Source organism: Spirillospora sp. NPDC048823 (genome assembly GCF_043198445.1).
Classification (GTDB): Bacteria; Actinomycetota; Actinomycetes; order Streptosporangiales; family Streptosporangiaceae; genus Spirillospora.
Map to the genome: position 1 here is coordinate 225,125 of NZ_JBICUT010000006.1, position 90,778 is coordinate 315,902.

A 90,778-nucleotide genomic window follows, 5' to 3' on the forward strand; every position below is an offset into this window, starting at 1 on the left:
AGCGCGTTGGAGAACGCGTCCTGCACGATGCCCTTGACCGGCTCGGGGAGCCGCTGGATCTCGTCCGGCGACCCGAGTTCACCGCCGCCGGGCGTCCCGCGGACGCCCGCCGCGCGGAGGCCGGAGGCGATCTCGCTCGCCACCCGGTTGGTGAGGATCGCGCCGAACGCGGCCACGCCCATGGCGCCGCCGAGGTTGCGGAAGAACGAGACACCCGACGTCGTCGAGGCCAGGTCGGCGGACGCGGCGGCGTTCTGCGCGGCCAGGATCAGGATCTGCAGCGTCAGGCCCATCCCGATGCCGAGGACGGCGAGGTCCACGCCGATGAGCACCGTCGGGGAGTCGGTGTGCAGCCGCGACAGCAGGAACATCCCGATGGCGACGCAGGCCAGCCCGAGCACCGGGAAGATCTTGTAGCGGCCCGTCCGGGTGACGACCTGCCCGGATCCGGTCGAGGTGACGAGCATGCCGATGACCAGCGGCAGCGTCATCAGGCCGGACGCCGTGGGGCTCATCCCCTTGACGATCTGCAGATACTGCGGCATGTAGATCATCACGCCGAACATCGCCATGCCGATGCAGACGGAGACGAACGACGTCAGCACGAACATGCGGTTGCGGAACAGCCGGGGCGGCAGGATCGGGTCGCGGGCGCCGCGCTCGGCGACGATCGCCAGCACGACCAGCACGACGGTGGCCCCGGCCAGGATGTAGGTCCATGCGGAGTTCCACGCGAACTCCGTCCCGCCCAGGGACAGCAGCAGCATCAGTGTGGCGGCGCTGCCGGTGATGGTGAACGCGCCGAACACGTCGACGCGGGTGTCGCGGCGCACCCTCGGCATTTTCAGGACCCGCTGGATGACCAGGAAGGCGACGACCGCGAGCGGGACGCACACGTAGAAGCACCAGCGCCAGCCGAGGGCGTCCGCGTCCACGATGAACCCGCCGAGCAGCGGCCCGGCCACGGTGGAGACGCCGAAGACGGCGCCCATGTAGCCGGCGTAGCGTCCGCGCTGCCGCGGCTCGACGACGTCCCCGAGGATGACCTGGGCGAGCGAGGACAGCCCTCCGACGCCGAGGCCCTGGACGGCGCGGGCGGCGATGAGCTGGCCGACGTTCTGCGACAGCCCGGCGCACACCGAGGCGATGACGAAGATCAGCAGGGCGGTCTGGAACATCAGCTTGCGCCCGGCGATGTCCGACAGCTTGCCCCACAGCGGGGTCGAAGCCGTCATGGTCAGCAGCGCGGCACTGGCCACCCAGGACAGCTGGTCCTGGCCGCCGAGGTCGCCGACGATCGTCGGCAGCGCGGTGGCGATGACCGAGGTGGAGAGCATCGAGGTCAGCATCGCCATCATCAGACCGGAGAGGATCTTCAAGATCTGACGGTGCGTGTAGTGCGGTCTCGCCGGTTCCGCCGCCGCACCGTGCGACGCCACGCTCGCCTGAGCCACCCTGCCCCCATGCCGGCGGCCCGACGGACCACCGAGTTGATTACCTGTGCTGTGCATGTATGTTATGTAGACGCTTGTTTACATGCAACCTCGGTAGATTCTGGCACTGACGGCGGCCGGCGGATGAGGCGGCCGGCGAGTGAGGCGGCCGGCGAGTGAGGCGGCCGGCGAGTGAGGCGGCCGAAGCGCGAAGGGGGCGGGAGTGATGACGCAGGTCGAGCAGGAGACCGGACGCACCACGCCGTCCGCCGGCAGCGGCGGGGGCGAGGGCGCCGCGCGGCGGCCGAAGCGCGACCGTGAGGCGACCCGGCGCCGCATCCTGAACGCCGCCCGCGACCTGTTCGGCGAGCACGGCTACGACGGCGTCACCGTCCGCATGATCGCGGCGCGGGCCGAGGCGAACACGGCCCTGGTCAACCGGTACTTCGGCTCCAAGGCGGCGCTGTTCGCGGAGGTCCTGACCGGCGAGTCGGTGATCCGCGGAGTCATCGCGGGCGATCCCGCCGGCCTGCCCCGCCGGCTCGCCGAGCACTTCGTCCGGCTGCTCGACCAGGGCCCCGTCACCGCGATGTCGCGGATGCTGGACCGCTCGGCCGGCCAGCCCGAGGTCAAGGAGATCCTCCTCCACTACCTGGAGGACGTGATCGTCGAGCCGATCGTCGCCCAGCTCGACGGGCCCGACGCCCGCGCCCGCGCGCTGCTCGCGTCCACGATCATCATGGGCGGCGGGCCCGTCCGGCGCCTGCTCGGCCTCAACGACCTGCGCGCCGCCGACCCGGCCGAACTCACCGACCGGCTGACGGCCATGTTCACCGCCGCCCTCGCCCCGCTCCCCGCCTCCTGACCCGCCCGGCCGGACGTCCGGCCCGGGGACGCCGCGCACATAGGGTTCTGACCATGAGGCTGGGGGCGCTCCGGGCGCGGTGGGGCAGGACGGGACGGGTCACGCGCTGGACCGCGGCCGGAGCGGCGATCGTGCTCGCCGGCGGAGGCGCCGGCTGGGGCTTCACGGCGGGCGGCGAGGCCCCCGTCCACACCGTCGACCAGCGCATCGCCGTGGTCGACGGCCCCGGCGACGACCAGCGCGTCACCATCGACGCCACGTTCTACAAGCCGGTCGGCCGCGCCCAGGCCCCCGCGGTCATGCTGGGGCACGGCTTCGGCGGCAGCAAGCGGGACGTGGCGGACGAGGCCCGCGGCCTCGCCCGCGCCGGATACGCGGTGCTGGCGTGGTCGGCACGCGGATTCGGCGGCTCCACCGGGGAGATCGCGCTCAACTCCCCCGACTATGAGGTCAAGGACACCCGGCAGCTCATCGACTGGCTGGCGCGGCGCCCGGAGGTCCGGCTCGACGGGCCCGGCGACCCGCGCGTCGGCATGGCGGGCCAGTCGTACGGCGGCGCGATCGCGCTGCTGACCGCCGCCCACGACGCGCGGGTCGACGCCATCGCGCCGATGATCACGTGGCACAGCCTTCCGGACGCGCTGTTCCCGGACGCGACCGGAGCCGGGCCCTCGGACGGCGTCTTCAAGAAGCTGTGGGCGGGCCTGTTCTTCACCGGCAGCGCGGGCCGTACGGCATGCGGCCGTTTCCTGCCGTCCCTGTGCGAGATGTACCAGGAGGTCGCGGAGAAGGGCCGTCCCACCGACTCGGCGATCGAAACGCTGCGGCGGTCGAGCCCGGCCTCGGTCGCCGACCGGATCAAGGTGCCGGCACTGCTCGTCCAGGGGCAGTCCGACTCGCTGTTCCCGCTCGGCCACGCCGACGCCAACGCCCGCGCGATCGCCGCGAACGGCGCGCCGGTGTCGGTGGTCTGGTTCCAGGGCGGCCATGACGGCGGCGCCCCCGAGACCGAGCGGATCGAGGACCTGGTCCTCGGCTTCTTCGACGCGCGGCTCGAACGCTCCGCCGCGCCGTCGCCGGACGGTTTCACGGTGACGCGGGCGGGCGGGCTCGACTCGTCCACCCAGGAGGTCGTCATCGAGGAGGCGACGACCCGTACATATCCGGGTCTCTCCGGCAGCCCCGTGGATCTGCCGCTGAGCGGCGAGCAGCAGACGATCCACCATCCGGCCGGCGGGTCCCCCGCGTCGATCTCCGCGCTGCCCGGGCTCGGCTCACTCGATTCGCTGGGTTCGGCGGGTTCTCTCAGCGCTCTCGGGGGCGGGCTGCCGGCCGAAATGCCCGGTCAGTCCGCGACGTTCGACACGCGTCCGCTGGAGCGTCCCGTCCAGCTGACGGGCGCGGCCACCGTCCGGCTCAAGGTGGACGGGGACGGGCCGCTGTTCGCGAAGCTCTACGACGTCGCGCCCGGCGGGACGGCGACGCTCGCGCGGCGGCTGGCCGCACCTTTCCGGGTGTCCGGCGGCGACGGCGAGGTCACTGTCACGCTCCCCGCGATGGACCACCGCTTCGACCGCGGCCACCGGATCCGCCTCGTCATCGCGACCACCGACATGGGCTTCGCCACCCCGGCCGCGCCGGCGTCGTACAAGGTGCGGGCGGTGTCGCCGCTGACCGTCCCGGCCGTCCCCTCGCTGACGACCGCGCCGACGCCCGTACCGGCGTGGGTCTGGGCGCTGCCGGCGGCGGCCCTCGTTCTCGCCCTGCTCATCGCCGTGCCCGGACGCCGCCGGCACGACCCCGACAAGGACGGCGACGTCCCGCTGGAGATAACGGGCCTTACGAAGGCGTACAAGAACGGCCACCTGGCCGTCGCCGACCTGTCGTTCCGGGTGGAGAAGGGCCAGGTGCTGGGGCTGCTCGGCCCGAACGGTGCTGGGAAGACAACGACGCTGCGCATGCTCATGGGGTTGATCCATCCCGATGCAGGCGAGATCCGCATCTTCGGTCATCACGTCCATCCCGGTGCGGCCGTCCTGGCCCGGCTCGGCTCCTTCGTCGAAGGGCCCGGTTTCCTGCCCCACCTCTCCGGCCGCGACAACCTGGACCTCTACTGGCGCGCCACAGGCCGCCCCCTGGACGAAGCCCACCTGGACGAGGCGCTGCAAATAGCCGACTTGGGGTCCGCCCTCGACCGTGCCGTCCGCACGTATTCGCAGGGGATGCGGCAGCGCCTCGCAATCGCCCAGGCCATGCTCGGGCTGCCCGACCTCCTCGTCCTGGACGAACCGACCAACGGCCTCGACCCGCCGCAGATCCGCGAGATGCGGGAGGTGCTCGTCCGGTACGCCGCCGCCGGGCGGACGGTCATCGTCTCCAGCCACCTGCTCGCCGAGGTCGAGCAGACCTGCACGCACGCGGTCGTCATGGCCGGTGGCCGCCGCGTCGCCGCCGGTCCCGTCGCCGACATCGTCGGGTCCTCCGGCCGTCGCCTGGAGGACGCCTTCCTGGAGATCATCGGGGAGCGTTCATGACCGCCTACAACGTCCGCCGGACCCTTCCGCTGCGGGTGGAGGCCGTCCGCCAGTTCCGGCGGCGCCGCACCCTGGTCGCGTTCGGGATCCTGCTCGTCCTCCCGTGGGTGCTGGTGGCCGCGTTCAAGCTCGGCGGCGACCCGGAACCGGACGGCGCGCCCAGCCTGGTCGACGTCGCCACGTCCAGCGCCCTCAACTTCGCCCTCTTCACCCTGTTCGTCTCGACGGGTTTCCTGCTGGTCGTCGCCGTGGCGCTGTTCTGCGGCGACACCGTCGCGAGCGAGGCGGGCTGGTCGTCGCTGCGCTACCTGCTGGCCGCGCCGGTACCGCGCGCCCGTCTCCTGCGGCAGAAGCTCGTCGTCGCGCTCTCCTACGCGGTCCTCGCCGTCGTCAGCCTGCCGCTGATGTCGCTGATCGCGGGGACGGCCGGGTTCGGCTGGGGCGGCGTCGAACTCCCGACCGGCGGAACCGTCCCGGCCGGCACCGCGCTCAGCCGGATGGCGATCATCGTCGGGTACGCCCTCGTCTCCCAGCTCGTCGTCGCGTCCCTGGCCTTCCTGCTGTCCGTCACCACCGACTCGCCGCTCGGTGCGGTCGGCGGCGCCGTCGGCCTCGTCATCGTGAGCAACATCCTGGACGCCGTCACCGCGCTCGGCACCTGGCGCGAGTTCCTCCCGACGCACTGGATGTACTCCTGGATGGACGCCCTCCAACCCGAGATCCAATGGACGGGCATGGCCAAGGGCGCGGCCCTCTCCATCTCCTACGCCGTCGTCTTGTTCGCCATCGCATTCCGCCGCTTCCGCACCCGCGACATCGTCTCCTAGGTACTCCCGGCCCCCGGGCCCGCAACTTGCGACCACTCTCGGTCATTGCAGAAAGTATCCATTCGGACACATATCGCGACAGTCGCTTTCTTGAAATCGGTCGAACCGGCAGTGTCCGTCGCATAAGCTCATCGAACCTCGCACGCTACGGGTACGTCGTAGGAGGTACAACGCGACATCGGCTCGATCGACGGGTTAAGCCCCGCCCGATGGGGGGAGATGATCACCATGGCACGGCAGCAGCTCATCAAGCGTCCCAAACCCCCACGTCAACCGAGCCCGCCCGACCTGCGGACGCCGTCCGGCCGCCTCCTGCCGTACTGACGGCGTTTCACCGGCCCAGCCGCGCGAGAAACCTCTCCCGGTCCACGACGACCCGCTCGACGCGGCCGTCACCCACCACCGTGCCCCGCTCGTCGGCGGCGCTGAACGCGAACACGAGCCGCGCGCCGTCGACATCCGTGAGCTCGGCCTCGACCGTCACGCGCACGCCGACGGGACTGGCCGCCCGATGCTCCAGCTCGACCCGCGTCCCGACCGAGGTCATGGCCTCGTCCAGGCAGGCCTCGACCGCCTTGGCCGTCGCGGCCTCCGCCAGCGCCAGCAGCCGCGGCGTACCCAGCACCGGAACGTCACCGCTCCCGAGCCGGACGGCCGTGTCCGCCTCCTCGACCACCACGGACGTCTTGGCCCGCAACCCCTTCTTCAGTTCCATACGCCCATCCTCCTCAGCCCGTCGTTGCGAGCATCGCGGGGCGCGGCGACCGGGGTCGGGACCATTTCGGCGTACACGTCAGCGTTCGTGCTGATCGGCGTCGGCCACGTCGAGCGGCCGTTCGGAGAGGCGGTCTCCCGAGGGCGCCGTGGCCCGCGCCGCGGCCCCGGATGTCAGGGAGTCGGCGCAGTGATCGAAGAACAGCCGGGCGACCAGGTCGCCGCGTGAACCGGTGCCCGACTTCGCGAAGATCGACTTCAGGTGGTCCTGCACCGTGTACGACGACACGTGCAGCCGGGCCGCGATCTGCCTGGTGGAAAGGCCCTGTGCCACCAGCTCCGTCACTCGCCGCTCTCGGTCGGTGAATCCGTAGGCGTCGACCATCAGAGGCGCCATTTCGGCAGGGCGGGCCGCTTCGAGCATGACCGCGACCGGCGCCTCCGGCCCGTCCCCCAGCATCGAGCCCCGCACGATCAGCCAGTGACCGACCCGGGTCCGCACTCTGGCCCTGGCCGGTCGGACACCGGCCGACACTGGACCGGGCGCCGAACCGGCAAGGGCGCGGGTCTGGCGGGCGATGGCGGGCACGACCAGCGGCAGCCGGGCGCCGGCCCTGTCACCGCTGCCCAGCTCGTCCAGCCGGCGGTCCGCCGCCCGGTTGGACATGCTGACGCCGTCGTCGGCGTCGAGGACGAGCAGGCCGACGTCACCGTCCCCGTCCCGTGCGCCGTCGAGCAGGAGGCCCCGCCGCACCCCGTCGGCGATCAGTCCGGCCAGCGACGCGACGAACCCGACCTCGGCCGGCGAGAAGTACGGGCGCTTCGCCTCCCGGAACACGGTCAGCAGCCCCCATGTCGACCTGCCGTCCCCGAGCACCGCGCGCAACTCGTCGGAGAAGCCGCCGGGGCGGCGGATCTCCCGCTGGCGCAGGCTGAGGTCGAGATCACCCGCGGTGACGTCGCTCAGGCTCGCCGCCGGACGGTCGGCCCAGGCGAGCCGGACCCCCGGCGCCGGGACACGCGCGCTACGTCACCGGCGGCATCGAATCCTGCGTCGCGCAGGCCAAGGAGGCCGCCGACGGCCGCGACATCCTGCTGCACGGCGCCGCGACCGCCCAGGAGTGCCTCCGCGCGGGCCTGCTGGACGAGATGGAACTGCAGCTGATGCCCGTCCTGCTCGGCCAGGGCCGCCGCCTGTTCGACAACATGCCGCCCGACCACATCGAACTGGAACTGCTCCGTGCCATGGACGCTCCAGGAGTACAGCACCTGCGCTACCGAATCCACAAACCGGCAACCGCTACCTAGGCGGCGGCACGGCCCGGCGCTCCACCGCGGGCGTTCCCCCAAGCTCGTCCAGGAGCCGGACCAGCAGATCCCGATGCTCGGCCAGACGCTTCTCGCCGAAACGCTCGGCGAGCCGCCGATCCAGAGCTGTGCGCGCACCCCGCGCCGCGTCCACCGCGTCCCGGCCCCGAACGGTCAGCCGAACCCGCCGTATCCGGGCATCGCTCGCATCGGGCGTGCGCTCGCAGTAACCGAGCCTTTCGAGCTCCGCCACGACCTTCGAGGCACCTTGCTGGGTCATCGCGAGTCGCGCGGCCAGTTCACCGACCGTGGGCTCACCGTCGATCAGGTGCTGGAAGACGTAACCGTGCGAGAACCGCAGATCACCGAAGCCCTGGTCGGCCAGCTGATCCTGCACCAGTGCCGCGGCGGCCTGGCCGGCGAAGAGGGCGAGCGTTCCGGTGTCCAGCGACCGCGGGTCGAGTGAGGATGCCACGAGACCATTCGACCATTGACAACCAAGGTTGTACAACTACGGTTGTAGACATGCATCGCAACATCGACACCGCGATCCACTACCACCGCGCCGTCTCCGGCTTTGCCACCGGCGAGGAACTCGCAGCGTTCTTCCACCCCGACGCCACCCACCACGAACTGCCCAACGCACTCTTTCCCGACGGCAACGTCCGCGACCTGGCGGGCCTGCGCGCCGCGGCCGAAGCGGGCCGCAAGGGCCTGAGCGCGCAGAACTTCGAGGTGCTCAACGCCCTGGCCATGGGCGACCAGGTCGCCCTGGAAGTGCTCTGGACCGGCACGACCGCGGTCCAGCTGGGCGACGTCCCCGCAGGCCACACCCTGCGGGCCCACATCGCGACCTTCCTCGAATTCCGCGACGGAAAGATTTTCACCCAACGCAACTACGACTGCTACGACCCCCTGAACCCCACCTGACCCCAGGCCCGAACTCCACGACGACGACACAGAGTGCCTTCACCCCATCCAACTATCCTACTCTTGGTAGTACTGTCAGATCATGGCCGATACTCGTGACGGCGCGATCACCCCCCAGGGCAAGCCGCGCAAGCGGAGACGTCGTCCGCCTGCTTCCTCGGGGACGGAGCAGCGGGTGTTGGGGGCGGGTGCAGGCGAAAGCCATGGCAAGACCGTGAAGAAGTCGGTCACGCTGCGCGAGTCCGTCGTAGAAGAGATCGAGGCCCGCACGGGAGCACGCGGTTTCTCCGAGTTCTTGAATGCCGCAGCCGAGCGCCACTTGGCCCTCCTCCAGGCTCAGGAGATCGTGGACGATCACGTCACCCGCCACGGAGAGTTCACACAGGAGGAACTGGCGGAGGCAGAGGCCGCATGGCGGGGCGAGTGACCAGGCCGGCTGCCCTGATCGGTCCGGCATTCGTGTTGGACGCGCAGGGCCTGTCGCTCCTCGCCGACGATGACCGCCGCATGACGGCACGCCTGGAGCTGGCGGTGCGGGAGGAATTCGTGCCCGTCATCAGTGCCGTCACCATCGCCGAGCAGCGTCGCGACGGACAGGCAGGAAGACGGCTCGCATGGTTGCGTTCCAGGCTCACCATCGTTCCTGTCACCGAGGAACTCGCGGACGCGGCTGCCGCCCTGCTGAACTCCACCGGCCTCTCCGGCCACGACTGCGTCGTGGACGCCTTGGTGGTGGCCACCGCTGCCAGCGCCACCGGTCCCTCGAAGGTCGTTTCCAGTGACGGCTCCCACATTCCCGCACTCTGCAAGGACGCCAGCGCGAACCGCCCCTCACCGGTGGACTGGCTCCGAGTCTGAACACTGCTTCATCTACTCGGTCGTGGCGACACCGACCGGATCGATGCGGAGCCTGGACAGGTACCAGCGAAGCCTGTCCGGCTTGGTCCGGACGTCCTGGGCTTCGATCGGTGTGAGTGCACTGATCACCACACGGAAGTCGTTGTCCTGGGCCGCGCGGACCAGAGCCGTGACGCGCCCCGCGCAAGGTCACTCAGCGGGCGCAACGCCGACCGGGCAGGACACGCCCGTTCCGCCGATGCCGCAATATCCTCCGGGGTTTTTATTGTCCGAGAGGTACTGCTGGTGGTAGTGCTCGGCGTAGTAGAAGTCGGTGGCCTTGCTTATCTCAGTGGTTATGGGGCCGTGGCCGGCCTTGGTGAGGACCTGCTGGTAGGCGTCGCGGGAGGCTTCGGCGGCCTTCTGCTGGAGGTCGGTCCTGTGGAAGATGGCCGAGCGGTACTGGGTGCCGATGTCGTTGCCCTGGCGCATGCCCTGGGTGGGGTCGTGGGACTCCCAGAAGGTGCGGAGGAGGTCTTCATAGGAGACCTTGGTCGGGTCGTAGACGACTCGGACGGTTTCGGTGTGGCCGGTCTGGCCGCTGCAGACTTCTTCGTAGGTGGGGTTCGGGGTGTAGCCGCCCTCGTAGCCGGAGGCGGTGGAGATGACGCCGGGGGCCTGCCAGAACATGCGCTCGGCGCCCCAGAAGCACCCGAGGGCGAATTCGGCGATCTCGGCGCCGTCCGGGTAGGGCGGGGCCAAGGGCGCGTCGAGAACCTCGTGGCGCGGCGGCACCGGGATGGGTTCGTCCCTGCCGGGGAGTGCCTTCTCCGGAGAGACCATCTGGGTCTTCGCAAAGCCGAACATGTCCTCAGGTTAGCTCGCGGCGGCCACCGGTCGGCTGGATCTTGTGCCCGGGACCGCCTGGACGGGCTACAGTGCCGGTCGTTGTTCGCCGGAGTCGAGGAGCCTCGTTGCGTCTGGTCAGCGTCACCATGTCGGGTACGGCACTCATCGCGGTGGGGTTGGTGGCCCCGGGGGCCGGGAACGGGCCGGGGCACGATCAGGTGACGGTCGTGCCGGGAATGGCGCGGCCCGGGGAGACGGTGGAGGTTTCCGTTCCCGGGTGTGCCGCGCCGGGACCGGCGACGTCCGAGGCGTTCACCGGGCGGGCCGTGGGCGGCGCCGCCACCGTGCGGCGCGATGCCGTGCCGGACACGTACCCGGTCGTGGCGCGGTGCGGGTCACGGACAGTGATCGGTGAGATGCGCGTGGCGGGGCGGCTCGTCTGGCCGGACCTCCTGCCGACCCAACGGCGCGACAGATGATGCGTCCGGGCACGACCGGCCGCTCGACGAGCCTCTAACCGGTACGCGAGACGACGTAGTCGCAGAGGCCGGTGAAGGCGTCCCGGGCGGGGATGGCGGGGAGGGTGAGGAGTTCGGTGCGGGCGTCGTCGGCCCAGCGGCGCAGGTCGGCGCGGGCGCGGTCCATGGCGGGGTGGGCGCGCAGGAGGGTGAGGGCCTCGGCGTGGAGGGCGTCGTCGGAGAGGTCCTGGACGAGGAGTTCGCGGAGGCGGGCGTCGTCCGGGCCGGAGCCGATGCCGGCGAGGACGTGGTGCATCGGGAGGGTGCGGATGCCTTCGCGGAGGTCGGTGCCGGGGGTCTTGCCGGACTCCTCCGTCTCGGACGCGATGTCGAGGATGTCGTCGGACAGCTGGAACGCGATACCGATCTTCTCGCAGGCCGACGTGACGGTGTGGACGGCGTGCGAGGGGGCCCCGGACAGCAGGGCGCCGAAATGGCCGGAGACGGCGATGAGGGACGCGGTCTTGTCGGCGGCGACCTGGAGGTAGTGCTTGAGGGGGTCGGCGTCGGGGCCGGGGCCGACGGTCTCCTGGATCTGGCCGCGGACGAGCCGGGCGAACGCGCGGGCCTGAACGCGGACGGATTCGGGTCCGAGGTCGGCGAGCAGGTCGGACGCGCGGGCGAACAGGTAGTCGCCGGTGAGGATGGCGACGGTGTTCGTCCAGCGGGAGTTGGCGGACTCCTGGCCGCGGCGGACGGTCGCCTCGTCCATGACGTCGTCGTGGTACAGGGTGCCGAGGTGGGTGAGTTCGACGACGACGGCGGCGGGCACGACGCCGGGCGCGGCGGGGTCGCCGAAGTGGGAGGCGAGCAGCACCAGCATCGGCCGGAACCGCTTGCCGCCCGCTTCGACGAGGTGCTGTGAGGCCTCGGTGAGCAGCGCGTCCTCGCCGCGGACGCAGTCCATGAGCATTTCCTCGACGGTGGCCAGGCGGCCCCTGGCGTCGGCCGCGAGGGCGGCGTCGACGGGAAGCCCGAACGGGCCGGTCTCCTCTACGGCCGGCCCGCCGGACTTCTCAGCGAATGGGTGGCTCACCCAGGACTCCCTACCGGACGAACATGTCGGTCGTGGCTTGTCCCGCAAGGTCCAGAATGGGTTGTGGGAGCACGCCGAGTACAACAGTAGCCGTCACGCCTACCGCGACAGCGACCGCGGTCGCCGGCCCGGCCACCACGACCGGCCCGTCGGGGTCGGGGTCGCTGAAGAACATGACGACGATCACGCGGATGTAGAAGAACGCGGCGATGGCGGAGGCGATGACGGCGACGACGACCAGCGGTGTCGCGCCCTCCTCGACGGCCGCCTTGAACACCGCGAACTTCCCGGTGAAGCCGCTGGTGAGGGGGATGCCGGCGAACGCCAGCAGGAAGAAGGCGAACACACCGGCGACGACCGGGGAGCGTTTGCCGAGCCCCGCCCACCGCGACAGGTGGCCCGCCTCGCCGCCCGCGTCCCGCACCATCGTGACGACGGCGAACGCGCCGACGGAGGCGAAGCCGTAGGCGAGCAGGTAGAACAGGGTGCTCGACAGTCCGTTCGGGGACGCGGCGATCACGCCGAGGAGCAGGAAGCCCGCGTGCGCGACCGACGAGTAGGCCAGCATCCGCTTGATGTCGGTCTGCGTGATCGCGATGATCGACCCGGCGACCATCGTGAGAATGGCCACACCCCACATGAAGGGCTGCCAGTCCCATTCGAGGGTCTCGAACGCGACGTAGTAGACGCGGACGATCGCGCCGAACGCGGCGACGACCGTGCAGGACGCCATCAGCGCCGTGATCGGGGTGGGGGCGCCCTGGTAGACGTCGGGCTTCCACATGTGGAACGGGACGCCGCCGAGCTTGAACAGCAGCCCGACCGACAGCAGCGCGACGCCCGCGAGGAGCAGGGTCTCGTTGCCGGCGTCCTTGCCGATCTGTGCGGAGATGTCCGACAGCCGCACCGACCCGGCGTACCCGTACAGCAGCGCCACCCCGTACAGGAAGAACGCCGAGGAGAACGCGCCGAGCAGGAAGTACTTGACCGCGGCCTCCTGGGACAGGAGGCGCCGCCGGCGGGCGAGCCCGCACAGCAGGTACAGCGGCAGCGACAGCACCTCCAGCGCCACGAACATCGTGAGCAGGTCGTTCGCGGCCGGGAACATGACCATGCCGCCGACGGCGAACATCATCAGCGGGAACACCTCGGACTGGACGGCGCCCGCCTCGGTGGTGCGCTGCTCGGCCTCGCTGCCCGGCAGGGCGGACGCCTGCGCGGCGAAGTGCCCCTCGACGCCGCCCGCCCGGGCGCCGCCGCGCTCGGCGATCAGCAGGAGGCTGACCAGCGCCAGCACCAGGATGGTGCCCTGCAGGAACAGGGTGGGGCCGTCCACGCCGATCGCGCCTTCGGCGGCGACGTGGTGCGGGTTCTCGCGCCACCCCAGCACGATCGTCCAGGCGAAGGCGGCGGCGAGGCCGAGGAACGCGATCGGCACCTGCGTGGTCCAGCGCCGGCGCCGGCCGACGAACGCCTCGACGAGCACGCCGATGATCGCGGCGCCGAAGACCAGCAGCATCGGGGCGATCTGCCCGTATTCGATGTGCGGCGCGGGGATGTCACCCCCCTGCGCGAGGACCGCGCTCACCTGACTGCTGGTGCTCATGGACGGGCTCCGTTCTCGGCGACGTTACCGGTGATGTCCGGCGCGGGGTCCTGCTTGTCGACCCGGGCCATGGTCTCCTTCACCGACGGGTTGATCACGTCCAGCACCGGCTGCGGGAAGAAGCCCATCGCCACGATGATCGCGAGGATGGGGGCGATGACCCACTTCTCCCGGGCGGACAGGTCCTTCAGGCCCGCGACGGCGGGCACGGCGGGGCCGCCCATGGTCCGCTGGTACATCCACAGGATGTAGATGGCGGCGAGCACGATCGCGATGACGGAGGCGATCGCGGCCCACTGGTAGCGGCTGAACGTGCCGACGATGACGAGGAACTCCGACACGAACGGCGACAGGCCGGGCAGCGACAGGCTCGACAGTCCGGCGACGAGGAACGTCCCGGCGAGGACGGGCGCCACCTTCTGCATGCCGCCGTAGTCGGAGATCCGCGCCGACCGCCGCCGGACGATCATGAACCCGACGACGAGGAACAGCGCGCCGGTGGAGAACCCGTGGTTCACCATGTACAGCGCCGCGCCCGACTGGGCCTGGGACGTCATCGCGAAGATGCCGAGCACGATGAACCCGAAGTGGGAGATCGACGTGTAGGCGATCAGCCGCTTCATGTCGACCTGCCCGATCGCGAGGATCGCGCCGTAGATGATGCTGACGACCGCGAACACGATCACGACGGGAGTCGCCCACCTGGCCGCGCCGGGGAACAGCTCCAGGCAGAACCGGAGCATCCCGTACGTGCCGACCTTGTCCAGGACGCCGACGAGCAGGACCAGCGCGGGCGCCGGGGACTGCTGCGCCGCGTCCGGCAGCCAGGTGTGCACCGGCGCCATCGGCGCCTTGATCGCGAACGCGATGAAGAAGCCGAGGAACAGCCACTTCGCCGTCGTCGGGTCGATGTTCAGCTTCGACAGCTCGTCGAACATGAACGTGCCGTGCCCGACGCCGCCCTCGGCGACGGGCCTGGCCGACAGCGGGTACAGCCAGATGACCGCGACGAGCATCAGCAGCCCGCCGAGCAGCGAGTACAGCAGGAACTTCACCGCGGCGTAGGAGCGCTGCGCGCCGCCGTAGTACCCGATGATGAAGTACATCGGGATGAGCAGCGCCTCGAAGAAGACGTAGAAGACGAACACGTCGGTCGCCGCGAAGACACCGATCATCGTCGCTTCGAGGGACAGCAGCAGCGCGAAGTAGGCCTTCACCGACCGCTGTGGTCCCTCCGCGTGGCCGGGCCCCGCCTCGCCCCGGACCGGGACGTCCACGCCACCGGACCGGTCGGCCTCGCCCCACGAGCCCAGGATGACCAGCGGGACGAGGATGACCGACAGCAGGATCAGCGTCAGCGCGATCCCGTCGACGCCGAGCGCCCAGTGGATCCCGAACTCCCTGATCCACCAGTACTTCTCTTCGAACTGGAAGCGCGGCCCGCCCGCGTCGAAGCCCGCGGCCATGATCCCGGTGAGGACCGCGACGACGAGGGAGACGCCGAGCGCGAACTGCTTGACCAGCGTCTCCCGCTCACGCGGGATGACGGTGAGCAGCACCGCGCCCGCCAGTGGCAGCGCGATGAGGACGCTCAGCCAGGGAAAGTCGCTCATGAAACGTTCACCACCAGGAGCGCGGCCACCACGAGCGCAGCGCCGAAGGTCATTGAGAGTGCGTAGGAACGGGCGAAGCCGGTCTGGACGCGCCGGAGCCGGCCGGAGGTGCCGCCGATGCCGGCGGCCGTGCCGTTCACGGCGCCGTCGACGCCGCGTCCGTCGAACCAGACCGCGAGCCGGGTCAGCCACTGGCCGGGACGCATCAGCAGCGACTCGTTGAGCGCGTCGCCGTAGAGGTCCTTGCGTGCCGCGACGGTGACGAACGAGCCCTTGGGCGCCTCACGCGGCACCTTCCGGCTGCCGTACTGCCGCCAGGCGATCGCCGCACCGATGACCATCAGCACGACGGTCGCGATGCCGGGTGCGGTGATCCAGGCGAACTCGTGCTCGTGCTCGGGCGCCCCGACGACCGGCTCCAGGAAGTGGCCGAACCCGCCGAGAATGAGGAACCCGCCCGCGGCGACCGAGCCGCCCGCCAGCAGGATCAGCGGCACCGTCATGACCTTGGGCGACTCGTGCGGGTGGGCGTCGTCCGCCCAGCGCTTCTCGCCGAAGAACGTCATGAACATCACGCGCGACATGTAGTACGCGGTGATGCCGGCGCCGAGCAGCGCGCACGCGCCGAGGATGTTCCCGTGCGTGCCGCCCTCGTTGAACGCCGCCTCGATGATGCCGTCCTTGGTGAACCAGCCGGACAGCCCGGGGAACCCGATGATCGCGAGGTAGCCGAGCCCGAACGTGGCGTAGGTGACGACCATCATGGAACGGAGCGCGCCGTAGTGGCGCATGTTCACGTCGTTCTTCATGCCGTGCATGACGGACCCGGCGCCGAGGAACAGGCCGGCCTTGAAGAAGCCGTGCGCGATGAGGTGCGCGATGGCGAAGACGTAGCCGGCCTTGCCGAGCCCCGCCGCGAGCGTCATGTAGCCGATCTGCGACATCGTCGACCCGGCGAGCGCCTTCTTGATGTCGTCCTTGGCGCACCCGATGATCGCACCGAAGAGCAGCGTGGCCGCACCGACGATCGTCACCACCAGCTGCGCGGTGTCGGACATCTCGAAGATCGGCCCCGCCCGGACGATCAGGTACACGCCGGCGGTCACCATCGTCGCCGCGTGGATGAGCGCCGACACGGGGGTCGGGCCCTCCATCGCGTCCAGCAGCCAGGACTGCAGCGGCAGCTGCGCCGACTTGCCGCACGCGCCGACGAGGAGCAGCAGCCCGATCGCGGTGGCGGTCCCGGTGCTCAGCTGGGACGCCATGCCGACATGCTCGGCGCCCGTGCCGAGGATCGGCTGGTAGTCGATGGTGCCGAAGGTGGCGAAGATCAGCGCGATCGCGATGATCAGCCCCATGTCGCCGACGCGGTTGACGACGAACGCCTTCTTCGCCGCGGTCGCGGCGGTCGGCTTGTGCTGCCAGAACCCGATCAGGAGGTAGGAGGCGAGGCCCACGCCCTCCCAGCCGAGGAACATGATCAGGAAGTTGTCACCGAGCACCAGCAGCAGCATCGCCGCGACGAACAGGTTCAGGTAGGCGAAGAACTTGCGCCGCTCGGGGTCGTCGGCCATGTAGCCAACGGAGTAGATGTGGATGAGCGAGCCCACCCCGGTGATCAGCAGCACGAAGCTGATGGACAACGGGTCCACCAGCAGGTCCATGCCGACCTTGAACGCGCCGACGTCGATGAAGTCCCACAGGTGCCGGCTGCGGCGCCGCTCCTCGGCGCCGTATCCGAGCATCTGGACGAACATCGCGACGCCGAGCGCGAACGACGCGACCGACATCGCGACGCCGAGCAGGTGCCCCCACTTGTCGGTGCGCCTCCCCCCGATCAGGAGGATCGCGGCGCCCGCGAGCGGGAGCGCGATGAGGAGCCAGGACGCGGCCTGGATGCCTTCCGCTTTCATCCCAGCCTCTCAGTACTTCAGCAGGTTCACGTCGTCCACCGACGAGGACCTGCGGGTCCGGAAGACGGTCATGATGATCGCCAGGCCCACCACGACCTCCGCGGCGGCCACCACCATCACGAAGAAGGCGATGATCTGACCGTCCAGGTTGCCGTGCATGCGGGAGAACGAGACGAACGCCAGGTTCGTCGCGTTCAGCATCAGCTCGATGCACATGAACACCACGATCGCGTTGCGGCGCACGAGCACGCCGAGAGCGCCGATGGTGAACAGGATCGCCGAGAGCGCCAGGTAGTGCCCCGGACTCATTGACCAGCCTCGCCTTCACGTTCGTTGCCGCCCGCCCGGCCGCCGGCACTGCCGCCGGCGGCCCGCGTCCCGGACTTGACGACGCGCGACTCGGCGTCCGCGTCCTCGGCTTCATCGGTGACGGCCTTGACGTCCCGGACGTTCCGCTCGACCGCCTCTTCCGGGGACGCGCCGTGCAGATCGGCGTGCCGCTCCGACGAGTCGACGCGGGCGGCGATGACCGGATTGACCGACAGCTCCGACGGTGTCCCGTCGGGCAGCAGCGCCGGCATGTCGACGGCGTTGTGCCGGGCGTAGGTGCCGGGGCCCGGCAGCGGGCCCGGATGGTCGCCGGACAGGAACCGTCCCTTGGACAGGTCCTTCTGCGTCGGCTTCGGCTCGGTGCGTTCCCGGTGCGCCAGCACCATCGCGCCCAGCGCCGCGGTGATCAGCAGGGCGCTGGTCGCCTCGAACGCGAACACGTACTTGGAGAACAGCAGCCGGGCCAGGCCGACGACGTTGCCTTCGGCGTTGGCCTGGTTCAGGCCCGCCGAGCCGCCGAGCGCCGCGTTCGCGAGACCTGCGCCCACCAGGGCGATGAACCCGACCGCGGCGACCACCGCCCAGAAACGCTGGCCCCGGATCGTCTCGACCAGTGAGTCCGTGGAGCTCACCCCGACGAGCATCATCACGAACAGGAACAGCATCAGCACCGCGCCGGTGTAGACGATCACCTGGACGAACGCCAGGAACGGGGCGTTCTGGATCGCGTACAGCGCGGCGAGGGACAGCATCACGGTGGCCAGCAGCAGCGCCGAGTGCACCGCCTTCCGCATGAAGATCATGCCGATTGCGGCGCCGACGGACACGACGGCAAGCAGCCAGAAGAAGAACGGCTCACCGGACTGCTTGTCGGCGACCTCCGCCGCGAGGACGTGCGCACCCGAGAACGAGGCGTTCACTTGCCCTCACCCCGCTTACGGGCCTTCTCGCGCTTGCCCGCCTTCTCGTCCTTGACGGCCTTCTCGTCCTTGCCCGCCTTCTCGTCCTTGACGGCCCGCTCCTTCTCGACCGCCTGGTCGACGCTCGCCCGGCCGCCGCCCTCGGACGGGACGGTCGGCGCCGGCTCCTCGGGCTGGAGGCCGAGGCGGTAGTAGTCCTCCTCGGTGTCGCCGAGCCGCATCTCGTGCGGCGGCGTCTCCATGCCCTCGCGCAGCGGCGCCAGCAGCATCTCCTTGGTGTAGATCAGGCTCTCGCGGCTGTCGTCGGCGAGTTCGTACTCGTTGGTCATCGTGAGCGCCCGGGTCGGGCACGCCTCGATGCACAGCCCGCACAGGATGCAGCGCAGATAGTTGATCTGGTAGGTGCGGCCGTACCGCTCACCGGGCGAATAACGCTCGTCGGCGGTGTTGTCGGCGCCCTCGACGAAGATCGCGTCGGCGGGACAGGCCCAGGCGCACAGCTCGCAGCCGATGCACTTCTCCAGACCGTCCGGCCACCGGTTGAGCTGGTGCCGGCCGTGGAAGCGCGGAGCCGTCGGCTTCTTCACCTCGGGGTACTGAACGGTCTCGCTCTTCATGAAAATCTGGTGGAACGAGACCCCGAACCCCTTCACCGGGTTCAGGAAATCAGTGAGTCCCACTGGTGACCTCCTCAGGAGGGGTTTTCAACGTGGAAGCCCCGGCCGGGCCGCCGCGGTAGTGGGGCGCGTCCATCGGCGGCACCGGGAACCCGCCGGCGGCCGGGTCGGGCCCGCCGTCCTTGCCCGCGCCCGCGCCCGGCACGATCTCCTTCTCGTCCTCGCCGCCCCGGACCATCTCCCAGAGCACCGTGGCCACCAGCACCACCGCGGCCGCGACCGCGGCGACGATCACGATCTGCCGCATGTCGTAGCCGTCGTTGCGCAGCGCGCGGATGGTGCCGACCAGCAGGATCCAGCCGAGCGAGAAGGGCGTCAGCACCTTCCAGCCGAGCTTCATCAGCTGGTCGTAGCGGACGCGGGGCAGCGTGCCGCGCAGCCAGATGAAGAAGCAGATGAACATGAGCACCTTGGCCAGGAACCACAGCACCGGCCACCAGCCGGAGTTGGCGCCCGCCCACACCGTGGAGATCGGCGCGGGAGCGCGCCAGCCGCCGAGGAACAGCGTGGTGGCCAGCGCCGACAGCGTCGCCAGGTTGATGTACTCCGCGAGGAAGAACATCGCGAACTTCAGCGACGAGTACTCGGTGTGGAAGCCGCCGACCAGCTCGCCCTCACCCTCCGGCAGGTCGAACGGGATGCGGTTCGACTCCCCCATCATCGTGATCACGTACACGATGAAGGACGGCGCCAGCAGGATCGCGAACCACTTGTCCTGCTGCGCGGCGACGATCTCCGAGGTGGACATCGAGCCGGCGAACATGAACACCGCCACGAACGACAGCGCCATCGCGATCTCGTAGGAGATCACCTGCGCGGACGAGCGGAGCCCGCCGAGCAGCGAGTACGGCGACATCGACGACCAGCCGGCCAGCACGATCCCGTACACGCCCATCGACGCCATCGCCAGCACCAGCAGCACCGCGACCGGGAGGTCGGTGCCCTGCAGCGGCGTCTGGTGCCCGAAGACCGACACCGTCGGCCCGAACGGGATGATGGCGAACGAGATGAACGCCGGCACCGCCGCCATGACCGGAGCGAGGACGAACACGACCTTGTCGACCTGGCGGGGGACGATGTCCTCCTTCAGCGCCAGCTTGATGCCGTCGGCGAGGCCCTGCAGCAGGCCGAACGGGCCCGCGCGGTTCGGGCCGACGCGCAGCTGCATCCGGCCGATGAGGCGCCGCTCGAACCACATCGTCATCAGCACGGTCACGACCAGGAACGCGAAGATGGCGACGACCTTGCCGCCGATCAGCCACCACGGATCCGAGCCGAAGTCCTTCAGCGTCGGATCCGCGGCCGGCGCCGCCGCGAGCGGGCTCATTTGCTGCCTCCAGCGTTCTCGTCAGGAGCCTGCGCCGCCGTCGCGCCCGCGAGCACCCCGCTCGCGATCTTGACGATGCCGCCGGCCGCCGCGCCCAGGTCCCGGTACAGCGCGCAGCCGGCCGAGTTGGTCGGCAGCCACACCACCCGGTCGGGCAGGTCGGCGGTCACCTCCAGCGGGAGCGTGACCTCGCCGCGCGCCGCCGACACCGTCACCGCGCCGGTCGCACCGATCTCCGCGGCCGTCGCGGGCGACAGCCGGGCGACCGCGGCCTTCGCGGTGCCCGCGAGGAACGGCTCGCCGTCCTGCAGCCGGCCGCGGTCCAGCAGCAGCCGCCACGTCGCCACCAGCGCCTCACCCTGCCCCGGGTGCGGCGGCAGCTCCTGCGCCACGTCCGGTGCGTCCGGACGCTGACCCCGGTAGGCGCCGAGTTCGGTCAGCTCGCGGCGCGCCGCCTCCGGGCCGGGCAGCCCGAGATGGACGTCCATCTCGTCGGCGATGGCGTCCAGCACCCGCAGGTCCGACATCCGCCCCGACGACCTGAGCACGACGTCGAACTGGCGGCCGCGGCCCTCCCAGTCGACGAACGTGCCGGACTTCTCCGCGACGGCCGCGACCGGGAAGACGACGTCGGCGCGGTCGGTGACGGCGCTCGGCCGCTGCTCCAGGCTCACCACGAAGTCGGCGGCGTCCAGGGCCCGCAGCATCGCGTCCGGGTCGGGCAGGTCGTAGGGGTCGACGCCGCCGACGAGCAGCGCCCCGCGCCGCCCCCCGGCCGCCGCCGCGATGATCCCGGCGGCGTCCTCGCCCGCCCCGGAGGGCAGTTCGGCGACGCCCCAGACGCGGGCGACCTCCGCCCGCGCCGCCGGGTCGGTCACCGGACGTCCGATCGGCAGCAGCCCGGGCAGCGCCCCGGCCTCGACCGCGCCGCGCTCCCCGGCCCGGCGCGGCACCCACGCCAGCCGGGCGCCGGTGAACTGCGCCAGCCGGGCCGCCGCGGTCAGCGCGCCGGGGCTGCCCGCGAGCCGCTCACCGACCAGGATCACGGCGCCGGGCGTCTCCATCAGCGTCCGGATGTCGGACCGGTCGTCGTCACCGATCAGCGAGCCGAGCGTCTCCGCCTCCGCACCGGGCGCCGTCGGCAGCAGCGTCCCGCCGACCTTGTCCAGCCCGCGGGTCGCGAAGGGGGCGACGGCGTACACCTTCAGCCGGTTCTTGCGGAACGCCTTGCGGAGCCGCAGGAACACGATCGGCGACTCCTCCTCCGGCTCGAAGCCGGCCAGGAGCACTGCCCCCGCCTTCTCCAGGTCGGCGTAGGACACCTCGATGGAGCGTCCCGCGACCGACGAGGCGAGGAACCGCGACTCCTCGTCCGACAGCGGCCGGGCCCGGAAGTCGACGTCGTTGGTGCCGAGCGCGATCCGGGCGAACTTGGCGTAGGCGTAGGCGTCCTCAAGGGTGACGCGCCCGCCGGTCAGGACGCCGGCGCGGCCGTGCGCCGCCGCGAGGCCCTCCGCCGCGATGGTGAGCGCCTCCGGCCACGACGCCGTCTCCAGTTCGCCGTCCTCGTTGCGGACGAGCGGATGCGTGAGCCGTTCCGGCCGCGTCCCGTACGTGAACGCCCAGCGGCCCTTGTCGCAGTTCCACTCCTCGTTGACGTGCGGGTCGTCGCCGGCCAGCCGCCGCGTCACCTTGCCGCGCCGGTGGTCGGTCCGGATCGCGCAGCCGGACGCGCAGTGCTCGCAGACGCTCGGCGTCGACACCAGGTCGAACGGCCGGGACCGGAACCGGTACGCGGTGCCGGTGAGCGCTCCCACGGGGCAGATCTGCACGGTGTTGCCGGAGAAGTAGGACTGGAACGGCCGGTCCTCGGCGATCCCGACCTCTTCCTTGGCGCCGCGCTCGAACAGGTCGATGAACGCGTCGCCGGCGATCTGCTCGGAGAACCGGGTGCAGCGCGTGCACTGGATGCAGCGCTCCCGGTCGAGCAGCACCTGGCTGGACAGCGGGAGCGGCTTCGGCCACGTCCGCTTGGTCTCCAGGAACCGCGTCTCGCCGCGCCCGTGGGACATCGCCTGGTTCTGCAGGGGGCACTCGCCGCCCTTGTCGCAGACGGGGCAGTCCAGCGGGTGGTTGATGAGCAGGAACTCCATGATGCCGTGCTGGGCCTTGTCGGCCACCGGCGAGGTGAGCTGGGTCTGGACGACCATGCCCGGCATCACGGGGGTGGTGCAGGACGCCTGCGGCTTCGGCATCCCGCGGCCGTTGCCGGCGTCGGGAATCTCCACCAGGCACTGCCGGCACGCCCCGATCGGGTCGAGCAGCGGATGCTCGCAGAACCGCGGGATCTGGATGCCGAGCAGCTCGGCGGCCCGGATGATCAGCGTGCCCTTCGGCACCTCGATCTCGAAGCCGTCGATGGTGCAGGACACCATCTCCACCTTCTCCACCTCCGACTTGTCGTCGGTGACGGTCACTTGGCACCTCCCCAGAGGGTGGACTTGGCCGGGTCGAACGGGCAGCCGCCCTGCTCGAAGTGCTGGAGGTACTCGTCCCGGAACAGCTTGATCGACGACACGACGGGGCTGGTGGCGCCGTCGCCGAGGGCGCAGAACGCCCGGCCGAGGATGTTGTCGGAGATGTCGAGCAGGGTCTCCAGGTCCTCTTCGGTGCCCTGCCCGGCCTCCAGCCGCTTGATCATCAGCTTGTACCAGTAGGTGCCCTCACGGCACGGCGTGCACTTGCCGCACGACTCGTGCGCGTAGAACTCCGACCAGCGCAGCACCGCCCGGACGACACACGTCGTCTCGTCGAAGATCTGCAGCGCCCGGGTGCCGAGCATCGACCCGGCGGCGCCGACGGACTCGAAGTCCAGCGGCACGTCCAGGTGCTCGTCGGTGAAGATCGGCGTGGACGACCCGCCGGGCGTCCAGAACTTCAGCCGGTGCCCCTCGCGGACGCCGCCCGCCATGTCGAGCAGCTCCCGCAGCGTGATCCCGAGCGGCGCCTCGTACTGGCCGGGACGCGTGACATGCCCGGACAGCGAGAAGATCCCGAAACCCTGGGACTTCTCGGTGCCCATCGCGGCGAACCACTCCGGGCCGTTGCCGATGATCGAGGGAACCGACGCGATCGACTCGACGTTGTTGATGACGGTGGGCCCGCCGTACAGGCCCGCGACCGCCGGGAAGGGGGGCTTCAGCCTGGGCTGGCCGCGGAACCCCTCAAGGGAGTCCAGCAGCGCCGTCTCCTCGCCGCAGATGTAGGCCCCGGCGCCGCTGTGCACGACGACGTCGAGGTCGTAACCGGACCCGAGGATGTCCTTGCCGAGGTAACCGGCCTCGTACGCCTCCGCGACCGCCTGGTGCAGCCGGCGGATCACGTGCAGGACCTCGCCGCGCACGTAGATGAACGCGAGGTTCGACTTGATCGCGAACGAGCTGATGACGACACCCTCGATGAGCACGTGCGGGTTGGCCATCATCAGCGGGATGTCCTTGCACGTGCCCGGCTCGGACTCGTCGGCGTTGACCACCAGGTAGCGGGGGTTCGGGCTGCTCGGCGGCAGGAACCCCCATTTCATTCCGGTGGGGAAGCCGGCGCCTCCGCGGCCGCGGAGGCCGGAGTCCTTGACCGCCTGGACGATGTCGTCCGGCTCCATCCCGAACGCCTTGCGCAGCGCCTTGTAGCCGCCCTCACGCTCGTAGCCCTCGCGGGTGAACGAGTCGGCCTGGTCCCAGTTCCTGGTGAGGATCGGGGTCAGCGTGGTCACGTGTTCCGCCCCTCCTGGCTGCCGGGCTTCGCCTCACCCGGGATCGGCTCGCCGGGCTCGTGCGGCGGTTCGGCGATCTGCTCCGGCTTCACCGGCTCGTCCGGCCGCTCACGGTCGGCGTCCGCGTCATTCGTGGGGGACGACCCCCCGGCAACTGCACTCGGGGGGGCGGCCCACCCGCGCTCCCGCGCGAGCTTGAGGCCGCGCAGCGACTCCGGCCCCGCCTGGACGCCCTCGCCGGCGCGTCCGTCGGGGAACCCCGCCAGCACCCGGGACGCCTCCCGCCACGTGGCCAGGTGCTCCGCGCCGCGCGAGGGCAGGACCCGCTCGCCCGACCGCAGGTCGTCGACGAGCTTCTTGGCCTTCTCGGGAGTCATGTTGTCGAAGAACTCCCAGTTGACCATCATCACCGGCGCGAAGTCGCAGGCCGCGTTGCACTCGATCCGCTCAAGGCTGACCTTGCCGTCCGGGGTGGACTCGTCGTGCCCGACCCCGGCGTGCTCGCTCAGCTCGTCCCAGATCTGGTCGCCGCCCATGATCGCGCACAGCGTGTTGGTGCACACGCCGACGTGGTACTCCCCGACCGGCGCCTGCTTGTACTGCGTGTAGAACGTCACGACGCCCGTCACCTGCGCCGGCGTGATCCCGAGCTGCTCCGCGCAGAACTCGATGCCGTCCTGTGTGACGTGCCCCTCCACCGACTGCACCAGGTGCAGCATCGGCAGCAGCGCCGACCGCGGCCGCGGATAACGGCCGATGATCAGCTTGGCGTCCTTTTCCAGCCGTTCACGAACCTCCGGCTCGTATGTCATCGGTCCACACCTCCCATGACCGGGTCGAGACTGGCCACCGCGGCGATGATGTCGGCGATCATGCCGCCCTCCGCCATCGCCGGTACGGCCTGCAGGTTGACGAAGGACGGGTCGCGGAAGTGGGCGCGGAACGGGCGGGTGCCGCCGTCGCTCACCACATGCGCGGCCAGCTCGCCGCGCGGCGACTCGATCGGCACGTACGCCTGCCCGGCCGGTACCCGGAAGCCCTCGGTCACCAGCTTGAAGTGGTGGATCAGCGCCTCCATCGAGGTGCCCATGATGTGCGCGATGTGCCGGGGCGAGTTGCCCAGGCCGTCGGCGCCCATCGCCAGCTGCGCCGGCCAGCCGATCTTCTTGTCCTCGATCATCACGGGGCCCTTGGCGGCCTGCAGCCGGTCCAGGCACTGCCCGACGATCTTCAGCGACTGCTCCATCTCGTCCATCCGGACGAGGTAGCGCCCGTACACGTCGGACGTGTCCTGCGTCGCGACCTCGAAATCGTAGTTCTCGTAGCCGCAGTACGGCTGCGACTTGCGCAGGTCCCACGGCAGCCCGGTCGCGCGCAGCACCGGGCCGGTGACGCCGAGGGCCATGCAGCCGGTCAGGTCCAGGTACGCGACGTCCTTCGTCCGCGCCAGGAACACCGGGTTCGCGTCCAGGAGCTTGCGCAGCGCCTCGATCCGCTTCGGCATCCGGTCGAGATAGTCGCGGATCTTGCTGGTCGCACCGCTCGGCAGATCCTGCGCCACCCCGCCGGGGCGGATGTAGGCGTGGTTCATGCGCAGCCCGGTGATCTCCTCGAACAGGTCGAGGGTGTACTCGCGCTCGATGAACCCGTTGAGCATCACCGTGGTCGCGCCGAGTTCGAGGCCGAACGTCGCGATCGCCACCAGATGCGAGGAGATCCGGTTCAGCTCCATCATCATCACGCGGATGATCTGCGCCCGCTCCGGCACCTGGTCGGTGATGCCGAGGAGCCTCTCCACACTCAGGCAGTACGCCGCCTCGTTGAACAGCGGCGCGAGGTAGTCCATCCGGGTGCAGAACGTGGTGCCCTGCGTCCAGGTACGGAACTCCATGTTCTTCTCAATGCCGGTGTGCAGGTACCCGATGTTCACCCGGGCCTCGGTCACCGTCTCACCGTCGAGCGTGAGGATCAGCCGGAGCACGCCGTGCGTCGACGGGTGCTGCGGGCCCATGTTGACGACGAGCCGCTCGTCACCGGCCTCCTCGGCGCCGGCGACGACCTGGTCCCAGTCCTGCCCGCCGACGTCGAACACGCGGCCTTCGGCCGCCTCCTCGGCGGCGTAGGCGTCGTACTCGGTGTACTTGGTCGAGCTCATACGTACGACCGCCTTTCGTCCGGCGGGGGGATCTCCGCACCTCGGTACTCGACGGGGATGCCGCCGAGAGGGTAGTCCTTGCGCTGCGGGTGGCCGACCCAGTCGTCGGGCATCTCGATGCGCGTGAGCGCGGGGTGGCCGTCGTAGACGATCCCGAAGAAGTCGTAGGTCTCGCGCTCGTGCCAGTCGCTCGTCGGGTAGACCGGTGCCAGGGACGGGATGTGCGGGTCGGCGTCCGGGCAGGTCGCCTCCAGCCGGACGCGCCGGTTGTGCGTGATCGACAGCAGGTGCACGACGGAGTGCAGCTCCGCGCCCTCGTCCTTCGGGTAGTGGACGCCCGACACGCCCGAGCACAGCTCGAAGCGCAGCGACGGGTCGTCCCGCATGGTGCGCGCCACCTCACGCAGGTGCTCGCGCCTGACGAAGAACGTCAGCTCACCGCGGTCGACGACGACCCGCTCGATCGCGTCACCGAAATCGGGCCCCGCCTTCTCCGGGGACGACCCCGGACCCCGCAGTGCGCGCTCCAGCTCGTCGGCGATCACGTCGAACTCGCCGGGCTCGGCGGCGCCGCCCGGCCCGCCGTACGGGCGGGTCGCGGACACCTTCGGGCTCTGCCGGATGACCAGCCCGCCGTACCCGGACGTGTCGCCGGTCGTCTTCGCGCCGAACATGCCCTTGCGGACGATCGGCTGCTCCCGGCGCTCCTCCTCGGTGTGCGCGGGCAGCTGGTCGGCGCTCTGCTCGGCCTTCTGCTCGGGATGTTCGGAACTCATCAGGCCCCCTGTCCGAGCAGCGGCAGCCGGCGGCGCTTGGCCTCTTCCAGCTCGGCGATCTGCTTCTGGCGCTGCGGGCCGAGCTTGGTGTTCTGGATCTGGTCGTGCAGCTTGACGATCGCGTCCAGCAGCATCTCCGGGCGCGGCGGGCAGCCGGGCAGGTAGATGTCCACCGGGACGATGTGGTCGACGCCCTGCACGATCGCGTAGTTGTTGAACATGCCGCCGGACGAGGCGCACACGCCCATCGCGATGACCCACTTCGGCTCGGTCATCTGGTCGTAGATCTGCCGCAGCACCGGGGCCATCTTCTGGCTCACCCGGCCCGCGACGATCATCAGGTCGGCCTGCCGCGGCGTCGCCGAGGCGCGTTCCATTCCCCACCGGGAAAAGTCGTGCCTGGGGTCGCCGGCCGCCATCATCTCGATCGCGCAGCAGGCAAGGCCGAACGTCGCCGGCCACACCGAGCTCTTGCGCGCCCACCCCGCGACCTGCTCGACCGTGGTCAGCAGGAAGCCGCTGGGAAGCTTCTCCTCAACACCCATATCAGTCCCACTCCAGACCGCCGCGCCGCCAGATGTAGGCGTACGCCACGAGAACGGCGACGATGAAAAGGACCATCTCGACAAGGGCGAAGAGCCCCATCCGGTCGAACGCGACCGCCCAGGGGTAAAGGAAGATGATCTCAATGTCGAAGACGATGAACAGCATCGCCGTCAGGTAGTACTTGATCGGAAAACGTCCGCCGCCCACCGGCTGCGGGGTCGGTTCGATACCGCACTCGTAGGCGTCGAGCCGCGCGCGGTTCCACCGCTTCGGCCCCGTGAACGAGGCCATCACCACCGAGAAGGCGGCGAAGCCGAAGCCGAGCACCCCCAGGACGATGAGCGGAATATAGAGATCCATGCCCCTACGGCCTCTCCTCGGAACGTACAACGCTGTACCGGACGGCTCCGCCGCGGGCCGCCACCCTAGCCAAGGTGATCAATATCGCTCCCCTCAGGGGGTCGGGTCATGCACTTTAGTCCGCTCACCTGCGGAAGCTTGAATCGCATGCGCTCGCTCACGGCGCCGCTCACACGATCGGTCACGCCATCGCTCATGCCGCCGGCGCCACCTTCTGCATCGCGTTGATGACGCGGTCCATCGCGTCCCCGCCCTTGGGGTCGGTCAGGTTCGCGAGCAGCTTGAGCGTGAACCGCATCAGCGTGGGGTGGGGCAACCCGTGCGCGGTGAGGAACTTCATGATGCGCGGATCGCCGATGGCCTGGACGAACACCCGGGCCAGAGTGAAGTAGCCGCCGTGGTCCTCCTTCAGGATGCGCGGGTACTCGTACAGCGTCCGCTCCCGCTGGGCGGGGGTGCGGCGGGCGAGTGCCTGCACCATGATGTCGGCGGCCAGCCGGCCGGACTCGAGCGCGTAGTCGATGCCCTCCCCGTTGAACGGGTTGATCATGCCGCCGGCGTCGCCGACGAGCAGCATCCCTCGGGTGTAGTGCGGCTGCCGGTTGAAGCCCATCGGCAGCGCCGCGCCGCGGATCTTCGAGGTCGCGTGGTCCTCGTCGAACTGCCAGTCCTCCGGCATCTGCGCGCACCAGCGCTTCAGCATGCCGCGGTAGTCGACGCTCTGGAACGCCTTGCTGGTGTTGAGGAGCCCGAGCCCGACGTTGGACGTGCCGTCCCCGACGCCGAAGACCCAGCCGTAGCCGGGCAGGAGGCGCTCGCCGTCCCACAGCTCCAGCCACGCCTCCATGTAGTCGTCGTCGTGGCGGGGCGTCTGGAAGTAGCGGCGGACCGCGACGCCCATCGGGCGGTCCTCGCGCCGCCGCAGGCCCATGGCGAGCGACAGCCTGGTCGAGTTGCCGTCGGCCGCGACGACCAGCGGCGCGTGGAACTCGACCTCCTCGCCCTCGTAGTCGGCGGTGACGCCGGTGATGCGGTCGGTGCGCTCGTCCAGGATCGGGCCGGTCACGGTGCAGCCCTGCAGCAGCCGGGCGCCGGCCTTCGCGGCGTGCTCGGCGAGGAGCTGGTCGAAGTCGGTGCGCTTGCGGACGAGCCCGAAGTCGGGGAAGCTCGCGAGCTCCGGCCACGGCAGCTCCACCTTGACGCCGCCGCCGTAGATGCGCAGCCCCTTGTTGCGTCCCCAGCCCGGGTCGCTGACGTCGACGCCCATCCCGATGAGGGCGCGGACGGCGCGCGGCGTGAGGCCGTCGCCGCAGATCTTGTCGCGCGGGAACCTGGTCTTCTCCAGCAGGAACACCTCAAGGCCGGCCTGCGCCAGCCAGTACGCGGTCGACGATCCGGCGGGGCCTGCCCCGACGACGATGACATCTGCGTGTCGGGCGGAGTCGGTCACTGCGGTCCTCTTTAGCTCGTTCGCTTGTGAAGCACTTCACAAGGATCCGATGGGGAGTCTATTCCTTTATCACGACTGGTGCGTACTTCTGGGCCGGTCCAGGTTTGGATCGGTCCGGACCGGCGGCCGCCCGCGGGTCATCCCGGGTTGACCGCGCGGTGCAGCGCGGCCACCCCGAACGTGAGATCGCGCCAGTGCACCCCGTCCCAGCCCGCGTCCTGGACCAGCCGCGCCAGCGCCGCCTGGTCCGGCCAGGCGAGCGTCGACTCGGCCAGGTACCTGTAGGAGTCGGGGTTGGAGCTGACCCGCGCCAGCAGCGGCAGCCCGTACCGGAGATGCGCCTTGTGGCCGAACGCCAGCAGCCCGTTCGGAGGGTGGCTCACCTCGCAGATCAGCAGCCGCCCGCCGGGCTTCGCGACACGCCGCAGCTCGCGCAGCGCCAGCCCCGTGTCGGCCACGTTGCGGAGCCCGAACGAGATCGTGACGGCGTCGAACGACCCGTCCGCGAACGGCAGCCGCAGCGCGTCCCCCGCGACGAAACCCAGCCGCCGCGCGCGCGTCGTCCGGCCCCGGCCGTGCCGCCGCACGCCGACCCGCAGCATGCCGAGCGAGAAGTCGCACGCCACCGTTTCGGCGCCCGCCTCGGCGAACGGCACCGCGGACGTCCCGGTACCCGCCGCGAGGTCGAGGACCCGCTCACCGGGCTTCGCGTCCACCGCCCGCACCACCTCCCGGCGCCACCGCCGGTCCTGCCCGCCGGTCATCAGCGTGTTCAGCAGGTCGTACCGCTCGGCGGTGCCGTCGAACATCGCCGCGACGTCGGCGGGCTTCTTGTCAAGAGAGGCGCGGCTCATGCCCCCCACCCTAGAAGCAGTGGCACGGCGCACACGCATCGCGGGTCGGTCCCCGCGGGGCCTCCCGCCGGCGTCTTCCTTCTAGCCGTCTTCCTTGGTTACGGACTTCTGGAACTTCGCCCGCTGGGAGCGGGCACCGGAGACGACCGCGGCGGACATCCGGTCACGCTGACCGGACAGCAGCACGTAGCTGACGACGCCGCTGATCACCAGCGCCAGGAGCAGGAGCAGGGCACCGCGGGCGCCGATCAGCGCCAGCACGCCCGCGGTCGCCAGAAAGATCACGACCCGTGCGGCGGTGTAGAAGATGATGGAACGCATGACCCTTCGAGGCTACCTCCACACCCCGTGACCTCTGCGCCGGGTCACCTCAGGACGTCCAAGAGCAGTGACGGGTCCGCGTTGCCGCCGGAGAGGATCGAGACGTAGGTGCGTCCGGCCGGGAGTTCGGCGCGGCGGTAGAGGTAGGCGGCGGTGGCGACGGCGCCGGCGGGTTCGGCGAGGAGGCGGGCCTCGCGGGCGAGGCGGCGCATCGACGCCCTGATCTCGTCCTCGGTGACGGTGACGATGCCGTCCACGTGGGCGCGCATATGCGCGAAGGGGAGGTCGCCGACCCGCTGTACGCGCAGGGCGTCGGCGATGGTGCGGCCGGTCTCCTCGGCGTCCCAGGCGACGGGACGTCCCGCGGCCATCGAGTCGCGGGCGTCGGCGGCGAGTTCCGGTTCGACGCCGATGACCCTGGCCTCGGGCCGCAGCGCCTTGACGGCGGCGGACACTCCGGCGATCAGGCCGCCGCCGCTGACGGGGACGAGCACGACGTCCACGTCCGGGCGGTCCTGGACGATCTCCATCCCGACGGTGCCCTGACCGGCGATGACCCGGGCGTCGTCGTAGGGCGGGATCATCGCGAAGCCGTGCGCGCCGGCGAGCTTGCCGGCGGTCTCGGCGCGGGCCTGCGACGTCGGCTCGACATAGACGATCTCGGCGCCGAGCGCGATGCACGCGTCGACCTTGACGCCCGGGGTGTTGTGCGGCATGACCAGGACGGCCTTGACGCCGAAGGTGCGCGCCGCGTAGGCGACGGCCTGCGCGTGGTTGCCGCTGGAGTGCGTCACCACACCGCGCCGGCGTTCGTCCGGGGTCAGGGACGAGATGGCGGCGTACGCGCCGCGCACCTTGAACGCTCCGATCGGCTGCAGCGACTCGGCCTTCACGAGCAACGACGGCTCCCCGGCGGCCGCCGGGGCGGGGTCGTGGGGGAACCGGACGAGCGGTGTCCGGAGGGCGACGCCCGCGATGCGCTCGGCGGCCGCCTCCATCTCCGGTAGCGATACAAGGTCGGACATGTTCTGGGAGACTACTTCGCGCGGTGGGCAGGGGCTGCCCGCGGCCCGTTTCGGACGTGACATGGCAGGTCAAACGGGGTCAATGTGATCTGCGTCACTCACGGTGCGGGCACCGACGGTGATCGCTCCTGTTCGGCGAACTACGGACCGTGATCTTTTCCGAAAACAAGGGAGAAATCGGTCTTGACCCGCCACACTGTTAAACAGTCCACCCGCGCCGAGAGCGGGACAAAGGGGGAGAGAAAACGTGGAGAGCACGAGCGAGCGCCTGCTGACACCAGGAGAGGTCGCCGCCCTCTTCCGGGTCGACCCGAAGACGGTCACCCGGTGGGCCGCCGCGGGCCGGATCAGCAGCATCCGCACTCCCGGAGGCCACCGCCGCTTCCGCGAGTCCGAGGTGCACGCGCTGCTGCGCGGCGAGGAGCCCGTCGCCGAGCATTCGGCCCGCTGACCTGGCCTCAGCCGCCCGGACCGCCGCGCCGTGGTAGTCCCCTCGCAGGAATCCCTCGCCCGGGCGGCCGGGGCCTTCTCACTCCCCGCCGGCACATCTCCCCGCCCGTACTCGGGCGCCGACTCCGGGGCTCGGTTCACTCTCCCACGCCTTGCCTCCGGTTCTACGCCTGGTCTCCGGCGTCGCCCGCCTTCCACTCCTCGAACCGGCGGAGCAGGTCAGCGTCCTCGTCCCGCCAGCGGCGCCGCCGCTCCTCCAGTTCCTCCTCCGTGAGCGACTCGCGGAGAAGCCGGTCGTAGTCGGGGTCGTCCGGCCCGATCTCGACATAGGCGTCGGCGATGATCCGTCCTTCGCCCGCCTCGGCGGGTTCGGCGAGAACGCTGTGCGGGACCCGGAGCGTGCCATCGGGGAGCCGGATCACGTACATCCTCGATCACCCTCCCCTAGATCCCGTACCTGCGGTTGAAGAAGAGCATGACCTCCAGGGCGGTCCGGATGTTGCCGGCGAGCATATCGACGAGGGCCGGGCGCTGCCGGGAGGAGATCGCGGCGAACGCGTCCGCGAAGAACTCGCGGCGGCCGAGCGCGTCGGGCTGGCGGTGGAAGTCGCTCGCGAGATGCGGCCTGCACTCCTCGTACAGCTTGCGGAAGGCGGGGCTGTCGGACGTCCACTCGCCGTCGTCGCCGTCGATGTCGTCGAGCGCGTGCCCGACCTCGTGCAGCATCACGTCCGGCGTCGGGGACGGCCGGTCCCCCACGACGATCTTGCGGTCGCCGTACGCGCCGGCGCAGATGTCCCAGGTGGCGCGGCCGGACGGGAGCGGCCGGTCGCGCAGATGGCCCATGTCGTCGAGCTGCGGGACGCCTCCGGGCCCCACGTAGATGCCGTCGAGCCCGCCCGCGAGCTTCTCCTTCAGCGGCTCGGGCAGCGATGCCAGGCTGTCCACGGCCCCGATCACCTCTGGTGTCGGCGGCCCTCCCCGGACGTCCCACTGCCGGTAGAGGATGCCTTCCAGGGCACCGCAGTTGCGGCGGCCGTCGGCGGCGTGCGGCATGCCCGGCGGGTGCGGCTCCACGCGGAGCCGGTCGTCCTCCAGCTCGAAGTCGCTCCACGAGTAGTCGCCGGACCGGGGCCGCCCGTGCCTGCGCCGCCCGAACCTGCCGGTGAGCCCGGCCACCGCGTCGCCGCCGTCCACTCCGCCGTTCGCGCCGGGACGGTCCGCGCCGGGCCCGAGCGCGTAGTCGTCGTCACGGCCGGCCTTGCGGAACCGCCCGAACCGGTCGCGCGGCTGGTTGCTGCGCGGCCGCACCTGCCCCGAGTCGGGCGGCGACGGGGAGTACGCGGCATCGTTCCTGCGGCTCTGCCCACCACGGAGCGACTCCCGGCTCCGCAGCTCCCGGGGCTTGCGATGGACGCCTTTGAAGCGCATCAGGCTCCTCTGTCGACGGGCCCATGGGGGTTCACAAGCAACGCTCATCGGGTCCGGTGACGGACAGGGCCCCGCAGAAAGGGTAAGCCGGAACCCGACTTGGCGTCATCCCCACGAGTCACGGATACCCTTTAGCCGTGACAAACGTGCTGGTTACGCTGGTTTTGCTCGGGATCTGGCTCTACTGCCTCCTGGACGTCCTCCGGACCGACGCATCCGAGTTGCGGCACCTGTCCAGGCGGGGCTGGTTCGCGATCGCCTTCTTCGGCTTCCTCATCGGCTCGATGCTGTGGCTGCTGGACGGCCGGCCCCGCCACGGCGCGGCGGCCTTCGGCTCCCGGATGGCCGCCGCCGGGCCGATCGGCCCGGACGACGACCCGGCGTTCCTGCGTGATCTGGAACGCCGGCTCCGCGACGAGGGAGCCTGACGGACGCTCGCGCGAGCGTCCGTCCTACACGCGGTCTCCTTACGCGTAGGAGTGCAGGCCGGAGAACAGGTAGTTCACGCCGAAGAAGTTGAACATCAGCGCGGCGAACGCGAGCAGCGCGAGGATCGCGGCCTTGCGGCCCTTCCAGCCGGCCGTCGCGCGAGCGTGCAGGTAGGCGGCGTAGATGATCCAGGTGACGAAGGACCAGACCTCCTTCGGGTCCCAGCCCCAGTACCGGCCCCACGCCTGGTCGGCCCAGATGGCGCCCATGATGATGGCGGCCGTCCAGATCGGGAACGCGAACATCGTGACCCGCATCGCGAGGCGGTCCAGGCTCTCGGCCGACGGCATGCGGGACAGGACGCCGCCGTCCGCGACTCCACGGCGCGCCTCCACGCGGTCCTTCACCAGGTACAGGACCGTTGCGGCGCCCGCGACGGTGAACGCGCCCGTCGCGATGATCGCCGCGGTCACGTGGATGGCGATCCAGTACGAGTTCAGCGCCGGGGTGACCGGGCCGACCGAGTCGTACAGCCAGATGTTCGCCACGCCCAGCGCGACGACCGCGGCGGCCATGACGAACGCACCGAGGAAACGCGCCTTGTAGCGGTACATCACGACCATGAACGCGGTGACGGCGGCGAACGCGATGGCGGTGAGGAACTCGTACATGTTCCCCCACGGCCACCGGCCCGCGGACAGCCCGCGGGTGACCATGACGCCGAGGTGCGCGCCCCAGCCCAGCACGTTGAGCAGGACCGCGAGGCGGACCCAGTCGAGCTGGGGACGCTCGCCTCCGTCCTCGGTGTCCGCGGCGGCGGACGCGTCCGCGGCCGGGCCGGCGTCCTCGGCGTGGGCGCCGGCGCCCACCAGGACCTTCGCCTCCGCCTTCTCTGAAACCGTCTCCGGTGCGGCGCGGCGGCCGAAGCCGAGGTCGATGGCGTAGGCGGCCAGCGCGATGACGTACATCACCACGGTGGTCAGCATGAGCTTGTCGCTCAGGTTCGCGAGGTCGGCGTCGCTCACCGCGTCACTCCTTCGATTCGGTCGCCGACCCGGATTCCGGGTCGGCGGCGGGCTCGCTTTCAGGCCCCTCGGCCTCGGACTCCGTGTCCTCGGGCTCCTCGGCCTCGGGCTCCTTACCCTCGGAAGCCTCGACGTCGGGCCTGTCCTCCGGACCGCGCAACGCGGTCACGATCTCGTCGAACTCCGCGGTCGGGCTCCCCAGCGTGAGACCACCGACCTCGACAACCGTACGCCCGCCCTCCGCGGCGCTCGCACGGACCCACACCCTGCGCCGCCGGACCATGAACGACGCCGCCACGCCCAGCACCGCGAGGATGGCGGCGATCAGCGCGGGGACGCGTCCCGGGTCGTGGTTGACCGACAGGGTGACGTACTCCTCCAGCCCGTCGAACGTGACCGACCCTGCGCCGCCGGGCAGTTCGAACGTCTCCCCCGGCTCCAGCAGCTTCTGGCCGTCCTTGACGGGGTGGAGCGTCTCGCCGACGCCTTCCAGCTTGTAGACCGACTGGGGTGTCCCGGAGTCCAGGCCGATGTCGCCCTTGAACGCGGTGATCGTGACGACCGGGCGGAGCGGAGCCGGGAACCCCGAGACGATCTGCTTGCCGTCCTCGCTGGCCATCGCCGTGGGCCACAGGATCGCGTAGAAGGCGAGCTGGTCGGGCTGGGCGTCGGGGACCTTGATGACGCCCTCGGACGTCAGGTTCGCCTGCTGCATCTCCAGGAACGGCACCGAGTCCTTGAACGCGACGTCACCGTTGGCGTCCCGGACGGTGAAGACCGGCGCGTAGCCGTGGCCGAGCAGGTACACCTTCGCTCCGCCGACGCTGAGCGGATGGTTCATCCTCAGGTCGTACGGCTTCTCCGCGGCGTCCGGGGCGGACCGGTAGCGGATGTCGGCGTTGAAGTCGGTGGCCTGGCCGCGTTTGTCGCCTTCGGTCTGGTACTCGGCTTTGAAGTCGTCCAGGGTGACGGTGAACGGGGCGAGGTCCCCGTCGCCGAACATGCGCCCCGGCGAGAACTTGTCGTACCGGCTCAGCGAGTTGGCGAACGTGTTGCCCTCGGCCAGCAGCACGTTCCCCTGGTAGCCGAACAGGTTCCCGAGGCCGAGCGCGAACAGCAGCGCCAGCAGCGCCAGGTGAAAGAGCAGGTTCCCGGTCTCGCCGAGATAGCCCTTCTCGGCGGACGCGGCGCCGCCGGCGACGTCCACGCGGAACCGGCGCCCGCGCAGTACCTCGCGCGCCTCGGCGAGGACGTCCTCCGGGGACGTGTCCGTCTCGTACTTCGCGGACTGCGGGAGCCGCGCCAGGTTCCGGGGCGCCGCCGGCGGCCGCGCCCGCATCGACCGGTAGTGCTTGACCGCGCGGGGGATGACGCAGCCGGCCAGCGAGACGAACAGCAGGATGTAGATCGCCGCGAACCAGGGCGCGGCGAACACGTCGAACATCGACGCCCTGTCCAGCCACGGCCCGAGCGTCGTGTGCTCCTCAAGGTAGGCCGCGACCTTCTCCGGCGCCTGCCCGCGCTGCGGCAGGATCGACCCGGGCACCGCGCCGAGCGCGACCAGGAACAGCAGGATCAGCGCGGTGCGCATCGTGGTGAGCTGGCGCCAGCCCCACCGCAGCCAGCCGATCGGGCCGAGACCGGCCGGGCCGGGGGCCTCCCCCGGCGCCTGCCGCGCGGCGGGCGCCAGGGTCCCCGACTCCGCGGCCTCCGCGGCCTGCGCGTCGTCCTGCACGTCGTCCTGGATGTCAGTCATCTCAAATCACCGGTTGGAAGCCGCTGATCCACGACTTGAGCTGGATGTTCAGGTCACCCCACAGGCCGCTGACCAGCAGCACCCCGATGAGGACGAGCATCCCCCCGCCGATCCGCATGACCAGGGGGTAGTGGCGCTTCACGGCGTCGAACGCGCCGAGCGCCCGGCGGTAGGCGATCGCCGCGGCCACGAACGGCAGCCCGAGGCCCAGGCAGTACGCCAGCGACAGTAGCGCGCCGCGCCCGGCGCTCGCCTCCGTGACGGCGAGGCTCTGCACGGCGCCGAGCGTCGGGCCGATGCACGGCGTCCAGCCGAGCCCGAACAGGACGCCGAGGAGCGGCGCGCCCGCGAGACCGGCCGCCGGCAGCCGTCCCGACTTCAAGGTGCGCTGCAGGCCGGGGATGAACCCCATGAACGCGAGGCCGAACAGGATCGTGATGACGCCGAGGACGCGGGTGATCGGGTCCTGGTACTCCAGCAGCCACCGTCCCAGCCCCCCGAACACGACGCCGTAGCTCACGAACACGACGCTGAAGCCCGCGACGAACAGCAGGACGCCGGCGAGCAGCCGTCCCCGCCGCTGCTCGGCCATGTCGGCGCCGGACATGCCCGTCACGTACGACAGGTAGCCCGGTACCAGCGGCAGGACGCACGGCGAGGCGAACGAGACGAGCCCGGCGAGCGCCGCCAGCGGCGCCGCCGCCACCAGCGACCCGCTGACGACCGTCTCGTTGAGTGAGCTCACTTTTCTGAGGAGATCTCGGCGACCAGGGGGTTGAGCTTGGAGTAGGTCGTCGCGCCGATGATGCGGGCGGCGACGCGGCCCTGCCGGTCGAGGACGAGCGTGCTCGGGATCGCGCTGGGCGGCACCTCGCGGAAGGCCAGCGTGACCTGGCCGTCGGCGTCGGACAGGCTCGGGTAGGTGATCTTGAACTTGCGCTCGAACGCCTCGGCGTTGGCCTTGGAGTCCTTGAAGTTGACGCCGAGGAACTCGACGCCCTTGTCCTTGTTCTCGGTGTAGACGTGCTGCAGCGACGGGGCCTCGCCGCGGCAGGGCGCACACCAGGACGCCCAGAAGTTCACGACCACGACCTTGCCCTTGAGGTCGGCGAGCTTGAACGGCTTGCCGTCCAGGAGCCGGCCGGTGACGCCCTGGACGCTCGGGCGCTCGGCGGACTTGTACTCGGTGACATTGCCGTCTCCCGAGATGAACCGGTTGGCGTCGCCGCCCTGCCCGTTCTCCGAGGCGCTGGTTCCGGCGCAGCCGGCCAGCAGCCCGCAGAGCGCGACGGCAGCGGCGGCGGCGCGCAGAGGGGAGATTCGGGGGCTCAACGGACCCTCCTACTACAAGACGTAGTACACAACGTACCGGTGCGGTCAGGCACCCGCGACACTGGGCCCCTTCGCCATCCCGGCCGCGGGCTCGTTGTAGACGACGTCCACCAGCCGGCTGCCGTCGAAGGTCAGGCTCGTCACGCTGGCCAGGGTGCACTCGCGCTGGTGCGGCAGATGCCAGAGGCGGCGCCGCTCGGCGTGCAGCCGCAGGATCCAGACGGGCAGCTGGTGGCTGACGCACACGGCCTCGTGGCCCCGCGCCGCCTCCCGCGCCCTGATGACGGCGGCGCGCATCCGGGCGGCGAGCGCCCGGTACGGCTCCCCCCAGGACGGCCGGAACGGGTTGCGCAGGTGGTACCAGTGCTCCGGGCGGCGCAGCGAACCGGCGCCCGCCCCGAACGTCAGCCCCTCGAAGTGGTTGTCGGCCTCGATCAGACGATCGTCCACCGTGACGGGCAGGTCGAACGCGTCGGCGAGCGGTGCGGCCGTCTCCAGCGCCCGCTGCATCGGCGAGGAGAAGAGCGCGGTGACGTCCCGGTCGGCGAACCATTTGGCGGCGGCCTTCGCCATGAGGACACCGTCCTCGCTGAGGCGGTACCCGGGCAGCCGGCCGTACAGGATGCCGTCGGGGTTGTGCACCTCACCGTGCCGCAACAGGTGAACGATCGTCTTTTCAGTCATTGCGAGGTCAGATTACCTTCGTCCCCCCGCGCCCCCGCCCACCGGCCGCCCCCTGGGGCGCGGCTCAGCGGCGGGCGGAGGCGACGGAGGGGACGGCCGCGGCGGCGCTCAGGCCGGGGCCGGGGTGAGCACGCGGGCGTCGGCGGGGACGGCGGTGCGCAGCGCGGTGACGGCGGCGCGGATCGCGGGACGGCGGGCGGCCTCCTCGCGCCATACCGCGTAGACGCGGCGCGACAGCGGGGCGTCCAGCGGGACGACCGCCACACCGGGCGGCACGTCGCAGCGGCCGAGGCGCGGCAGGATCGTGTTGCCGAGCCCGGCGGCGACGAGGGACAGCTGCGTGGCGAACTCGTAGGCCATGTGGGCGATCTCGGGTTCGCTGTCGATGGCGCGGAGCGTGCGCAGGAGCCAGCCGCAGCAGATGCTGTCCGGCGACGAGCTGATCCACGGGTCGCCCGCCAGCTCCTTGAGGTCGATCGTGTCGCGGCCCGCGAGGGCGTGGCTCTCCGGCAGCGCCACGTCGGCGACGTCGTCGCAGATGACGCCCTTGCACAGGCCCTCGGGCAGGGGAAGCGGCTCGTTGTTCCAGTCCTGGACGACGGCCATGTCGAGGTCGCCGCGCGACAGGAGCGGCATGCTGCGCATCGGGTCCTCCTCGCTGAGCTGGACGCGCAGGTCGGGGTGGTCCGCGCGGAGCGCGCGCAGGGCGGCCGGCATGAGCCCGCGGATCGCGGTGGGGAACGCGGCGACGGAGAGCTGCCCGACGACGGAGCCGCGGTGCGCCTCCAGGTCGGCCTGCGCCTGCTCAACGAGGGACAGGATCCGCTCGGCGTGGGCGACGAGGAGTACGGCGGCGTCGGTGAGCCGGACGCCGCGGCCGTTGCGTTCGAGGAGCTTCTGGCCGGTCTCCCGCTCCAGCTTGGCCAGCTGCTGGGAGACGGCCGAGGTCGTCACATGCAGGACGTCCGCGGCGGCGCTGACCGAGCCGTAGGTCGCGACCGAGTGCAGCGCCCGCAGCCGTTCGAGATCAAGCATGAAGCAATACTAAAACGAAGTTTCAAGAAGTTCTCGCTTGTCCTAAAACAAGTGGGTGACGACGATCGGGGAATGAGATCACGCCACGTCGCGCTGGCCACCTTGATCGCCGCGCTGTGGGGGTTCAACTTCGTCCCGATCCGGGTGGCGCTGGACGACTTCCCGCCGCTGCTGATGGCCTCGCTGCGGTTCGCGGCCGCGGCGCTCCCGGCCGTGTTCTTCGTCCGCCGGCCGCCGGTGCCGGCGCGCTGGCTCGTGCTGGTCGGCGTCCCGCTCGGCGTGGGGCAGTTCGGCCTGCTGTTCCTCGGCATGCACATGGGGATGCCCGCCGGCCTGGCGTCGGTCGTCCTGCAGGTGCAGGCGATCTTCACGGCGCTGTTCGCGGGCCTGCTGCTGCGCGAGCGCCTCACCGTCCGGCAGATCGCGGGCATGGTCGTCGCGTTCACCGGTGTCACGCTCATCGGCGTGGCCCAGGCCGAAGGCGGGAGCCCGGTCGGGGCGTTCCTGATCTGCCTGCTCGCCGCGGCGAGCTGGGGGCTGGCGAACGTGGCGATGCGGCGGATGAACCAGGCCGCCCGCGGGCCGGTCGACGCGTTCGGGTTCATGGTGTGGGTGTCCCTGGTGCCGCCGCTCCCGCTGCTCGCCCTCTCGCTGATCTTCGAGGGGCCGGGGGCCGTCCCGGAAGCGGCGCGCAACCTGTCGTTCGCCGGGGTCGCGTCGATGGCGTTCATCGCCTACGTCTCGACCCTGTGCTGCTTCGGCGCGTGGGGGTGGCTGATGCGCCGGTACGAGGCCAGCACCGTCGCCATGTACTCGCTGCTCGTCCCGCCGTTCGGACTCGCCTCGGCCGGCCTCCTGCTGGGCGAGCACGTGGACGCGACCCGCCTCACCGGCGCCGCGCTGGTCATCGCGGGCGTCGCCGCCGGCAGCGTCCGCCTGCGGTCGCGCATCGGCCTCACTCCGCCCGCCCGCACCGACATCCGCCCCGCGGACATCCGCCCCACGGACATCCGCCCCGCCGACAACCACTCCGCCGAAATCCGCCCTGCCGAAATCCGGCCCGCCGAAACCAGGTGAGACCATGCACGGAATCCACGCCTCTCTCGTGACGCCGTTCACCCGCTCCGGGGACGTGGACGCCAAGTCGCTCGAACGGCTCGCGGTCCACTGCCTGGACAACGGCGCGGACGGGCTCGTCGCGCTGGGCACGACCGGCGAGGCCGCCCTGCTGAGCCCTGGCGAGCAGCGGACGGTGCTGGAGGTGTGCCGTGCCGTCTCCGACGACCGCCGGACACCGCTGACCGTCGGCGCCGGGACGATGGGCACCGCGGACTCCATCCGGCAGGCCCGCGAACGCGCCCCGCTCGCCGACGCGCTGCTCGTCGTCGTCCCGTACTACCTGCGCCCGTCGGACGACGCCGTCATCGACCACTTCGCCGCGATCGGCGCCGCCGTGGACGTCCCGCTCCTCCCGTACAACATCCCGTACCGGACGGGGAAGCACCTGTCCGCCGGCACCCTCGTGCGGCTGCTCTCCCTCGATTGCGTCGCCGGCATGAAGCACTGCGCGGGCGCCATCGACCACGACACCCTCGGCATGCTGGCGGCGGGCACCGGAAAAGCGGTCCTGAGCGGGGACGACGCGTACATCTACCCGATGCTCCAGCTCGGCGCGTCCGGAGGCGTCGCCGCGTGTGCGTGCCTCGCGCCCGCCGCCTACGCCGCGATGGCGGGCGCGGCACGCGACGGCGACGCGGCACGCGGGCTGAAGCTCCACAACGCGCTGTTCCCGATGACGGAGGCGCTGTTCAGCGAACCGGCACCCGCCGTCCTCAAGGCGTGCCTCGCGGAGGAGGGACTGATCGACGAGCCCGCGGTGCGCGCTCCGCTGCAAGCACCGCGTCCCGAGTCGGTCGCCGCGGCCCTCGCCGCCTATCGCGCCCTGCCCGCGTAAGCCGCCCGGCCCGTCCGGGCCTGCCCGTCCAAGCCTGTAGAACGACGCCAGAGCGCTTCTTGGGCTACGCCTGGGCCGCGGCTCGGGCGGCATGCGGAAGGGCGTCCAGAATGCGTCCCAGAGCCTCCTCGTCATGCGCGGACGACAGGAACCACACCTCGTACGCCGACGGAGGCAGATACACGCCTCGTTCCAGGGCGGCGTGGAAGAACGCGGCGTACGCCTTGGCGTCCTGGCGCTGCGCGGTGGCGAAGTCACCCACCCGCCCCTCACTGAAGAACACCGAGAACAGGTTGCCGGCGTTCTGCACCGAGTGGGGGACGCCCTCGCGCTCCAGGGCCTCGGACGCGGCCCTCGACACGATCTCCGCCGAGCGGTCGATCGTCGCGTACACCTCGGCGGTGGCGTTCCGCAGCGTGGCGATGCCGGCGGCGGTGGCGAGCGGGTTCCCCGACAGCGTGCCCGCCTGGTAGACGGGACCGGCCGGGGCGAGATGGTCCATGACGTCGGCGCGTCCCCCGAACGCGGCGGCGGGCAGCCCCCCGCCCATCACCTTCCCGAACGTCATCAGGTCGCCCGCCACACCCTCGATCCCGAACCAGCCGGACGCGGACGCCCGGAACCCGGTGAGGACCTCGTCGATGACCAGCAGCGCACCGTACCGCTCGCACAGCCGCTTCAGCAGCGCGTTGAAGCCGGACAGCGGCGGCACCACGCCCATGTTGCACGGCACCGCCTCGGTGATGACGCACGCTATGTCGGTGCCGTGCTCGTCGAACGCCGTCTCCAGCGCCGTGACGTCGTTGTACGGCAGGATCAGCGTGTCGGCGGTGGTCGCGCCGGTCACGCCCGGGGTGTCGGGCAGGCCGAACGTGGCGACGCCCGACCCCGCCGCGGCGAGCAGCGAGTCGACGTGCCCGTGGTAGCAGCCCGCGAACTTCACGATCTTGGGACGTCCGGTGAAGCCGCGCGCCAGCCGGATCGCCGACATCGTCGCCTCGGTCCCCGAGTTGACGAGCCGGACCTTCTCCGCCGGCGTCCGGGACACGAGTTCCCCGGCGAGTTCCACCTCTCCCGGCGTCGGCGCCCCGTAGGACGTGCCGCGGCCCGCCGCGTCCCGCACCGCCTCGACGACGGCCGGATGCGCGTGCCCGAGGATCATCGGCCCCCACGAGCACACCAGGTCGACGTACTCGTTGCCGTCGGCGTCCGTCAGGTACGGCCCGCGCCCCGACACCATGAAACGGGGCGTCCCGCCGACGGCCCCGAACGCCCGGACCGGCGAGTTCACGCCCCCGGGGACGATCGCGGCGGCACGGTCGAACAACTGCTGGGAGTGATCGATACCAGTCACGGAAGCAGTCTCTCAGTTGCAGTTCGGCGACTTACCTTGACCTCGCACGGTACGGGCCGATATTCCACCAAGTACGACATCGGAAGTACGACATCGGCACCCTGGCACTCACAGGTTCTCGCACGTGGTCCAGCGGCGCCTCACTGACTCACCGGCTGTACTCACCGGCCGAACTCATTGACAGGCCGTATCGGAGGGATGGCTTTCAACGTGGTTGACGGCTGGACGGTCCCGGGCTTCACCCACGACCGGGAACTGGGCGGCGGCGCCTCGGGCCGGGTGATGCTGGCGACCGACGACATGACCAGCACCAAGGTCGCGATCAAGTACCTCGCCGGGGCGCTCGGCGCCGACGAGGCCTTTCTGGCGCGGTTCCGCGCCACCGCGCGGCGCCTGTCGCAGCTCGAGGATCCCAACGTGGTCGACCTGTACGACTTCGTGGAGACCCCGGAGGGCGCCGCGATCGTCATGCAGTACGCCGAGGGCGTCAGCCTGCGGCGGGTGCTGGCCGCGCAGGGCCCCACCGGCCCGCTGGCGGCGCTGTCGATGCTCGGCGGGACGCTCCTCGGCCTCGCGGCGGCGCACGAGCACGGCATCGTTCACGGCGCGATGCGCCCGGCGAACATCCTGGTGGACGGGGACGGCAACGCGCGGCTCACCGACTTCGCGACGTCCTCCACGGGGACCGAGGCGCAGTCCGGCCCGCCGTACGCGGCGCCCGAACTGTGGGACGGTGTGCCCGCCACCGTCGCCACCGACCTGTACGCCGCCACCGCGATCTTCTACGAGTGCCTCACCGGGCGGCCCCCGTACGCGGGACGGAACATGGCGCGGCTGCACCGCGAGGCGCCGATCCCCGCCGACGAGGTGCCGGGGCCGCTGCGCAATCTGATCCACCAGGGCCTCGCGAAGGACCCGGCCCAGCGGCCGCAGTCCGTCGTCGACTACCTCGCCGCCCTGGAGGACGCGGCCGTCTCCGCGTACGGCCCGTCCTGGGAGGCGCAGGGCCGCGGGCGGCTCACCGAACTCGCCGCGCAGGCCGCGCGGTATCCCGAGCCGCCGAAGCCGAAGGCGTCCCGCAGCAGCGGCCTTAACCCGATCGTCGCCGGCAAGCAGGCCGGGGGCCGCGGCGGGCGGACCCGCTGGGTCCTCGCCGCCGTCGCCGTCCTCGTGGTCGCCGGCGCCGGCGCGAGCGCCATGACGCTGCTGAAGGGGGACGAGACGCCGCCGCCCGACCCGGCGCCGGCGCAGAGCAGCACCCCGCAGCCCACGCTGCCCGCCGGTGGCGTCGACCCGAGGCCGCTCGTCGCGCAGATCGACCAGGCCATCGCCAAGGCGCCCGGCGCCGTGTTCAGCTACCGGCAGTCGGGCTGCTGCGGCTTCCCCGCGAGCGCCAAGGGGACGTTCGGCCTGGTGCAGGGCGGGCAGCCGTCCTACTCGCTGACGCTGGCGGGAACGGGCTCGACCCGTAAACCGGTGCGTGCCGTCATCGTCCAGGACCGGTTCTACATGCGCGTCGGCAAGCGGTGGAAGGCGTCGGCGCTCGGCGGAAGCGGCTACCCGGCGGCGGCCGGCCAGGTGCGCCAGGGCAGTTCCGTCACGAACCTGACGGCGCTGCTGCAGTCGGCGACGAAGCTGACCAAGTCGCCGCCGACCGAGTCGGGAACGATCTACGAGGGCGAGGCCCCGGCCGCGAAGCTGGCGCAGGTGCCCGGCATCGGCCCCATGTACGCGCAGATGTCCCAGGCGACCGGCGTGCAGCAGATCACCTTCGCCATCAAACTCGACGCCGGCCACCGGCCCACGAAGTTCTGGGTCCGCGCCGGCACGGAGGACGGCCGCAACCAGAAGATCAGCGGCTCGTACACCAAGTGGGGACCCAAGGCCGCCATCAAAGCCCCGCGGACGGCTTGACTAGGCGTCCTCGCAGCTGTCGGCGAGGACTTCCAGGAGGCGCAGGGGGTCGGGCAGGGGGCCGCCGGCGGGCGGCCTCAGCCAGCTGACCTCGCCGCCGTCGTACGGGAGGACGGACGGCGGCGCGACGACGTAGCTGTCGCGGCAGTGCCACCGCATGCCGGGCGTCTCGGCGACGTCCTCCGGCAGGGTGTCAAGGTGGCAGGACCACCATTCGTCCTCGTCGACGGGCGCGCCGCGGGTCGCGACGAAGAACAGGTGCCGGTCGCCGCCGACGGACGCGACCGGCCCGACGGGCAGGTCGCCGGAGGCGATCCGGTCGAGCGCGACGGTGCCCGCGGCGGCCGGGACGTCGAACACGTCGAACACCCGGCCGGTCGGCAGGATGATGTTGGCCAGGGGACGTTCGGACCACCAGCGTCCGATGGTGTCGGCGTCCACGCTGGCCTGGTGCGCCCAGGCCGCCGATACCGGATGCGCGCCCGGGTCGGGGCACCCGATGCGGTCGCACGAACAGGCCCGGTCACCGCCGCCGGGCGGATGCGCGCCGGGAAAGCACGGCCAGCCGAGGCCGGCGTATTGCCGCGCCGCCGAGGCCATCCTGTCGCGTGCCGCCTTCTGCCGCTTGCTCCCCGACACCACCAGCATCTCCGCCCCCAATTACCCAAGGTCGAACGTGGGTTCTTGACTAACGATGATGCCCGGCACGCAAACACCCGGACACGGCTACCCCCAGAAACAACCCCAATTGACTACCCCCTCCGTGGAGGGAGGGAGATTCCGGGATTTCTCCCGTTATGAGAGGTGCCCGAGCAGGGCGGACGACGCCCGGGTGGCGGACCGGCCGGTGATGATGATGTCCGGCCGGTGATGTCCGGCCGGTGATGTCCTAGGACAGGCGGCGGGCGACCTCGGTGGCCCAGTACGTCAGCGCGATGTCGGCGCCGGCGCGGCGGATGGACAGCAGCGACTCCATGATCGTCCGCTCGCGGTCGATCCAGCCCTTCTCCGCGGCGGCCTCGATCATCGCGTACTCGCCGCTCACCTGGTAGGCGACGACGGGGACGTCGACGGCGTCGCGGACGCGGCGGACGACGTCGAGGTAGGCGCCCGCGGGCTTCACCATGACCATGTCGGCGCCCTCGTCGAGGTCGAGGAACACCTCGCGCAGCGACTCGTCGGAGTTCGCCGGGTCCTGCTGGTGGGTGGAGCGGTCGCCGAACCGCGGGGCGCACTCGGCGGCTTCGCGGAACGGGCCGTAGTACGCCGAGGCGTACTTCGCCGAATACGCCATGATCGCGATGTCCGGGTGGCCGGCGCCGTCGAGGGCCGCGCGGATCGCGGCGACCTGGCCGTCCATCATGCCGCTCGGGCCGACGACCGCCGAGCCCGCCTCGGCCTGCGCGACCGCGATCGAGGCGTACCGCTCCAGCGTCGCGTCGTTGTCCATCTCCCCGCCGGACTCGCCGGAGCCGGTGAGGACGCCGCAGTGCCCGTGGTCGGTGTACTCGTCGAGGCAGAGGTCCGTCATGATCACGGTCGAGTCGCCCAGGTCGGCGTTCAGGTCGCGCAGCGCGAGCTGGACGATGCCGTCCGGGTCGTCGGCGCCGGAGCCGACGCCGTCCTTGACCGCGGGGACGCCGAACAGGATGATGCCGCCGACCCCGGCCTCGACCGCCTCGTGCGCGGCCTTGCGGAGGCTGTCGCGGGTGTGCTGGAACACGCCCGGCATGGACGAGACGGGCTGCGGCTCGGCGATGCCCTCCTTCACGAACATCGGCAGGACCAGTTCGGCCGGGCTGAGCCGTGTCTCGGCCACCATCCGGCGCAGGGCGGGCGTGCGGCGCAGCCGCCGCGGCCGGGCAACGGGGAACTGTGCGGACATGATCCTTCTTTCCGGGTCGGTCTACGCCACGCGAACACGGCCCCCGGTGAGCCGTGCCGGCGGCGGCTTCACCTGCGGCGCCGGGCCCCCCGGCGCATCTGGCTGGGCTTGCGGAGCGGGTCTCCCGCCTCGATCTGGGCCGCCCTCCGCTTGGCGCCGTACTCCGCGAGCGCCTCCGCGAGGGCCGATGCCGAGGGCTTGTCCGCCATGACGTCGACGCGCAGCCCGTACTCCTGCGCCGTCTTCGCCGTCTGCGGGCCGATCACGGCGATCACCGTCACATTGTGCGGCTTGCCGGCGATCCCGATCAGGTTCTTCACCGTGGACGACGAGGTGAACAGCACGGCGTCGAACCCGCCGCCCTTGATCGCCTCACGGATCGGCGCGGGCGGCGGCGCGGCCCGGACCGTCCGGTAGGCGGTGACGTCCTCGCACTCCCAGCCCAGCTCGGTCAGCCTGGCGATGAGCACGTCGGTGGCGATGTCGGCGCGCGGCAGCAGCACCCGGTTGATCGGGTCGAGGTCCTCGTCGTAGGGCGGCCACTCGCGCGCCAGGCCCTCCCCGGACTGCTCGCCGGACGGCGTCAGGTCGGGCTGGATGCCGAACTCGACCAGCGCGGCGGCGGTCTGCTCGCCGACGGCGGCGACCTTCAGCCCGGCGAACGCGCGGGCGTCGAGGCCGTAGTCGACGAACTTCTCCCGGACGGCCTTGACGGCGTTGGTGGAGGTGAACACCACCCACTCGTACCGTCCGGTGACCAGGCCCTTGACGGCACGGTCCATCTGCTGCGGGGTGCGCGGCGGCTCCACGGAGATCGTCGGGACCTCGTCGGGGACGGCGCCGTACCCGCGCAGCTGTTCCGACAGCGACGCGGCCTGCTCCTTCGTGCGCGGCACGAGGACCCGCCACCCGAACAGCGCCTTCGTCTCGAACCAGGACAGCCTGTCGCGCCAGCCGACCACGTCCCCGACGATGATCAGGGCGGGCGCCTCCATGCCCTTGGTCGCGGACGCCAGTTTCTGCAGTGTCGACACGACGGTCTCCTGCTCGGTGGTCGTGCCGAGGCTCGTCATCGCGGCGGGGGTGGAGTCGGGACGTCCCGCGGCGACCAGGCCCTTGCAGACCTCCGCCACGGCGCCCTCCGCGCCGATGATCACCAGGGTGGTGTCCGGGGCGGCGAACCGCTCCCAGTCGACGCCGGCCTGCGAGGCGTCCACGACCCGGACCTCGCGGTGCTCGGCGTCGGTCAGCGGGATGCCCGCGTACCCGGGCACGCCCGTCACCGCGGACACGCCCGGCACGACCTCGAACGGCACACCGGCCTTGGCGAGGGCGCCGCCCTCGGCGGCCAGCCCGCACATCACGCCGGGGTCGCCGCTCAGCAGCCGGACGACCCGCCGGCCCGCCTGCGCGGCGCGGGCGGCGAGCCGGACGGGGTCACCCTCCGCCGAGTCGATGATCTCCACATCGGGCCGGCAGTGGGACAGGATCTCCTCCGGGCAGTGGGCCCGGCTCACGATCACCGTGTCGGCGCGTTCCAGTTCGGCGGCGGCGCGCAGGGTCAGCAGGCCCGGATCGCCCGGCCCCATCCCGACGATCGAGACGGTGCCGACGCCGGTGCCTCCGGCCGCGGTCCCCTCACTCCCCTTGGCCGTGCTCCCCCTGGCCGCCTGCTCGGCCTCTGGAGGCCGGGCGGGCGTGCTCTTCGTATTCTCGGCGGCGCTGCTCTTCGCGGCGGGGCTCAATCGCGCTCCCCCATCAACTGGTCGGCCCCCTGCGCGAGCAGCCGGTCCGCGAGGTCGCGTCCGATCTGCTCGGCGGCATCCGGGTGGCCGCTTGCGGACAGCCTGATCTGGCGGCTCCCGTCGATCGCCGCGACGGTCGCCGTCAGATGCAGCTTTTCATCTACTTCGGCAGCGTATGTTCCCACGGGCGCGGAACAACCCGCCTCCAGGACGGCCAGCACGGTCCGCTCGGCGGTGACGGACCTCCTGGTCGCGGCGTCGTCGACCATTCCAAGAAGTTCGCGGAGGTCGGCCCTGTCGGCGCGGCATTCCAGCGCGAGCGCCCCCTGCCCGGGGGCCGGCAGCATCTGGTCGGGGTCGAAGACCTCGCCGACCGCCGCCAGCCGGTCGATCCGCTTCAGGCCCGCGTGGGCGAGCACGACGGCGTCGAGTTCACCGTCGGTGACCTTGCGGAGCCGGGTGTCGGCGTTGCCGCGGATCGGGACGATCTCCAGGTCGGGCCGCAGCGCGCGCAGCTGTGCGACCCGGCGTGGGGAGCCGGTGCCGATGCGCGCCCCGCGCGGCAGGTCGGCGAGCTTCGCCGGGCCGCACAGGGCGTCGCGGGGGTCATCGCGCAGGGGTGTCGCGGCGAGGGCGATCCCCGGCGTCTCGGACGTCGGCAGGTCCTTCAGCGAGTGCACGGCGAAATCCACCTCGCCGGACAGGATCTTGTCGCGAAGCGCATTGACGAAGACCCCCGTCCCGCCGATCTGGGCGAGCAGGGCCTTGGAAACATCACCCTGCGTGGTTACCCCGACCAGCTCGACGGCATGCCCCGTCAGCTGCGTCAACGCGTCCGCGACGCGCTGCGACTGGGTCGTCGCCATCAGGCTCTTGCGGGTACCGAGCCGCAGCGGCCCCCCGCCTGGAGTGCTCAATCCCCTGCTCAATCCCCTGCTCCGCTCGACTTCCGGCGGACGGCCGGCGGGCCGCCCGCGCTCACGTCACGTCTCCTTCGCGCGCCGCCACGGCATCGCGGGCGCTGACCGCCCGGACGCTCGCGGCCTGCGCGTTCACCGTCTCCGCGGGCACGCCCAGCACATCCGTGCTCTGTGTCTCGTGCGCCTTGACGTCCTGCAAACTGACCTCGTGCAGGCCGGCCGTGTTCACGCCGGCCTCGTTCACGCCGGCCTCGTTCAGTTCGATGCCCCGTGCGCCCTCGGCGGGCGACGGGATACTCACGCAGTCGGCCTCGGCGCAGTCCGGGTCAACCGCGGGGGTCGAACCGTTCCACACGGCCGAGGCGCCCGGCTCGTCCTCGCGCATGTCGGCGCGGGCCACCGCCTCGGGGGCCTTCGGGTCCAGGTCGAACAGCTCGCGCAGCGCGTCGGCGTAGGAGTCGCCGCCCGGCGCCGCCGCCAGCTCCTTCACCCGGACGGTCGGCGCGTGGAGCAGCTTGTCCACCACGCGCCGGACGGTCTGGTCGATCTCCTTGCGGGCCCGGTCGTCCATCTCGGGCAGCCGCCCGGCGAGCCGGTTCAGCTCCGCCTCGACGACCTCCGCCGCCTTGCTGCGCAGCGCGACGACCGTCGGGGCGACGGCGGCGGCGCGGACCGCGGACAGGAACGCCTCGACCTCCTCGCACACGATCCGCCGGACGGCGTCGACGGCCTCAGGGCCGATGGCCTTCGCCGCCTCCTGCGCGGTCCGCAGATCGTCCAGCCCGGCCAGTTCGACGCCCGGCAGGTCGCCCGCGTCGCGGTCGATGTCGTGCGGCAGCGCCAGGTCGAGGAAGAACCGCCTGCGTCCGTCGGAGCCGACGCCCCGCGCGGCGAGCCGCGCCGCCGTCATGACCAGCCCGGCCGCGCCGGTGCACGACACCACCAGGTCGGCCTCGGTGATCGCGGCGTCCAGCACCGAAAGCTCGATGGCCCGGGACGGCACCTCCAGCGACTCCGCCAGCCGCACCGCCCGGTCGTGGGTGCGGTTCGCGACGACGACCTCGCGGACTCCGGACCGGCTCAGCGTCGCCGCCGCCAGCGAGCTCATCGAGCCGGCGCCGACGACCAGCGCCCGTACCTCGTCCAGCGGCCCGAGATGCCGGGCGGCGACCTCCAGGCCCACGCTGACCAGCGACGCGCCCGCCTTGTCGATGCCGGTCTCGTGGTGGGCGCGCTTGCCCACCCGCAGCGACTGCTGCAGGACGTCGTGCAGGTCGCGGCCGAGCGTGCCCTCCTCCTGGGCGAGCCGGAACGCCTGCCGGATCTGCCCGAGGATCTGGCCCTCGCCGACGACCATCGACTCCAGGCCGCACGCCACCGCGAACACGTGCTGGACGGCCCGCTCCTCATAGTGGACGTACAGGTGCCGCGACAGGTCGTCCATCGGGATGCCGGAGTGCAGGGCCAGCAGCTCGGAGATCGCCGAGACGCCCCCGTGGAACTTGTCCACCACCGCGTAGATCTCGACGCGGTTGCACGTCGAGACGATGGCGGCCTGGGCGACGTTCGCGGACTCGTGCACCGCGTGCAGCAGCTTGACCAGGTCGTCCCCGGCCACCGCCGCCCGTTCCAGCACCGCCACGGGCGCGCTCCGGTGACTGAGCCCCACGACCAGAATGCTCATATGGCCTCTCCCGCGTCTCCCTGGTTTCCCGCGTCTCCCGGTCGGACCGCCCCGATCATGCCGTCCCGATCACACTGTCCCGATCATGCCTCGACAGTCTCTACGTAATGGGTCGTGCCGGGAGGCGCGTCACCCGCGGCGAGGGGGGCGAGACCGTCCGGCCCCCCGGCCTTGCGCTGCTCGTGGAACGCGAGGATCTGCAGCTCGATCGACAGGTCGACCTTCCGCACATCGACTCCTTCGGGTACCGAGAGCACCACCGGCGCGAAGTTCAGGACGCTCGTCACACCCGCGGCCACCACACGATCGCACACCCCCTGGGCCGCGCCCGCGGGGGTGGCGATCACGGCGATGGACACGCCGTGGCCCGCGATGATGTCCTCCAGCAGGTCGATGTTCTGCACCGTCATCCCGGAGATCTCCTGGCCGACGATGGACTCGTCCGCGTCGAGCAGGCCGGCCACGCGGAAACCGCGGGACGCGAAACCGCCGTAGCCGGCCAACGCACGGCCCAGGTTACCGACCCCGATGATGGCGACCACCCAGTCCTGGGTGAGCCCGAGTTCACGGGAGATCTGGTAGACGAGGTACTCCACCTCGTACCCGACGCCGCGCGTCCCATACGAGCCCAGGTGGGACAGGTCCTTGCGGAGTTTGGCCGAGTTGACGCCGGCGGCCGCGGCCAGTTCCTCCGAGGACACGGTCGTGATGCCGCGCTCCTGCAGCGCGGTCAGCGCCCGCAGGTACACCGGCAGCCGCGCCACGGTGGCTTCGGGGATGCCGCGCCCTGCACGGTCGCGTTGTCGGTTCTGTCGAGGTGTCACGGCCTGCTCTTCGGGCTCGACGCTGGGTACGGGGTCACGCCGACCCCTGGCTCCGGTTCTCGCGGGGGCGGGCAGCGGCTCACGGCCGCGACCTGACCGCCCCGGGGCTGTCCACCAGGTTAAGCCTTTGTGAACACGCGCACAAAGTCACCCCCCCGGATAGCGGACTCCGGACGCTCGCGCGCGACCGCGAAAGCGCCGTCCAGCAGCAACTTTTCAGGGTACGCGGCACCCGCCCGGCCGCCGCCGGATGTGACCGACCAGACATATCCGTCGGTACGACCCGGAGACGCACGGCGGCCCGGAGACGCGCGGCGGCCGGAAGGGCCCGGCTCGGCACGGGTGTCAGGCCGGTTCGCGCAGCTTCGCGATGGCGGCGCGCAGGCGGGCCTCGTCGACGCGCCAGAAGTCGTGCTGGACGCCGTTGACGAGCGTGACCGGGATCTGCTCCCAGTACTGCTCGGTGAGCTCCTCGGACCTGGTGATGTCACGCTCTTCCCACGGCACGCCCAGATCGCGGGCGACCCGCTCGATCACCGCACGGGCGTCGTCGCACAGATGGCAGCCGGGCTTGCCGAGCAGCGTGATCGTGATACTCGCCTTCTCGCTGGCCGTCATGTCACCTCCCGGGGTACTCCGGTGCGGGGAGCGGCACCTTGGCGGCGCCGAGGCGCAGCTCGATCACGTTGGTGGCCAGCACGTGCGTGCGGGACTCCGCCAGGAAGCGCTGCAGGTGCGGCTGCTGCCGGTGCGCGGCGAACGCCGCCTCGTCCCGGAAGAGCTGGTAGAAGATCCGCTGCGTGGGGCCGCCCACCACCTCGTGGCAGGCGAAGATCATCGTGTCGGGCTCGACCGCGAGGGCCGCCTTCACGAGGTCGGTGGCGAGCCGGTCGAAGGCGTCCTCGCGTCCGTCCAGCAGCGTGTAGACGGTGATCTGGCCGCATGCCCCGGCCAGCTCGCCGCCGAACGCGCCCCTGGACGGCCCGGCGTGCCGGTTCTGCTCGGGCAGCCCGGCGACTCCCATGCCGGCGGCACCGGCACGGCCGCCGGCACCGTCCACGGCGGTGGGGCCCGCGGGGTTGTCCGGAGGGAAGCGCAGCGGTTCGGCGGGGGCCGGCTCGGGGAAGCGCAGTTCCCCGCGCCTCGGGTCGGGCGACGGGGTCGGCGCCGGGACGGGGTCGGGCCGGACGGACTCGGCCCGCGAGCGCGGGTACCCCTGCTCTTCGTACCCGGTCATCGGCTCATTTCCGTGGTCGTCCCTGTAGCCGTCATAGCCCTCTTCGTCGTCGTACACCGGGATCGTGCGCATCGCGCCGTACCAGACGAGGCCGGCGGCGGCGCCCAGGGCGATCACCGCGAGCGGCGCGGGCAGGAACCCGCGGGTGCCGCTCACCACCAGGACGCCCGCCAGGGCGACCAGGGCGATCGGGATCAGCAGCTCGCCGGCCTCCTCGTCCCGCTTGCTCGCCAGCCAGGCGGTGACCCCGGTGCACGCCGCCAACGCGAGCACGGCGACGACGTGCGCGCCGTCGATCAGCAGCAGCGGCAGGGCGTCGTAGGTGGAGCCGGGTTTGGGCAGGTCCTTGGACAGCGAGCCCTTGAGCGGGTCCAGGAGCAGGATGACGATCGCGACGAACGTGTAGGAGATCGCGAACAGCCAGGCGGCGAACCGCACCTGCACGTACCGGGCGATCAGCTCGATCATGCCGAGCGCGAGCCAGAGCGGCCCGATCAGGGCCGCCCCGAGCTCCATGACGCGGAAGAACACGCCGTTGAATCCGGCCAGGAACCCGACGCCCATCGACAGCAGGGCGAGCGAAAGCCCGACCTGGGTGAACGACCAGGCGATGAGGTAGAGCAGCCGGTCTTGGTAGGCGCGCTGAATCAGCAACCCGGTGACCAGTAAGGCACCAAGGGTCGCCACGAGCGCGAGGAGAGCAGAGACCATCGCGCCCCATGGTGCCCGATGCCGGGGGCTGACGGGTAACCGCTCCCGAGAACGCACGTGCATGTGCCCGTGCACACACACCATTGCCTGGCGTACCTATCGGTATCTAGAGTGGCAAATCACGCCGGAGGTCGCGTACGCCCCGAGGAGATCTGCATGAGCAGCTTGACCCTCGATGCCGGGGTCCTCCCACTTCCCCGGTCGATCCGAGGCGGCGCCGACCGCACTTCCGGCCCTGCCGACCGGGCGGAGCTGCTCAAGGCCCTGGTCCTGCGGGCACGGGACGGCGACGCCGACGCGTTCGGCTCCCTCTACGACCACTACGTCGAACTGGTCTACCGCTACGTCTACTACCGGGTCGGGACGCACTCGCTCACCGAGGACCTCACCAGCGAGACGTTCCTCCGCGCGCTCCGCCGGATCTGCGACTTCCACTGGCAGGGCAAGGACTTCGGGGCCTGGCTGGTGACGATCGCCCGGAACCTGGTCGCCGACCATTTCAAGTCCGGCCGCTACCGGCTGGAGGTCTGCACCGCCGAGCTCGTCGAACCGGACCGGCCACAGGAGGGGCCCGAGCGGGCCGTCCTGGACTCGATGACGAACCGGACCCTGCTGGCGGCCGTCCGCCGGCTGGGGTCCGAGCAGCAGGAATGCGTCGTCCTGCGGTTCCTGCACGGGCTGTCGGTCGCCGAGACCGCGCTGGTCATGGACAAGAAGCCGGGCGCGATCAAGGCGCTGCAGTACCGGGCCGTCCGGTCGCTGGCGCGCATGCTCCCACCCGACCTGTGCCACTAGCCCCCGACCCGCAATACGGCCGACCTGCACTCCGGCCGACTCGTACTCCGGCCGACTCGTACTCCGGCCGACTCGTACTCCGGCCGACCTGTACTCGGCGGATCTGTACTCGGCTGACAGTGCCCAGGCGTCCGGCGGCATCAACGCATTATTAGATAGTTTATTAATTAACTGTCGGGCCGTAACCGGCCGCGCCACCCGATCGTTTTGCGGGCAGGAGCGCGTTCGCGCCTGGATTCCGCGAGGGAGCGGCCAGTTGAGAACCGGGCGAGGAAAGATCGCCGAACATGGGAACGCGCTGGCCCGGTTGCGGGCGAGCGACGCGGGGCCGGACCCGCGCTTCCGCGCGGCGCTGCGCGAGCGGCTCGTCGCGGCGGCGAGCGACCGGAGTGACAACCGTCGCAATCACGGGCGCGCGGACGGCTCGGGCAAGGGGGTTGACTAGGCTCACCTCCATGCGGCGATTCTGGCAACGCGGCAAGGATGAAGATCACAAGAGCGCCGGGGAGGTGGCCGCCGCGGCCGCGACCGAACCCGAGCCGCTTCCCGAGCCCGACCCCGCCGCGGCGGCGTTCTTCGACGTCGACAACACGATGATGCGCGGCGCGTCCATCTACTACTTCGCGCGGGGCCTCGCCTCCCGCAAGCTGTTCACCATGCGCGACCTCGCCATGTTCGCCTGGGGGCAGGCCGCGTTCCGGCTCCGCGGCACCGAGAACTCCGAGCACATCGGCAGCGCCAAGGAGGCCGCGCTCTCGTTCGTCGCCGGGCAGAAGGTCAACGGGATCGTCAAGCTCAGCGAGGAGATCTACGACGAGGTGATGGCCGACCGGATCTGGCACGGCACCCGCACCCTCGCCCTCCAGCACCTCGACGCCGGCCAGCAGGTCTGGCTCGTCACCGCCACGCCCGTCGAGGTCGCCCGGACGATCGCGCACCGCCTCGGCCTCACCGGCGCGCTCGGCACCGTCGCGGAGACGCGCGACGGCGTCTACACGGGACGGCTCGTCGGGAACCTGCTGCACGGCCCCGCGAAGGCCGAGGCCGTCCGCGCCCTCGCGCAGCGCGAGGGCCTGGACCTGGCGCGCTGCGCCGCCTACAGCGACTCGATCAACGACCTGCCGATGCTGACCGCCGTCGGCCATCCGCACGCCGTGAACCCCGACGCCGAACTGCGCGAGCACGCCAGGGACCACGGCTGGCCGATCCACGACTTCCGCACCGGCCGCAAGGTCACGATGATCGCGCTGCCCGCCGCGGCGGGCGCCGGCGCGATAGCGGGCAGCGTGGCGGCGGGCGTGGCTCTCCGCCGCCACTACCGCAGCTGACCCGCCCGGTAACCACGACATGCCGCAAGTGAACGTGGGCGACGGGGCTTAGCCTTTTCGCGTGAGCGTCGAACTGGCGTTGTTGTCCCGCGTCGCCTGCCGTGGGCGGGATGTCACGAGCCCCCGGCTGCGCGGCCTGCTCGCGCTGCTCGCGGAGGAGCCGCGGGCGGGCGTGCCCGTCGTCCGCCTGGTCGAGGGGCTGTGGCCGGACGAGCGTCCGGAGAACCCGTCCAAGGCGCTCCAGGTCGTCGTCTCACGGGCGCGGTCACAGCTCGGCGCGGACGTCATCGTGAGCACCCCGTCCGGGTACCGGCTGGGGCTGGACGAGCCCGAAGTGGACGCGTCGGCCGTGCTGCTCGCCGCGTCCGCGAGCGCCCGGTGCTCTCGCGACGGCGACCAGGCGGGCGCGCTCACACACGCCGTGGAGGGCCTCGCGCTGTGGGACGCACCTCCGGAGCCGGACGACGGAGACGATCCGCTGTCCGATCCGCTGTTGTCCGATCCGCTGTCCGTGCTGCGCACGAAGAGGGCCTCGACGTACCGGGCGCTGGTGCGTGCCCGTGCGCTGGCGCTGGCGCGGCTCGACCGGCACGCGGAGGGGTTCGACGCGCTCACCGCCGTCGCCCGCGCGTCCCCCCGGGACGAGGAGGTCCTCGCCGAACTTCTGCGCTGCGAGGCGGCGACCGCCGGCCCGTCCGCCGCGCTGACCCGGTACGAGTCCTACCGGCGCTCGCTGCGCGACGAACTCGGCACCGACCCGGGGGCCGCGCTCAAGGCCGTCCAGCAGGGGCTGCTGCGGGACGAGGCACCCGCCGTACGGCGAGGCGTCGCGCACGAGCCGAACCCGCTGCTCGGCCGCGCCGGCGCCCTTGCCGCCGTGCGGGATCTGCTGCGCACCTCACGCGTCACCTCGATCGTCGGGCCGGGCGGGCTCGGCAAGACCCGGCTCGCGAACGCCGTGGCGCGCGACGCCCCGCAGCCGGCCGTGCACGTCGTCGCGCTCGCCGGCGTCGCCCGGAACGAGGACGTGGCGGCCGAGGTGGCGTCCGTCCTCGGCGTCGGCGACCCGCGCCGGGCCGCCCCCGGCCGCCTCGGCGGGGCGGCGGACCGGCTCGGCGGGATCGCGGAGACGCTCGGGCAGGGCCCGGCACTGCTCGTCCTGGACAACTGCGAGCACGTCGCCGACGGCGCCGCCGCCCTGGTCGGCGGCCTGGTGTCGATGACGCGGGACCTGCGTGTCCTCACCACGAGCCGCGCGCCGCTCGGCCTGTCGTCGGAGTCGGTGTACCCGCTGCCCGCGCTGGACCTGCCGACCGCCGTGGAGCTGTTCCGGCAGCGCGCGCACGCGGCCCGGCCGGACGCCGACCTCCCGGCGGACGCGGTGGAGGAGCTGTGCCGGCACCTGGACGGGCTGCCGCTCGCCGTCGAGCTGGCGGCGGCGCGCGTCCGCGTCATGTCGGTGCCCGAAATCACCCGCGGGCTGGACGACCGGTTCGCGCTGCTGCGCGGCAACGCGCGCGACGCGCCGTCCAGGCACCGCACCATGCATGCCGTCGTCGACTGGAGCTGGAACCTCCTCAGCCCGTCCGGGCGGGACGCCATGCGGTCGCTGTCGATCTTCTCCGCCGGTTTCACCGCGGACGCGGCGCGCCATTTCCTGGGCGGCGACACCCTGAGAACCCTCGACACCCTGGAAGACCTCGTCGGCCAGTCGCTGCTCGAAATGACCGAGAGCGGCTCCGGGACGCGATTCCGGATGCTGGAGAGCGTCCGGGAGTTCAGCGCGGCCCACCGCGAGGGGGAGGGGGCCGAAGGCGGGACGGACCGCGCGATCGACGGGCTGCTCGCCTGGGCGCGGGAGTACGGCGCCGCGCATCAGGAGGCCCTGTTCGGGTCCGAGCCCTTGGCGCGCGTCCGGGTCGAGCAGGACAACCTGCTGCAGGCGCTCCGCCATGGGCTCGCCCGCGGGGACGGCCCGGCCGTCGCGGCGGTGACCGCGGTCCTGGGCGGCATGTGGATGCTGGAGTCCGCGTACGACCGGCTGATCGTCATGGCCGAGGAGACCGCCGGGCTGCTGAGCCGCTTCCGCCCCGGGTCCGAAGACGTCGAGACGACCCGGACGGCCCTCACCGTCAGCACCCTGACGTCGCTCCTGCTGAAAGGACCGCGGCCGACGCGCACCCTCGTCGCGCTGCGCCGCCTGCCGCCGGCGGCGCCGACCAGCCTCATCCGGGCCATGGCGATCCTGATGGCCGCCGGGCCGGAGATCCTCGACCCGGACGGCGGCGCGGCCGTCCTCGACCGGATGCGCGCGAGCGGCGAGCCGCTTCTGGCCGCCCTCGCGAACTGCGTCGCCGGCTACATCCGGGAACGTGACGGCGACCTGACCGGCGCGCTCGCGGCCACCGAGGCGATGCTGCCCGCGTCCGGCGATCAGCACACTCCATGGCTCAGGCTGCTCGCCCACTCGCGGCTCAGCGAACTGCTGCTGCAGCTCGACCGGGGCGAGCGGGCCGCGCACCACCTGCACGTGTCCCTGGACCTGCTCAAAGAGCACGGAGGTTCCGACATGTTCGGGCTCCTGTGGGCGCTCGCGGCCGCCGACATCAGCCTCGGCAACGTCGACCGGGCGGAACACTGGCTCGACCAGTCGCTCGTGTCCGGCCCGGACGAGACGTTCGGCACCGCCACGTTCAACCTCGGCGCCCGCGCGGAGATCGCCTTCAGCCGCGGCGACACCGAAACCGGCCTGCGGCTCTGGCGGCAGGCGGTGCAGCGGCTGGCGGACGAAGAGAACCCCATGTCGGCGCCCGGCCTGGACCCGTGGGAGCTCGAAGGCCACTGCGTCACCGTCGTCGCCCACGCGCGGCACGGGCGCCTCGACCTGGTCGGCGACATCGCGGCCGGGCTGCCCGGCAAACTGACGGGACTGCTCGCCCACGCACCCGCCACGCTGCCGGCCTTCTTCATGGACCTGCCCCTCTGCGGCGGCATCCTGCTGGCCCTCGCCCTGGCCGACCTCGCCCGCGCCGGCGGCCCCGCCGAAGCGCCGCCGGACGTCCGGACGCGGGCCGCCCGCACGATCGCGCTGGCGGAGCGGCTGCACTTCGTCCGGAACTTCCAGCCGACCATGTCCGCGTCGGCGGCCCGCCGCGCCGCCGAGGACGCCGACGCGCCGGCGTACCTCGACGCCGTGTCGAGGTACGCCGGCCTGGGCGGCGCCGAGCTGCGCAACGCCGTCCGCGAACTCGCGGCCGGCGCGGCTAACGGGGATTAGCGGGGGGCCTTGCGGTCGAACAGCACCTTCGACAGCACGTAGCCGCCCGCGGCGAGTCCCGCACACCACGCGACGGAGACCACCGCGTCCTGGGCGTCCGGCGTGCCGACCAGCAGCCCCCGGAGCGTCTCGATGATCGGGGTGAACGGCTGGTACTCGGCGAACCACCGCACCCCGGCCGGCATCGACTCCGGCGGGACGATCGCGCTGCCCACGAACGGCAGGAACTGGATGATCAGCGGCGAGTTGCTCGCGCCCTCCGGGGTCTTCGCCAGCAGCCCCAGCGCGACCGCCACCCACGTCAGCGCGAATATGAGCAGGACCAGCAGCCCGATCGCGGCGAGCCAGTCGAGGAGGCTCCCGTCCGTCCGGAACCCCATCGCGACCGCGACCCCGATGACCGCGGCCGTGCTGATCACCGTCTGGATCATGCTGCCGACGACATGCCCGGTGAGCAGCGACACCCGCGCGATCGCCATCGTCCGGAACCTGTCGACGATGCCCTCGGTCATGTCCAGGGACACCGACACCGACGTCGTCAGGCATCCGGACGCGACGGCCATCAGGATGATCCCCGGCGCGACATAGGTGATGTAGTCGCCCTTCGCCGGCCCGCCGACGCCCTCGCCGAGCGCGTTCCCGAACACGCCGACGAACAGCATCATGATGAAGATCGGCGTCATCATCCCGGCGATCGACAGGGACGGGTAGCGCAGCGCGTGCCGCAGGTTGCGGCGCAGCATCGTCGCGGAGTCCGTCGCCGCGTGCGTGAGGGTCGTCACCGCGTGTTCGCCTTCCCGCTCCGGGGGCGCCCGGCCTCGATCTGAGGGCGTCCCGTTTCCTTCCGGTGGCATGCCGTCTCGTTCTGGGGGCGCCCGGTGAGCGCCAGGAACACGTCGTCCAGGTCGGGGGTGTGCACGGACAGCTCCCCGACGTCGATCGACGCGTCCTCCAGCCGCCCGAGCAGCGCCCGCAGCGACCGGACACCGCCGTCGCCCGGCACCTGCAACGCGAGGGCGTCATCGTCCCGCGCGACCACGCCGAGGAGCCGGGCGGCCGCGTCCAGCGCCACCGGATCCCCGAACCGCAGCCGGACGTGCCCGCCCGGAACCAGCCGCTTCAGCTCGTCCGACGTGCCCTCGGCGACCAGCCGCCCGCCGTCCAGGACCGCGATCCTGTCGGCGAGGTGGTCCGCCTCCTCCAGGTACTGCGTCGTCAGGAAGATCGTCACGCCGCGCCGGACGAGGCCGCGGACGATCTCCCACATCGTCCGCCGGCTCCGCGGGTCGAGCCCGGTCGTCGGCTCGTCCAGAAAGATGATCTGGGGGTCGCCGATCAGCGTCATCGCAAGGTCGAGCCGCCGCCGCATCCCGCCCGAGTACGTGGCGGCCGTCCTGTTCGCCGCCTCCACCAGACCGAGCCGCTCCAGCAACTCGTCGGCCGCCCTGCGTCCCGGGGCCTTGCCCAGCCGGTGCAGGTCCGCCATCAGGATCAGGTTCTCCCGCCCGGTCAGCAGCCCGTCCACCGCCGAGTACTGCCCGGTGACACCGATCGCCCTGCGCACCCCGTCGGGATCCCTCGCGATGTCCCGTCCCGCGACCCGCGCCTCGCCTCCGTCCGCACGAATCAACGTGGACAGGATTCGCACCGCCGTGGTCTTCCCCGCCCCGTTCGGCCCGAGCAGCGAGAAGACCGTCCCGCGCGCTACGTCCATATCGATTCCGTCGAGGACGACCTTCTCCCCGAACGCCTTCCGAAGCCCGGCCGCATGAATGGCCGTCTGCCGTGGTCCTGTGTTCATGACCGAAGCGTGCGCGCCTGCGCTTTCAGCCCGCTTTCACGCCGGTTTCACGCGGGCTCTCATACGTTCTCCACGAATGCCCGCTCACGGTCGGCGCCACACGAAGCCGTCCGGGTCGGTGAAGGGCCCGGCATCGCCGCCGATCACGAGGCGGTGCGATCCGGTGCCTTCGGGAGCGACGCCGGCGACCTTGGCGAGGGCGCCGCGCTTGTTCAGCGACAGCTTGACGGGACTCGACGGGGCGGCGAACTCGACGTACTTGCGGCCATAGCTCTTCGTCACGGCAAGGCCGCGGTTGACGTAGAACCGCTTGCTCTCGGCCACGTCCGCGACTCCCAGCTGGAGGACGATCTCGTCAATCTGCCGGGAGGCCGGGCCGGTGTCCTTCTTCGCCGACGACGCGACCGTCCAGATGGTCCCGTCCGGGGCCTGGACGACGCCGCCGTAGCCCCAGAGCGACTTCTTGGCCGACTTCAGCGACGTGGCGCCGGCGTCGAGGGCGGCGTCGACAAGGGCGTCGGCATCGGCGGGCTGGGCCACGATGAGCGACACCGCGAACCCGCGGAAGCCGGTCGTCGGTGCGTCCGAGGCCCGCAGGCGCAGCTGGGCGCCCAAACCGAAGGCAGTGGCGTAGAACCGCTCGGCGGCCACGTGGTCGTCCACTTCGAGAGTGATGGATTCGATGGAAGCCATGGCGGTCACGCTAGGCGCGACCCGGTTCCCGTGCTTCTCGATTTCTGATCGGTCTGGTCATGTCTCCCCATGCATGGCGGCATGATCGACGCTGGTCACGTGACTGACTTTTGAGTAACCACGCACTTCGAAGTGCGTTACATCTGTGCCCTTGACGCCGCGATGGACGTCGTCGGGGGGAAGTGGAAAGCGCTGATCCTGTGGGCGCTGGACGAGCGGCTCCACCGGTTCGGCGAGTTGCGCCGCAGCCTCCCCGGCGTCAGTGAAAAGGTGCTCACCCAGCAGCTACGCGCGCTTGAAGCGGACGAAATCGTCCGGCGGACCGTGTTCGAGGAGACCCCGCCCCGGGTCGAGTACGAGCTGACGGACCAGGGCGTTGCGCTCTACGCGGCGCTCGGTGCCCTGGGGGAATGGGCCACCCGCCGCATGGACGAACTCGACATCGTCCCCACCCACGGCAAGGACCAAGCCGAGGCGTGAACGCACGGCCCGCCACCGGCCCGGCGACGCGAACGGCCGAGGTGGCACCAGAGGCCGGTCAGAGGAAGGCGGGCCCTCGGCGGAGGAGGGTGTCGTAGAGCATCTGCTGGACGTTCTCGCGGACGTGGTCGGTGATGTTGAAGACCGTCATGGGGTCGTCGGCGGCGTCGGCGTCGTACTCGTCCAGGGTCATGGGCTCGCCGAACTGGATCATCCATTTGGACGGGAGCGGGACGAGCCCGGCCGGGCCGAGGAGCGGGAACGTCGGGGTGACCGGGAAGTACGGGAGGCCGAGGAGGCGGGCCAGCGGGCGCAGGTCGGCGATCTTGGGGTAGATCTCCTCGGCGCCCACGATGGCGCACGGGACGATGGGGACGCCGGAGCGCAGGGCGGTTCCGACGAAGCCGCCGCGCCCGAAGCGCTGGAGCTTGTAGCGGTCGGAGAAGGGTTTGCCGACGCCCTTGAAGCCCTCGGGGAAGACGCCGACGAGTTCGCCCTTGCCGAGCAGGCGGGCGGCGTCGGCCTGGCAGGCGAGGGTGTGCCCGGCCTTGCGGGACAGGTGCCCGAGCAGCGGGATCTGGTACACGAGGTCGGCGCCGAGCAGGCGGACCTGCCGGTCGGCGTGGTCGTGCAGGGCGACCGACAGCATGAGCGCGTCGAGGGGGACGGTGCCGGAGTGGTTGGCGACGAGGAGGGCGGCGCCGTCCGGGATGTTGTCCACACCGGCGAGTTCGACGCGGAACCAGTGCTCGTAGAGGGCGCGGGCGAGGGGCAGCAGGACGGTGGAGTTGAACTCCGGGTCGAAGCCGAACTCGTCGACCTCGTACTCGCCGGACAGGCGGCGGCGCAGGAACGCCAGGCCGGACGCGATGCCGCGCTCGAACGGCCCGTGTTCGGAAGGCCCGTGTTCGGAGCGTCCCGGCGGCTCGTCGTCGCGGCGGGCCGAGGCCAGGCGGATGACCCGCGCGCCGTCGTCGTTGCCGTCGTCGTCCTTGCGGTGGGCGTTCATCATCCCGGGCTCCCCTTCATGGACGTCCGAACAGGGAGGTCAGGCGGCCGTGGCCGAAGCCCTGGGCGTCGGCGAAGTCGGCGAAGGCCGCCTCCGAGCCGTACTTGGGACGCCACGACAGTTCGTCCTGCAGGGCGGTGGTGTCGATGACCCGGCCGTAGGTTAGCCAGCGCAGGAGCTCCGGCGAGAACCCGGACAGCCCCGCGAACCGCCGTCCCACATCGCCGAGCACCGAGATGGACGGCGACGGGACGGGCAGGTAGGGACGTCCGGCGCGGCGGAGCGCCTGGGACAGCAGCAGGACGCCGTCTCCGGCGACGTTGTAGCAACCGGGATGGTCCTCGACGGTCATGCGGCGCAGCACCTCGACGCCGTCGTCCTCGTGGACGAACTGCAGCCGCGGGTCGAAGCCCAGCACCGTCGGGACGACCGGCAGGTGCATGTACCGGGTGAGCGGGGAGTCGACGCCGGGGCCGAGGAAGTTCGCGAACCGCAGCACCGACACGGTGAGATCGGACCGGCGCCGCATCAGCCCCCGGACGTAGCCCTCGACCTCGACCGCGTCCTTGGCGTAACCGGACGTGGGCGCCTCGACGGGCTCGTCCCGCTCGGTGAACACGGCGGGGTCCATCGGCGACGAGCCGTACACGGCGGCCGAGGACCGCACGACGAGCTTGCGCATGTCGGGCGAGCGCTGGCAGGCCGCGAGCAGCTGCATCGTGCCGATGACGTTGAACTCTTTCGCCTTCGCCCGCGGGACGGACGAGGAGGTCACCAGGTTGAGGTGCACCACCGTGTCGACCCCGGCCGACGCGATGATGTTCGCGATGCTGGGCGTGCGTATGTCGACGCGGACGAACTCGGTACGGCCGAGCGACATTCCGGGCGTCGGCTCGGGCGGCACCGTGTCCACGCCGATGACACGCTCGATGCCCGGTTCGGCTTGCAGGGTGTTCGCGACCCGCGCCCCCAGGAAACGGGACACGCCCGTGACGAGGACGACACGGGCCGCGGCGGCGGGCATCGAGGACACTGTGCGCCCCACCCCTTACGGCTTACTGGCCGGCGTGACTACTACTTCTTGTTGCGACGCTGGATGCGCGTCTTCTTCAGCAGCTTGCGGTGCTTCTTCTTGGCCATCCGCTTGCGTCGCTTTTTGATGACAGAGCCCACGAGACCTCGCTCGGCGTATCGGGTGTAGTGCAGGAGACGGGCGTGCCGCTGGCGAGCGTCACTCGAGGCGCGCGCACGGTCCGCGGCCCAAGACTACCGCTGTACAGGGGGAGATCACGCCGTGCCCCGGGCCGCGGCGCGCTGCCCGGCCCGCGTGTGCGGGCACACGGAGGCCGGCACCGCGCGTCGCGCGGCGCCGGGTACCGTTCCGCACGGGCGGGCATGGCGGGTGGCCACCGGGTGGTGGCCACCGCCCGTCCCGTTCGGTGTCCGGACCGTTCTGCCGGTCCTCGTCCTGCTTCCCCAGCTTCGGGACGTTCCCGGGGGTCCGTCCCGATGCCCCCTGCGCGGCCGGGTGTGGAGTATGCGGCGGGGTTGTGGCTCATGCCCCGCCCTTACCCGTTATCCGGCTTCGATGTACGCGTCGCGCAGGTAGTCGTGAACGGCCTGCTCGGGAACCCGGAACGAACGGCCCACGCGGATCGCGGGCAGCTCGCCGGAGTGGACTAGGCGATAGACGGTCATCTTGGACACCCGCATCACCGAGGCCACTTCGGCCACGGTCAGGAACCTGACCTCGCTCAGAGGTCGCTCGCCTGAGGTCATCGGACGCCCTCTTCCACACGTGCCGCGCACCGGCCCTTTGGGTGACTTTGATCACGCACGTGTACTTCCTCCAGCGTAAATCGCGTATCGGCAGTCGCAAGAGGGGAGTTCCGCACATTTCCGTATCCGGACCTCACCGAAGGGCCACAGTGCTGATTCCGTACAGAGCGTGGACGCGACCACACAGGGAGTGGCGCAAGGAGTGGCCCAGCGAACGGTTGTCAACCGGGACCCCGCGCTGACCTGCGGTTCCGCTGTCCCCGATGGCGTCCCGCAAGCCCATCAGTCACGTTACGGCCGCCCTGTCACACGCAGTGACCCCCGGGACGGCATCTGGGCCGCATTCGGCGGTACGACGCCGGCCGGGGCGGACGGACGCGTGGGGGCGAGCGGGGTCAGCGGGGCGCGTACAGACCCGCGTGATCAAGGATGTACGCGGTCAGAGGCGCATAGTGGTGCGGAGCGATGCCGTCGTCGAGCGGGACGACGACGTCGATCTTGCCTTCGGCGGCGCCCGCGAACAGCGCCGGATCATTACAGTCAGCGAACCCGACGGTGTCGATGCCCGCCTGCCCGGCGGCCCCCGCCCAGCCGTGATCGGCGATGGCCAGATCCGGCCAAATATCAGGTTTAGCTTCCGCGTCGCCCCCAGAAGCAGTATTGGGCAGCTCGCCAACGGTCAGCTCGCGGAGCATGGCCTGCATCGGGTGCGGGTCGTGCGTGTGGTGCGTCCGCCGGTCGTCGCCCTCCAGCATCGCCACCCCGGGCTCGGCGTGGACGATGCGCCGCAGTTCCAGGCCGCCGTAGCCGACGTCGATCTCGTACGTCCAGCCCGCCGCGGGCGTCAGCACCCGGCAGCCCGCGTCCGCCAGCACCTGCGCGACCGCCTGGTACAGCGGCGTCAGCGTCGCCGGATGCCCCGTCGCGATCACCACGTTCTCCCGGCGGCGTGCCGCGAGGCCGATGCGCTCGCCCATCGCCTCAAGGGTGTCGAGCGTTATCTCGGGGTCGATGGTGTCGTCCCCGTAGATGTGCCGGGGATCGGGGTCGACGCCGCAGCGTTCGACCATCATCTCCAGCACGGTCTGCTCCGTCCACGACGGCTTCAGATCCAGGCCGAACTGGTAGTACGGGTGGCCGGCCGCCATCCGCCGGTAGTGCAGCAGGTTGTTCTGCCGCGGCGTCGCCACACCACCGGCGATCATCGTCCGGACGAGGTGGGCGCGCAGTTCGTCCCTGCTCGGCGCCGGCTTCGGTGCGGCCGCCCGCGGTGTCCCGGTGGCCGTCATTCGTCCGTCATCGGGTCGAGTCCGTGCTCGGGGAACACCGCCCGACGCGTCGCCAGCACCGCCTGGTCGATCGGATTGGCCGGGTCGTAGCCATTCCCCCACCTGCTGACCTCCACAACGTCCGTCCCGTCCGTCATCCGGCGGGGGGCGATCTCCTCGGTCCGCTGCCGGGCGAACGCGCGCCAGTCCTCCGGCGTCGGCGTGTCCGGCGGGATCGGCCCGCCCGCCGCCTCGGCCAGAAGGTGCGTCCACGCCCTCGGCACGACCTGGACCAGTTCGTAGCCGCCGCCGCCGGTGGCGATCCAGCGGCCGCCCGCGGTCTCGTGCGCGAGCCCGTGCAGCATGCCGTAGGCGGTGCGCTGCCCGTCCACGCTGAGCGTGAGGTGCGCGAGCGGGTCGAGCGCGTGGCCGTCGGCGCCGTGCTGGGTGACGAGGACCTCCGGGCGGAACCGGCGCAGCAGCGGCGGGACGATCGCGTCGAACGCGCGCAGCCACGGCCGGTCGCCCGTGCCGGGCGGCAGCGAGATGTTGACGGACGTGCCCTCGGCTCCCGTCTCGTTGGGGAAACCGGTGCCGGGGAACAGCGTCCGGGGCGTCTCGTGCAGGCTGATCGTGAGGACGCGCGGGTCGTCGTAGAAGGCGGCCTGGACACCGTCGCCGTGGTGGACGTCGATGTCGACGTAGGCGACGCGCCCGGCGCCGTTCTCCAGCAGCCACGCGATCGCGATGGCCGGGTCGTTGTAGACGCAGAACCCGCTCGCGGCGCCGCTCAGCGCATGGTGCAGCCCGCCGGAGATGTTGACGGCGTGCTCGGCGCGTCCCGTCCACACCGCCTCGGCGGCGGCGACGGAGGCGCCCGCGACGAGGGCGGACGCGTCGTGCATGCCGAGGAACACGGGGTTGTCGGGAGTGCCGATGCCGTACCGGATCTCGGGGAGCCCGGTCGCGCCCGCGTGCTTGACCGCGGCGATGTAAGGCTCCTCGTGGACGAGCCGGAGCAGTTTGTCGCTCGCCGCTTCGAACTCCGACACCCGCACGTTGGGACGGGCCAGGACGCCGAGTTCCCGGGCCAGCGCCATCGTCAGCTCGACGCGCACGGGGTTCATGGGATGCCCGGGACCGAAGTCGTAGGAGATGAGCCGCTCGTCCCAGAAGATCTCAAGCCCGCAGCCCTCGGGCGTGGAGGGCGGGGACGATGCGGCGCTGCTCATGACCTCACGGTATCGCCTTCGTCACGTGACCTGGTCCACAAGGATCCGTGGGGAGCGGCCTTCCGCGACGAACTTGTGACGTGAATTACACACCGAATATGGGCATACCGATAGCACGTCATTTACCTACAGATGGGACGTAGATGGGGCCGAGCGTTCGCAGCCGCGCGATCAGCAGCGCGCTCCGCATGGGCGTCCGCCCCATCATTCACCGCGTCCCCGGCCACGCCGTCGGCATCCGCACCGCCCGCTCGACGGTCGACGCCGCGGCGCTGCTGATGCGGACGGGCTCCCGGGTCCGCGTCCTGCCGCTGAACGACCCGCAACTCGGAACCGGCCGGGACGAGCGTCCCATCACCGGCGAGTGGATCGTTTCCCGCGAGCGGGCCGACTCCGGCGAGCGGGCCGTTTCCCGCGATGCCGAGGACGCCGCCGGAGGCGCTGCCGGGGGCGCCGTCCTGTACCTTCACGGCGGCGGCTACGTGGTGTGCTCGCCGCGCACGCACCGTCCGATCACGTCGCGGCTCGCTCTCGACACGGGCCTGCCGGTCCTGGTCCCCCGGTACCGCCTCGCGCCCGAGCACCCGTTCCCCGCGCCGCTGGAGGACGCCGTCGCCGCCTACCGGTGGCTCCTCGCGCGCGGCGTCACCGCGTCCGGCATCGTCCTCGCGGGCGACTCGGCCGGCGGGCACCTCGCCGCGGCGCTGGCCGGCGAGATCTGCCGCCTCGGGCTGCCGGGCCCCGCCGGGCTCGTCCTGTTCTCCCCCTGGGTCGACCTGACCTGCGAGATCTCCCTTCGCGCACAGCAGCGCGCCCGCGACCCGTACATCAGCGCCGTCTCGGCGCGCCGGGTCGCCCGCCTCGTAGTGGGGCCGGCCGGATTCGACGACCCGCGGCTGGCCCTGCTCACCTGCGCGTGGACGGACACGCCGCCCGTCCTCATCCAGGTCGGCGGCGACGAGGTTCTGCGCCCCGAGGCCGAGGCCCTCGCGGACGCCCTGACGAGCGCCGGGGCGGACTGCGAACTCCAGGTCTGGGAGGGGCAGATGCACGTCTTCCAGATCCTGAACCGCGTCCTGCCGGAGTCCGCCGCCGCGATGCGCGACGCGGGCCGCTTCATCCGCACGGTCACGGCGCCCCCCGCCGCGGAACGGTCCGGGGCCGAAGCCGCCTGAACGTCTCACTCCGTGCGCAGGGCGACGACGGGGTCGAGGCGTCCGGCGCGGCGGGCGGGGAAGACGCCGAAGAAGATGCCGACGGCGGCGGAGACGGCGAACGCGACCGACGGGGACCACCAGCACGCGCTGAGACCGCCCGCGAGCAGGGCGCCCGCCACCAGCACGGGGACGTGATGTCCGCCGCGTGGGCGGAGGCGGGAGGCCGCCCAGGCATCGTAAGGGCGGCACCGGCCGAACCGGGGTGACTTGCCCGTTATAGGCCCAATGAGGCCAATCGTGCCGGTGGGCCAGTTCTTGCCGGGTGGGGCACATCCTGCCAGTGGGTCAGGCGGGTCAGACGTGACCCGCCGGTTCGCGTTCCAGGACCTCTTGGGACTCGCGTTTCCCTCGTCCCGCGAAAAGGAACCCGGCCAGGGCGGCGAGAGCCGCGACGCCCTCACCGACCAGGCTGATCGTCTTCTCGGCGTACCAGACCGGCTCGTACATGGCGGGCAGCGGGCCGAGAGCGCCCACGTCGACGTAGTAGTAGAACACGAGTGCGCCGACCGCACTGGCCGCGACGAGGAACGCCAGCGCGTACGCCCAGCGGGTCGCATACGTGAGGATCACCACGGCGACGACTCCGGCGACCGCGGCCTGGATGCGGAAGAGCAGGTCGCCGCCGATGGCGCCGCCCTCCACGAAGGCCATGTCGGGCGCGAACACCCAGTGCACGTAGGCGTCCGCCGCCAGTCCGGCGGCGACGAGCAGGCGGAGTATGAGTCCCATACTTCCTAACACGGGGGAAACCCCCCGATCGGCTCAATGTTCAAAGATGAACTTTTCGGGGTTCAGCCGCTCGCCAGTTCACGGCCGCGGTTGCGGGCGGCCTCGATGGCCTCCAGCACCGCGGCGCGGACGCCGTGCCGCTCCAGTTCCCGGATCGCCGAGATCGTCGTCCCGCCGGGGGACGTGACGGCCTCGCGCAGCAGCACCGGATGCTCACCGGAGTCGCGGAGCATCACCGCGGCGCCCACCGCCGACTGGATGACCATCTCCAGCGCGGCGGCGCGGGGCATGCCGAGCAGGATGCCCGCGTCCACCATCGCCTCCACCAGGTAGTAGAAGTAGGCGGGGCCGCTGCCGGACAGGGCCGTCGCGCCGTCCTGGAGCGACTCGGGAATGCGCAGCACCTTCCCGACCGGGGTCAGCATCTCCTCGGCCAGCTTGAGGTGCTCCTCCCCCGCGTGCGACCCGGCCGAGATCACGCTCATCGCCTGGTCCACGAGGACGGGCGTGTTCGACATGACGCGGACGACGGGGACGCCGTCCGGCAGCCGGTCCTCGACGAACCCCGTCGTGATGCCCGCCGCCATCGAGATCACCAGCCGACCGGGCGGGACGTGCGGCCCGACCTCGTCCAGCAGGACGCCCATGTCCTGCGGTTTGACCGCCAGGATCAGCGTCTCCGCCTTGGCCGCCGCCTCCGCGTTCGGCACGATCTCGATGCCGTACCGCTCGCGCAGCAGCACCCCGCGCTCCTCACGGCGCACGGTCGCCATCAGCTCGGACGGGCGGCGGCCGGCCCGGAGAACCCCGGACAGCAGCGCCTCGCCCATCTTCCCGGCACCCAGAATCGCGATCATCGGCATACCTTGACGTGGGGTTTCAACGACCGGTCCAGCCTATAGCCGGGCCGGGGTCAGGATCGCCCGGCCAGGGAGCGCATGAGGAAGCGCAGGTTGGCGGGCCGCTCCGCCAGGCGCCGCATGAAGTACGGGTACCACTCGCGGCCGTAGGCGACGTACACGCGGACCTGCGCGCCATGCGCCGCGAGCCGCCGCTGCTCCTGCGGACGGATCCCGTAGAGCATCTGGTACTCGAACGACCCGGCGTCCCTTTCGTGCAGGACGGCCAGCGCGCCCGCGATCTCGATGAGCCGCGGGTCGTGCGTGGCCAGCATCGGGTAGCCCCCGCCGGCCATCAGCACCTTCATGCACCGCACGTACGACCTGTCGATCTCTTCCTTGTCGGTGAAGGCCACCGCCGTGGGCGCGGCGTACGCGCCCTTGCACAGCCTGACCCGCGAGCCCTCGTAGGCGAGTTCCGCGCAATGCTCCTCTGCCCGGCGCAGATACGACTGGATGACGGCCCCCACATCGGGGAAGTCGCGCCGCAGTTCGTGAACGACCCCGAGGGTCGAGTCGACCGCGGTGTGCTCCTCCATGTCGAGAGTGACCGTCGTGCCGGCGGAACGGGCGGCCGTGCAGATCCGGCGCGCATTGCTCAGCGCCAGGTCATCGTCGAAGGTCTGGCCGATGGCGGAGAGCTTCACGGACACCTCCGCCCTTGCACCGAGACCGGCGGCACCGAGCCGCTGCAGAAGCTCGATGTAGTGCTGGACGTTCGCCTCGGCCCGTTCCTTGTCGCCGGTGTCCTCACCCAGGACGTCCAAGGTGACGAGCAACCCCTCACCGGTCAGCTCACCGGTGACGTGCGCCGCGTCCTCGATCGTCTCACCGGCGATGAACCGGCGGACGACATCACCGCTGAACGGCGCGGTCTTCACGACCCAGCGCACGCCGCCGCTGCGCGACGCGACGAGCAACGCCTGACGAAGCACTGTGCGAACCCCTTGTCGCCCCTTGCCGACCCTTTGCCGACCCTGATGTCCCCGATCCTGACGCCTCCGACCAGGTTATGCCCGGTCGAGACTCACGATCACGAGACGGTGCCGAGGCTGTTGCCGCCGCCGTGCTGCTTGACGTATTCGGGCATCCTGGCCGTCTTGACCGCTTCGAACAGCGCTTTCGCCTTCGCCGCGTTCAGGAACACGACGCTCTGCTTGCCGCGTCTGCCGGTGCCCTTGTGCGGCGTCGTCATGAACATCACATCGGACGCCCGCACGTCCCGCATGCTCACCGCCAGTGACCGCAGGTCGCCCGCCGACACCCCCGCGTCCACGCTGATCGACTTGGTGAGCGCCGACAGGAACCGGTCGAGCTTCAGCGGGTTGGTGAGCGTCCCGCGGTCCGCGGCCTGCTTGGCGAGGGCGCCGAGGAACGCCTGCTGCCGTTTGATCCGGTCGAAGTCGCCGTTCGGCAGGTTGTAGCGCTGCCGGACGAACAGCAGCGCCTCCTCCCCGTTCAGCTTCTGCTTTCCCGCCGTCCACCGCTTCTTGCGGGCCGGGTCGTACACGCTCTGCTTGATGTTGACGGTGACGCCGCCGAGCGCGTCCGTCATCGCCTTGAACCCCTCGAAGTCGATCGCGCCGTAGTGGTCGATCCGGATGCCGATGAGGTTCTCGACGGTCTCGATCAGCAGTTTGGGTCCGCCGTACGAGAACGCGGCGTTGATCTTCTGGTTGCCGTAGCCGGGGACCTCGACCCACGAGTCGCGCGGGAACGAAACGATGTAGGCCTTCTTCCGGTCCGCCGGCAGATGCAGCAGCATGATCGTGTCGGTGCGCTGCTGACCGGGCTTCCAGACGTCGTTGCCCTCGCCGGTGGTCGCGTTCTGGGCCCGGGAGTCCGACCCGACGAGCAGCCAGTTCTCCGTCCCCTCCACGTTCGGGCCGGGCCTGTTCGCCCCGTCGTCCGGCATCACGCCTTCGATGCGGTCGATGTTGCCGTTGTAGGACGACTGCCGCTGCCACACCAGGCCGCCGAGGCCCGCCACGACCAGCGCCACGAAAACCCCGACCGCGATCAGGACCCTGGGCCACCGCCGCTTGCGCGGACCGGTACCGCTGCCTTCCCCCCAGAACGCCGAATCCTCCGGCGTCCCCCCGGCACCGCCCGGGCCTGCCTCATCGGGCTGCTGCGACGCGGGCGGTCCGGGAAGATCTCGGGCGGTCATGGCGCCGAAGCTACCAGCCGACCCGAAGCGAGACGGCCCGCTTCACCCCAGGTGTCCGATTCAGGCGACCCCGCCCGGCAGGTAAACCCCGGCCCGCCCCCGCGGGTCCCCGGTCACGGAGTCCGGCGGCGGAGGGTCACGGCGCCCAGGACGAGGGCCACCACCGTGAATGCGGCGATCACGGTGACGTCCAGGGTGAGCGTGCCGGTGAACTCGGCACTGAAGCTGATCTCCTGCATGCCTTCGACCGCGTAGGAGAGCGGCAGGACATCGGAGATCGCCTGCAGCCAGGACGCCATGTCCTCGCGGGGCATGATCAGCCCGCACAGCAGCAGCTGCGGCAGGACGAACGCCGGCATGAACTGGACGGCCTGGAATTCCGTCCGGGCGAACGCGCTGGCGAGCAGGCCGAGCGCCATGCCGAGGAGCGCGTCCAGCACGGAGACCAGGATCAGCGAGCCGAGCGAGCCGTTCAGGTCGAGGCCGAGCCAGGTCAGCGAGATCACCAGCACGACGCCGACCTGCACCAGCGCGATCAGGCCGAACGCCAGGGCGTAGCCGAGCAGCAGGTCGAGCTTGCCGAGCGGCATGGTCATCAGCCGTTCCAGGGTGCCGCTCGCCCGCTCGCGGAGCGTGGCGACGCTGGTCACGACGAACATGACGGTGAACGGGAACAGGCCGAGCAGCATCGGCCCGATCCGGTCGAAGAGCATCGGCTCGTCGAACACGTACCGCAGCAGGATCATCAGCAGGGCCGGCACGCCGATCAGCAGCGCGAGGGTGCGGTGGTCGTGCTTGAGCTGCGCCAGGATGCGCCGCATCGTGGCGAGCGTGATCGCGAGGCTCATGTCGGGCTCCCCGCCTTCTCGGCGATGAGGTGGAGGAAGGCTTTTTCGAGATCGGACGTGCCGGTGCGGGAGCGCAGGCCGTCCGGTGTGCCGTCGGCGAGGATGCGGCCCTCGCGCATCAGGAGGAGCCGGTCGGTGCGGCCGGCCTCGTCCATGACGTGGCTGGACACGACGAGCGTGGCGCCGTCGTCGGCCAGTTCGCGGAACATCTCCCACAGCTCCTGGCGCAGCACCGGGTCGAGGCCCACGGTCGGCTCGTCCAGGACGAGCACTTCGGGGGCGCCGAGCAGCGCGACGGCGAGGTTGGTGCGGCTGAGCTGCCCGCCGGACAGCGTCGCCGCGATCTGGTCGCGGCTCGACCCGAGCCCGACCTCGTCGATGACGCGGGCCACGTCGGTGCGCGGCGCGCCCAGGACGGACGCGAAGTAGCGCAGGTTCTCGGCGACGGTCAGGTCTGCGTACACGGCCGGTGTCTGCGTCGCGTATCCGACGCGCCGCCGCAGGCCGGCCGATCCGGCGTCCTCGCCGAGGACTGTCACCGCTCCGCTTTCGACGATCTGGACGCCGACCAAGGCCCTCATCAGGGTGGTCTTCCCGCAGCCGCTCGGGCCGAGCAGTCCCACGACCGAGCCGCGCGGCACGTCGAAGGTGACCCCGTGCAGCACCTCGCGGCCGCCGCGGACGACCCGCAGGTCCCGCACGGTCACCGCCGGACTGGAACTCATCATGTGTTGAATTTATGCGGACACAAAGGTGCGGTCAAGGGGATCGCGGGTTCTGGATAGCGGGGATTCCTCGGCTCAGGAGGAGAGGTAGCGCTGCAGGGTGGGGGCGACCAGCCCGACCAGTTCCTCCTCCGACGCGGAGGCCATCGGCTCGATCCGCAGCACGTAACGCAGGATCATGATGCCGATCATCTGGCCGGCCGCCGCCTGGATGGCCAGCCAGGGCGCATCCGTGGCCTGCTTGGCCCGCCCGAACAGGGCGGACGCGATGAACTCGCGCATCAGCGCCGCCGCGCGCTCGTTCGTCATCGCCGAACGGAGCATGGCGAGCAGCGGCGCGCGGCGCTCCTCGTCGTGCCACACGTCGAGGAACGTGTGGACCATCGCCTCGCCGAGCCGCTCCCTCGGGTAGGACATGATGCGCGGCAGCAGGACGGACGGGTCCATCGGGAAGCGCATCGCCTCGACGAACACGCCCTCCTTGTTTCCGAAGAAATGGTGGACGAGGGCGGGGTCGACCCCGGCGGCGCGGGCGATGGCGCGCAGCGAGACGCCGTCGTAGCCCTTCTCGGCGAACAGGTCGCGCGCCTCGGCGATGATCTTCTCGCGGGTCTCGGTCGGGCCGGGACGCCTCCCCGGGCCCCGCGACACACCCGGAGCGGTCACCTGACGCCCCGGCGGGTGACCTCTCCGGCCGAGGTGACCTCCCAGGTGTGGGGAGCCGCGGCGAGATGCAGGCGGGCGAACGCCAGCGCCTCGGCGAGGTCCTCCACCCGCTCGACGCGGCTGGACGCGCGGCGCGTGTTGATCTCCAGGACGATGTGCCCGCGGAAGCCGTCCTCGGCGAGGTTCTCCAGCAGCGCCCCGCACGGCTGGTTGCCCCGGCCGGGCACGAGATGCTCGTCCTTGTTGGTGATGCCTATGCCGTCGGCGAGGTGGATGTGCCGCAGCCGGTCGCCGAGGCTTCCCGTCATGTCGAGGGCGTCGGAACCGGAGACGGCGGTGTGGGACAGGTCGATCGTCACGTACGGGAAGTCCTGGTCGACGGGATTCCAGTCGGGCAGGTACATGCCCGCTTCGGCGCCCCGCGCCTTGAGCGGAAACATGTTCTCGACCGCGAACAGCACGTCCGTCTCGTCCTGCATGCGGGCGAGGCCCTCAACGAACTCCTTGGCGTAGTCGCGCTGCCACCGGAACGGCGGGTGGACGACGACGACCTCCGCGCCCAGTTCCTCGGCGACCTCCTTGGAGCGGACCAGCTTGCCCCAGGGCTCACGTCCCCAGACCCGCTGGGTGAGCAGCAGGCAGGGCGCGTGAATCGACTTGATGGGCACCTGGTGGTAGTCCGACAGCCGGCGCAGGACGTTCAGGTCCTGGGACGAGGCGTCCATGGAGACCATGACCTCGATGCCGTCGTAACCCAGCAGCGCGGCGATCTCGAACGCGCTCGGTACCTTCTCCGGGTACACCGAGGCGGTGGAGAGTGTGATCGGCGCGTCCGGTACGCGGAGGGCCGGTGATGAGACGCCGTTGTGCTGCGGAGTCAAGGCTTCCTCGCCAGGAATGGTCGCTAGGTGATGGTCGTAGGTGACGTTCACAGGGGCGATGTACGCAAGGAAAGCCTATGCGGCCACGCCGGTGATGAAACCCTCGCCCCACGTGATCCTGCTTGCTCTCCGAGCCGGGTGGCTACCCTCGGTTTCCGTGGCCGAGATCGCCCGGGGCGCCGTGCCGAGCCCCAACATCTGGAACTCTCCCCAGATCTACGAGTTGGAGAACCGTGCCGTCGATCCCGACGGCGTCCTCGCGGAGGCGATGCGCGCCATCCGTCCGTGGAAGGGGGCCGACGTCCTGGACCTCGGCTGCGGCACCGGCTACCACCTGCCGTTCTTCGCCGGGGACGCGAACCGGGTGATCGGCGTGGAGCCGCACGCGGGCCTGGCCTCGGCGGCCGCGCGCCGGACACGGGATCTGCCCAACGTCACCGTTCGTGTCGGCGCCGCCCAGTCGCTGCCGATTCCGGACGCCTCGGTCGACGTCGTCCACGTCCGCTGGGCGTACTTCTTCGGCCCGGGCTGCGAGCCGGGCCTCGCCGAACTCGACCGGGTCGTCCGGCGCGGCGGCGCGGTGTTCATCATCGACAACGACGCCACGCGGTCCACGTTCGGCCGCTGGTTCCGGGGGAGCCTGCCGGAGTACGACCCCGAGGCCGTGGAGCGCTTCTGGACGCGGCGCGGCTTCGCCCGCGAGCCGCTGATGATCCGGTGGTCGTTCGAAAGCCGGGACGATCTCGCGGCCGTCCTGCGGATCGAGTTCCCACCCGACGTCGCCGACGCCTGCCTGCGCGAGCAGGACGGAAGGGCGGCGCCGCTTGAGGTGGACTATGCCGTTAATTTGTGGTGGCGTTGCCCCTGAAGTTACTGACTGGTCGGTCATTGCAGCAACGGGAGGAGCGGACCATGGGCCGTGCCACCAGGATGAGCCGTGTCGCTCTCGAAGGGACGACCTCCCGGAGCCGGGGCGCCGCCCATGGGAGCCTCCGCGGCCTTCTGGCCGCCGCCGCGCTCGGCGCGGCCGGCGCCGGAGCCGGACTGGCCGTCCAGCGCCGTGCGATGCGCCGCCTGCAACTGCGCCCCGACCCCTTCGCCGGTGAGCCGTTCGGGTCGCTGCGCGGCCGTCCCGTCCCCGTCCGCGCCGACGACGGCACCCGCCTGTACGCCGAGATCGACGGCGACGACCGCACCGACCTCGCCGTCGTGTTCTGCCACGGCTGGACGCTCACCCAGGACTCGTGGCATTTCCAGCGCAAGGCCCTGCGCGGCCTCGGCCGCCTCGTCTTCTGGGACCACCGCGGCCACGGCCGCTCCGACGGCGGCGCCCGCGAGGGCTACGCGATCCCCCGGCTGGCCTCCGACCTCGCCGCCGTGATCGACGCGACCGTCCCCGCGGACACGCCCGTCGTCCTCGTCGGCCACTCCATGGGCGGCATGACCATCCTGCGCTACGCCGACGAGAACCCCGGCCTGGCCGGACGCAAGATCGTCGCCACCGGGCTGCTGTGCACGTCGTCCGGCGGCCTCGGCGAGGTCACGCTCGGCATGCCGGCGCTGCTGGCGCGCACCGGCCACCGCCTCGTCCCCCGCGCCCTCGGCGCGCTCGGCGCGGGCTCCGGCGCCATCGAGAAGGTGCGCCACCTCAGCCGGGACTCCGCCACCCTCATCGAGGACCGGGTCGCGTTCGGCCCCGACGCCAGCCCGGCGGCCGTCGCGTTCGCCGAGCAGATGATGGCCGAGACCCGGATGGACGCCTTCGCCGACTACCTCCGCTCGATGATCACCCTCGACCTGATCAGCGACTGCTCGTCGCTCACCGGCGCCGACAACCTGGTCATCGGCGCGGAGAACGACATGCTCACCCCCGTCGAGCACAGCCTCAAGATCGCCGGTTGTGTCCCCGGCTCCCGGCTGGAGGTCGTCCCGTCCGCCGGCCACATGGCGATGATGGAGCGTCCCAGCAGCGTCTCCGACCACCTCGGCGACCTGATCGAACGCGCCCGCAAGTCGCTCGCCTCCTGACCGCGGCTGTCACACGTGACCTCTACGCTTTCGGCGCATGGCGAAGGCTAAGACTGCGAAGGCGACCTACCGCTGCTCCGAGTGCGGCTGGCAGACGTCCAAATGGGTGGGGCGCTGCGGCGAGTGCCAGACGTGGGGGACGGTCACCGAGGCGGCGTCCGCGACGCCGGCGCGGGTCGTGGCGGCCGGGCCGGTCAGCGCGCCGGCGCGTCCGATCGGGCAGGTGGACGTGCGGTCCGCGCAGACGAGGCCCACCGGCCTGGACGAGCTCGACCGGGTCCTCGGCGGCGGCATCGTACCCGGGGCCGTGCTGCTGCTGGCGGGCGAGCCGGGCATCGGCAAGTCGACGCTGCTGCTGGAGGTCGCCGCACTGGCGTCGACGCAGTCGGGCGTTCCCACACCGCGCGAGCCGGCCGAGTCGGATCAGGCGCAGTCGGATCAGGCGCAGTCGAATCAGGCGCAGTCGGGTCGGGCCGCCAAGCCGGACAACGGGAACGTGCTCTACGTCACGGGCGAGGAGTCGGCGGAGCAGGTGCGGCTGCGCGCCGACCGCGTCGGGGCGATCACCGACAAGCTCTACTTGGCGGCGGAGTCGGAACTGTCCGCCATTCTCGGCCACATCGACACGGTGAAGCCGGGGCTGCTGGTGGTCGACTCCATCCAGACGATCGGCACGTCCGAGGCGGACGGGGCCCCCGGCGGCGTCACCCAGATCCGGGAGGTCGCCGCCAACCTCATCCGCGTCGCCAAGGAACGCGGCATCACCGTCGTGCTCGTCGGCCACGTCACCAAGGAGGGCGCGATCGCCGGGCCGCGTCTCCTGGAACACCTCGTCGACGTCGTCCTGTACTTCGAAGGCGACCGGCACTCGCGGCTCCGCATGATCCGCGCCGTGAAGAACCGCTACGGGCCGACCGACGAACTCGGCTGCTTCGACCTGTCCGAGGTCGGCATCGTCGGCCTGCCCGACCCGAGCGGGCTGTTCCTCACCCGGCGGGACGAGGCCGTCCCCGGCACCTGCGTGACCGTCACCCTGGAAGGCCGGCGCCCCCTGGTCGCCGAGGTGCAGTCGCTCGTCGCGAAATCGCACCTGCCGGCGCCGCGGCGCGCCACGTCCGGGTTGGACACCTCCCGCGTCGCGATGGTCCTCGCCGTCCTCGCCCAGCGCTGCAAGATCTCCATGCACGAGCAGGACGTCTACGTCTCCACGGTCGGCGGCGTGCGGCTCACCGAGACGTCCGTCGACCTGGCCCTCGCGCTCGCCGTCGCGGGCGCCTCCGTCGAGCAGGCGCTGTCGACCAGCCTGATCGCGCTCGGCGAGGTCGGGCTCGCGGGCGAGGTCCGCGTCGTGCCCGGCGTCCAGCGGCGGCTCGCCGAGGCCGCCCGGCTGGGGTTCAAGCACGCCGTCGTCCCCCGCGGCTCCCTCGAACTCGCCGACGGATCCCCGCTGAAACGCGCAGACCCGCAGCTCAGCAGCTATGAGGGCATGAAGGTCATGGAGGTCGACAGCCTGAAACAGGCCCTCCAAGTCTCCTTTACGGCGCCGTAACACGAGTCACGCCAGAGTATTACTCCACGGGACCCGCGCTTGCGACCTGGGGAGGAACCAGCGCGCGGCCCTCCTCGGTAAACTGACGCCGTCCAGCGACCTCCGGGGGTCAGGTGCCATCACACGACAAGGGTCATGACGAACGACGCCGCGCCACATTGGCCGCGGTGGCCCCGGGCACCCAGATCCGCGACGGACTCGAGCGGATCCTACGGGGCCACACCGGCGGCCTGATCGTGCTCGGCTACGACAAGACGGTCGAGGAAGTGTGCTCGGGCGGCTTCGAACTCGACGTCGAGTTCTCCGCCACCCGGCTGCGCGAGCTCGCCAAGATGGACGGCGCGATCGTCCTCGACGGCAGCCACAGCCGGATCGTCCGCGCCGCCGTCCACCTCGTGCCGGACTCGACCATCCCCACCGAGGAGTCGGGCACCCGCCACCGCACCGCGGAGCGCGTCGCCCGCCAGACCGTCTACCCGGTCATCTCGGTCAGCCAGTCGATGCACATCATCGCGCTGTACCTCGACGGCATCCGCTACGTCCTCGAAGACTCCGCGGCCATCCTCTCCAAGGCCAACCAGGCCCTCGCCACCCTTGAGCGGTACAAGCTGCGCCTGGACGAGGTGTCCGGGACGCTCTCCGCGCTGGAGATCGAGGACCTCGTCACCGTCCGGGACGTCAGCGCCGTCGTCCAGCGGCTGGAGATGGTGCGCCGCATCGCCGACGAGATCGAGGGCTACGTCGTCGAGCTCGGGACGGACGGCCGGCTGCTGTCCCTGCAGCTCGACGAACTCGTCTCCGGCGTCGACGTCGACCGGGAGCTGATCGTCCGGGACTACCCGTCCGACGACACCCGCGCCCGCGGCGTCGCCGCCATACTGTCCGCCCTGGACACGCTGTCGGCCAACGAGCTGCTCGACCTGTCCACCGTCGCCGAGGTGATGGGCTTCTCCGGCCCGGACGCCCTCGACCTGCCCGTCAGCCCCAAGGGCTTCCGGCTCCTCGCCAAGGTCCCCCGGCTGCCGAGCATGGTCATCGAACGCCTCGTCGAGCACTTCGGCAACCTGCAGAAGCTCCTGGCCGCCAGCATCGACGACCTCCAGGCCGTCGGCGGCGTCGGCGAATCCCGGGCCCGCAGCGTCCGCGAGGGCCTCTCCCGCCTGGCCGAATCCTCGATTCTGGAACGTTACGTATAGCCCGGATCGTCCGGCGGCCATGCGATCACCGTGGTGACGGCGGGCGCGTCGACGTGGGCGGGATCAGCGCAGGTGGAAGATCTGCTTCTTGGCCTTCTGGCCCTTGAGGCCGGCCACGTAGGTGCCGGGGCGGGCGGAGGTTCCGCCGTCGCAGCCGCGCTTGCGGTCCCAGGTGACGGTGTCGACGTAGGGGATGCCGCGCTTGAGGGTCGCCTTGGGCGAGCCGCCGGGGCGGCATTCGGCGGACGACCAGATGCCGTCCGAGCCGGACGTGATGCGGACGTCCAGCGAACCCGTGTCGAACGTGCAGGAGCCCTTCCCCGCGTTCACGACGGTGATCCGGAACTCCGGCCGCTCGGAACCCGCGTAGGCGGTTTCGGAGGCCGACAACGTGAAGACGAGGTTCTCGCTGTCGCAGGGGCCGCCGTCGTCCACCGGTTCCGGCTCCGGGGTGGTCGTCACGGTGACGGTCACCGTCGGCATCACGGTCGGCGGCGGAGGCGGACTCTTGCCCGAGACCGCGACCGCGTTCGCGTTCCGGACCGGTTCGTCCGCGTTGCCGGTGCAGGCCCAGGCCAGCATGCCGACGACGCCGAGCACCCCCGCCAGCGCGACCGCACGGCGCCGCCAGTACCGATCGAGTCCAGAATCGTCCGAGTCACGTTCAGTACTCGCCCCCATGCGGTCAGTATGCATTCAGCGATCCCGAAAGAGGGGACGACCCGCCGCGTGCCACAATGGCGCGCGCCATGAATCCCATCCTCCGGACGCCGCCCATCACGGCCTACACCGCCCCGATCCTCGACTGGTACGAGGCGAACGCCCGTGACCTCCCCTGGCGGGCGCCGGATGCGACTCCCTGGGGCGTCCTGGTCAGCGAGATCATGCTTCAGCAGACCCCGGTCTCCCGCGTCCTGCCCGTCTGGGACGCCTGGATGGCCCGCTGGCCCACGCCTGCCGCGCTGGCCGGCGAACCGTCCGGCGAGGCCGTCCGTGCGTGGGGGCGGCTCGGCTACCCGCGCCGCGCGCTGCGCCTGCACGAGAGCGCCCGCGCGATCACCGAACGTCACGGCGGCGAGGTCCCCTCGTCGCACGAGGACCTCCTGGCGCTCCCCGGCATCGGCGCCTACACCGCGGCGGCCGTCGCCAGTTTCGCGTTCGGGCAGCGCCACGCCGTCCTCGACACCAACGTGCGGCGCGTCCTGGCCCGGCTCCTCTCCGGCGAGGAGTATCCGCCGAAGTCGCAAACGAAGGCGGAGGTGAAACGCGCGGAGGACCTCCTCCCGGTCGATCCCCCGACCGCCGCCCGGTGGGCCGTCGCCGTCATGGAACTGGGCGCGCTCGTCTGCACCGCCCGCACACCCCGCTGCGCCGACTGCCCGGTGTCCGGCAAGTGCGCGTGGCGGCTGGCCGGCCGTCCCGCCTATGACGGGCCGCCGCGCCGAGGCCAGACGTACGCGGGAACCGACCGCCAGTGCCGGGGCCGCATCCTCGCCGTCCTCCGGGACGCCGAGGGCCCGGTGACGAAACCGGCCCTCGACGTCGTCTGGCCGGACGCCCTCCAACGCGAACGCGCCCTGGACGCCCTCATCGCCGACGGCCTGATCGACCCCCTGGACGACGGTCGCTACGCCCTGCCCACCTGATCAGGCGCGCCGGACACATGACGTGAACACGGCGTGTCACCATATGATCGGTGTGACGACGTAGGAGGATGTCATGGCTAGCGAAGCCGAGTTCATTCCCCCGTGGCTGCGCCCCCCACCCGAAGGCTGGACCGCCGAGCACCTGGATGAGCTCCCCCCCAACGCGCCACGCATGGAAATGATCGACGGAGCGCTCATCATGATGTCCCCCCAGACGAGTTTCCATAGCCGAGTGGTCCGGCGACTGGCCAACGCGCTGGAGGAGGCGGCGCCGGACACCGTCGGTGTAGAGACTGAGATGACCGTGAAGCTCGCGAGACGGCAACGGCCAGAACCCGACATCATCGCTTTCCGCCCGCAGATGGCCGACCCAGAACGTAGCCGGACCTACTACCAGCCGGAAGAGGTGGTCCTCGTCATCGAGGTCGTATCCCCGGAATCCGAGGAGCGCGATCGCGAGACCAAACGCATGAAGTATGCCAAGGCGGGGATCCAGCACTTCTGGCTCGTGGAGAACGAGAGCGGGAAGCCCGTGATCCACGTGATGGAACTCGGCACGACCGGTGCCTACGTGGAGACCGCGATCGAGCGTGAGCGGCTCAAGCTGGATGTTCCGTTCCCGATGGACATCGACGTCAAGGCGCTGAGCCGCTGAACCCGGTCGTTCAGCGAACCCGGTCATTCGGCGCGGAGGCGGGTGGGGGCGGCGGCGCGGGCGAGGAGGCGGCCCGACAGGGCCGTGACGGCGGCCGCGGCCGCCACCGCGAGAGCGACCATCAGCAGGGCTCGGCCGGCCATCCAGGCGAGCAGTGGCAGGTCCGGTTCCCCGAAGATGCCCGGCGTCATGCCGATCAGCGCGGCGAGGGCCGCGATCGCGCACACCGGAGTCGCCGCGATGAGCGTCTGGCGCAGGGCCGACCGGCGCAGCGACGCCACCGGTGCCCCGATCGCGGCCAGCGCCGCCATCGAGCGGCCGGCCTCCAGCAGCGTTTCGGCCCGGTGCACCACGAGCGCGGTGACCGCCACGAACAGGGCGAACAGCAGCGCGAGATAGGTCAGGCCGAAGCTGACCAGCCAGAACCGCTCGATGGACGTGTCCTCGGTGGTGGCGTACCGGACCACGTCCCACTCGACGACACCGGTGCCCGTGCCGAAGGCGACGACAAGGCCGACGACCGCCATGGCGCGTCCCCCGGCGCGGGGATCGGCCTCCAGGGCACGCGCCGCCAGAAGCGTCTCGGGTGTACGCGCCCAGCGGCCGGCCAGCCGGGCCGACTCCAGGACCACGCGGCTGGCCCCCGCCAGCACGCCGAGGATGGTGACGACGGCGCCGAGGAAGAACAGCGGCACCCCGACCTTGTCCACGTCCTGGGTGAACCCGCCCGCGACCATCAGCGGCATGCCGGCGGCGAGCGGGAGAACCGTGAACGCGGACGGCCGGGGACGCGACGCACGCCGGGCGACGCTCAGCGGCGAGACGACGACATGGCGGGACACCAGCAGGCTGACCATCACCGCGGCGGCCACCACCAGGGCCGGTACGAGCGGGACCGGCCAGGACGGGATCGCGTACCGCTCGGTATCGCGCACCCCGAGGGCGGCCATCGCCAACCGCTGCCCGGACACGTAGGCGATGCCCCCGACGACCGCCCCCGCGGTGCCGACGCGGAGGGCCTCGGCCACGCCGAGCAGCCGCACCTCCCTCGGTGTGGCACCGGCCAGCCGCAGCGCCGCGAGCCGCCGCTCCTGGGTGGCCTGCGCGACCCGCCCGGCCTGGTACAGCAGCGCCAGCACCGGGACGACGAGCAGCGCCAGCGCCAGCGCGGTGCCCGGCCGCAGGCCCTCCTCGCTGACCAGACCCGCCCACCGGGTCTGGGTCGTGCCCTGTATCAGCAGCAGGTTCACCGCACCGAGCAGGAAGAACGTGGCCAGCGCGGCGCCGGAGACCAGCAGCCGGCGCCGGCGCCGCTCGGCCCGGGACGTTCCGCGGGCCAGCATCGCGGCGACGGCGAACAGGACGCGCGCGGTCATCGGGTCACCGCCGGGACCTCGGCCACGATGCCGTCACGGACCACGACCTCGCGGTCGGCGAAGGCCGCGATCCGGTTATCGTGGGTCACCAGGACCACGGTGGTGCCGCGCTCCCGGGCCGTCGCGAGCAGCAGGCCGAGCACCGCCTCACCCGCGAGGCTGTCGAGCGCGCCGGTGGGCTCGTCGGCGAAGATCACCTTGGGTCCGTGGGCGAGCGCCCGGGCGAGGGCGACCCGCTGCGCCTGGCCGCCGGACATGTCGCCGGGCCGCAGGGGTGCGCAGTCGTCCACGCCGAGGCGGCCCAGCCAGTCCAGCGCGGCGGCGGACGCGTCCGCGCGGCCGAGCCCGCCGAACATCAGCGAGACGGCCACGTTCTCCGCGGCGGTCAGCTCCGGCACCAGCCCGCCGAACTGGAAGACGATGCCGAACGTCTCGCGCCGCAGGCGGGTCCGGGTGTCCTCGTCGAGCTCGTCGAGGCGGGTCTCGCCGTAGCGGATCTCGCCCTCGTCGGGGACGACGATCCCGGCCAGGCAGTGCAGCAGCGTGCTCTTGCCCGAGCCGCTCGGGCCGGACACCGCCACGATCTCTCCGGCGCCGACCGTCAGGGACGCGCCGCGCAGCGCCCGCGTCCGGCCGAACGTCTTGCTGACATCCCGCGCTTGAAGCAAAGGGCTCATCGGCTGATCTCCTCGGTCAGGTCGGCCAGGCGGTCCACGGCCAACTCCATCCACCGCAGGTCGGCGTCCAGGTGGAACAGGGCGTAGTCGGCGGCCAGAACGGCGGCGGCCGACGCGCCGGGGGCCGTCTTGGCGCGGGTCAGCTCACGCATCCGCTCCAGGTGTGCGGCGCGCTGGCGATCCAGGCCGGCGCGCGCGTCGCCGCCGGCCACCAGCGCCATGATCACCCGGGCGAACAGGATGCCGCCGGCGTAGGGCAGGGGCGGTTCCGTCTCCGCGAGCCACGCCCGCATCTTCTCGCCGCCCTTCGGGGTCAGCTCGTACAGCGTGCGTTCAGGCCCGCCCTCCCGGACGACCTCGGCGACGGCCACGAACCCGTCGCGTTCCAGACGCTGCAGCGTCGAGTAGACCTGCCCGTACGGCAGCGGCTTGGCCCCCGGCAGCCGCTCGTCGTGCTCGCGCTTGAGCTCGTACCCGTGCCTCGGCCGCTCGGCGAGCAGGGCCAGCAGGATCTGCGGAGTCGACATGCGGACGACTATACACTCAATGTATGTACTGAGTGAATAGTTATTGCCGCCGGCCGCCGGAAAATGGGAGGCACCGGGACCGTTCCGATCGGTACCGTGCCGCCGTGCGCGATCTGCTGAGCCTGCCCAAGACCCATCTCCACGTCCACCTGGAGAGCGCCGCCCGGTGGGCCACGCTCCGCGAGATAGGCGCGGCCAATGGCGTTGAGGTACCCGATGACATGGCCGCGTTCGGGAGTTTCGCCGCGTTCTTCGAGCAGAACGACCTCGTCCGCGCCTGCCTGCGCCGTCCCGGCGACTTCCGGAGGGTCGCCTACGAATTCTGCGAGGACGAGGCCGCACAGGGCACCCGGTACGCCGAGGTGTCGTTCACGGCCGCCGCCCACGGCGAGCGGCTGGGCGACCTCGACATGCCGCTGGCGGCCGTCCTGGAGGGCCTGGAGGCCGGGCAGGAGGCGTTCGGGATCGACTGCCGACTGCTCCTCGACCACTCCCGCCGCCGCTCCGTCGAACGCGCCTGGCGGACGCTCGACCTCGCGCGCCGCCATGACGGCGTGGTCGCGATCGGCCTCGCGGGCGACGAGGCCCACCCCGGCGACCCGTTCAACGACGTGTTCGCCGCCGCCCGCGACGCGGGTCTGCACGTCGTCCACCACGCGGGCGAGGGCGAGGGCCCGGCCAGCATCCGGCAGGCGCTCGGCCCCGGCCGCGCCGAACGACTCGGTCACGGCATCCGGATCCTGGACGACCCCGACCTCGTCGCCGAGGTCCGCGAACGCAGGATCCCCCTCGAAGTGTGCCCGTCCTCGAACGTCGCCCTGGGCTTCGCCGCCTCCCTCGACGACCACCCCCTCCCCCACCTCCGCGACGCGGGCCTGATCGTGACCCTCAACACCGACATCCCCGCCCTCATCGGCACGCCGCTCGCCACCGAGTACGCCCGCGTCCGCGATGCCTTCGGCTACGACGACACCGTCCTCGCCGACCTGGCCCACTCCGGCGTCGACGCATCCTTCGCCCCCACCGAAACCAGGACCCGCCTCCACCGCGAGATCAACGCCTGGCTGGGCCGGCCTTCCTGACCCCCGGCCATTCACCCCGGCGCCCAACCGCCCCGCGAACGCGTCAACCTCAGAGTTCGGTCAGGGGGCCGGCGCGGATCTCGCGGAGGAAGGGGTCGGAGTCGTCGCGCCATTGGGCCGGTGTGCGGACGACCGGGTGGACGGGGAGGCCGAGCCGGGCGGCGGCCTCCTGCGCGGCGTCATGGGCCACATCGCGGGCGATCTCGCCGATGACCAGGACCTCGACGTCGGCCGGCTGGTCGCCGGGGACGCCGTCGTAGCGGGCCGCCCAGGCACCGAACAGGTACACGTCCGCCCGGAGGCGCCCGAACTGCTCCGCCACCACCGCCGCGGGGCCGAACGTCAGCATCAGCAGCCGGGCGAGCGGGTCGTACATGGGGCTTGCGGTGTTGCGGGTGACCAGGCGGCCGGCCAGGGTGCGGCGCAGGAGAAGAACGTCCGCCCGCGCGAGCCGCTCCACTTCGCGCATCACGGACGCGAGGTCCGTGCGGAGCATCACGGCGAGGTCGAGCATCGACACCTCGCGTTCCGGGCCGAGCAGGAGGCGCGCGAGCAGCCGGCCCTGCAGGTATGAGCGGAAGATCGGGAGAGGCGCGGGTGCGCGGGACCGCACGTCCCGCAGAAATGCGTCGCCGACATGTTCCTCGCCCGCCGGGGCACGCATCGCGCGCCGCTCGAACCGCGCCGCCGAAGCCACCATGTTCGATCGCATGTTCGAATACTACGAGCCGGGTACGACGGTGAGCCAAAAACCGCACCCTGTGGATAACTGGCCAGGGCACCCATGCGGAAGGGCCCGCACCGGAACGAATCCGGTGCGGGCCCTTACGGTGGTCAGTCCTTGTTGAAGTTGACCGCGCCCTCGATGGGCGGCGGGCTGTCGGGGACCGTGTCCGGCTTCGGGACGCCCTTGAAAGTGAACTTGGCGGTCTCCGCCGTGCCCTCCTTGTTCTCAAGGTCGAAGCCCTCGGTGCCCACGATCACGATCTGACCGGGCTTGAGCTCGCTGAACAGGATCTTCTCGGACAGGCTGTCCTCGATCTCCCGCTGGATCGTACGGCGCAGCGGCCGGGCGCCGAGGACGGGGTCGTAGCCCTTCAGCGCCAGCAGGTCCTTGGCCTCCTGCCGCAGCTCGATGCCCATGTCGCGGTCCTTCAGCCGCTCGTCCACCTTGGCGATCATCAGGTCGACGATCTGGATGATCTCCCGCGGGGTGAGCTGGTGGAAGACGACGGTGTCGTCGACGCGGTTGAGGAACTCGGGGCGGAAGTGCTGCTTGAGCTCCTCCGACACCTTGGCCTTCATCCGGTCGTACGAGCCCTGCTCGTCGTTCTGACGGGCGAAGCCCATCGAGACGCCCTTGGAGATGTCCTTGGACCCCAGGTTCGTCGTCATGATGATGACGGTGTTCTTGAAGTCCACGACACGGCCCTGCGCGTCGGTGAGGCGGCCGTCCTCCAGGATCTGCAGCAGCGAGTTGAAGATGTCCTGGTGGGCCTTCTCGATCTCGTCGAACAGGACGACCGAGAACGGCTTGCGGCGGACCTTCTCGGTGAGCTGGCCGCCCTCCTCGTACCCGACGTAGCCGGGCGGGGAGCCGAACAGCCGCGACACGGTGTGCTTCTCCATGAACTCGGACATGTCGAGCTGGATCAGCGCGTCCTCGTCGCCGAACAGGAACTCCGCGAGCGTCTTGGACAGCTCGGTCTTACCGACGCCGGACGGGCCGGCGAAGATGAACGAGCCGCCGGGACGCTTGGGGTCCTTCAGGCCGGCGCGGGTACGCCGGATCGACTGCGAGAGGGCCCTTATGGCGTCCTCCTGGCCGATGACCCGCTTGTGGAGCTCGTCCTCCATGTTGAGGAGGCGGGTACTCTCCTCCTCGGTCAGCTTGAAGACCGGGATGCCGGTGGCGGTGGCGAGGACCTCGGCGATCAGCTCGTCGGTGACCTCGGCGACGACGTCCATGTCGCCGGCCTTCCACTCCTTCTCCCGCTGGGCCTTCTGGCCGAGGAGCTGCTTCTCGGAGTCGCGCAGCGCGGCGGCCTTCTCGAAGTCCTGCGCGTCGATCGCGGACTCCTTGTCGCGACGCACGTCGGCGATCTTCTCGTCGTACTCGCGCAGGTCCGGCGGGGCGGTCATCCGGCGGATGCGCATCCGCGAACCGGCCTCGTCGATCAGGTCGATCGCCTTGTCGGGCAGGAACCGGTCGCTGATGTAGCGGTCGGCGAGCTGCGCCGCGGCGACGAGCGCGCTGTCGGTGATCGACACACGGTGGTGCGCCTCGTAGCGGTCCCGCAGGCCCTTGAGGATCTCGATCGTGTGCGACAGCGACGGCTCGGCGACCTGGATCGGCTGGAAGCGGCGCTCGAGCGCGGCGTCCTTCTCCAGGTGCTTGCGGTACTCGTCCAGCGTCGTGGCGCCGATGGTCTGCAGTTCGCCGCGGGCCAGCATCGGCTTGAGGATGCTGGCGGCGTCGATCGCGCCCTCGGCGGCGCCCGCGCCGACCAGCGTGTGCAGCTCGTCGATGAACAGGATGATGTCGCCGCGGGTGCGGATCTCCTTGAGCACCTTCTTCAGGCGCTCTTCGAAGTCACCGCGGTACCGGGAGCCGGCGACCAGCGCGCCCAGGTCGAGGGTGTAGAGCTGCTTGTCCTTCAGCGTCTCGGGCACCTCGCCCTTGACGATCTTCTGCGCGAGGCCCTCGACGACGGCGGTCTTGCCGACGCCGGGCTCGCCCACGAGGACGGGGTTGTTCTTGGTGCGGCGGGACAGCACCTGCATGACCCGCTCGATCTCCTTGTCCCGGCCGATGACCGGGTCGAGCTTGCCCTCACGTGCGGCCTGCGTCAGGTTGCGGCCGAACTGGTCGAGCACAAGGGAGGTGGACGGAGCCGACTCCGAGGGACCGCCGGAGGCGGCCGGCTCCTTGCCCTGGTAACCGTGCAGCAACTGGATGACCTGCTGGCGCACACGGTTCAGGTCGGCGCCGAGCTTCACAAGGACCTGGGCGGCGACGCCCTCGCCCTCACGGATCAATCCGAGCAGGATGTGCTCGGTGCCGATGTAGTTGTGGCCGAGCTGTAGCGCCTCGCGCAGTGACAGCTCAAGGACCTTCTTGGCGCGCGGAGTGAACGGGATGTGGCCCGACGGCGCCTGCTGGCCCTGGCCGATGATCTCTTCGACCTGCTGGCGCACCGCTTCAAGGCTGATCCCGAGGCTCTCCAGAGCCTTGGCAGCGACACCCTCACCCTCGTGGATCAGACCCAGGAGGATGTGCTCGGTGCCGATGTAGTTGTGGTTGAGCATCCTGGCCTCTTCCTGAGCCAGGACGACAACGCGCCGCGCGCGGTCGGTGAACCTCTCGAACATCTCGTCGCTCCTCACAGAGCGGTTGGGCAGAGTCCGGAACGTCCGGAACTGTCCTTCCGCATGCTAGCCCGCCCCGAGGAGGCCACCCGGTGCACTCCCACCAGGAGACGTTCCCCAGCTATGCGCTGTTCAGTCTCATCCAACTACCGCGTCGGTGCGTCATGTTCCCGCTACGCCCCAAGCGAACGGGGGCCTTTTCGCAGGTCGGTCAAGGCGCGGGCCGAGAGTGCCGAATGGGGGTGGAGTTCCACCCGCGCGGCCTGTGTACCTCCCGGCGTGGACCGCGAACCGCGCGACCTCTACGCCGAAAGCGAACGGCCCGTCTCGCGAACGAGGACGGGCCGCCGACGGGCGAACCGGTCAGGTCGCCGCTTCGTACTGTTCGATCACATGGGCCGGGATCCGGCCGCGCTCATTGACCTTGATGCCATTGTTCTTGGCCCAGGCGCGGATCTCAGCACTGCGCTCGCGGCTGGACGCGCCGCGCTGCCGGCGCCTGCGCGTGGAAGTTCCCGCCTTGCGCGACTTCTCCACGAACGGCTGAAGAGAATCCCGCAGCTTCGCTGCGTTGGCGCCACTCAGGTCGATCTCGTAGGAGGCGCCGTCGATCGAGAACGCTACGGTCTCGTCCGCCTCGCCACCGTCGAGGTCGTCGACGAGAAGCACCTGAACCTTCTGTGCCATGGGGACAGACCCTTTCGGCTTGAGCAAACTGCATTCGGTCGACAAAGATATACCGAGAAGTCCGCCGATGACAATTCCGGCGCGGCCCGTGAATCCGGCGCGGCCCTTGAACCGGTACTGGCGGCGAAGTCGCCTTCCTGCCGTGACCGGGCGTAATCGGCACCGCCTGTTTCCGGCACGCCGCGGCGGCGCGGCGTGGGGGGGGGGGGGGGGGGGGGGGGGGTTTGGGGGGGGGGGGGGGCGGCGGGGGGGGGGGTTTGTGTTGGGAGGGGGGGGCGGCGGCCAACCCCCCCACCTCCCGCGGGGGCGGGGGTGAGGAGGGT

At 71.1% G+C, this 90,778-nt stretch carries 89 protein-coding genes and 1 pseudogene (1 of these 90 only partly in view); 24 read left to right on the forward strand and 66 right to left on the reverse strand.

Features of this window, described 5'->3' with window-relative positions:
• On the reverse strand, positions 1-1,511 hold the 5' portion of the coding sequence (locus ACGFK0_RS16765; protein ID WP_392905644.1) for an MDR family MFS transporter. It extends 238 nt beyond the left edge of the window; 1,511 of the gene's 1,749 nt are visible here — the first part of the coding sequence; it begins with the start codon at positions 1,509-1,511; its stop codon lies beyond the left edge, outside the window.
• 148 nt (positions 1,512-1,659) lie between these two features.
• Here ACGFK0_RS16765 and ACGFK0_RS16770 point away from each other — a divergent pair, with 148 nt between their 5' ends.
• The 3 genes from ACGFK0_RS16770 to ACGFK0_RS16780 are packed head-to-tail and all read left to right on the forward strand — an operon-like array spanning position 1,660 to position 5,659.
• On the forward strand, positions 1,660-2,298 hold the full coding sequence (locus ACGFK0_RS16770) for a TetR/AcrR family transcriptional regulator (RefSeq protein WP_392905646.1): 639 nt from the start codon (positions 1,660-1,662) through the stop codon (positions 2,296-2,298).
• A 53-nt stretch (positions 2,299-2,351) separates the two neighbouring features.
• Positions 2,352-4,832 carry an alpha/beta fold hydrolase gene (locus tag ACGFK0_RS16775; protein ID WP_392905648.1) on the forward strand — a complete coding sequence of 827 codons (2,481 nt, stop codon included), beginning with the start codon at positions 2,352-2,354 and terminating at the stop codon, positions 4,830-4,832.
• Positions 4,829-5,659, forward strand: a complete 831-nt coding sequence (locus tag ACGFK0_RS16780; RefSeq protein ID WP_392905650.1) for an ABC transporter permease — start codon at positions 4,829-4,831, stop codon at positions 5,657-5,659. The genes ACGFK0_RS16775 and ACGFK0_RS16780 overlap by 4 nt, the downstream gene beginning before the upstream one ends.
• 331 nt (positions 5,660-5,990) lie before the next feature.
• On the opposite strand, the gene ACGFK0_RS16785 is transcribed toward ACGFK0_RS16780, so the two are convergent.
• Positions 5,991-6,374, reverse strand: coding sequence for a thioesterase family protein (locus ACGFK0_RS16785; protein WP_392905652.1), 384 nt, complete (start codon positions 6,372-6,374; stop codon positions 5,991-5,993).
• Positions 6,375-6,452: 78 nt separating this feature from the next.
• Entirely contained in the window at positions 6,453-7,250 is a 798-nt protein-coding gene (locus tag ACGFK0_RS16790; RefSeq protein WP_392905981.1) for a LuxR C-terminal-related transcriptional regulator, read from the reverse strand.
• A gap of 218 nt (positions 7,251-7,468) precedes the next feature.
• Here ACGFK0_RS16790 and ACGFK0_RS16795 point away from each other — a divergent pair, with 218 nt between their 5' ends.
• On the forward strand, positions 7,469-7,681 hold the full coding sequence (locus ACGFK0_RS16795; protein WP_392905983.1) for a dihydrofolate reductase family protein: 213 nt from the start codon (positions 7,469-7,471) through the stop codon (positions 7,679-7,681).
• Here the strand turns inward: ACGFK0_RS16795 and ACGFK0_RS16800 are convergent.
• Entirely contained in the window at positions 7,674-8,156 is a 483-nt protein-coding gene (locus ACGFK0_RS16800; protein ID WP_392905654.1) for a MarR family winged helix-turn-helix transcriptional regulator, read from the reverse strand. The genes ACGFK0_RS16795 and ACGFK0_RS16800 overlap by 8 nt on opposite strands.
• A 50-nt stretch (positions 8,157-8,206) precedes the next feature.
• Here ACGFK0_RS16800 and ACGFK0_RS16805 point away from each other — a divergent pair, with 50 nt between their 5' ends.
• From ACGFK0_RS16805 to ACGFK0_RS16815, 3 genes are all read left to right on the forward strand, one after another.
• Positions 8,207-8,611 (forward strand): nuclear transport factor 2 family protein, encoded by a 405-nt coding sequence (locus tag ACGFK0_RS16805; RefSeq protein WP_392905656.1) that lies wholly within the window; start codon positions 8,207-8,209, stop codon positions 8,609-8,611.
• A gap of 82 nt (positions 8,612-8,693) precedes the next feature.
• Positions 8,694-9,038, forward strand: a complete 345-nt coding sequence (locus ACGFK0_RS16810; RefSeq protein WP_392905659.1) for a hypothetical protein — start codon at positions 8,694-8,696, stop codon at positions 9,036-9,038.
• Positions 9,023-9,469 (forward strand): hypothetical protein, encoded by a 447-nt coding sequence (locus tag ACGFK0_RS16815; RefSeq protein WP_392905661.1) that lies wholly within the window; start codon positions 9,023-9,025, stop codon positions 9,467-9,469. The genes ACGFK0_RS16810 and ACGFK0_RS16815 overlap by 16 nt, the downstream gene beginning before the upstream one ends.
• A 189-nt stretch (positions 9,470-9,658) precedes the next feature.
• Here ACGFK0_RS16815 and msrA read toward each other — a convergent pair whose 3' ends face one another.
• From msrA to ACGFK0_RS16915, 20 genes and pseudogenes are all read right to left on the reverse strand, one after another.
• Positions 9,659-10,315 (reverse strand): peptide-methionine (S)-S-oxide reductase MsrA, encoded by a 657-nt coding sequence (msrA, locus tag ACGFK0_RS16820; RefSeq protein ID WP_392905664.1) that lies wholly within the window; start codon positions 10,313-10,315, stop codon positions 9,659-9,661.
• Positions 10,316-10,810: 495 nt separating this feature from the next.
• Positions 10,811-11,728, reverse strand: a complete 918-nt coding sequence (locus tag ACGFK0_RS16825) for a polyprenyl synthetase family protein (RefSeq protein ID WP_392905984.1) — start codon at positions 11,726-11,728, stop codon at positions 10,811-10,813.
• Between the two features lie 133 nt (positions 11,729-11,861).
• The gene (gene nuoN, locus ACGFK0_RS16830; protein WP_392905667.1) at positions 11,862-13,457 is read right to left on the reverse strand and encodes an NADH-quinone oxidoreductase subunit NuoN; all 1,596 of its coding nucleotides are present in this window, start codon (positions 13,455-13,457) and stop codon (positions 11,862-11,864) included.
• The gene (locus tag ACGFK0_RS16835; protein ID WP_392905669.1) at positions 13,454-15,070 is read right to left on the reverse strand and encodes an NADH-quinone oxidoreductase subunit M; all 1,617 of its coding nucleotides are present in this window, start codon (positions 15,068-15,070) and stop codon (positions 13,454-13,456) included. The genes nuoN and ACGFK0_RS16835 overlap by 4 nt, the downstream gene beginning before the upstream one ends.
• Complete coding sequence (nuoL, locus tag ACGFK0_RS16840) at positions 15,067-16,983, reverse strand: NADH-quinone oxidoreductase subunit L (protein WP_392905672.1); 1,917 nt, start codon at positions 16,981-16,983, stop codon at positions 15,067-15,069. Before nuoL ends, ACGFK0_RS16835 begins: the two co-directional genes overlap by 4 nt.
• Before the next feature lie 9 nt (positions 16,984-16,992).
• Positions 16,993-17,292 carry an NADH-quinone oxidoreductase subunit NuoK gene (gene nuoK / locus ACGFK0_RS16845; protein ID WP_392905674.1) on the reverse strand — a complete coding sequence of 100 codons (300 nt, stop codon included), beginning with the start codon at positions 17,290-17,292 and terminating at the stop codon, positions 16,993-16,995.
• On the reverse strand, positions 17,289-18,233 hold the full coding sequence (locus ACGFK0_RS16850) for an NADH-quinone oxidoreductase subunit J (RefSeq protein ID WP_392905677.1): 945 nt from the start codon (positions 18,231-18,233) through the stop codon (positions 17,289-17,291). Before ACGFK0_RS16850 ends, nuoK begins: the two co-directional genes overlap by 4 nt.
• 179 nt (positions 18,234-18,412) lie before the next feature.
• Positions 18,413-18,850, reverse strand: a pseudogene (gene nuoI, locus ACGFK0_RS16855) (NADH-quinone oxidoreductase subunit NuoI); the annotation flags it as partial.
• A 49-nt stretch (positions 18,851-18,899) separates the two neighbouring features.
• Complete coding sequence (gene nuoH, locus ACGFK0_RS16860; protein ID WP_392905680.1) at positions 18,900-20,237, reverse strand: NADH-quinone oxidoreductase subunit NuoH; 1,338 nt, start codon at positions 20,235-20,237, stop codon at positions 18,900-18,902.
• The gene (locus ACGFK0_RS16865) at positions 20,234-22,714 is read right to left on the reverse strand and encodes an NADH-quinone oxidoreductase subunit G (RefSeq protein WP_392905682.1); all 2,481 of its coding nucleotides are present in this window, start codon (positions 22,712-22,714) and stop codon (positions 20,234-20,236) included. Before ACGFK0_RS16865 ends, nuoH begins: the two co-directional genes overlap by 4 nt.
• A complete protein-coding gene (nuoF, locus tag ACGFK0_RS16870) occupies positions 22,711-24,009 on the reverse strand; it encodes an NADH-quinone oxidoreductase subunit NuoF (protein ID WP_358449148.1) in 1,299 nt (432 codons plus the stop codon). Before nuoF ends, ACGFK0_RS16865 begins: the two co-directional genes overlap by 4 nt.
• On the reverse strand, positions 24,006-24,821 hold the full coding sequence (gene nuoE, locus ACGFK0_RS16875) for an NADH-quinone oxidoreductase subunit NuoE (RefSeq protein WP_392905685.1): 816 nt from the start codon (positions 24,819-24,821) through the stop codon (positions 24,006-24,008). Before nuoE ends, nuoF begins: the two co-directional genes overlap by 4 nt.
• Positions 24,818-26,164 (reverse strand): NADH-quinone oxidoreductase subunit D, encoded by a 1,347-nt coding sequence (locus ACGFK0_RS16880; protein WP_392905688.1) that lies wholly within the window; start codon positions 26,162-26,164, stop codon positions 24,818-24,820. Before ACGFK0_RS16880 ends, nuoE begins: the two co-directional genes overlap by 4 nt.
• Positions 26,161-26,940, reverse strand: coding sequence for an NADH-quinone oxidoreductase subunit C (locus tag ACGFK0_RS16885; protein ID WP_392905691.1), 780 nt, complete (start codon positions 26,938-26,940; stop codon positions 26,161-26,163). Before ACGFK0_RS16885 ends, ACGFK0_RS16880 begins: the two co-directional genes overlap by 4 nt.
• Positions 26,940-27,485, reverse strand: coding sequence for a NuoB/complex I 20 kDa subunit family protein (locus ACGFK0_RS16890; RefSeq protein ID WP_392905693.1), 546 nt, complete (start codon positions 27,483-27,485; stop codon positions 26,940-26,942). Before ACGFK0_RS16890 ends, ACGFK0_RS16885 begins: the two co-directional genes overlap by 1 nt.
• 1 nt (position 27,486) lies before the next feature.
• Entirely contained in the window at positions 27,487-27,846 is a 360-nt protein-coding gene (locus ACGFK0_RS16895; protein ID WP_392905695.1) for an NADH-quinone oxidoreductase subunit A, read from the reverse strand.
• Positions 27,847-28,039: 193 nt separating this feature from the next.
• Positions 28,040-29,296 carry a geranylgeranyl reductase family protein gene (locus ACGFK0_RS16900; protein WP_392905698.1) on the reverse strand — a complete coding sequence of 419 codons (1,257 nt, stop codon included), beginning with the start codon at positions 29,294-29,296 and terminating at the stop codon, positions 28,040-28,042.
• Between the two features lie 137 nt (positions 29,297-29,433).
• Complete coding sequence (locus ACGFK0_RS16905; RefSeq protein WP_392905701.1) at positions 29,434-30,150, reverse strand: demethylmenaquinone methyltransferase; 717 nt, start codon at positions 30,148-30,150, stop codon at positions 29,434-29,436.
• Between the two features lie 81 nt (positions 30,151-30,231).
• Positions 30,232-30,471, reverse strand: coding sequence for a DUF4229 domain-containing protein (locus ACGFK0_RS16910; protein WP_392905704.1), 240 nt, complete (start codon positions 30,469-30,471; stop codon positions 30,232-30,234).
• Positions 30,472-30,515: 44 nt separating this feature from the next.
• Positions 30,516-31,496, reverse strand: coding sequence for a threonine/serine dehydratase (locus tag ACGFK0_RS16915; RefSeq protein WP_392905707.1), 981 nt, complete (start codon positions 31,494-31,496; stop codon positions 30,516-30,518).
• A gap of 247 nt (positions 31,497-31,743) precedes the next feature.
• Between ACGFK0_RS16915 and ACGFK0_RS16920 the strand changes: the two genes are divergently transcribed.
• Positions 31,744-31,947, forward strand: a complete 204-nt coding sequence (locus ACGFK0_RS16920) for a BldC family transcriptional regulator (RefSeq protein WP_021593176.1) — start codon at positions 31,744-31,746, stop codon at positions 31,945-31,947.
• Between the two features lie 163 nt (positions 31,948-32,110).
• Here the strand turns inward: ACGFK0_RS16920 and ACGFK0_RS16925 are convergent, their stop codons facing one another.
• Both ACGFK0_RS16925 and ACGFK0_RS16930 read right to left on the reverse strand, forming a co-directional pair.
• Positions 32,111-32,374, reverse strand: coding sequence for a hypothetical protein (locus tag ACGFK0_RS16925; RefSeq protein ID WP_392905711.1), 264 nt, complete (start codon positions 32,372-32,374; stop codon positions 32,111-32,113).
• A gap of 16 nt (positions 32,375-32,390) precedes the next feature.
• Positions 32,391-33,377: a hypothetical protein gene (locus ACGFK0_RS16930; protein ID WP_392905714.1), complete on the reverse strand. Its 987-nt coding sequence runs from the start codon at positions 33,375-33,377 to the stop codon at positions 32,391-32,393.
• 137 nt (positions 33,378-33,514) lie between these two features.
• On the opposite strand from ACGFK0_RS16930, the gene ACGFK0_RS16935 reads away from it, so the two are divergent.
• A complete protein-coding gene (locus ACGFK0_RS16935) occupies positions 33,515-33,805 on the forward strand; it encodes a hypothetical protein (protein ID WP_392905716.1) in 291 nt (96 codons plus the stop codon).
• 39 nt (positions 33,806-33,844) lie between these two features.
• On the opposite strand, the gene ccsB is transcribed toward ACGFK0_RS16935, so the two are convergent.
• The 6 genes from ccsB to ACGFK0_RS16965 form a co-directional block, all read right to left on the reverse strand.
• Positions 33,845-34,831, reverse strand: coding sequence for a c-type cytochrome biogenesis protein CcsB (ccsB, locus tag ACGFK0_RS16940; protein WP_392905719.1), 987 nt, complete (start codon positions 34,829-34,831; stop codon positions 33,845-33,847).
• A 4-nt stretch (positions 34,832-34,835) separates the two neighbouring features.
• A complete protein-coding gene (locus tag ACGFK0_RS16945; RefSeq protein WP_392905722.1) occupies positions 34,836-36,587 on the reverse strand; it encodes a cytochrome c biogenesis protein ResB in 1,752 nt (583 codons plus the stop codon).
• Between the two features lies 1 nt (position 36,588).
• A complete protein-coding gene (locus tag ACGFK0_RS16950) occupies positions 36,589-37,332 on the reverse strand; it encodes a cytochrome c biogenesis CcdA family protein (RefSeq protein ID WP_392905724.1) in 744 nt (247 codons plus the stop codon).
• Positions 37,329-37,919, reverse strand: a complete 591-nt coding sequence (locus ACGFK0_RS16955) for a TlpA family protein disulfide reductase (protein ID WP_392905726.1) — start codon at positions 37,917-37,919, stop codon at positions 37,329-37,331. Before ACGFK0_RS16955 ends, ACGFK0_RS16950 begins: the two co-directional genes overlap by 4 nt.
• A 45-nt stretch (positions 37,920-37,964) precedes the next feature.
• Positions 37,965-38,603, reverse strand: coding sequence for a histidine phosphatase family protein (locus tag ACGFK0_RS16960; RefSeq protein ID WP_392905730.1), 639 nt, complete (start codon positions 38,601-38,603; stop codon positions 37,965-37,967).
• A 108-nt stretch (positions 38,604-38,711) separates the two neighbouring features.
• Positions 38,712-39,638 (reverse strand): LysR substrate-binding domain-containing protein, encoded by a 927-nt coding sequence (locus tag ACGFK0_RS16965; protein ID WP_392905733.1) that lies wholly within the window; start codon positions 39,636-39,638, stop codon positions 38,712-38,714.
• Positions 39,639-39,710: 72 nt separating this feature from the next.
• Between ACGFK0_RS16965 and ACGFK0_RS16970 the strand changes: the two genes are divergently transcribed.
• Both ACGFK0_RS16970 and ACGFK0_RS16975 read left to right on the forward strand, forming a co-directional pair.
• The gene (locus tag ACGFK0_RS16970; protein WP_392905735.1) at positions 39,711-40,715 is read left to right on the forward strand and encodes an EamA family transporter; all 1,005 of its coding nucleotides are present in this window, start codon (positions 39,711-39,713) and stop codon (positions 40,713-40,715) included.
• A 4-nt stretch (positions 40,716-40,719) separates the two neighbouring features.
• On the forward strand, positions 40,720-41,592 hold the full coding sequence (locus tag ACGFK0_RS16975; RefSeq protein WP_392905738.1) for a dihydrodipicolinate synthase family protein: 873 nt from the start codon (positions 40,720-40,722) through the stop codon (positions 41,590-41,592).
• A gap of 64 nt (positions 41,593-41,656) precedes the next feature.
• Here ACGFK0_RS16975 and hemL read toward each other — a convergent pair whose 3' ends face one another.
• A complete protein-coding gene (hemL, locus tag ACGFK0_RS16980; protein WP_392905741.1) occupies positions 41,657-42,946 on the reverse strand; it encodes a glutamate-1-semialdehyde 2,1-aminomutase in 1,290 nt (429 codons plus the stop codon).
• 198 nt (positions 42,947-43,144) lie between these two features.
• Here hemL and ACGFK0_RS16985 point away from each other — a divergent pair, with 198 nt between their 5' ends.
• Positions 43,145-44,860 carry a serine/threonine-protein kinase gene (locus ACGFK0_RS16985; protein WP_392905743.1) on the forward strand — a complete coding sequence of 572 codons (1,716 nt, stop codon included), beginning with the start codon at positions 43,145-43,147 and terminating at the stop codon, positions 44,858-44,860.
• On the opposite strand, the gene ACGFK0_RS16990 is transcribed toward ACGFK0_RS16985, so the two are convergent.
• From ACGFK0_RS16990 to ACGFK0_RS17025, 8 genes are all read right to left on the reverse strand, one after another.
• Positions 44,861-45,508 carry a bifunctional DNA primase/polymerase gene (locus tag ACGFK0_RS16990; RefSeq protein ID WP_392905986.1) on the reverse strand — a complete coding sequence of 216 codons (648 nt, stop codon included), beginning with the start codon at positions 45,506-45,508 and terminating at the stop codon, positions 44,861-44,863.
• A gap of 241 nt (positions 45,509-45,749) precedes the next feature.
• Entirely contained in the window at positions 45,750-46,745 is a 996-nt protein-coding gene (gene hemB, locus ACGFK0_RS16995; RefSeq protein ID WP_392905745.1) for a porphobilinogen synthase, read from the reverse strand.
• Between the two features lie 68 nt (positions 46,746-46,813).
• Positions 46,814-48,343, reverse strand: a complete 1,530-nt coding sequence (locus ACGFK0_RS17000; protein WP_392905988.1) for a uroporphyrinogen-III synthase — start codon at positions 48,341-48,343, stop codon at positions 46,814-46,816.
• A 143-nt stretch (positions 48,344-48,486) separates the two neighbouring features.
• On the reverse strand, positions 48,487-49,356 hold the full coding sequence (gene hemC, locus ACGFK0_RS17005; protein ID WP_392905989.1) for a hydroxymethylbilane synthase: 870 nt from the start codon (positions 49,354-49,356) through the stop codon (positions 48,487-48,489).
• A gap of 112 nt (positions 49,357-49,468) precedes the next feature.
• On the reverse strand, positions 49,469-51,094 hold the full coding sequence (locus tag ACGFK0_RS17010; RefSeq protein WP_392905747.1) for a glutamyl-tRNA reductase: 1,626 nt from the start codon (positions 51,092-51,094) through the stop codon (positions 49,469-49,471).
• Between the two features lie 83 nt (positions 51,095-51,177).
• On the reverse strand, positions 51,178-51,918 hold the full coding sequence (locus tag ACGFK0_RS17015) for a redox-sensing transcriptional repressor Rex (protein WP_392905749.1): 741 nt from the start codon (positions 51,916-51,918) through the stop codon (positions 51,178-51,180).
• Positions 51,919-52,263: 345 nt separating this feature from the next.
• Positions 52,264-52,536: a glutaredoxin family protein gene (locus tag ACGFK0_RS17020; protein WP_392905751.1), complete on the reverse strand. Its 273-nt coding sequence runs from the start codon at positions 52,534-52,536 to the stop codon at positions 52,264-52,266.
• A gap of 1 nt (position 52,537) precedes the next feature.
• Entirely contained in the window at positions 52,538-53,866 is a 1,329-nt protein-coding gene (locus tag ACGFK0_RS17025) for a putative quinol monooxygenase (RefSeq protein ID WP_392905753.1), read from the reverse strand.
• 156 nt (positions 53,867-54,022) lie between these two features.
• Here ACGFK0_RS17025 and ACGFK0_RS17030 point away from each other — a divergent pair, with 156 nt between their 5' ends.
• The 3 genes from ACGFK0_RS17030 to ACGFK0_RS17040 all read left to right on the forward strand — a co-directional run bounded on the left by ACGFK0_RS17030 (position 54,023) and on the right by ACGFK0_RS17040 (position 59,266).
• On the forward strand, positions 54,023-54,661 hold the full coding sequence (locus ACGFK0_RS17030) for a sigma-70 family RNA polymerase sigma factor (RefSeq protein WP_392905755.1): 639 nt from the start codon (positions 54,023-54,025) through the stop codon (positions 54,659-54,661).
• Positions 54,662-55,116: 455 nt separating this feature from the next.
• The gene (locus ACGFK0_RS17035) at positions 55,117-55,989 is read left to right on the forward strand and encodes an HAD family hydrolase (RefSeq protein ID WP_392905758.1); all 873 of its coding nucleotides are present in this window, start codon (positions 55,117-55,119) and stop codon (positions 55,987-55,989) included.
• Between the two features lie 61 nt (positions 55,990-56,050).
• Positions 56,051-59,266 carry an ATP-binding protein gene (locus tag ACGFK0_RS17040; RefSeq protein WP_392905759.1) on the forward strand — a complete coding sequence of 1,072 codons (3,216 nt, stop codon included), beginning with the start codon at positions 56,051-56,053 and terminating at the stop codon, positions 59,264-59,266.
• On the opposite strand, the gene ACGFK0_RS17045 is transcribed toward ACGFK0_RS17040, so the two are convergent.
• The 3 genes from ACGFK0_RS17045 to ACGFK0_RS17055 form a co-directional block, all read right to left on the reverse strand.
• Complete coding sequence (locus tag ACGFK0_RS17045; protein WP_392905761.1) at positions 59,263-60,048, reverse strand: ABC transporter permease; 786 nt, start codon at positions 60,046-60,048, stop codon at positions 59,263-59,265. The genes ACGFK0_RS17040 and ACGFK0_RS17045 overlap by 4 nt on opposite strands.
• On the reverse strand, positions 60,045-61,067 hold the full coding sequence (locus ACGFK0_RS17050; RefSeq protein WP_392905764.1) for an ATP-binding cassette domain-containing protein: 1,023 nt from the start codon (positions 61,065-61,067) through the stop codon (positions 60,045-60,047). Before ACGFK0_RS17050 ends, ACGFK0_RS17045 begins: the two co-directional genes overlap by 4 nt.
• An 84-nt stretch (positions 61,068-61,151) precedes the next feature.
• Entirely contained in the window at positions 61,152-61,760 is a 609-nt protein-coding gene (locus ACGFK0_RS17055; RefSeq protein ID WP_392905766.1) for a glyoxalase, read from the reverse strand.
• A 132-nt stretch (positions 61,761-61,892) separates the two neighbouring features.
• On the opposite strand from ACGFK0_RS17055, the gene ACGFK0_RS17060 reads away from it, so the two are divergent.
• Positions 61,893-62,240 (forward strand): winged helix-turn-helix transcriptional regulator, encoded by a 348-nt coding sequence (locus ACGFK0_RS17060; RefSeq protein ID WP_392905769.1) that lies wholly within the window; start codon positions 61,893-61,895, stop codon positions 62,238-62,240.
• 58 nt (positions 62,241-62,298) lie between these two features.
• On the opposite strand, the gene ACGFK0_RS17065 is transcribed toward ACGFK0_RS17060, so the two are convergent.
• The 6 genes from ACGFK0_RS17065 to ACGFK0_RS17090 form a co-directional block, all read right to left on the reverse strand.
• Positions 62,299-63,252: a lysophospholipid acyltransferase family protein gene (locus tag ACGFK0_RS17065; RefSeq protein WP_392905771.1), complete on the reverse strand. Its 954-nt coding sequence runs from the start codon at positions 63,250-63,252 to the stop codon at positions 62,299-62,301.
• Between the two features lie 13 nt (positions 63,253-63,265).
• Positions 63,266-64,273, reverse strand: coding sequence for an NAD-dependent epimerase/dehydratase family protein (locus tag ACGFK0_RS17070; RefSeq protein ID WP_392905773.1), 1,008 nt, complete (start codon positions 64,271-64,273; stop codon positions 63,266-63,268).
• Positions 64,274-64,323: 50 nt separating this feature from the next.
• Positions 64,324-64,422 (reverse strand): 30S ribosomal protein bS22, encoded by a 99-nt coding sequence (locus ACGFK0_RS17075; protein WP_018654693.1) that lies wholly within the window; start codon positions 64,420-64,422, stop codon positions 64,324-64,326.
• A gap of 402 nt (positions 64,423-64,824) precedes the next feature.
• Positions 64,825-65,028 (reverse strand): helix-turn-helix domain-containing protein, encoded by a 204-nt coding sequence (locus ACGFK0_RS17080; protein WP_131877351.1) that lies wholly within the window; start codon positions 65,026-65,028, stop codon positions 64,825-64,827.
• 395 nt (positions 65,029-65,423) lie between these two features.
• Positions 65,424-66,317, reverse strand: a complete 894-nt coding sequence (locus tag ACGFK0_RS17085; RefSeq protein ID WP_392905777.1) for a phosphatase — start codon at positions 66,315-66,317, stop codon at positions 65,424-65,426.
• Positions 66,314-67,528 (reverse strand): acetoin utilization protein AcuC, encoded by a 1,215-nt coding sequence (locus ACGFK0_RS17090; protein WP_392905779.1) that lies wholly within the window; start codon positions 67,526-67,528, stop codon positions 66,314-66,316. Before ACGFK0_RS17090 ends, ACGFK0_RS17085 begins: the two co-directional genes overlap by 4 nt.
• 143 nt (positions 67,529-67,671) lie before the next feature.
• On the opposite strand from ACGFK0_RS17090, the gene ACGFK0_RS17095 reads away from it, so the two are divergent.
• A complete protein-coding gene (locus ACGFK0_RS17095; protein WP_392905781.1) occupies positions 67,672-68,703 on the forward strand; it encodes an alpha/beta hydrolase in 1,032 nt (343 codons plus the stop codon).
• 5 nt (positions 68,704-68,708) lie between these two features.
• Here ACGFK0_RS17095 and ACGFK0_RS17100 read toward each other — a convergent pair whose 3' ends face one another.
• The 9 genes from ACGFK0_RS17100 to ACGFK0_RS17140 form a co-directional block, all read right to left on the reverse strand.
• Positions 68,709-68,870 carry an ABC transporter permease gene (locus ACGFK0_RS17100; protein WP_392905783.1) on the reverse strand — a complete coding sequence of 54 codons (162 nt, stop codon included), beginning with the start codon at positions 68,868-68,870 and terminating at the stop codon, positions 68,709-68,711.
• A gap of 169 nt (positions 68,871-69,039) precedes the next feature.
• A complete protein-coding gene (locus tag ACGFK0_RS17105) occupies positions 69,040-69,474 on the reverse strand; it encodes a hypothetical protein (protein ID WP_392905786.1) in 435 nt (144 codons plus the stop codon).
• 62 nt (positions 69,475-69,536) lie between these two features.
• Complete coding sequence (proC, locus tag ACGFK0_RS17110; protein ID WP_392905788.1) at positions 69,537-70,331, reverse strand: pyrroline-5-carboxylate reductase; 795 nt, start codon at positions 70,329-70,331, stop codon at positions 69,537-69,539.
• A 56-nt stretch (positions 70,332-70,387) separates the two neighbouring features.
• Positions 70,388-71,308 carry a proline dehydrogenase family protein gene (locus ACGFK0_RS17115; RefSeq protein ID WP_392905790.1) on the reverse strand — a complete coding sequence of 307 codons (921 nt, stop codon included), beginning with the start codon at positions 71,306-71,308 and terminating at the stop codon, positions 70,388-70,390.
• A gap of 98 nt (positions 71,309-71,406) precedes the next feature.
• A complete protein-coding gene (locus tag ACGFK0_RS17120; RefSeq protein ID WP_392905793.1) occupies positions 71,407-72,543 on the reverse strand; it encodes an LCP family protein in 1,137 nt (378 codons plus the stop codon).
• Between the two features lie 113 nt (positions 72,544-72,656).
• Positions 72,657-73,391 (reverse strand): ABC transporter permease, encoded by a 735-nt coding sequence (locus tag ACGFK0_RS17125; RefSeq protein ID WP_392905795.1) that lies wholly within the window; start codon positions 73,389-73,391, stop codon positions 72,657-72,659.
• Entirely contained in the window at positions 73,388-74,119 is a 732-nt protein-coding gene (locus ACGFK0_RS17130; RefSeq protein WP_392905797.1) for an ABC transporter ATP-binding protein, read from the reverse strand. Before ACGFK0_RS17130 ends, ACGFK0_RS17125 begins: the two co-directional genes overlap by 4 nt.
• A 72-nt stretch (positions 74,120-74,191) precedes the next feature.
• The gene (locus ACGFK0_RS17135; protein ID WP_392905799.1) at positions 74,192-74,782 is read right to left on the reverse strand and encodes a TetR family transcriptional regulator; all 591 of its coding nucleotides are present in this window, start codon (positions 74,780-74,782) and stop codon (positions 74,192-74,194) included.
• A complete protein-coding gene (locus ACGFK0_RS17140; protein WP_392905801.1) occupies positions 74,779-75,663 on the reverse strand; it encodes a sugar phosphate isomerase/epimerase family protein in 885 nt (294 codons plus the stop codon). The genes ACGFK0_RS17135 and ACGFK0_RS17140 overlap by 4 nt, the downstream gene beginning before the upstream one ends.
• Positions 75,664-75,820: 157 nt before the next feature.
• Here ACGFK0_RS17140 and ACGFK0_RS17145 point away from each other — a divergent pair, with 157 nt between their 5' ends.
• From ACGFK0_RS17145 to disA, 4 genes are all read left to right on the forward strand, one after another.
• Positions 75,821-76,531 (forward strand): class I SAM-dependent methyltransferase, encoded by a 711-nt coding sequence (locus tag ACGFK0_RS17145; protein WP_392905803.1) that lies wholly within the window; start codon positions 75,821-75,823, stop codon positions 76,529-76,531.
• 44 nt (positions 76,532-76,575) lie between these two features.
• Positions 76,576-77,691 (forward strand): alpha/beta fold hydrolase, encoded by a 1,116-nt coding sequence (locus tag ACGFK0_RS17150; protein ID WP_392905807.1) that lies wholly within the window; start codon positions 76,576-76,578, stop codon positions 77,689-77,691.
• A 37-nt stretch (positions 77,692-77,728) separates the two neighbouring features.
• On the forward strand, positions 77,729-79,240 hold the full coding sequence (locus tag ACGFK0_RS17155) for a DNA repair protein RadA (protein WP_392905809.1): 1,512 nt from the start codon (positions 77,729-77,731) through the stop codon (positions 79,238-79,240).
• A gap of 113 nt (positions 79,241-79,353) precedes the next feature.
• Positions 79,354-80,436 carry a DNA integrity scanning diadenylate cyclase DisA gene (gene disA / locus ACGFK0_RS17160; protein ID WP_392905811.1) on the forward strand — a complete coding sequence of 361 codons (1,083 nt, stop codon included), beginning with the start codon at positions 79,354-79,356 and terminating at the stop codon, positions 80,434-80,436.
• Between the two features lie 63 nt (positions 80,437-80,499).
• On the opposite strand, the gene ACGFK0_RS17165 is transcribed toward disA, so the two are convergent.
• A complete protein-coding gene (locus ACGFK0_RS17165) occupies positions 80,500-81,117 on the reverse strand; it encodes a hypothetical protein (RefSeq protein ID WP_392905813.1) in 618 nt (205 codons plus the stop codon).
• A gap of 68 nt (positions 81,118-81,185) precedes the next feature.
• Here ACGFK0_RS17165 and ACGFK0_RS17170 point away from each other — a divergent pair, with 68 nt between their 5' ends.
• Complete coding sequence (locus ACGFK0_RS17170; protein ID WP_392905815.1) at positions 81,186-82,082, forward strand: A/G-specific adenine glycosylase; 897 nt, start codon at positions 81,186-81,188, stop codon at positions 82,080-82,082.
• 73 nt (positions 82,083-82,155) lie between these two features.
• Positions 82,156-82,737, forward strand: a complete 582-nt coding sequence (locus ACGFK0_RS17175) for a Uma2 family endonuclease (RefSeq protein WP_392905818.1) — start codon at positions 82,156-82,158, stop codon at positions 82,735-82,737.
• 23 nt (positions 82,738-82,760) lie between these two features.
• Here ACGFK0_RS17175 and ACGFK0_RS17180 read toward each other — a convergent pair whose 3' ends face one another.
• The 3 genes from ACGFK0_RS17180 to ACGFK0_RS17190 are packed head-to-tail and all read right to left on the reverse strand — an operon-like array spanning position 82,761 to position 85,317.
• On the reverse strand, positions 82,761-84,113 hold the full coding sequence (locus ACGFK0_RS17180; protein ID WP_392905821.1) for an FtsX-like permease family protein: 1,353 nt from the start codon (positions 84,111-84,113) through the stop codon (positions 82,761-82,763).
• The gene (locus ACGFK0_RS17185) at positions 84,110-84,790 is read right to left on the reverse strand and encodes an ABC transporter ATP-binding protein (RefSeq protein WP_392905824.1); all 681 of its coding nucleotides are present in this window, start codon (positions 84,788-84,790) and stop codon (positions 84,110-84,112) included. The genes ACGFK0_RS17180 and ACGFK0_RS17185 overlap by 4 nt, the downstream gene beginning before the upstream one ends.
• The gene (locus tag ACGFK0_RS17190) at positions 84,787-85,317 is read right to left on the reverse strand and encodes a PadR family transcriptional regulator (RefSeq protein WP_392905826.1); all 531 of its coding nucleotides are present in this window, start codon (positions 85,315-85,317) and stop codon (positions 84,787-84,789) included. Before ACGFK0_RS17190 ends, ACGFK0_RS17185 begins: the two co-directional genes overlap by 4 nt.
• 104 nt (positions 85,318-85,421) lie before the next feature.
• On the opposite strand from ACGFK0_RS17190, the gene add reads away from it, so the two are divergent.
• Positions 85,422-86,399 carry an adenosine deaminase gene (gene add, locus ACGFK0_RS17195; protein WP_392905829.1) on the forward strand — a complete coding sequence of 326 codons (978 nt, stop codon included), beginning with the start codon at positions 85,422-85,424 and terminating at the stop codon, positions 86,397-86,399.
• A 49-nt stretch (positions 86,400-86,448) separates the two neighbouring features.
• Here the strand turns inward: add and ACGFK0_RS17200 are convergent, their stop codons facing one another.
• The 3 genes from ACGFK0_RS17200 to ACGFK0_RS17210 form a co-directional block, all read right to left on the reverse strand.
• Positions 86,449-87,111 (reverse strand): hypothetical protein, encoded by a 663-nt coding sequence (locus ACGFK0_RS17200; protein ID WP_392905831.1) that lies wholly within the window; start codon positions 87,109-87,111, stop codon positions 86,449-86,451.
• A 122-nt stretch (positions 87,112-87,233) separates the two neighbouring features.
• The gene (locus tag ACGFK0_RS17205; protein ID WP_392905833.1) at positions 87,234-89,771 is read right to left on the reverse strand and encodes an ATP-dependent Clp protease ATP-binding subunit; all 2,538 of its coding nucleotides are present in this window, start codon (positions 89,769-89,771) and stop codon (positions 87,234-87,236) included.
• Positions 89,772-90,131: 360 nt separating this feature from the next.
• The gene (locus tag ACGFK0_RS17210; RefSeq protein WP_392905836.1) at positions 90,132-90,455 is read right to left on the reverse strand and encodes an Lsr2 family protein; all 324 of its coding nucleotides are present in this window, start codon (positions 90,453-90,455) and stop codon (positions 90,132-90,134) included.
• Between the last annotated feature and the right edge of the window lie 323 nt (positions 90,456-90,778).

What these genes read in the sequence shown, in the direction of transcription:
- ACGFK0_RS16770 (WP_392905646.1), top strand. Translation starts at nt 1,660, where the DNA reads ATGACGCAGGTCGAGCAGGAGACCGGACGCACCACGCCGTCCGCCGGC.
- ACGFK0_RS16775 (WP_392905648.1), top strand. Translation starts at nt 2,352, where the DNA reads ATGAGGCTGGGGGCGCTCCGGGCGCGGTGGGGCAGGACGGGACGGGTC.
- ACGFK0_RS16780 (WP_392905650.1), top strand. Translation starts at nt 4,829, where the DNA reads ATGACCGCCTACAACGTCCGCCGGACCCTTCCGCTGCGGGTGGAGGCC.
- ACGFK0_RS16785 (WP_392905652.1), bottom strand. Translation starts at nt 6,374, where the DNA reads ATGGAACTGAAGAAGGGGTTGCGGGCCAAGACGTCCGTGGTGGTCGAG.
- ACGFK0_RS16805 (WP_392905656.1), top strand. Translation starts at nt 8,207, where the DNA reads ATGCATCGCAACATCGACACCGCGATCCACTACCACCGCGCCGTCTCC.
- ACGFK0_RS16810 (WP_392905659.1), top strand. Translation starts at nt 8,694, where the DNA reads ATGGCCGATACTCGTGACGGCGCGATCACCCCCCAGGGCAAGCCGCGC.
- ACGFK0_RS16815 (WP_392905661.1), top strand. Translation starts at nt 9,023, where the DNA reads ATGGCGGGGCGAGTGACCAGGCCGGCTGCCCTGATCGGTCCGGCATTC.
- msrA (WP_392905664.1), bottom strand. Translation starts at nt 10,315, where the DNA reads ATGTTCGGCTTTGCGAAGACCCAGATGGTCTCTCCGGAGAAGGCACTC.
- ACGFK0_RS16825 (WP_392905984.1), bottom strand. Translation starts at nt 11,728, where the DNA reads ATGCTCATGGACTGCGTCCGCGGCGAGGACGCGCTGCTCACCGAGGCC.
- nuoN (WP_392905667.1), bottom strand. Translation starts at nt 13,457, where the DNA reads ATGAGCACCAGCAGTCAGGTGAGCGCGGTCCTCGCGCAGGGGGGTGAC.
- ACGFK0_RS16835 (WP_392905669.1), bottom strand. Translation starts at nt 15,070, where the DNA reads ATGAGCGACTTTCCCTGGCTGAGCGTCCTCATCGCGCTGCCACTGGCG.
- nuoL (WP_392905672.1), bottom strand. Translation starts at nt 16,983, where the DNA reads ATGAAAGCGGAAGGCATCCAGGCCGCGTCCTGGCTCCTCATCGCGCTC.
- nuoK (WP_392905674.1), bottom strand. Translation starts at nt 17,292, where the DNA reads ATGAGTCCGGGGCACTACCTGGCGCTCTCGGCGATCCTGTTCACCATC.
- nuoH (WP_392905680.1), bottom strand. Translation starts at nt 20,237, where the DNA reads ATGAGCCCGCTCGCGGCGGCGCCGGCCGCGGATCCGACGCTGAAGGAC.
- nuoE (WP_392905685.1), bottom strand. Translation starts at nt 24,821, where the DNA reads ATGACATACGAGCCGGAGGTTCGTGAACGGCTGGAAAAGGACGCCAAG.
- ACGFK0_RS16880 (WP_392905688.1), bottom strand. Translation starts at nt 26,164, where the DNA reads ATGAGCTCGACCAAGTACACCGAGTACGACGCCTACGCCGCCGAGGAG.
- ACGFK0_RS16885 (WP_392905691.1), bottom strand. Translation starts at nt 26,940, where the DNA reads ATGAGTTCCGAACATCCCGAGCAGAAGGCCGAGCAGAGCGCCGACCAG.
- ACGFK0_RS16890 (WP_392905693.1), bottom strand. Translation starts at nt 27,485, where the DNA reads ATGGGTGTTGAGGAGAAGCTTCCCAGCGGCTTCCTGCTGACCACGGTC.
- ACGFK0_RS16895 (WP_392905695.1), bottom strand. Translation starts at nt 27,846, where the DNA reads ATGGATCTCTATATTCCGCTCATCGTCCTGGGGGTGCTCGGCTTCGGC.
- ACGFK0_RS16905 (WP_392905701.1), bottom strand. Translation starts at nt 30,150, where the DNA reads ATGAGCCGCGCCTCTCTTGACAAGAAGCCCGCCGACGTCGCGGCGATG.
- ACGFK0_RS16910 (WP_392905704.1), bottom strand. Translation starts at nt 30,471, where the DNA reads ATGCGTTCCATCATCTTCTACACCGCCGCACGGGTCGTGATCTTTCTG.
- ACGFK0_RS16915 (WP_392905707.1), bottom strand. Translation starts at nt 31,496, where the DNA reads ATGTCCGACCTTGTATCGCTACCGGAGATGGAGGCGGCCGCCGAGCGC.
- ACGFK0_RS16925 (WP_392905711.1), bottom strand. Translation starts at nt 32,374, where the DNA reads ATGTACGTGATCCGGCTCCCCGATGGCACGCTCCGGGTCCCGCACAGC.
- ACGFK0_RS16930 (WP_392905714.1), bottom strand. Translation starts at nt 33,377, where the DNA reads ATGCGCTTCAAAGGCGTCCATCGCAAGCCCCGGGAGCTGCGGAGCCGG.
- ACGFK0_RS16945 (WP_392905722.1), bottom strand. Translation starts at nt 36,587, where the DNA reads ATGACTGACATCCAGGACGACGTGCAGGACGACGCGCAGGCCGCGGAG.
- ACGFK0_RS16960 (WP_392905730.1), bottom strand. Translation starts at nt 38,603, where the DNA reads ATGACTGAAAAGACGATCGTTCACCTGTTGCGGCACGGTGAGGTGCAC.
- ACGFK0_RS16965 (WP_392905733.1), bottom strand. Translation starts at nt 39,638, where the DNA reads ATGCTTGATCTCGAACGGCTGCGGGCGCTGCACTCGGTCGCGACCTAC.
- ACGFK0_RS16970 (WP_392905735.1), top strand. Translation starts at nt 39,711, where the DNA reads ATGAGATCACGCCACGTCGCGCTGGCCACCTTGATCGCCGCGCTGTGG.
- ACGFK0_RS16975 (WP_392905738.1), top strand. Translation starts at nt 40,720, where the DNA reads ATGCACGGAATCCACGCCTCTCTCGTGACGCCGTTCACCCGCTCCGGG.
- ACGFK0_RS16985 (WP_392905743.1), top strand. Translation starts at nt 43,145, where the DNA reads ATGGCTTTCAACGTGGTTGACGGCTGGACGGTCCCGGGCTTCACCCAC.
- ACGFK0_RS16990 (WP_392905986.1), bottom strand. Translation starts at nt 45,508, where the DNA reads ATGCTGGTGGTGTCGGGGAGCAAGCGGCAGAAGGCGGCACGCGACAGG.
- hemB (WP_392905745.1), bottom strand. Translation starts at nt 46,745, where the DNA reads ATGTCCGCACAGTTCCCCGTTGCCCGGCCGCGGCGGCTGCGCCGCACG.
- hemC (WP_392905989.1), bottom strand. Translation starts at nt 49,356, where the DNA reads ATGGCGACGACCCAGTCGCAGCGCGTCGCGGACGCGTTGACGCAGCTG.
- ACGFK0_RS17010 (WP_392905747.1), bottom strand. Translation starts at nt 51,094, where the DNA reads ATGAGCATTCTGGTCGTGGGGCTCAGTCACCGGAGCGCGCCCGTGGCG.
- ACGFK0_RS17020 (WP_392905751.1), bottom strand. Translation starts at nt 52,536, where the DNA reads ATGACGGCCAGCGAGAAGGCGAGTATCACGATCACGCTGCTCGGCAAG.
- ACGFK0_RS17025 (WP_392905753.1), bottom strand. Translation starts at nt 53,866, where the DNA reads ATGGTCTCTGCTCTCCTCGCGCTCGTGGCGACCCTTGGTGCCTTACTG.
- ACGFK0_RS17030 (WP_392905755.1), top strand. Translation starts at nt 54,023, where the DNA reads ATGAGCAGCTTGACCCTCGATGCCGGGGTCCTCCCACTTCCCCGGTCG.
- ACGFK0_RS17035 (WP_392905758.1), top strand. Translation starts at nt 55,117, where the DNA reads ATGCGGCGATTCTGGCAACGCGGCAAGGATGAAGATCACAAGAGCGCC.
- ACGFK0_RS17050 (WP_392905764.1), bottom strand. Translation starts at nt 61,067, where the DNA reads ATGAACACAGGACCACGGCAGACGGCCATTCATGCGGCCGGGCTTCGG.
- ACGFK0_RS17055 (WP_392905766.1), bottom strand. Translation starts at nt 61,760, where the DNA reads ATGGCTTCCATCGAATCCATCACTCTCGAAGTGGACGACCACGTGGCC.
- ACGFK0_RS17065 (WP_392905771.1), bottom strand. Translation starts at nt 63,252, where the DNA reads ATGATGAACGCCCACCGCAAGGACGACGACGGCAACGACGACGGCGCG.
- ACGFK0_RS17070 (WP_392905773.1), bottom strand. Translation starts at nt 64,273, where the DNA reads ATGCCCGCCGCCGCGGCCCGTGTCGTCCTCGTCACGGGCGTGTCCCGT.
- ACGFK0_RS17080 (WP_131877351.1), bottom strand. Translation starts at nt 65,028, where the DNA reads ATGACCTCAGGCGAGCGACCTCTGAGCGAGGTCAGGTTCCTGACCGTG.
- ACGFK0_RS17085 (WP_392905777.1), bottom strand. Translation starts at nt 66,317, where the DNA reads ATGACGGCCACCGGGACACCGCGGGCGGCCGCACCGAAGCCGGCGCCG.
- ACGFK0_RS17090 (WP_392905779.1), bottom strand. Translation starts at nt 67,528, where the DNA reads ATGAGCAGCGCCGCATCGTCCCCGCCCTCCACGCCCGAGGGCTGCGGG.
- ACGFK0_RS17095 (WP_392905781.1), top strand. Translation starts at nt 67,672, where the DNA reads ATGGGGCCGAGCGTTCGCAGCCGCGCGATCAGCAGCGCGCTCCGCATG.
- ACGFK0_RS17105 (WP_392905786.1), bottom strand. Translation starts at nt 69,474, where the DNA reads ATGGGACTCATACTCCGCCTGCTCGTCGCCGCCGGACTGGCGGCGGAC.
- proC (WP_392905788.1), bottom strand. Translation starts at nt 70,331, where the DNA reads ATGATCGCGATTCTGGGTGCCGGGAAGATGGGCGAGGCGCTGCTGTCC.
- ACGFK0_RS17120 (WP_392905793.1), bottom strand. Translation starts at nt 72,543, where the DNA reads ATGACCGCCCGAGATCTTCCCGGACCGCCCGCGTCGCAGCAGCCCGAT.
- ACGFK0_RS17125 (WP_392905795.1), bottom strand. Translation starts at nt 73,391, where the DNA reads ATGAGCCTCGCGATCACGCTCGCCACGATGCGGCGCATCCTGGCGCAG.
- ACGFK0_RS17130 (WP_392905797.1), bottom strand. Translation starts at nt 74,119, where the DNA reads ATGATGAGTTCCAGTCCGGCGGTGACCGTGCGGGACCTGCGGGTCGTC.
- ACGFK0_RS17150 (WP_392905807.1), top strand. Translation starts at nt 76,576, where the DNA reads ATGGGCCGTGCCACCAGGATGAGCCGTGTCGCTCTCGAAGGGACGACC.
- ACGFK0_RS17155 (WP_392905809.1), top strand. Translation starts at nt 77,729, where the DNA reads ATGGCGAAGGCTAAGACTGCGAAGGCGACCTACCGCTGCTCCGAGTGC.
- ACGFK0_RS17165 (WP_392905813.1), bottom strand. Translation starts at nt 81,117, where the DNA reads ATGGGGGCGAGTACTGAACGTGACTCGGACGATTCTGGACTCGATCGG.
- ACGFK0_RS17170 (WP_392905815.1), top strand. Translation starts at nt 81,186, where the DNA reads ATGAATCCCATCCTCCGGACGCCGCCCATCACGGCCTACACCGCCCCG.
- ACGFK0_RS17175 (WP_392905818.1), top strand. Translation starts at nt 82,156, where the DNA reads ATGGCTAGCGAAGCCGAGTTCATTCCCCCGTGGCTGCGCCCCCCACCC.
- ACGFK0_RS17180 (WP_392905821.1), bottom strand. Translation starts at nt 84,113, where the DNA reads ATGACCGCGCGCGTCCTGTTCGCCGTCGCCGCGATGCTGGCCCGCGGA.
- ACGFK0_RS17185 (WP_392905824.1), bottom strand. Translation starts at nt 84,790, where the DNA reads ATGAGCCCTTTGCTTCAAGCGCGGGATGTCAGCAAGACGTTCGGCCGG.
- ACGFK0_RS17190 (WP_392905826.1), bottom strand. Translation starts at nt 85,317, where the DNA reads ATGTCGACTCCGCAGATCCTGCTGGCCCTGCTCGCCGAGCGGCCGAGG.
- ACGFK0_RS17200 (WP_392905831.1), bottom strand. Translation starts at nt 87,111, where the DNA reads ATGCGATCGAACATGGTGGCTTCGGCGGCGCGGTTCGAGCGGCGCGCG.
- ACGFK0_RS17205 (WP_392905833.1), bottom strand. Translation starts at nt 89,771, where the DNA reads ATGTTCGAGAGGTTCACCGACCGCGCGCGGCGCGTTGTCGTCCTGGCT.
- ACGFK0_RS17210 (WP_392905836.1), bottom strand. Translation starts at nt 90,455, where the DNA reads ATGGCACAGAAGGTTCAGGTGCTTCTCGTCGACGACCTCGACGGTGGC.